Here is a 115,343-nt window from a genome sequence, read left to right on the forward strand (position 1 = left end):
TTATTTTGACTGGTTATGATAGGCTGCGCCTATGAATGCCTGTAGATGGCTAAATTTTTGGTTATAGGTGAGTCCAAGTGATCGATTTAAGACTGCTCAGATTTTTCATCGCAATTTTTGAAGAGCGTAATATCACCTCAGCAGCCCAGCGCTGCCACGTCAGTCAGCCTTCACTCTCCTCTGGTCTTAAGCAACTGGAGGAGGAACTGGGAGGCCCTCTATTTGAACGCAGCAAAAAAGGTGTAGTGGCGTTGGACAGTGCCCACTATCTCTACCCGCTGGCCGTGAAGCTGGTAAAAGAAGCCAGTGAATTACCGGGTTTGTTCAAGCAAAAGGCAGCCAGACAGAAGCTGAAAGTGGCGGTGATGCCTGATCTGAGTCAGCGCAGGCTGGCGGGTTTACTGACCCGAATTAATCAGGTGGTGGAAAGGCTGGATATTGAGCTGGTTGATTATCACAGTGCAGCCGATTGCCGTCTTACGCTGGATGCCCTCAAGCGGGAGGACGAGGTCTTTATGCCGCTGTGGAGTGAAGACTATGTGCTTTGTGTGCCAAAAGGTCATCACCTAGCGCAAAAGGAGCTCGTTGAACCTGAAGATCTCAACGGCTATGACTTTATTGAGTGTCCTCCCTGTGAGGCTCATCAGCAGACCATAGGTTTGCTGGCCTGTGCAGATATGTCGCTTAATTTGGTCGCCAAGGCAGAGCATAAGTCACAGGTGATGTCTCTGGTGCTGGCTGGCTTTGGGATTAGTTTCCTGCCCGATGGTCTGGTGGAGGATGAACCAAGATTGGAGCTGGTGCGTTTTAATGGGCCGCGAATGTATCGTCGTATCGGCTTATGTTACCCCTCTCATCAAACATTGAACCCGGTTATCAGCCAGTTGATTAGAGGGTTGTCTCAGGGGCAGGAAGTCAGCTGAAAAGAAAGGGTGATTGCCAGCAGGCCATAGGTGTGAAGTCCGCGGCAATCGATTTTCAACTCACAGTTTGAAGCAGTTTTTATCTTTCAATATTTACACCTGCTTTTGTTGATTTAGTCTCAGCTCCCACAAGGTATGCAGTATCAAGGTTATCAACACCAGGCCGCCACCAATCAAATCATTATCTGAAGGCTTGTCCCCTAATACCAGATAGACAAACAGTGGGCCGAGCAGAATCTCCAGCAGCAGTATCAAACTGGTTTGAGCAGCCGGAATATAAGCCGGTGCTTTGGATATGCATAAGTAAGCGGCTGGTACCACTACTCCGCCCAACACCAGAGCATAAACCAAGTGGTCACCGGGGACAGACAATGGTCTGGCCCCTTTATACAGAGCAAAGGCTGCGATCATAATCCCTGCGCACACCAGAAAGCTCGCGGCATTTTTACCCTGGGTTGAACGCATAATGGTGAGGTAAATGGCTGTGGATATGGCTGTGACCAATGCATACAGATCCCCCACTATCTGGCCGGGCTCAGGGGCATAAGCAAAGATAAACCAAACGCCGCCTACTGCGGCTCCTATCGCCGCCAGGGTATGCAAAGGTAATTTGTCCTTAAGCACCACAAAAGCAATGATGGCGGTGAACAGAGGCGCAGTGTTTACGATAACTAGAGTGCTGGCCACCTGAGTGTGAGCCAGCGACAGCACAAAACACACGGTAGATGCACAGAAAAGCGCGCCCACGGCGAGCGTGCCGAGTGAGGGTGGCAGCAACTTTTGTTTGAGCTCAGTGCGGTTAAAAACAATCAGGATCAGCAAAAAGCTTGTGGCCTGCATGGTGCCTCGCCAAAACAACAGATTCCAGGGAGAGGTATCTGTGAGGCGAACCAACAGACTGTCAAAGCTCAGAATAAGAATGCCGGCCAGTGCCAGCAAAATGCCACGTTTAACAGGTGTCATAGGCAATACCTGAACGTCAAAGCGAGTAATCACTTATACGGCCTGTGGCGTTTATGGACAAGGTCTGAACCGGATTAACCCTTGATGTTGAAGCTAACTATTTGAAAATCTGAGCTGGGTAATTATTTTCAACTGATTGTATGGCCTAACTGCGTCCGCTTAGGTAAGCTGTATCCATTACCATAAACTGGTGTCCAGTGCGCGAATTGGCGCAATCTCATCAAAATTATCAACTGTGCGGGCTACTGGCCTGCACGGGATGCTTTTGTTTTACAGGAGACGAAAGAGAATTATGAATAAGGTTCCTATGACGGTAGTTGGTGCCGAGCGTTTGCAGCAAGAGCTGGATATGCTGAAGTTTGAACGTCGTCCACACATCTCCGAGGCCATTGCCACTGCCCGTGAACTGGGGGATCTGAAGGAAAACGCTGAATACCACGCAGCCCGCGAAGAGCAGGGCCTGTGCGAAGCGCGTATCCGCGATATCGAAGGCAAGCTGTCCAATGCTCAGATTATCGATGTCACCAAGATGGAAAACACCGGCAAGGTGATTTTCGGCGTAACTGTGACCATCATGAATTTGGACACTGAAGATGAAGTGACTTACCGCATCGTAGGCGATGACGAAGCCAATATTAAAGAAAATCTGCTGTCAGTGAATTCTCCTATCGCTCGTGGCCTGATCGGTAAAAACGAGGGTGATGAGGTGAGTATTCAAACACCTGGTGGCATTACTGACTTTGAAATTGTCAGCGTGGAATATATTTAATTTATATTTCAGCTCAGCAAGGTACAAAAAAGCCGCTCGCTATCTAAGATAGTCGAGCGGCTTTTTCGATCCGGTGATGATTAGCGCGCTTTAGGAATGGCGATCTTCATCTCTTCGGACTGACGATACAGTACGGCATTGTGACCGATCAATTGAACGTTCACTGCGCCGGTTTCGCGGACGATGGCGTCGACGATAGCAAGTTTCACTTCGCGATCAGTAGTAGGCACTTTGACCTTGATCAGCTCGTGGTGTTGCAGTGCGTTGTCGATTTCTGCCAGCACGCCCTCAGTCAGGCCGTTGGCCCCGAGCAGTACCACTGGCTTTAAATTGTGCGCCAGTCCTTTGAGGTACTGTTTTTGTTTGGTTGTCAGGTTCATTTATACCAACTTTTGCTGAGTTACCATTGAAAAACGGGTATTCTACCCTCATATAGCTTAGGTGTAACTCTGATTTTGTTTCGGGAATTCGATGTCAGCAAAAAAACGTTCAGCCAGCTCCACCCGTTGGATGCAGGAACACTTTGATGATCACTATGTAAAACTCTCTCAAAAGCGTGGTTTGCGTTCTCGCGCCGCCTTCAAACTGGAAGAGTTGCAGCAGAAAGATCAACTGATCAAACCTGGTATGACAGTGGTGGATTTGGGTGCGGCTCCCGGTGGTTGGTCTCAAATTGCCGTGAAGCTGGTGGGTGAAAAGGGCAAAGTTATCGCCTGTGATATTTTGCCGATGGACCCAATCGTTGGTGTCGATTTCCTGCAGGGCGATTTCCGCGAAGATAAAGTGCTGGACGCTCTGTTAAATCGAGTGGGCGATGCCAAAGTTGATGTCGTATTGTCAGACATGGCGCCAAACATGAGCGGCAGTGATGGTGTTGATCAACCGCGCGCAATGTATCTTGTTGAACTAGCATTGGATATGTGTCATCAGGTACTGGCGCCAAATGGCAGCTTCGCAGTTAAGGTATTTCAGGGAGAGGGCTTTGATGAGTATATGAAGGCGGTGAGAGCGGCTTTCAAAACTGTCAAGACCCGTAAGCCGGATTCCTCGCGCCCCCGTTCAAGGGAAGTGTATCTGGTGGCGACCGGGTATAAGTTGTAGTAACCTAGCGACAATCATCGCAGGACTTTAATGAGGTCTAAGAACTTGAGTGACATGGCAAAAAACCTGATTCTCTGGGTCGTCATCGCGGTAGTGCTGATGTCGGTATTCCAGGGTATTTCCCCTACTTCGTCCTCAGCGTCGAAGATGGATTATTCAACCTTCGTTCAGGACGTGGAAAACAACCGTGTTGCCACTGCCGAATTTAAAGCTGACCAGCGCACCATAGTTGGTACTATGCGTAGTGGTGATAAGTTCACTACCATCATGCCTATTTATGACCGTGACCTGATCAACGACCTGTTGAAAAAAGGGGTGAAAGTTAAAGGCCAGGAGGCTGAAGAGTCCGGTTTCCTGACCCAGATCTTTATCTCCTGGTTCCCAATGCTGCTGTTGATTGGTGTTTGGATCTTCTTTATGCGCCAGATGCAGGGCGGCGGCGGTAAGGGCGCTATGTCCTTCGGCAAGAGCAAAGCCAAACTGATGAGCGAAGATCAGATCAAGACCACTTTCGTCGATGTGGCTGGTTGTGATGAAGCCAAAGAAGAAGTGAAAGAGCTGGTGGATTATCTGCGTGACCCAACCAAGTTCCAGCGTCTGGGCGGCCGTATTCCTACCGGCGTATTGATGGTAGGCCCTCCAGGTACAGGTAAGACACTGCTGGCCAAGGCGATTGCCGGTGAAGCCAAGGTGCCTTTCTTTACCATCTCAGGTTCTGACTTCGTTGAAATGTTTGTGGGTGTGGGTGCATCCCGTGTTCGTGACATGTTTGAACAGGCTAAAAAGTCTGCTCCTTGTATCATCTTCATCGACGAGATCGACGCGGTAGGCCGTCAGCGTGGTGCCGGCTTGGGCGGTGGTCACGATGAGCGTGAGCAGACCCTGAACCAGATGCTGGTTGAGATGGATGGCTTCGAAGGTAACGAAGGTATTATCGTTATCGCTGCGACCAACCGTCCTGATGTACTGGATGCTGCACTGTTGCGTCCAGGCCGTTTCGACCGTCAGGTTGTAGTCGGTTTGCCAGATGTTCGTGGCCGTGAGCAGATCCTGAAAGTGCATATGCGCAAAGTGCCTATCGGTGACGATGTGAAAGCCAGTGTGATTGCCCGCGGTACCCCTGGCTTCTCAGGTGCGGATCTGGCCAACCTGGTAAACGAAGCTGCGCTGTTTGCTGCCCGTGGTAACCGTAAACTGGTTGGCATGGAAGAGTTTGAACGTGCTAAAGACAAAATCATGATGGGTGCTGAGCGCCGTTCCATGGTGATGTCTGAGCAGGATAAAGAGATGACGGCGTACCATGAAGCCGGTCACGCGATTGTGGGCTATCTGATGCCTGAGCATGACCCGCTGCACAAGGTGACCATTATCCCTCGTGGTCGTGCTCTGGGTGTGACCTTCTTCCTGCCGGAAGCCGATGCTGTCAGTCAGAGCCGTCGTAAGCTGGAGTGTCAGATCTCCGTGGCATACGGTGGTCGCCTGGCTGAAGAGCTGATCTTCGGTGATGAAGCGGTTTCTACCGGTGCATCTCAGGATATTAAGTACGCGACCTCTATCGCCCGTAACATGGTGACTCAATGGGGCTTCTCCGACAAGCTGGGTCCTTTGTTGTATGCGGAAGAGGAAGGTGAAGTTTTCCTGGGTCGCTCAATGGCTAAATCCAAGCATATGTCAGATGACACAGCAGCCATTATTGATAGTGAGATCAAGGTGATCATCGACCGTAACTATCAGCGTGCCAAGCAGATCCTCGAAGAGAACATGGATATTCTGCACTCCATGAAAGACGCTCTGATGAAGTATGAAACCATCGATTCTCCTCAGATTGATGATCTGATGGCCCGTCGCGATGTACGTCCACCTGCTGATTGGCAGGATGACAATGGTAACGGTGGCAATGGTTCCACTCCTCAGGGTGGTCAGGAAGTTAAGCCTGCCGAGCCAGAGGCGAAGGAAGTCGTTGATACCGACATCCAGGAGCCGGGCGAGTCACCAGCCAAGTAATGCAGTAGATATTGTTTTTAAGAAAACCCCGTGAGGGGTTTTCTTGTTTTAAGGAGAATAGGATTGTTCAAGCTGGAAGCCCATGGCAAAACCCTGGAGTTGGATGCCCCCGTGGTAATGGGGATTTTGAATGTGACACCCGACTCATTTTCCGATGGTGGTGAATTTGCAGCCTATGAGTCTGCCTGTCGTCATGCGGATGAGATGGTGGCTCAGGGAGCTGGAATTATCGATATTGGTGGCGAGTCAACCCGTCCGGGGGCCGCAGACGTTGCGCTTGAGGAGGAGCTCAAACGTGTCATTCCTCTGGTAGAGTACGTTGCCAGGCACCATGACGTGTGGATCTCTGTTGATACCAGTAAGCCTGAAGTGATGCGTCAGGCTGTCAAGGCCGGTGCTCATATCATTAATGATGTTAGAGCTCTGCAGGAGCCGGGGGCACTTGAGGCGGCTGCAACTTCCGGCGTTCCGGTTTGTCTTATGCATATGCAGGGACAACCGAGAACTATGCAGCAAGCGCCTCAATATGAAGATGTCGTCTCGGATGTGAAAGCATTTTTCAGGGAACGAATTGAGGCCTGCGAAGCCGCCGGAATCCCGAGAGAGCGTATTATGCTGGATGTTGGCTTTGGGTTCGGAAAAACCCTCGAACATAACTATCAGCTGCTGGCAAATCTGGATGAGTTTCATGAATTTCAGCTGCCCCTGCTGATTGGTCTGTCCAGAAAGAGTATGATAGGCGGCTTATTGGGACGTGAACCCAAAGACAGATTGGCCGGAAGTTTGGCCGGTGCTCTGCAATCACTGCAGCTTGGGGCACATATTGTTCGTGTACACGATGTGGAACAGACCGTGGACACTGTTAAAATATTTAATATCTGTCGCCAACTGAGACGTTAGGCGCCAGAGTCAGACGGATTTGATATTTGAGTGTGGTAAGGAACAAGAATGAGAAAGTTTTTTGGGACTGATGGGATCCGCGGTAAAGTCGGCAGCGGCAAGATGACACCGGAACTGGCGTTAAAGCTGGGTTGGGCCGCGGGTCGAGTGTTAAGCCGCAGTGGTACCAAGAAAGTGATTATCGGTAAAGACACCCGTATTTCCGGTTACCTGTTTGAGTCTGCTTTGGAAGCCGGACTGTCTGCCGCAGGTCTGAATGTCATGCTGATGGGCCCTATGCCAACACCCGCCGTCGCCTATCTGACCCGCACCTTCCGCGCAGAAGCCGGTGTGGTGATCAGCGCTTCTCATAATCCTTACTATGATAATGGCATCAAGTTCTTCTCTACCGATGGCAGCAAGCTGGACGACGAGATTGAATTGGCTATCGAAGCTGAGCTGGAAAAACCTATGGAGTGCGTAGAGTCGCACCTGCTGGGTAAAGTATCACGCATTGATGATGCTGCCGGTCGCTATATCGAGTACTGCAAGGGTAACTTCCCGGCTGATCAGACACTTGAAGGGCTGAAGATAGTGGTGGACTGTGCCCATGGGGCGACTTACCACATAGCACCAAGCGTATTTAAAGAGCTGGGTGCGGAAGTTATCGCTATTGGTGTAAAGCCGAACGGTATCAATATTAACGACAAAGTCGGTGCCACCGCTATGGGCGCCATTTGTGAAGCCGTGTTGGAGCATCAGGCCGATTTGGGTATTGCTCTGGATGGCGATGGTGACCGTATCATGATGGTCGACCGCCACGGTAATGTGGTTGATGGTGACCAAATTCTATATATCCTGGCATGTGAAGCTCAGGCTCGAGGTGCACTGACAGGTGGTGTAGTTGGTACTCAGATGTCCAATCTGGGCCTGGAGCTGGCGCTGAAAGAGCGTAGTATTCCGTTTGCCCGCTCTAAAGTCGGTGATCGCTATGTGATGGAGTTGCTGAAAGAGAAGGGCTGGCGTATCGGCGGTGAAAACTCCGGCCATATCCTGGATCTTGACCATGGTACCACTGGTGACGGCATTGTGGCCGGTATTCTGGTGCTGGCCGCTATGCAGCGTCAGGGTAAGCCTTTTGAAGCCATGCTGGATGGCTTAACCATGTTCCCTCAGGTATTGGTCAATGTTCGCTTTGAAGGCCAGGACGATCCTCTGCTGCATGCAGAGGTGATTGCTGCCAAAGAAAAAGCGGAGGCTCAGTTGGGTGAAACCGGCCGGGTACTGCTGAGAAAATCAGGTACAGAACCTCTGTTGCGGGTGATGGTAGAAGGTGCAGATGAGGCTGAAGTGACCTCGCTGGCCAATATGATTGCCGACACAGTAAAGCGTGTATGCGCCTGATCGGATAGGCAGTCACAAGGCGATGTGGTGAAAACTGCATCGCCTTTGTTTTATCCCTGAGCAAAGAATTAGCTTTAAGAATAAAAAGTAATCATTCTCGCCTGTTATAACAAAAATAACGGCCTTGGGTATTGTAAGTTAAAGGGCGGTTCGCTATTATTCACGCCGCTTTCAGAGGAGACAGAGATGGCACTCAGACGTCCAATGGTTGCTGGCAACTGGAAAATGAACGGCGATGCGCAGTTGGCGCAGGAGCTTTTCAAGAAATTCGCGGCCAAGCTCCAAGATGATTCAGCAGAAGTGGTACTTTGTCCACCTTCAATCTACCTGGAAAGTGTCAGGCAGTTGATGGAAGCGAATAAAGAAGCCTTGAATGGTTGCCTGGTAAGAATGGGCGCGCAAAACCTGAGTCAGCACGATTTCGGTGCTTATACAGGCGAAGTGTCCGGCAAAATGTTAAAAGATGCCGGTTGCCGATATGTCATTATCGGTCATTCTGAACGCCGTCGTATGTATGGCGAAACCAGTGACATAGTTGCAGAAAAATTTGCTGCAGCACAAAAGCACGGTTTGACTCCAATCCTTTGTGTTGGTGAGTCTGGTCCGGCTCGAGAAGCAAGACGCACCTTTGAGGTGATTGCGGAAGAGTTGGATGTGGTTATCGAGAAAAACGGTACCATGGCTTTTGATAACGCAATTATCGCCTACGAACCGCTATGGGCAGTAGGGACGGGTAAGAGCGCAACCCCAGAGCAGGCACAGGAAGTACACGCGTTTATACGCAAGCGTCTCTCTGAAGTGTCTCCATTCATTGGGGAAAATATCAGAATTCTTTATGGTGGCAGTGTAACCCCGGGTAATGCTGCTGACCTGTTCGCCCAACCTGATGTTGATGGTGGACTGATTGGCGGAGCTAGCTTAAACTCGAGCGAGTTTTTAAGTTTATGTTCCATAGCAATGAGCGCGTAATATGTACAATGTACTGATTGTTGTTTACTTGTTGGTCGCAATCGCCCTGGTTGGCTTGATTCTGATCCAGCAAGGTAAGGGTGCCGATATGGGCGCATCCTTCGGTGCCGGTGCTTCCGGTACTCTGTTTGGTTCCAGTGGTTCAGGTAACTTCCTGACACGGAGCACAGCGATTCTGGCTGTGGCATTCTTTGTACTGAGTCTGGTTATCGGTAACCTGAGTGCAAACCATGCCAAAGAAGTCGATTCGTGGAATGATTTAGGCACAGCTGCAGAGCAAGTTGAACAAGCTCCTCAGCCAGCCGATCAGACTCAGGACAAGATTCCTGACTGATAACGATTTTGCCGAGGTGGTGGAATTGGTAGACGCGCAGCCTTGAGGTGGCTGTGACCTAACGGTCGTGCGGGTTCAAGTCCCGCTCTCGGCACCAAATTAACACTGTGTGATGATTCGTTTAGAAGGTCCTCAGTGATTGCAAGTTAAGGTGAAAGACCATATACTTGCACCCAGTTGACGCGGGGTGGAGCAGCTTGGTAGCTCGTCGGGCTCATAACCCGAAGGTCGTCGGTTCAAATCCGGCCCCCGCAACCAGCTCCCAGTTACTTGTCTTGATAGATTAGTTACTGAATACAGGTTCTTAAGCAATGACCTCGTGATTACGGGGTTTTTTGTTATTTGGACTTTGACATTGGCCGCAAAACGAGCGGCAAAGTACTGGGGCTATATAGCCCTTTTTTGTTTTTTTGGGGGTCTATTTTGGCAACATTGGAAAACAGACTGGCAGACATGCTTAGAGGGCCTGTGGAGTCGCTCGGCTACCAGCTGTGGGGTATCGAATACCTGCAGGCAGGTAAGCATTCGACGCTGCGAATCTATATCGACAGTGAGAATGGGATCAATATTGAGGATTGCGCCGAAGCCAGCCGTCAGGTCAGTGCTGTACTCGATGTTGAAGACCCTATCTCCCATGAATACACGCTGGAAGTTTCTTCTCCCGGTGTAGACCGTCCGCTGTTCAATTCGCAGCAGTACGCAGGCTACCTGGGTGAAGAGGCCAAAGTACAACTGACTATGCCGGTTGATGGTAGTCGCAACATGAGAGGCACCATCACCAAAGTCGAAGGACAGATGCTGACTTTGACCGTGGATGGTAAAGAGAAAGTCGTAGCCATCGATAACATTCGCAAAGCAAACGTGATTGCGAAGTTTTGATGGATAAAGGTGAACGAGGCAAGACGATGAACAAAGAGATTCTGCTGGTTGCTGAAGCGGTATCCAACGAGAAAGCCGTACCGCGCGAGAAGATTTTTGAAGCGTTGGAATATGCGCTGGCAACCGCTACCAAGAAGAAGTACGAAGGTGATATCGACGTACGTGTCGCTATCGATCGCAAGACAGGTCACTACGACACTTTCCGTCGTTGGCAGGTAGTTGAAGACACTGGTGAGCCGCTGGAAAACCCATTCCGCGAGATCACACTGGAAGCTGCTCGTTATGAAGAGCCGGAAATTCAACTGGGTGAATTCATCGAAGATGAAATCGAGTCAGTGGTTTTTGACCGTATCACTACCCAGACTGCCAAGCAGGTTATCGTACAGAAAGTACGTGAAGCCGAGCGCGCTCAGGTTGTTGAACAGTTCGAAGATAAAGAAGGCGAGCTGATCACCGGTGTGGTGAAAAAGAGCAACCGTGACAGCGTAGTGGTTGACCTGGGCAACAATGCTGACGGCGTCTTGTACAAAGAGGACCTGATCAGCCGTGAAAGCTTCCGTCCCGGTGACCGCGTTCGCGCATTGCTGTATTCAGTACGTCCTGAAGCTCGTGGTGCTCAGCTGTTCCTGACCCGTACCAAGCCAGAAATGCTGATCGAACTGTTCCGTGTAGAAGTACCGGAAATTGCTGACGAAATGATTAACGTTATGGGCGCAGCCCGTGACCCAGGCAGCCGCGCCAAGATCGCCGTCAAATCCAACGACAAGCGTATCGATCCTATCGGTGCTTGCGTCGGTATGCGTGGTGCGCGTGTTCAGGCCGTTTCCAACGAGTTGGGTGGCGAGCGTGTTGATATCGTGCTGTGGGATGATAATCCAGCACAATTCGTGATCAATGCCATGGCACCAGCTGATGTGGCCTCTATCATTGTTGACGAAGATAACCACTCCATGGATATCGCTGTTGAAGCCGACTCTCTCGCTCAGGCGATTGGCCGTAACGGTCAGAACATCCGTTTGGCGACCCAGCTGACCGGCTGGACTCTGAACGTGATGACTGTGGAAGATATGAACGCCAAACATCAGGCCGAAAGCGCCAAGATTGTTGACCTGTTCACCGGTTCTCTGGATATCGATGACGACTTTGCTCAGCTGTTGGCTGATGAAGGTTTCACTTCACTGGAAGAGATCGCTTATGTGCCGGTAGCTGAGCTGCTGGAAATTGACGGCCTGGACGAAGATATCGTCGAAGCGCTGCGTGAGCGCGCCAAGGCTGCAATCTCTACCCGTGCACTGGCACAGGAAGAGGCGCTGGATGGTGTTGAACCAAGCGCTGACCTGCTGGCTCTGGAAGGTTTGGAACGTCACCTGGCTTACATTATGGCAAGCAAAGGCGTAATCACACTGGAAGATTTGGCCGAACAAGGCATTGATGATTTGATCGAAATTGAAGAATTGACAGAAGAGAAAGCTGGTGAGCTCATCATGGCTGCCCGCAACATCTGTTGGTTTGGCGAAGAAGCATAAGTCGATCAACAGGGGGAGTTAACTGATGACAGAAAACACAGTAGAAAAACTGGCTTCGGAAGTAGGCAAAGACGTTGAGCGACTGATTGAGCAGTTTTCTCAGGCGGGTATTAGCAAGTCCCGTAACGACGTTGTCTCCGAAGCGGAAAAACAAACTCTGATTGAGTTTTTGAAAAAGCAGCACGGCGCTGACGGTCAACCAACCAAGATGACTCTGCAGCGTAAGACTGTATCTACCCTGAGCGTATCTGCCGGCGGTGGTCAGTCCAAAGACGTAAAAGTGGAAGTACGTAAGAAGCGTACTTTCGTCAAGCGTGACCCGGCAGCATTGAAGGCGGAAGCTGAAGAGCAGGCACGTGCAGAAGCAGAAGCGCAAGCAGCTGCTGAGGCCGCTGCTCAGGCAGAAGCTGAAGCCCGCGCTAAAGCAGAAGCAGAGGCTAAGGTAAAAGCTGAGGCAGACGCCAAGGCGAAAGCTGAAGCAGCTGCAGCCAAAGCGAAAGCTGACGCCGAAAAGAGTGCTGAGCCCGAAACCGAAGAGGCCCGCGAAGCGCGCCTGGAAGCTGAGCGCATCAAGAGTGCTCAGGAGGAAGCTCTGAAACGTAAGCAAGACGAAGAAGCAGCCAAGGCTGCTGAAGAAGCCCGTCGTTTGGCAGAAGAAAATGCCAAGCGCTGGGAAGAAGAAGAGAAACGTCGCCTGGAAGCCGAGCGCAGCCAGGACCATCACGTGACCACTTCTAAAGTAGCTCAGGCTGCTGAAGATCGCAGTGATATGGACGAAGAGAAGCGCGGCCGTCGCAGCCGTAACAAAACTCAGGGCAAGAAGCGTGGCGGTAAAGATGCCCGTGACGGCCGTGAGCGCCACATGAGAGGCAAAGCAGCGCCTAAGTCTATGGCTCATGGCTTTAACAAGCCAGTTGCTGCCGTTAACCGTGAAGTTCGTGTAGGCGAAACTGTCACTGTTGCTGAGCTGGCTCAGAAAATGGCAGTGAAAGCCACCGAAATCATCAAGCAGATGATGAAGATGGGCTCCATGGTAACTATTAACCAGGTACTGGATCAGGAAACTGCTCAGCTGGTTGCTGAGGAGATGGGCCACAAGGTAGTTCTGCTGCGTGAAAACGAGCTGGAGCATCAGGTACTGGCTGACCGTGACGACGATGAGCAAATGGAGCCTCGTGCACCGGTTGTGACCATCATGGGTCACGTTGACCACGGTAAGACCTCTCTGCTGGATTATATCCGTCGCGCTAAAGTTGCGGCTGGCGAAGCAGGTGGTATTACCCAGCATATCGGTGCTTACCATGTAGAAACAGACAACGGCATGGTGACCTTCCTGGATACTCCTGGTCACGCTGCGTTTACCGCAATGCGTGCCCGTGGTGCTAAAGCGACCGATATCGTAATTCTGGTTGTGGCTGCCGATGACGGTGTTATGCCTCAGACCATCGAAGCGATTCAGCACGCCAAGGCCGGTAACGTGCCTCTGATTGTTGCTGTGAACAAGATGGATAAGCCAGAAGCCGATCCGGACCGCGTTAAGACTGAGCTGGCTCAGCACAACGTGATGTCTGAAGATTGGGGTGGCGACAACATGTTCGTACACGTGTCAGCAAAAGCTGGTACCGGTGTAGACGAGCTGCTGGAAGCTATTCTGCTGCAAGCCGAAGTACTGGAACTGACTGCACGTCGTGAAGGTATGGCTGCCGGTGTTGTGATTGAATCCAAACTGGACAAGGGCCGTGGTCCTGTCGCGACTGTTTTGGTTCAGGAAGGCACTTTGCGTCAGGGTGATATCGTTCTGTGTGGTCTGGAGTACGGTAAAATCCGTGCGATGAAGGATGAGAACGGTAAGTCCATCACTGAAGCGGGTCCATCTATCCCGGTAGAGATCCTGGGTCTGTCCGGTGTACCGTCTGCCGGTGATGAAGCCACAGTTGTTCGTGATGAGCGTAAAGCTCGTGAAGTTGCTCTGTACCGTCAGGGTAAGTTCCGCGAAGTGAAACTGGCACGTCAGCAGAAGGCCAAGCTGGAGAACATGTTCGCCAACATGACCGAAGGCGAAGTTCAGGAGCTGAACATCGTACTGAAAGCTGACGTACAGGGCTCTCTGGAAGCGATTGCAGACTCTCTGGCCAAGCTGTCTACCGACGAAGTTAAAGTGAACATCATCGCCCGTGGCGTTGGTGCACTGACCGAAACCGATGCGACTCTGGCTGCAGCGTCCAACGCGATTATGGTCGGCTTTAACGTACGTGCGGATGCTCAGGCGCGTAAGACCATTGAAGCTGAAGCCGTAGATCTGCGCTACTACAGTGTAATCTATGACCTGATCGATGAAGTTCGCAGCGCAATGAGCGGTATGCTGGCTCCTGAGTTCAAGCAGCAGATTATCGGTCTGGCTGAAGTACGTGACGTGTTCAAGTCGCCTAAGCTGGGTGCTATCGCAGGTTGTATGGTGACTGAAGGTATCGTGAAGCGCAGCGCGCCAATCCGTGTACTGCGTGAAAACGTGGTTATCTATGAAGGCGAGCTGGAATCTCTGCGTCGCTTCAAGGATGACGTTAACGAAGTCCGCAACGGTATGGAATGTGGTATCGGCGTTAAGAACTACAACGACGTTCGCGTAGGCGACCAGATCGAAGTATTCGAGACCGTTGAAGTCGCACGTACCCTGTAAATAAGTAGTATTTGACAAGGGCGGCCGATATCCGCGCCGGTGACATCAGATTTGTTCTGAGGTTGCCGGTGCGAATATGGCCGCCCTTTGGTGATTAATATGGCAAAAGAATTCAGTCGTACCCGTCGTATCGGTCAGCAGCTGCAACAGGAGCTGGCCATGGTACTGATGCGGGAAATTAAAGACCCTAGGGTTGGCATGGTGACGGTAAATGATGTTGAAGTATCCCGTGACTTGAGCTTTGCCCGGGTATTTGTGACCTTCTTTGAAGACAATCCTGAGGCGGTTGAGGACAAGCTGGCAGCACTGGCTGCAGCGGCGCCTTACATCCGCACTCTGGTGGCCGGTCGCATGAAACTGCGTGTGATGCCTGAGCTGAAGTTCGTTTACGATGCTTCTCTGGTTGAAGGTATGCGCATGTCCAATCTGGTGAGTCAGGTGATTAAGTCTGATCAGGCCAAAGCTGAGAAGTTCGGCGCTGAAGATGACAAGGACAACGGAGAGGAAGCCTGATGGCCCGCCGCCCCAAAGGCCGTTTCATTGACGGCATAGTGCTGCTGGACAAGCCAACCGGTGAAAGCTCCAACCATGTGCTGCAAAGGGTAAAGCGTATCTATAACGCGGCCAAAGCCGGTCATACAGGTGCGCTGGACCCTCTGGCCACAGGTATGCTGCCTATCTGTCTGGGAGAAGCGACCAAGTTCTCTTCTCACCTGCTGGATGCGGATAAGCGTTATCTGGTGACAGCTAAGCTGGGTGAGCGGACCGATACCAGCGACAGTGATGGCGAAGTGATGCAAACCCGTGAAGTGGCTTTCAGCGAACAGCAGCTGCTGGATGCACTGGAACACTTCCGTGGCGACACCATGCAGGTGCCTTCCATGTACTCTGCGCTCAAGTATCAGGGGCAGCCTCTGTACAAGTATGCTCGCGAAGGCAAGGAAGTCCCCCGCGAAGCCCGCCCAATCACAGTATTCGAGCTGAACTTTATCAAGCTGGAAAACGATGAATTGACGCTGGATATTCACTGCTCCAAAGGCACCTATATCCGCACTATCATCGACGATTTGGGTGAAATGCTGGGCTGTGGTGCTCATGTCATTATGCTGCGCCGCACTGCTGTTGCCGGTTACCCTTATGAAAAAATGGTAACCCTGGAGCAGTTGGAAGCCTTGCTGGAGCAAGCACGTGAGCAGGAAATTGCGCCCAAAGAGCTGCTGGATCCTATTTTGCTGCCGATGGACACTGCCGTGGCTGATCTGCCTGAAGCCAATGTGCATGAGTCGGCTGCTGGTTATCTGATGAATGGTAACCCGGTTCAGGTGGCAGGTTTGCCGTCAGATACCCTGGTACGCATCACGCTGGGTGAAGCGCGCCAGTTTGTGGGTATAGGTCAGATGAACGATGATGGTCTGCTGGCGCCCAAGCGTTTGATTGTGCTTCAGCAACCAGGTCAGGATTGATCTTGGTTATTAATTGATCCTGGTTCAGCCCGGGCGCTTGCGCCTGCTGACGAATCTGGCTAAAATACCGCTCCCTTCGGCTGAGTTAGTGATCGGCTGAAGATTAACATTGATATCTTGGAGAGACACATGTCACTAAGTACTGAAGCGAAAGCACAAATCGTTGCCGAATTCGGCCGCGGTGAAAACGACACTGGTTCTACTGAAGTTCAGGTAGCTCTGCTGACTGCGCAGATCAACCACCTGCAAGGCCACTTCAAAGAGCACATCCACGATCACCACTCTCGTCGTGGTCTGCTGCGCATGGTTAGCGCTCGTCGTAAGCTGCTGGCTTACCTGAAGCGCACTGAAAACGACCGTTACGTAGCTCTGATCCAGAAGCTGGGTCTGCGTCGCTAATTTCGCGTCTCGCTCAAAGAAAGGAGGCTCCTGCCTCCTTTTTTGTTGTTTCAAAGCCACCTATAGGTGGCTTTTTTTATGACTTTTTAATGACAATCGTGGGATGGGTAACTGCAGCGTAAGCGATCAAAAGCGAGGCGGAAGGCCTGTGTAGCATGGTATCGAGGCGCAGTTGGCAGCGGGCGGGATACCGCAAAATAAGCGGCTTGCGGGTACAGGCAGCACTTTATCTGTCACAAGTACTTGCAGTATACTTACGCGCGTATTTAAGGTCATTAAATTAAGGAATGGGTCAAGTGAATCCTATCGTAAAAAGTTTTGAGTATGGTCAGCATACTGTCACCCTGGAAACAGGCGTAATTGCACGTCAAGCTGATGCAGCCGTTCTGGCCAGCATGGGCGATACCACTGTTCTGGTAACTGTTGTCGGCAAGAAGCAAGCCGATCCGGGCCGTGACTTCTTCCCTCTGACTGTAAACTATCAGGAAAAGACTTACGCAGCCGGTAAGATCCCTGGTGGTTTCTTCAAGCGTGAAGGCCGTCCATCTGAAGACGAGACTCTGATTGCACGTCTGATCGACCGTCCAATCCGCCCACTGTTCCCTGACGGTTTCACCAATGAAGTTCAGGTGATCATCACCGTTGTTTCCGTTGACCCACAGATTGAGCCGGACATTGTTTCCATGATCGGTACATCTGCTGCTCTGGCTATCTCTGGTATTCCATTTAATGGCCCACTGGGTGCAGCCCGTGTTGGTTATGTAAATGGCGAATATACTCTGAACCCAGGTGCTGAAGAGCGTCTGAACTCTGACCTGGATCTGGTTGTTGCCGGTACTCAGGGTGCTGTTCTGATGGTTGAGTCTGAAGCAAAAGCTCTGCCAGAAGAAGTAATGCTGGGTGCGGTAGTATACGGTCACGATCAGCAGCAAGCTGTTATCAACGCCATCAACGAGTTCGCCGCCGAAGCGGGTAAGCCACGTTGGGACTGGACTGCTCCGGAAAAAGACCAGACTCTGGTTGAGCAGATCAAAGAGCTGGCTGAAGAAAGCCTGACCAATGCTTACCAGATCACTGCCAAGCAAGAGCGTTACGAAGCTGTTGGCGCGATTAAGAAAGCTACCATCGAGAAGCTGCAGGAAGCCAATCCTGAGCTGGACGTACGTGAAGCCAGCGATCTGCTGGGTAGCCTGGAGAAGCAGGTAGTACGTAGCCGCATCATCGCCGGTATGCCACGTATCGATGGCCGTGAGCCAGATATGGTTCGTGCCCTGAGCGTAATGGCCGGTGTATTGCCACGTACCCACGGTAGTGCTCTGTTTACCCGTGGTGAAACTCAGGCACTGGTTACCTGTACTCTGGGTACCGAGCGTGATGCGCAGAAGATCGACTCTATCATGGGCGAGCGCACCAACCGCTTCATGCTGCACTACAACTTCCCTCCATACTCTGTAGGTGAAACCGGTATGGTTGGTTCACCTAAGCGTCGTGAAATTGGTCACGGTAAGCTGGCATGGCGTGGTATCAACGCAGTAATGCCAACTTCTGACGAATTCCCATACTCTGTACGTGTAGTATCTGAAATCACCGAATCCAATGGTTCTTCTTCCATGGCTTCTGTATGTGGTACTTCTCTGGCTCTGATGGATGCCGGTGTACCTATCAAGACCTCTGTAGCCGGTATTGCTATGGGTCTGGTGAAAGAAGGCGACAACTTCGTGGTTCTGTCTGACATCCTGGGTGACGAAGACCACCTGGGCGACATGGACTTCAAAGTAGCCGGTACTCGCGACGGTATTACTGCTCTGCAGATGGACATCAAGATCGAAGGTATCACCAAAGAGATCATGGAAATCGCTCTGCAGCAAGCATACGGTGCCCGTGTTCACATTCTGAACGTGATGGACCAGGCGATTGAAGCGCCACGTGATGATATCTCTGATCACGCTCCACGTATTACCACCATCAAGATCAACCCAGAGAAGATCCGTGATGTAATTGGTAAGGGCGGCGCAACTATCCGTGCTCTGACCGAAGAAACCGGTACTACTATCGAGCTGGAAGATGACGGTACTGTTAAGATCGCCTCTACCAATGGCGATGCTACCCGCGAAGCAATCCGTCGTATCGAAGAGATCACTTCTGAAGTAGAAGTAGGTCGTATCTACAAGGGTAAAGTTATCCGTATCGTAGACTTCGGTGCCTTCGTTAACATCCTGCCAGGCAAAGATGGTCTGGTTCACATCTCTCAGATTGCTGAAGAGCGTGTGACCAACGTATCTGACCACCTGCAGCTGAACCAGGAAGTAGACGTTAAAGTGATGGAAGTGGACCGTCAGGGCCGTGTACGTCTGTCTATCAAAGAAGCCAAGGCTAAAGAGCCAGCAGCTGAATAATTCACTTAAGTGAATGAGTTAAAAGGAGACCTTAGGGTCTCCTTTTTTGTTGTCTGTGGTTTATCCATCGTAGCTTCCTAAATGAAAACAGTGACTTTTGTCGATGGCGCCATGATGAGCGGGTTGCTATTATGGAGCTATCGAGTTTGGCTGAATGTCTGCAGTAAAGGCAAAGCCGCCGGATCAAATATTGAAGGTGATAAAGGATGAAATTGAGATTTCCCGACACGTTACTGGCTGTAACACTGGGATTAAGCCTGTTGACCACTGGCTGCAGCAGTACACCTGAGCGTACCGATCTGGAAGGCAAGATGGTGGTAGTGCCACCAATGCCTGAGTACAAGAAAGAGGTTACTCTGGCCAAGCTCAATGAGATTCTGGGTACCATGGAGTTGTCTCCTGAGCAGCGAGCCCGCTTCCTCTATGAGCGCGGTGTAGTATACGACAGCGTTGGTTTGCGACTGCTGGCCCGTATTGACTTTCATCAGGCCCTGAAAATTGAGCCTCAGTTAGCCGACGCCTACAATTTCCTAGGGATCTACTACACCCAGGAAGGGGAGTATGAGAGTGCCTATGAGGCGTTCGATGGTGTGCTTGAGCTGGCACCTGACTATGACTATGCCTTCCTGAATCGAGGTATCGCCCTTTACTATGGTGATCGTAATGAGCTGGCGGTCGGCGATCTGCAAACCTTTTATCAGCTGCAGCCCCAGGATGGTTATCGAGCGCTCTGGCTCTATATCGTAGACAGCGAGACTGACCCGGAATCAGCACTCGCCAACCTTGCTGAACACAGAGGTACTCTGCCTGACGGTGCCTGGTCCAGCGCTTTGGTTGATTTCTATCTGGGACGACTGACCAAGGAGCAACTGTTTGACCTGGCCAAGGCGGATCTGACAGACCCTACTGAGTACATTGAGCGCCTGTGCGAAGCATACTTCTACCTAGCCAAGCGTGAGATGACACTGGGGAATTATCAGGAGGCGACCAACTACCTTAAGCTGGCACTGGCCACCAATATCTATGATTTTGTTGAGCACAGATACGCCAGACAGGAGCTGCAGAAGATCCGCAGCATTCTGGATGCGCCTGCACCCACTGAAGAAAATTGAGTTGAAATGAAAAAGCCGGCAGTGATTGCCGGCTTTTTTGTATTCCTATAAAAATCAGATCGTTGGCATTGCCGTGGTGCGCTCTACAAACTGTGACTCAATCAGTTCAATGGCTTCATCCAGAATCTCCTTCGAGGCCTTGTAGGCCGCATCTGCATCTCTGGATTTAATAGTGTCCAGGATGTGCTGGTGCTTCAATACATCAGCTCCGGGAACTCCTTTGATTCTATTGGTATAGCGGATACTTACCCGCAGCGCAGTGGCGATAAAATTGGTCAGCTGGTAGAAGAAACGATTACAGCTGGCTTCCAGGATTGCCGTATGGAAAGCGATATCAGCCTCCAGCGGGTCATCCAGACCATTATCCGCATCTCGCATGCGATTCAGTGCCTGTTCTATATTTCTCAGCTGCTCAGCATTGGCCTGAAGTGCTGCCAATGCGCAGGCCTGGGGTTCGATGGCAACCCGCATCTGGGTGAATTCATGCAGCAACTGGATAGAGGGCTTGGAGCTGAGGATCCAGCTCAGTACATCTGTGTCGAACAGATTCCAGTTATGTTCCGGCATCACTCTGATGCCTTGCTTGGGTCTGGAGGTTATCAGGCCTTTGGCCGAGAGCATTTTTACTGCCTCCCGGGTCGCGCTGCGACTGACACTGTATATGGAGCAGATATCAGCTTCTGAGGGAAGACCGCTGCCCACTGCGTAGTTGCCTTTAACAATCTCCATTCCGAGATTGTGGGTCAGCTGATGGGTAAGGTTATGCTTCTCGCGTAGATCCATAATATTTCTTATTAATCACGTAAATAATAACTGGCTTCCCACTGTCAGGAGCGCACAGGTTGCTGGCGGGATAACTCATCCTACCTCAGTTTTAAGCTACTGGAAAACCAGTAAATACACTTTCCCTTCATAAACAGGCCTGGTCACCGGTATTGCCGGGCGAAATATTTTGTGTTTAACTAATGTTAATAAATATTATAAATAATACAAGGAAAGGTTCTGGGGTAGAGCTGTTATGACAAGGGGAAGTACCTGACAGTATCTCGAAAGAAAGATGCCCCAAGCCGGAAAACGGAAGGTGATGGTCTAATCAGTCAAGAATAATTGGCTGAAATAGTTGCAAAAGTCAGCATGCTGTTACAGCTTTTCTTTTGGGGCTATTAAAAAGGAGTAGATATATGACCATTTCACAGCTGAATTATCAGCTGGGCGGGCGGCATGTTTTTATCACTGGTGGAGCAACGGGAATTGGTGCTGCGCTGGTTACTGCTTTTGTGGAGCAGGGGGCTGATGTCACCTTTGTCGACATTAACAAGAATGCAGGGGAGGCGCTGATAAAGACCCTGCAGTTACCCCCCGGACAGAAGCTCGAGTTTGCTCAGTTGGATGTTACCGATACCAAAGCCTTGCAGGAGAGCATCGCCGGGCTTGGGAAACTGGATGTATTGATTAACAACGTTGGCAACGACGCCAGATATGACTCAGAGTCAATCTCTGAATCTCAGTGGCTTGAGTGCATGAGTATTAACCTGCATCCAGCGTTTTTTGCATCTCAGGCTGCCGTCCCTCTGCTTAAGGTTCAGGGGGGCGTGATCCTCAATTTTTGCTCCAACATGGCTTATCTTGGGGAGCGTAATATGGCTGCATATGTGACGGCCAAAGCCGGAATAGCTGGAATGACCAAGGCACTGGCGAGAGACTTTGGGGCTGACGACATCCGGGTAAATGCGATAGTGCCGGGTTGGGTGGCCACTGAGCGGCAATTGCAACAGTGGCTCTCGCCGCAGCATGAACAGCAACTGATGGAAATGGTGGCGATTCCAAAACGTATTACGCCAGAAGATATCTCCAGGCTCGCCCTGTTTTTGGCGTCTGATGACAGTGGGTTTATTACTGGTCAGTGCATGGTGATAGATGGAGGCAGGGTATAAGTGACAGCCCCGGATAAGGTAATAGTGGTTGATTGGGGGGCGAGTTGCCTCAGGGCATACCTGTGCCTTGCTGCCGGTCAAGAGTTGACTGTTCTGGACAGTGTCTCCGGCCCCGGGGTGACCAAAGCCGGTAATGACTTCGAGGCTGTGCTCACTTCTGTGATCTCTTCCTGGAGTGCCAGCTATGGTGGTCTCCCGGTTCTTATGTCCGGACATATTGGTTCTAACCTTGGCTGGCATGAGGCTCCCTATGTGTTTTGTCCTGTATCTCCCGTTGATGTTGCGTTGCATGCGGTGAGTTTTATGGCAGGTATCCACAAAGTCTATGTGATTCCCGGGGTCAGCTGTGCAGACAGTGACCAGCATATGGATGTTATGCGTGGTGAAGAGATACATGTGCTGGGATGGCTCAAACTGGACTCCCGCCATGAACAGGGTACACATCTTTTATGTTTACCCGGTACACACACCAAGTGGGTACTGGTGAAAGATGGTGTTATCTCTATGGTTAAAACGGCCATTACAGGAGAGCTTTACGACCTCTTGTGCCATCAGAGTGTCCTGATCCAGCAAGCTGCGGAGCAGATGGATATGTGCGCTTTTCAACGGGGTGCGAAACTGACGCTGGAGAGTGAGAATGGGCAGTTTGTCCATGGCCTGTTCAGTGTCAGAACCTTGCAGGTTCTGGGGCGCTTGAAGCCGGAAGAGGCCAGCTCCTACCTGTCGGGGTTACTGATAGGCAGTGACATCAGGGCGGCCCTGATGGCGCAAGAATGGCGTCTTGATGAACTGGCGTCTATCACCCTTATTGGCAGTCCTCCATTGTGCGGGCTGTTTGAAACAACAATGAAAATGAAGCAATTAACTCCCGGTTGTGTCGATGACAAGCAAACCTGCTTAAGCGGATTTTCCGCCATCTACCGGGCAGTTTTGAAGGAGTAGTAACTGGTGTCGGGACTCAGGTCTGCGACAAAATGACAATAACAAATATGCTCATTGGGGGAGTATATGGAACTAACCACACTCGATTTATCTGTGGTCGCCCTGTATGTGGTGGCACTGACCAGCATTGCGATCTGGGTTTCCCGAGAAAAGGCCGGACATGAAAAAAATGCCAATGATTACTTTCTGGCCGGTAACTCTCTTCCCTGGTGGGCGATTGGGGCATCGCTGATAGCCGCCAATATTTCCGCCGAGCAGATCATTGGTATGTCCGGCTCCGGCTATAAAATTGGCCTGGCCATCGCCTCCTACGAATGGATGGCAGCGATTACTCTGATCATCGTGGGTAAGTACTTTCTGCCCATCTTTCTGAAAAAGAAAATCTACACCATGCCTCAATTCCTTGAACAGAGATTTGATGGTCGTGTCAGGCTGATCATGGCTATCTTCTGGCTTGGGGTCTATATCTTCGTCAACCTCACCTCTGTGTTGTGGCTGGGTGCACTGGCGATTAATACCATCGCCGGCGTGGATATGTTCTACGGTATGCTGTTCCTGTGTTTGTTCTCTGTTGCCTATTCACTCTATGGCGGCCTTAAGGCTGTGGCCTTCACTGACATCATTCAGGTGGTACTTCTGGTATTTGGCGGCCTGTTCCTGACGGTGACGACACTGGAAATGCTGGGTCAGGGTCAGGGCCTGTTGGCAGGTCTGGATAATATTTTTGCCCAGGCGCCTGAGAAGTTTGACATGATCCTTGCCAGGGACCATCCCCACTATATAGATCTGCCCGGATTGTCTGTGTTGATTGGCGGTATGTGGGTGATGAATCTCTCTTACTGGGGATTCAATCAGTACATTATTCAGCGCACTCTGGCGGCAAAGAGCCTGCGAGAGGGGCAGAAAGGCATCGCCTTTGCCGCATTTCTGAAGTTACTTATGCCTATCATAGTGGTGCTGCCGGGAATTGCTGCTTACCTGCTGCTGCCTGAACTGGACCGTCCCGACAGAGCTTATCCTGAATTGATGTTGATGATGCCGGAAGGGTTAAGGGGGTTGATCTTTGCTGCTGTGATTGCCGCGATAGTTTCCTCCGTAGCCTCCATGACCAATAGTATTGCCACCATTTTCACCATGGATGTTTACAGTAAACTGGGCAGTAAAGAGTATCAGCCTGGCCACCTGGTCAGAGTCGGGCGAACGGTCAGCTTGCTGGCCATGATTATTGCACTCTTTACCGCCAAACCTTTACTTGGCAATTTCGATCAGGCTTTTCAGTATATTCAGGAGTTCACGGGCTTTTTCACCCCCGGCATAGTGGTGCTTTTCCTGTTTGGTATGTTCTGGAAAAAGACCACTGCCAACGCTGGGCTGGCGGCGGCGCTGGGATCTGCCGTGCTGTCATTTGCCTTCAAGTTGTTCTGGCCTGAGTTGCCCTTTATGGACAGAGTTGGATTGGTATTCCTGCTTTGCGCTGCCCTTGCGGTTATCGTTTCTCTGGCTGAGCAGAACAAGGCTCAGCCCAAAGGCATTGAACTGGCTGATGTGAATTTCTCAACATCCAGAGGCTATAACCTGGCCGGAGTCGCCGTTACCCTGATTTTGATCGCCGAGTATGCAGCCTGGTGGTGATGGCCTAATGGTTTCTGCCCGGTTTCTGTATTCAGTACCCGTCGCCAATATTTTGGGGGAGGGGGTGATATGGGACGCCGGGCAGCAACAGGTTTGGTGGACAGATATTGAAGCATGCCTCCTGTATTGCTTTGCGCCTTCATCCCGCGAGTTGACTCAGTACAAACTTCCCCGAAGGCTTTGCAGCTTTGCGCTGACAGATAATCCCGGAACCATCCTGGCAGCATTCGATACAGGTTTTGGACTCTACCAGCTTGATAGTGGGGAGCTTGAATGGCTGGCCTGCCCTGAAACTGCACAGGGACCCACAAGGCTGAATGATGGCCGGGTGGACGGCGCAGGAAGGTTTTGGTGCGGCTCCATGGTGGAAGGGAATGCTGGTGTCGGCGAACAGGGAAGCTTGTATAGCCTGGATAGGGGAGAGTGTCGGAGTCACTGCGGTGGCTTTGAGATATTCAATGGACTGGCATGGAGTCGGGATAAGGCGTGGTTATACTGCGCCGACTCAGCTAAACACCTGATATACCGTCATCCCTGGGAGCCTGAATATGGCAGCCTGGGGCCTGCAGAAATATTTGCCCGAACACCTGACACTGTATTCCCCGATGGCTCCGCGGTGGATGTCGGTGGAGGCTTGTGGAATGCACAGTGGAATGGAAGCCGGGTTGTCAGATACACCCCTGAAGGGCAGATTGACTTTGTGCTTCACCTGCCCGTAAGCCAACCAAGCTGCGTCTCATTTGGTGGCCCGGATATGAACCTCCTGTTTGTTACAACAGCCAGTACCGACCTGTCTGCTGAGCAAATCTCCCGGCAACCAGAAGCCGGAAACCTGCTGGTTTATCAAATTTCCGGTGTCACAGGGACACCGGCCAGTAAATATAATATCTAGTTGTTGTACCTGACTTTTCGCTATTAACTGGCAGCGTCCGCGCCGATTCTCATCAAAAGAAAGATTGACACTTACCCTCAGCTTGGTTATTTCATATTAATTATAATATAAATACTACAATGAGGTGCTGCATGGATGAGCTGGCGTATCTTTCCAATGATTTTCTAAGGTTGACTGTGTCTCCTGCCCTCGGGGGGAGCATTACCCGTCTGGATGCCTTTGTGGATGGCAAGTGGCAATCCTTTCTCAGACCCTGGGACAAAACCAATCATGTGTTGTCCACCGCCAGCTTTCCCATGGTGCCTTTTTGTAATCGTATTAATCAGGGAGTGTTCAATTGGCAGGGCCGGCTGATAGAGCTGGCCGCCAACCATCCTCCTGAGCCCCATGCGATTCATGGGTTTGGGTGGCAGCAGAAGTGGTTGGTTGAACATGAGTCCAGAAATCAGCTGATTATCAGCCATTATGAAGATGGTCGCCGTTGGCCATTCAACTACTTCTGTTGCCAACGTTTCTCATTAAGCCGTCGCAGTATCAGGGTCGAAATGACGATCTGCAACTATGGAAAGCAATACATGCCTGCCGGGCTGGGTTTTCATCCTTACTTTCCGCTGACGCAGGACACCAGACTAATCGCCCCGTGCAAAGGTAAATGGCTTACGGATAACGACATGATGTTATCCGTGAGGCAGCCAGCCCCCGAGGAGCTTATGTCAGCTCCAGGGCTGAAGCTGGCGGGGACAGGGCTGGATAACATGTTCACCGGCTTTGGGGGGCACTGCAGGATCATCTGGCCCGGGGCTGGATTAAGTTTAGCGATGCGTACCTCCGAAACCTGCGATTTTCTTCAGCTTTATGTTCCGGATGACCAGGACTTCTTTTGTGTTGAGCCCCAGAGTATCGCAGTGGATGGATTCAATCGTTATCAATCCGGCATGAGCGATGCTGGCGTGACAGTGCTTGCGCCCGGCAAGTCATTGTCGATTTGGATGGAGCTGTTTCCCGGCACGCTGGCGGGATAAAACCAGTTATCTGCATATACCTCTTGTCTTTAGTCGTATTTATAATATAAATTAAATGTTAAGTATTTTTTAACAGACAGGGGGAGCAGGTGAAAGTTTTAGTCACCGGTGGAATGGGGTATATCGGCAGTCATACCTGCCTGGCGTTGCTGGAGGCAGGACACGAGCCGGTTATTTTCGACAATCTGTCCAACTCCAGTGCGCTTGTATTGGAGCAAATAGCAAAAATCTGTGGTGTCAAACCGGCCTTTATTGAGGGAGATATCAGGGATACAGATAAGCTGTATCAGGTCCTGACTGGCTATCAGTGTGATGCAGTGATCCACTTTGCGGCGCTGAAAGCTGTAGGTGAGTCCACTGAGCACCCCCTGCGCTACTATGACAACAATGTCGCCGGCAGCCTGTCTTTGTTACGGGCAATGGACCGGGCCGCTGTGTGCCGGATTGTGTTCAGCTCTTCAGCGACGGTATACGGGGACCCTGACTATATTCCTATTGATGAGGCACATCCTGTGCGGGCAACCAATCCCTATGGCTGGAGTAAGGTGATGGTTGAGCAGCAACTGTCAGATCTGTGTGGGTCAGACCCACGTTGGCAGGCAACTTCTCTGCGTTATTTTAATCCCATAGGTGCCCATGAGTCTGGTGAGTTGGGGGAAAACCCACTCGGTGTACCCAATAACCTTATGCCGTATATCGCGCAGGTCGCCGTGGGAAGACGGGCAAAACTCGAGATATTCGGTGCGGATTACCCAACGGTCGATGGCACCGGAGTCAGGGATTATATCCATGTGATGGATCTGGCGGCCGGGCATGTCAAAGCTCTGGACAATGATAATCATCAGAGCGGTTTTCTCGCCTGTAATCTGGGCACAGGCACAGGATACTCAGTGCTGCAGATGGTCGCAGCATTTACAGCGGTTTCCGGCGTACAGATCCCCTGTGAAGTAAAATCCCGACGTCCCGGCGATATCTCCTGCTCTTTCGCCGATCCCGGTTTAGCCAGACGTATCCTGAATTGGCAGAGCCAACGTGATCTGACAATTATGGCAGCCGATATATGGCGCTGGCAGACAAATTATCCAGCCGGAATATAGGAGTTGTTATGAGCGTATTTGAATCACCTCATCGCCGTTATAACCCTTTGTTGGACGAATGGGTTCTGGTTTCACCACACAGAAATAATCGTCCCTGGCAAGGTGCGGTGGAAGCTGTGGCCGGGGAAGAACTTCCTGTTTATGAGTCTGACTGCCCCTTGTGTCCGGGGAATGAGCGGGCCAATGGCGAACTCAATGCTGACTATCAGCACACCTTCGTATTTACCAATGATTTCGGTGCGATTAAGCCCGGACCGGTACCGTCCACAGTTGAGTTTAGCCATCCATTAGCGCGGTTTGAGCCGGTTGACGGGGTTTGTCGGGTTGTCTGTTTCTCGCCTGATCACAGTAAGACACTGGCCGATATGGCGATTGATGATATTACCCGGGTTGTCTATACCTGGAGACAGCACTATCTGGAACTTTCCAATCATTATCCCTGTATCCATATTTTTGAGAATAAAGGGGCTGCCATGGGGTGCTCTCAGCCTCATCCTCACGGCCAAATCTGGGCTCATCAACACAGGTCTTCAGAAATTGAGAAGGAAAATGCATGTCAGGCGGCGTATTTCAGTGAGGAAGCGAGCTGTCTGCTGGATGATTATCTGCAGATGGAACTCGCAGATGGCAGCAGAACCGTGGCAGAAAATAACCACTGGATCGTCGTCGTTCCTTACTGGGCAAAATGGCCCTTTGAAACCTTGCTGCTCACCAAGTCAGGATTGACTGATATGGGTCAGCTTGATGAACAACAGGTTGAAGCACTGGCAGCTATATTGTCTGAGTTGACCATTCGTTACGACAATCTGTTTCGCTGTCGCTTTCCCTACTCCATGGGATGGCACAACGCGCCGGGTGATATGGAGGATAAGAGTCACTGGCGGCTGCATGCCCACTTTTATCCGCCATTGCTGCGTTCTGCGACGGTGAAGAAATTTATGGTGGGGTATGAGATGTTGGCAGAGAGCCAACGTGATTTGACGCCGGAAAGAGCAGCCCACCTCCTCAGAGAGGTGAGCGGAGTACATTATTCAAAGGAGGCACAGCGGTGAATGCCCAAAAATTATTACAACAATTCGAGACGTGCTTTACTGCTTCCGCCGAGGGGATAAGCAGTGCGCCGGGGCGGGTCAATCTGATTGGCGAGTTTACCGATTATAACGATGGCTTTGTTTTACCCTGTGCTTTGCAGTTTCGCACCAGTGTCGCCTATCGGCATCGAAGCGACAATTTGATAATGGTTTATTCCACCAATTATCCCGGTGAGAGTGAGGCTTTTGAATTAACCCATGAGCTTACCCAGGGGTTGAGTCATTGGGGGAATTATGTGCGGGCAGTCGCCGCTATCTATATGAAGAATGGCTATAAATTGGGTGGCCTTGATCTGCTGATCAGCTCCAATGTCCCTCAGGGGGCTGGCTTGTCCTCATCAGCCGCTCTTGAAGTGGCTCTGGGTGGCGCGCTGAACCAGGCTTTTGAGCTGGGTCTGTCTGCTGAGCAAATCGCGTTACTTGGCCAGCAGGCTGAAAATGATTTTATGGGGTGTCAGTGCGGCATTATGGATCAACTGGTGTCAGCCAAAGCCCTTAAAAACCAGGCTCTAAAGATAGACTGCCAAAATCTCGCCATTGAAAGTTATCCCATTCCTGATGAGTTGGCGCTGGTGGTAATCAACTCCAACTTCCCCCGCAAGCTGGTGGAAAGTGAATATAACCAGCGTCGTGCCGATTGCATGAATGCGGCAGCCAAGATGGGGGTGGCCAGTTTGCGTGAAGCGAATTTGTCAAAGCTGGAAGCCTGCGGTCATATGATGACCCAGAATGAGTTTAAACGTGCCCGCCATGTTATCAGTGAAAATCAAAGAGTGATTGAGGCAACTGAGGCGTTGCAAAACAATGATTTGAAAAAGCTAAGTGAGCTGATGGCAGCCTCTCACAGCTCCTTGCGGGATGACTTCGAGGTCACTGTGCCCGCGACAGATGGCCTGGTGGAGATTTGTCGCAGAACCTTGGGAGACAACTGCGCGACGCGCATGACAGGTGGAGGGTTCGGTGGGGCGGTTATCTGTATGTGTTCGCAGGAGGATGTGCCCAGATTGGTTGAGGCGATCCCAATGCTTTACCGAAAGCGTTTTGGCCTGAAGGAAACCATCTATATCGCCAGTGCAGGTGAGGGACTGCAAAGTGCCCTTTGTGCTGAAGCTGAAGTCGGCAACATATAGGGAGAGGCAAGTGCAAAGAGTGCTTTTACTGGTTGGGGCTGTCAGTTTGGGATTGGCTGGCTGCGCCCAGCCGGAAAGCCCTTCAGCCTTGGATAAGACCTCCAGGCCCAATGTCATCTACATTCTTGCAGATGATTTGGGAATTGGAGATATAGGCGCCTATGGTCAGCAAAAAATCCGAACCCCCAACATAGACAGGTTGGCTGCTGAGGGAATGCGCTTTTCCCGTCATTACTCCGGCAGTGCAGTGTGTGCGCCATCCAGAGCCAGTCTGATGACCGGCATGGATATGGGGCATGCGGCTGTCAGAGGCAACTATCAGCAAAAAAAGGTCCCGGCAACCCCGGATTTCCAGGGGCAGTACCCTTTACCTCAGGGGAGTTTCACCCTGGCTCATCTGTTTCAGGATGCCGGCTATCAAACCGGGGCATTTGGTAAATGGGGACTGGGGTCACTGCAAAGCAGCGGTAATCCTCAGGCGATGGGATTTGATGAGTTCTACGGCTACCTGGACCAGCGTAACGCCCACAACTATTTCCCTGGATTTTTGTGGCACAACCGCCGCATGGACAGTTTGCAAAATCCCCCTATCAACGTGCACCCAAGACCAGGCAGTGCTGGCGATTACCAGGAATATATGGGGCCAGACTATGCGCCATATCTTATTGTTGCCCGTGCCAAAGAGTTTATTCGCAAGCATAAAGATGAAGCCTTCTTCCTTTACCTGCCCTTTGTTGTGCCCCATGCTGCTTTGCAGATCCCTGATGCCGAGCTTGAAGGCTATGACTTTGATGAAACGCCCCACATGGTCACTGACAGAAGTGACTATACTCCCCATCCAAGACCCAGAGCTGCGCGGGCAGCCATGATTTCCCGGATGGATAGGGATGTGGGAGAGGTCATGGCACTGCTAAAAGAGCTGGAGCTGGACAGTAATACTCTGGTGCTGTTTTCCAGTGACAATGGCGCAGCAACCGCGGGCGGGTCTGATATTGAATTCTTTAACAGCACCAATGGCCTCAGGGGTGAAAAAGCGACCCTTTATGAAGGCGGAATTCGTGCGCCTTTGATAGCCCGTTGGCCCGGGCAGGTTGAGCCGGGTTCACACAGTGGGGTGATTTCCGCTTTCTGGGATATCTTGCCCACCTTTGCTGAGCTATTGGGAAAGACAGTTCCCGCTGATATTCAGGGGAAATCTGTTCTGTCTTCTATGCTGGAGCAGGATCAGAATCAGATCCACGACGCCTTATATTGGGAGTTCCACAGTAAGAATCCCTCGCAGGCTGTCATCATGGGTGACTGGAAGGCAATCCGGCACTTTCACAAAAGTGAAGGGCGAGGTCGTGCACTTTCTGCGGGACCGATTGCATTGTACAACCTGGCGAGAGATCCCTCTGAAACCAATAACCTGGCTTCCCTCCACCCTGAGCTGGTACAGCAGGCTGAGCAGTTGATGGCTCAGAGGCAGGTGTCTCCACGGGATGAGTGGAACTTTAATTAATGCGTGGGTGTTATTAAGAAATAACGTTTTCAGGCGGAGTTAGCAGGTAAGCCGTTACCCGCCCAGCCTCGGGCGGGTAAATCCGACAATCACCCGGAGGAGTGGGCCTACTCAGTAACCGCTGCTGATAATTTCTCCCAGTTTCTGCTGCATAGTCACGACTCTTTCCGGCTCTGTTGCTGCCAGATTTCGTTGCTCACTGATATCAGTCTCGAGGTTGAACACCTGTTGAGTGCCCTGTAATCCGGTTTCAATATCCTTATTGTGCAGCCAGGCGGGGAGGGACTCATTTTGCAGCGGTCTGATGTATTTCCATTTTCCGTGTCTCAGGGAGACGGTGCCCACCGACTCCAGTGCCAGCCAGTCTCTGCCCTTATCTGATTGTCCCAGCCAGGCGTGGGTTTGCACCTCACTGTCCATCGCTTCTGTGTCTGCCAGAGGTAAGCCGATGATATCTGCCATGGTGGCGTAAATATCCAACTGAGATACCAGAGCATCACTCTCTGCAGGCGCTATGGTACCCGGCCAGTAAACTATGGTTGGGACACGGGTTCCCGCTTCATAGGCGCTGTATTTGCCACCCCGTAAAGGTCCGGCGGGTTTGTGTTCGCCAAGGAGTTCCACCGCCATATCCTGATAACCATCATCCAGTACCGGGCCGTTGTCGCTGGTAAATATCAATATGGTGTTGTCAGCGATCCCCAGCTTCTCCAGCTCCTCGACTATCTGTCCCGTCATCCAGTCCAACTGCGCAATGGCATCTCCTCTGGGTCCCATGGTAGACGCATTCTTGAAGCGTGGGTTTGGCATTCTTGGTACATGAATGTCATGCATGGAGTGGAACAGGAAAAATGGCTGGTCTTTGTGTTTCCGCATAAAGTCGACGGCTTTGGCGGTAAAGATATCCGGGAACTCCTCGTCTACCCAATAGGCCGACTCTCCTCCTGTCATGCTGCCGATGCGGCTGACACCATTGACTATGGTATTGCTGTGTTGCGGATCAGCTTTGACTCTGAGTAACTCTGGGTGGGAGTGCCCTGTAGGTCGGTTGCCGATATTTTGCTGGTAGTTAACCTCCAGTGGATCATCCAGCTGCAGATTGACCACATGATGATTTTCCAGATAGACGGTGGGGACTCTGTCACCGGTCGCAGGCAACAGAAAGCTATAGTCAAAACCAATTTCCAGAGGACCGGGTTTGACCGCCTGATTCCAGTTCACCTCACCATAGCCCAGCCCCAGATGCCATTTACCTATCACTGCCGAAGTGTAACCGGCTTTTTTCAATAACTTGGGCAAAGTAGGCTGCTCCGGGCTGATCAGTAAGGGAGCATCCCCGGGAAGAATGGCGGCTTTACTGCGAAAACCGTGCTCACCGGTAAGCAATGAATAACGGGAAGGAGTACAGGTGGCGGCTGAGGCATGAGCATCTGTCAGTTTGAGGCCTTTGGCGGCAATGGCATCAATATTTGGGGTTGCCACTCCTGTGGCACCATAACTGCCAACATCGCCATACCCCAGGTCGTCAGCATAGATGATCACCAGATTGGGCTTAGGTTGTTGGGCGGCAGGCCTAATCTCCATATTCTGCTGCTTTTCGGGGGCTTCCTGACAGGCGCTGAGCGTCAGCACCAGCAGGCCCAGAAGCCAGGGTCGATAATCTTTCATTTGTTCAGTCTCTTATTTGAATTGTCATGGGTTGATAGATCTGGATTGGCGGCGCAGGCCCCGGGTTGTAGTCCGGATTTGGTTGGTCAGCCAGGGGGGCATGAGTATCGGTAAGCCATTGCGTCAGGATTTGGAAAAGCTCAGAGGTAATCACAGGTTTAAGCTGTGCAAGATCATGCTGTTCCTCCGGGTCAACACTCAGGTCAAACAGTAGGTTGGCGCCGGTTTCCTTGTTGTGGATCAGCTTGTACTTTCCTTTGCGGACAGCAGAAGCCGGGGTGTGTTTCCAGTAGCTGTAGTGGGGGAGTCCCCGAAAAGGAGCGTACTGCTGTATATACACAGGAGCATGCCAAAACAGGTTTCTGTCCGGGGCCTGCCTTTGTTGTAACGCCAGGCTCAGCAGGTTATCGGGAGCAGGAAAGCGGTGCAGTAAGCTATTAAAGGCATTGAACAGATCAGACAGTTGTACCGGTGTGGCATTGTCAGTGTCTTTGGGAATGGCGGCTGGCCAGGACAAAACCAAAGGCGTTCGAATTCCTCCTTCATACAGTGTGCTTTTGGCTCCGCGGTAGGGCAGTGATGAGGTTACAGGCTCATAGCCACCATTATCCGAGGCAAACACCACAAGGGTATTGTCCCTTTTACCTGACTGCTGCAAAGCGTTCAGTAACTTGCCTATGTTGGCGTCCAGTCTGGCTATCATGGCAGCGTAGGCGGCATTTTTAATCTCCCCCTTAACCTGTCTGTCCTTATGTTTGGCTATCTCTCCGGGGGACGCTTCTATCGGCGTGTGCACAGCATAATAGGGCAGGTACAGCAGGAAGGGATCTTGCCGGGAGTGGATATAACGGATTGCCTCTCTGGTGATGCGATCGGTCAGATGCTCTCCCTGTATGCCATCGCCTTTCAATCCTTCAAGTTGACGCTTGTTCTTACTGTAGGGATAAAAGTAGCTCGGTGGATGCCCCAGATGGGAGGCTGCGTTGAAGTATTGGAAACCATATTCAGTGGGGGCGGTTTTGCCCAGGTGCCATTTGCCTATTACTGCGGTTTGGTAACCGGCAGATTTAAAGAGATCTGCGATTGTTGTCAGCCCAGGTTCCAGTTCAGTCTTATTGACTGGTGGGATCAGCTTTCTCAGCTGGCTTTTGCCTCTGGCAGAATTGGCAACTGTGAGTATGCCGTGTTCTGCCGGCGTCAGGCCTGTCATCAAACTGGCTCTGCTGGGGGCGCAGTTAGCTGCATTGGTGTAAGCCTGGGTGAAGCTGACCCCTGAGGCTGCCAGACGGTCGATATTGGGCGTAGGGTACTGGGTTGATCCGTTTATGCCTGTGTCCATAATGCCCAGATCGTCAGCCAGGATCAGCAATACATTGGGCCTGACCTTATCCAATACCGGCTGCTTAGTGTGGTTGGATGCAGAGGTAAGACCGGGTATCAAGACCAGCATAGTGATAATCCAGACTCGATTTACTGCTGCCGTTTTATTCCGCATGGAATGCAATCCCCACCTGGGCAGTGGGAGTTCCATGTTGTTTATCAAGTGCTTTTTTATTCTGCTCATCCAGTCGCATTCACTCCATCAAGGTGTGAAACCCCACTTTTTATGTTGTTAAAGTGTAAGCCTTAGGTGCTACACCTGTTGCTTTTTTGATCGTTTTAAAATATTAATACTATAAATCATAAAAAACGAGAAGCGTTATCTGGCACGCAGTTGGTTCATAGACCCGTCAGCATAAGGTTTTACTGCTATAACAAATAAGTAACGATTGGAGGGTTTATGGCGTGGTTTCGTAAAAGCGCGATATCTCTGGCTTGTCTCAGTGCAATGTCAGTTATCTCGGGCCAGAGTGTGGCGGCTGAGGGTGACAACAAAAAGGACAAAAAGCCTGAAATGGAGATTATTGAGGTCCGTGGAATTAAATCCAGCCTCAAAAAGGCATTGAATGACAAGCGTTATTCAGATCAGGTCGCCGATATGATCTCCGCTGAGGATATAGGCAAATTGCCCGATGAGAATGTCGCGGATGCGCTGCAGCGCGTTACCGGGGTAACGATTAACCGGGATTCGGGTGAAGGTTCTACTATCAGTGTGCGCGGGGTAGCTCCCGGGCTTAGCAATGTGACGATTAACGGTCAAAGCCAGGCCAGTGCTGCGGGTGAGGGACGTGAATTCTCCTTCGACGCTATCGCATCTGAGCATGTGTCTGCGCTGCAGGTGATTAAGAGCCCCACCGCAGATATGGAGGAGGGCGGTATTGGTGCGACGGTTAACGTGGTGACCCGACGTGCGCTGGATTTCAAAGATGATAAAACCAAGGTATCTGCCTTTGCGGACTATTCAGAGCTGACAGAGAAGACAGAGCCCAGACTGTCGGCGATGATAAGCCGTCAGAACGAAGATCAGACATTTGGCTTTTTGCTGTCAGCCAACCATTCAGTTCGCACTCTGCAGGAAGATGCTTTGCGCGGCTGGGGCTGGCGTGAATACAGTGTTGAAGAGAAAGATGGTGCTGTGGAAGGTGGTGAAGTCGGTGATGAATACTCTTACCTTAATCGCCTGAGGTATCAAACCGGCACCAAGGAGCGCACCCGCACGGGTGGCACGGTTTCGTTTCAATGGTTGCCCAGTGACGAACTAGAGCTTTACTGGGATGTACTTTACAGCCAACTGAAACAGATCCGTGATGAGACCTACCTTGAGACCCGTTTTCCTGCGGGTAATAAAAAGACTGGGAAGAAAGTGATTCTGGATGGCTCAGACTCGGCAGTGATTAACGAAAACGGAACTCTTGTGGCCGCTCAGATCGATGGCGCACAGCTGTTTAACAGTGCCTGGCACAATGAGGAAACCACTAAAACTGTCACTTCAACCTTGGGTGGTGATTACCTGTTGAGCAACACCTGGGAACTCTCAGCTGAAGTGGGTTACTCCCATATTGAGCGTAACACCGATGACAATATCCGTTCCTTTGCTCAGGGTGATAAAGCCGTGGATCTGGACTATCACCTGGACGGTCGCTTCCCGGTTATCGATTACTACAAAGATGCCAAAGGGGCAATAGGTGCCGACCACGAGCTGCTGAATCCGGGCGATCCTGATTTTTATACTACCAAAGCCCCTAACCTCAGGGTGCAGCTGTTTAATATCGAAGATACCAAAGCCACTGTTAAATTCGATGTGACCGGCACTCTGGATGGCGACCTGTTCAGCGCCATTAAGTTTGGTGCCATGGCCAAACATCAAAACAAGACTCGCATCAAAAATGAGGCGTTTATCAAGAAATTTGAGGGGCATAACTTAAGTGAATTCCCCGGAGAACAAGTGACTGGCCTGTATGAGGGATCTGATGCAGCAGTGTCCAGCTTAAGCTGGCGCCGAACGGATCTGTTTAAGATGCGTGAAACCGCGCTGGCGGACGGGTTTGACCTGACTCCAGAACCTGTGCCTGAGTTTAACTATGACGTGACCGAAGATACTCAGGCGGTATACGTGCGTGCCGATTACGATACCGATGTATTCGGTAATATGCCGCTGCGGGGTAATTTGGGGGTACGTTATGTCAACACTGACGTTGAATCAAAAGGTGCCAGCGAAGAGCTGGATGGCAGCATAGTTGATCGTACGCTGGATAATGACTACTCGGACGTTTTACCGTCATTCAACCTGGCTCTTGGGCTGACGGAGGATTTGCTGTTGCGCGGTGCTGTTGCCAAAGTAATGTCCCGTCCGTCCTTGAGTGATCTGTCCGCTCACAGATCTGTGAATGACAATGGTGATGGTTTAATTGTTATCCGTCAGGGAAATGTGGATCTGGACCCTTATCGTGCCATTGCCTATGACCTGTCGCTGGAGTGGTATTTTGATGAGGCCTCTGTACTGTCTGTAGCGGGTTTCTATAAGGATGTTGATTCATTTATCTTCGATTTGCGTCATGCGACTGTCGATCTGGATGGTAATGATGTGGAGATTATTGAACCGACCAACGGTGCCGGTGCTTCTGTAAAAGGGGCCGAGGTTGCCTTTCAGCATGCATTTGATTACCTGCCGGGACTCCTTAATGGCTTTGGGGTTAACCTGAACTACACCTACCAAACCAGTGATGCCGACTTCAATCGCGAAGGCGTTGATAACAGCTTCGGTATGCCAGGATTGTCACGTGATAGCTACAATGCCGTGGTGTTTTATGAGAAAGACGCGTTCAGCTCACGTCTGGCATACAACTATCGAAGCAAGTATCTGATTGAACCTTCGGGTCGACAGGAAGATGTCGTGTTTGGGGATGACTATGGCCAGCTGGATTTCTCTGCCAGCTATGACATTACCGATCAACTGACGGTCAGCTTTAATGCCATCAATCTCACCGATGCCGAGCAGCGCCAGTATGCTGAGTTTGAAGAACGTCTGTATGAAAACTATATCTATGGCCGCCGCTACCATCTGGGGCTGAGCTATAGTTTCTAATGTCAGGTGAATTGATAAAGGCCCCAGCAGGGGCCTTTTTTATTGTTAAAGCGTCATCTTGTTGGGGAGTCAGGGGTTGTTTCAACAGTTTGCCGCCAAGGATGCAAAGTTAAGTAAATGTTGAAAAATGGGTTGTAATTAATTTGTATTATAAATAGTATCAATTGTAAGCAAACAATTGACAGAGACCAGCTGCACACAGATGTGGCCAAGGCCCGGAGAGAAGGATGCGACTGATACTTTTGATAACCGCTCTGATTATGTTGTCAGGGTGTGATAATCCACAGCAAGGTAAGCCTGCAGAGACGGAAGCAGTAAGGCCCAATATTCTGTGGATCTATGTGGAAGATATGAACGACTGGATGGGAGCCTTCGGCGACGATACCGTGCCCACCCCCAATATCGACAAACTGGCCAGCGAAGGCGTTCGCTTTGATCAGGTGATTATGCCTGCACCTGTATGCTCTGCGGTTCGCTCTGCCATTATCACAGGGGATATGCAGACCACTCTGGGACTGCATAACCACAGAAGTGCCAGGTTTGAGTTCAATCCCATCACCTTGCCTCAGGGGCACAAGACTGTGCCTGAGCTGTTTCGTGAGCAGGGGTATGAAACCTTCAATATCGGCAAAGATGACTATAACTTCCATTACGACAGAACCCGTCTTTACTCCCTTGAACCAGGCCCTGTGGTTGGACATCAGAAACAGCTTGAAGGTGCAGAGTTTGATTGGGCAGCAACATTGGCAGGATCGGGCAAGCCTTTCTTTGGACAGATACAGCTGAGGGGCGGCAAGTACAAGGGCAAGAACTCTCCAGTTGCTGTCTCCCCTGAGTCAGTAGAGCTTCCAGCTTACTATGCAGACCTGCCTTTAACCCGTGAGTATTGGGCTAAACAGTATGAGGCAGTGCATGTGACCGATCTGGATGTTGGCGCAATTCTCGCTGATCTTGCTGACAATGGCTTGCTGGAAAATACCGCTGTGTTTTTCTTTACTGACCATGGCAACGGCAGTCTGCGCCATAAGCAGTTTCTATACGATGGTGGCCTGCATGTTCCTCTGGTCGTCAGTTGGCCTGCGGGGCAGAGCACACTTAGACACAATGGAGCGGTGCGCAGCGAACCTATCCGTGGATTGGATATAGGTGGCGCAAGCCTGGGACTGGCGGGTATCCCTATCCCGGATTATATGACCACGGAAAATTTCTTTGCTGCCGGTTATCAGCCCAGGCCCTGGATCATCTCAGCCAGAGATCGACTGGACTATACCTTTGATCGTATGCGCTCAGTTCGTACGGCGGAGTTTAAATATATTCGTAATTTCAGGGCAGAGCGCCCCTATATGCAACCCCAGTATCGTGACCGCTGGCCCATGACCAGGGAGTACCGTGAGGCTTACGCGGAAGGCCGTTTTACCCCACAGCAGGCACAGTTTATGGCGGCAACCAAACCGGTTGAGGAGCTATATGATCTGAAGCGTGATCCTGATGAACTCAATAACCTGGCATTTGACCCTGAGTATCAGACGAGGATGGCAGAGCTGCGTGAAATATTGGATGGCTGGATGCGGGATACCGATGACCAGGGGCAGTATCCGGAAAGTGATGCAGGCATCCGCGAAGTACTGGAGTTCTATAACAAATGCCAGAGCCCTGAGTGCCTGGACTATCTGAAGCGTCATCAGCAAGTGCAAAACGACTGAGGAAATTACAATGAAAAGAAGAACTTTCATCAAGTCCATCTCAGGAGCGCTGGCGACCGCGTCTGTCAGCCCAGCTGCCAGCGTGCTGGCTGCGGACAAGCGGATATCCATTGCTGACTTCGGCCTGAAACCCAACTCCAGGGATGATGCCGTTCCTGCGTTGAAAAAAGCACTGGCCTATTGCAAACAGCATCCTGGTACGACTCTGGTATTTCCATATGGTCGATACGATTTCTGGAATACCCTGGCCGACAGGGATTTCTATTATATTTCCAATAATGATGACGGTATCAAGCCAGTGGCGTTTCCACTGGTTGGGTTCAGCAATACCACCATAGATGGCCAGGGCTCCCGGTTTGTGTTCCATGGCGGTATGGTGCCTGCAATTGTGCGCCAGTCGAAGGGGATCACGCTTAAGAACTTTTCCATCGACTGGGACGTGCCGTTTCATTGCGAAGGCATTATCGAGGCCGTTAACCAAGATGAAAGTTACGTCGATATTCGCATCAAGGATGGCTTCAGTTACAAGGTTGAAAACAATCGCTTTATTTTTGTTGGTGAGGGATTTGAAAACCCGGTAATCAAAAACCTGTTGGAGTTTGATACTGAGCTGGCTGAACAGGCTTATATGGCCAGAGATAATTTTCAGCGGGAAATCCAGCCAGTGACCACTGAGATCCGTCCCGGTGTGTTGCGACTGCAAACCAAATTTGCTTCCTGGCCAAAAGTCGGCAATACCCTGTTAGTGATGCAGGAGCGTCGGGACTGGCCTGCCATAGCGGTACAGGAAACCAGTAATACCTGGCTTGAGCAGATCAATATTCACCACTCAGGGGCTATGGGAGTCATAGGTCAGCTTGCCGATGGAATCCATCTGGACAGGGTGCAGGTCGTACCTGCCAGGCACAGCGGTCGTATTGTGTCTACCACGGTCGACGCGACCCACTTTGTCAATTGTCGTGGTCATATCGTACTGAAAGATTGCCTGTTTCAGGGGCAGATTGACGACGGAACCAATATTCACGGCATGTATGGCCGGGTGGCGGAGATCCATGACAAACACAGGGTCACCTTTGAGCTGGTGCATTATCAGCAATTGGGTATCGATATCTTCAATCCCGGCAGTCAGGTGAATTTCAGTGACAAGGCGCTACGAATTTTCCACCACAATCAAATAGTGGAGACCCAACGCAATGATGCCAAATACTGGACTGTTACATTCAAGGAGGCATTGCCGGCGTCCCTTGCCATTGATGATGTGATGGACAATATGAGCTGGCAGCCGGAGCAGGTGCTGATTAGCGGCACCCGTTTTGCCAAAAACCGCGCCCGGGGTGCACTGATCTCGGCTAAAGGTAACATCGTCATTGAAAACAACTATTTCCATACACCTGGAATTGCCATCAAGATAGGCTCTGGTGGTGTTAAGTGGTATGAGTCCGGTCCGGTTCAATCTGTGCAGATCAGTAATAACCTGTTTGATAACTGTAACTATGCCAAAGCCTCTTCAGCCATAGATATTGTGCCCGGGCGTAAATCAGATGTTGAGAGCGCTTTCCACCAGAATGTCCGAATTCATGACAATGAGTTCAGGGTGTTTAACGAGAGAGTGCTGACCGCCAGCCGCACCCACGGCGTGCTGTTTGTGAACAATAAGATTCAAAGAACAGAGGCCTACCCCATGGTGGCGACCAAACTGGCTCCTTTGCAGATCGACAGATCCACCCAGTTTGTCTACAGCGACAATGAGTTTGTTGGTTTTGATCGCAACAAGAAGCTGGTATCCGTCAATGAAGTCAGGATACAGCGCAAAACCGGCAAGAACGGTGTTGAGGTGGAAGCCTGATGAAAAGCCTGTTACTGACCTCAATATTTGGCCTGCTGACAATATCCCAGGCTGTTGCTGAGCCAGCCCGGAAGGACAATCTGCTGTTTGTGATGACAGACGAGATGAAGTGGGATGTGATGGGGGTGGCCGGTCATCCTGTGGTGAAAACACCCAATCTGGATCGTCTGGCAGCCGAAGGCACTTACTACCAGACAGCCTATACCGTGGCACCTATTTGCTCGCCATCACGACGCTCATTCTTTACTTCCCGCTATCCACATGTTCATGGGGTAACGGATAACAGTAAGCGGGCGCTGGCCAATGACGGTGAAGTTGATCTGCCCACTTTGCTAAAACACCAGGGCTATGAGACAGCGATTTCCGGGAAGTTACACTTTTACCCAGAGTGGCATGACTGGAGTTTTGATCACTTCTGGTCTCGCAGCAGTGAAGGGCCCAACAAGTTGCAGAATTATCGCCAGTATATGCAGGCTAAATACGGTGCCGATGCCTTCGCCCCCAAGCCGGGGAGTGTACTCTTCCCCGATGACCCTCTGGGCCATGACCTGGGCGAGTACCAGTTTGCAAAAGAGGACTTTGAGACCTTTTGGCTGACTGATAGAGCCCTTGAATTCCTTGATGGCAGAAGCGAAGAGAAGCCCTTTTTCCTGTTCCTGAGCTTTAATGAGCCCCACAGCCCTTACCGGGCCACCCAGCCCTACGCATCCATGTATGACCCGGACAAGCTGGAAGTTCCTGAGTTACCGAAGGGAGTCAGGGCCGAGCGTCAACAGGCGATTGCCAAAGGCATTAAGGGTAAGTCCCGGCACTTGATTGATGATGAGCAGATGATGCGGGAGCTTACCGCTCAGTATTTAGGTCATATCACCAATGTAGATGACAACCTGGGACGGGTTCTGAGCTATCTGGACAGCTCAGGTCTGGCAGATAACACCATAGTGGTGTTCAGTGCTGACCACGGCAATATGCTGGGCGATCATGGTAAGTGGTTCAAAGGGGTGATGTATGAGGGCTCCAGCCGGGTGCCTTTGATTATTCGGGCCGGTAAGAACACCCGCTATGCCAGGGTAGTGAACCAGGGCAAGGTGGTTGAGCAGGTGGTGGAGAGCATAGATGTCATGCCGACTCTGCTGGAGATGATGGCGATAGAACTGCCGTCCGGAATTCAGGGGCAGTCTTTGCTGCCGTTAACCTCCGGCAAGACTGACAGCTGGAAGAACCATGCTTTCTCCCAGCGTACCGATTACATGTTCCGGCAGGATAACTTCAAACTGATTGTGCCCGGCAAACCCGGACGGGGGGAGTTGGAGTTGTACGATCTGAGTGCCGATCCCGGTGAACATAATAACCTGGCCAATAAGCCTGAATACCAGCCAAAAGTGGCGCAGATGCATGCTGCTGTTGTGGCCTGGCAGGCGGATAAACCTGCGCCAATTCAAGTCGCCGGACTGACGGTACCTGACCATCTGTTTAACAGCGAAGCTCTGCGCCAGGCGCACAGTAAATCTATCAAGGCCATGATGGCCAAACACCCAAAGTGCTTCAACAACCTTTGTGAAAAGGCACCCGCGGCAGGAGAAAAACAATGATAAGACTTGCCCCTGTTTCATTCCTTAAACCTGTGGTTGCATTGCTGGCGCTGATGTTACCAGTGGCCTGTGCTCAAACCTCTGATGTACCTGAGGTCGCAGAGAAAAATCAGCCCAATATCCTGCTGCTGTTTGCCGATGATCTTGGCTGGACAGATCTTGGGTACCGCACCGGTCGCTGGGACACGCCCAATATAGATGCATTGAAACAACAGAGTCTGGAGTTCACCCGGGCCTATGTCGCCTCGCCAACCTGCAGCCCAAGCCGGGCATCTGTGATTACGGGTCAGCACCCGGCCAGACTGAAGATGCCCAGGCATATACCTGATGGTAAGCAGGAGTTGGGCTTTGATAAGTTCCACAGGGCGACCACTGAGTTTCACAGGTTGCCGACGGATCCGGCTCAGGAGCCATCACGAAATTATCTGCCACTGGAGCTGACCTCTATCGCCGAGGCGGTAAAGCCTCTGGGCTATTACACAGCTTTTTCCGGCAAATGGCATCTTGGCTCAGAAGAGTACTTTCCTGTTAAACAGGGGTTTGATGAGCAGTTTGGGGTATCCACTGCGGGCCATCCTAAAAGCTATACAGCCCCTTTCTGGGAGCCTTACCGTAATCCCTATCCGGATGCTCCAAAGGGCAAATACCTGACAGAGCGGCTCACTGATGATGTGGTGGCCTTTATCAAAGGTTATGACAAACAGCAGCCTTTTATGCTCACCAACTTTTATTACACAGTGCACACCCCCCATCGTGGGCCTGCTGCCGGGGTGAAAAAATATATGGAGCGTGGGCTGGATAAGCGTTATGCCAACTTTGGCGCCATGGTTGAAGCCCTGGACACGTCTGTCGGACGCATTCTGGCGGCACTTGAGGAGTCAGGACAGGCCGACAACACCATTGTCATCTTCTATTCAGATCAGGGTGGCTACTTTACCAATGCTCCTTTGAGGGGAGGCAAGATTGGTGGTATGGCACTTTATGAAGGCGGAGCCAGAGTCCCTATGTTGGTGCGCTGGCCTGGTGTGACCAAGGCGGGTGCTGTCTCTGAGCAACTGGTTTTGTCCACGGATATTCTGCCTACGTTTGTGGATATCGGCGGCGGCGAACCCGGTGATTTTGACAACCTTGATGGCCAGAGCATGGTTCCTCTGATTAAAGGGCAGAGCTCAGACCGGCAGGAGGTGATTCTGTACCGCAACTACGAAGATGCCTACGCTGCGGTCATAGGTGAACGCTGGAAGTTAATCGCTTTTGTATCCGGCAAGGCAGAGTTGTATGACCTGCAAAATGATCCGTCTGAGTCCACTGATGTTGCCGCAAAACACCCCGGGCGGGTAACCGCCATGAAGCAGACCTTGCTGGAGTGGCAAAAACAGGTGGGTGTCGCGCCTGAATTAAAACGACCCGATCTGCTCTGAGTTGTTTCTCCTGTCTGGCATTGGTATGGCTGCCGGACAGGGGAGTATTACTCTCTGCGCTGTTGAGAGAGTGAGCCATACCAATTGATGTTCCTTGTGTATTGTTGATCCAACCTTGTGATTCCCGAAGTTCAGTCCGGCTCCGATTGAACTTCGGTTTTTTTTGCCTGCCCATCCTACTTTCTCAGACCAGGATATTCCCCTTTAAACCTCTAAACCTCTAAACCTCTGAGTGGATTTCTGTCACAGCCTCAGATGGTCGACGGAGACTCAAGTCCAAACCTGAATTCCCATACTCAGCGGCCACCCATACTGAGCGACCATAAGGGGCACCCGGGCCTTGGCAGATTTCCCGGTCTTTAGCTATTGCCGGCAGTCACTGCTGCTCCTGTTGCCTTAGCTTTTGATAAAGCTTGATATTGCCGCTCTTACGGGCGAGTGATTGGCCCAGTTGAATAAGCGCTGCTGAAGCCGGATACCTATCCAGATACTCCTGCAGGTAGCCGACCGCGTCACCCACTTTGCCGTTATGGTCCAGCGCCATCAGATAGACATACAGGTATTGGCTGTTAACCGGGGTAAGCCGGTAAGCCTGCTGCAAATGAGTCTCGGCCTTGATGTACTCCTTTTGCCTGATCAGGTGCAGACCATAGCCATAGTGAAGATCTGCTGAGTCTGGGTTGTGTTGCAGCCCCCCGGAAAAGGTTGCTGCAGCTTTGTCGTCCTGCCGGGTTGCCCGATAAATATCAGCCAGATTGATATAAGCCGGGGGGAAGTATGGGTCTGTGCTGATGCTGCTTCGCAACTCAGGAATGGCTTGTTGCCAGCGACCATTGGCCAGCAGCTGCAGCGCCTGATTCAACCTGCCTTCACCCCGCCAACTGCTGATCTGGTTTACCCTAGAAAGCTCTGCTCCCCCGCTGGTGTTGATATCCATGCCCAGGGATCTGGCTGCAGCGATACGTACCGCTTTTACCTTGTCTGCCAGCAATGGGGTGAGCAGTTTATCCCTTTGCTGCTGGCTTAACAGATAGCCAAGGTTTGCGGCAGCGGTTCTCAGCAGGGGTTCAGGATGAGCCAGATAACCGCCCAGCCATTCCGGTGGCAGGCTTTCATGGGTTAAAGGCAGCAACTCAAGCGCGCTTGCTCTTGATAACAGGGGAAGCCTAGTGTCGTCGATAATCTCTCTGTGGGAGTTGGCAGCCAATGGCAACCCTGCCCTGAGCTGGTGCAGCCTCTCTTCACTGGCGGAGAGTGGCATCTCCCGGCCATAGAGTTTGACCACTGCCTCAGTAGCCCAATCCTCATCTTTATCTTTGTGGCATCCGCTGCAGGCGTCCGGCGCGCCGATATTGGCTGAATGGGAAGGACGGGGAACAGAGAAGCTGTGATCCCGCCTGTCATCGACTCCCATATAACGGGTTTGCGGCATGTGGCAGTCGACGCACTGGCCACCGGGTGTGTTGGGTTGGTGCTGCAGGTGAGTCTGGAGATTATAGTGCTCCGGGCTGTGGCATTGCAGACACAGGCCATTTCCTTCGGCCTTGAGCTTCATGGTGTGGCTGTCATGGCAATCCAGGCAATTGACCCCGGCCCGGGCCATTTTGCTCTGCATAAAGGAGCCGTAAACATACACCTCCTCCTTTATTTGACCATCTGCATGGTACATGGGGGCATTGATTAGTTGGGGGGAAAACTGATCGAGGAAGTGTTTGCCTGGCTGGAACCCATCGGTCAGTGGGGTTCGCAGTGAGTGGCAGGCGAAGCAGCTATCCATAAAGCTGTTATCCCTTTTCTCACCCTGCCAGGATGCAATCTTTTGTCCGGGCAGCCTTCGCCATATTCCTGAGTTTTTTAAGCTCATTGGGTTTGGAGAGATATTCTCCGCCACTATAGCGTCAGGGGAGGTTTTGCCGTGGGCGGGCATCTGACCATGACAGGAGATACACCCCACATTGATATTGTCCCACTGGGTCCTGAAGCTATCCTGATTGACGTCATATTGCCTGACGAGGCCATCAGAGTGACAGTCTGCACACATACCATTCCAGTTTTGCAGCGGCTGTCGCCAATGGAGTCTGTCGTCAGGAGAGATCTCCTCTGAATAGTTGTGGTACCAGCTCTGTCCGCCTTCCTCTGTGGGGCGACTGTCCCAGGCAAAGGGCAGTACCTGAAGCTTTCCCTTGCCGGTCTCAACCAGATATTGCTGCAGGGGATAGTAGCCAAAACTGTAGAGCACTTCCAAGGTCTCAGACTTATCTCCATAGCTGACCTCTGCCATGAGCTTATTGCCATCACTGAAGAAGCGGGCTCGTTGGCCATAGTGAGTCGCTGTGACACCTGAAAAATCACCCAACACACTGCTTTTGGTTGCGGTCGCCATGGCATTGGCATGATCCGATTTTTGCCATAGTCCGGCTTGGACCTGATGACAATTGATACAGGTTTGATTTGAGTGGGCGACAGGCTTTTCAGTGGGAGTCAGCGGCTGAGCCCGGCACAGAACCGGGATAAAGAGGATCAGAACAAGCAGCCTGAATATCGACGCCATGGCTCAACTCCGTTTGGCACCGCCCACGGGAAGCGCGATGCTGCAAATATGTTATTGTTTGGTAATTATCATATATATTTTAGCTATGCAGCACCATATGGCGAATCCGTCTTTATTGTTGACGACTGCTGGTGGAGGGATGTTGCTCAGATCGCTTTGTAGCCTTGAAATCCAGCTCAATTGTCTGGTTGTAAAGTCTTTTGACTGGTGGCTCGAATAGTAGAAGCATGGATTTAATGGCTTGTGATGATAATGTAAATGATGGTAAATTTTCTCAATTAAATAATATAAATGATATTTAATCCCTGTGTAGAGGATATTCAAGCTGAATGTCTACTGTCACCTGAACCAAGATAATGAGAGAGGAACCATGAGAATAACAGGTACTCTGCACTGGATAATGTTCGGCCTGTTGGTCAATACCGCTGCTGCAGCTCAGCCCCCCAAAACAGACGATAACAAACCCAATGTTTTGGTGGTGATGGCGGATGATATGGGGTTTGGTCATGTGGCCATGAATCTGGATCTGGCGCGTGAGGCCAGTTACAACCCACAAAACCTGAAACGTGACAGTGCCCGATATGCGCCTGAGCAGGCCAGAGCATTTGCGCAAAAAGCCACTCCCACTTTGAGTAAGTTGGCGGCCGAGGGGGTGCGTTTTACCAATGCCTATGTACCCAGCCCTCTTTGTGGTCCAAGCCGGGCAGCACTGATGACAGGACGCTATCCTGCCCGTTTTGGTATCTATAACAATGCCGATGTGAAGGCTGCTGGTTTACCTGTGTCAGAAACCGTGCTGGCAAAAGAGTTTCGCAATGCAGGGTACAGGACGGCGGCAATAGGCAAATGGCACTTGAGTAAGGGGGAGGGCAAGGCGAAAAAGCAGTTGGCTCAACATCCACTGGACCGCGGCTTTGACTACTTCTTTGGTTTTGACCGCTCTGGTACGCCCTATTATGGATCTGAGATTCTGGAGCAAAACCGGACTCCTGCCAAAGCTCAGGGTTATCTGACCGATCAACTCACAGACAAGGCTATCAGTTTCATTAACCAGAGCGATGATGACCCCTTCTTTTTGTATCTTGCCTACAATGCAGTCCATGGCCCTTTAAGAGAGCCCGCACCAGAGCCGTATCAGAAGCAGTTTCAAAGTGGTGACAAGTACCTGGATATCTTTTATGCCTATCTGTATGCACTTGATCAGGGCGTGGCCCGGGTGATGCAGACCCTTGAGGACAAGGGGCAGCTGGATAACACCATCATTATGTTCCTCAGTGACAATGGTGCCCCAGGTGGTAAGCCTTTCCCATTGCCCGCCAATGCGCCTTTTACCGGTTATAAAGGCCAGGTATGGCAGGGAGGAACACGGGTGCCGGTTGTGATTTGGGGGCCAGACTCTCTGATAAAGGGAGGTCGGGTTGAAGAGGCGGTTATCTCTTCCATGGATCTCCTGCCCACCGGACTGGCCGCAACGGGCAGCCCACTTCCTGATAATCTGGATGGACAAAATCTGCTGCCGGGGCTGCAGGCGGGTAAAGTTGAGGGGCGAAACCTTTATTGGGCCAGTCAGGTATCCCATCACTGGGGATTCATCCGGGATAAGAAGGGCAAGAAGATTGATGATAAAGCCACTGCAGAACCTGCCTGGGCTGTGCGCAGTGATAACTGGATGCTGAGGTACTGGGCTGACAGTGACAAGCTCGAGTTGTTTGATATGAGTACTGACCACGCCGAGCTCAAGGACCTGGCCGCCAAACATCCGCAAGTGGTGCAGTCACTGTCCCGGGACTATGCTGCCTGGTTCAATACCTTGGCTAAACCTGCAGGATGGGATCAGCAGTATTGGCGAAAGCTGGCGGTAGAGGAGTAGGGGGAAGGGATGAATTGTGTACGCGTATGCCTGCTAGGGTTCCTGTTACTGCTCATGCCACTGTTGATGTCCGTGTCGGCAGATGAGCAGCGCCCGCCCAATATTCTGTTTCTGCTGGTGGATGACCTGGGGTGGATGGACCTTGGCGTTTATGGCAGTCAGTATTATGAGACGCCGAATATAGATGCATTGGCACAGCAAAGTCGTTTCTATACCCAGGCATATGCGTCGTCACCTGTGTGCTCGCCAACCCGGGCAGCTTTGATGACGGGCAAGCACCCCAGCAAACTCAAAATCACTACCCACTTTCCCGGACACAAGACAGAGAGCCCCAGACTGCAGGAGCCCTGGAAAACGGATCACCTTGCGCTTGGGGAGTTTACCCTGGCTGAATCCCTGAAGGAGCAGGGGTATCACACCTTTTTTGCCGGTAAGTGGCACCTTGGGGGTGAGGGGAAACTGCCTACGGACCAGGGGTTCGATATCAATATAGGTGGCTTTAACAAGGGCTCTCCCAGAGGGGGATATTATGACCCCTATAAAAATCCCAATTTGCCCAACCGTAAACCCGGTCAGCATTTAACTGAACGTCTGACAGAGGAGACGCTAGCCTTCCTTGAAGCGCCCAGAGAAACGCCTTTCTTTGCCATGCTCTCCTACTATGCGGTGCACACGCCGTTGGAGCCCGGACCACAGCGATATCAGGACTTTCTCGATAAGTCCGGCAAAGTGGGTAATGGTAAAGCCTATTTGCTGGATGAACTTAATCAAAGCCGCACTCAGATGAATCAGGTGGATGCCAAATATGCTTCCATGATATGGGCGGTTGACCGCTCTGTGGGGCGGCTACTGAATAAGCTGAATGAGCTGGGCCTGGCCGATAACACTGTGATTGTACTGACATCAGACAATGGTGGTTTTTCCACCCGCAAGCAAGGAGACTCGAGAGTTACAGCTACCGCAAATTTGCCGTTGCGACTGGGTAAAGGCTGGGTTTATGAGGGCGGTATTCGTATCCCTTTAATGATAAGAATGCCTGCTCAAGCTAAACAGCAGGTATTTGATACTGTCACTTCATCAACGGATCTGTATCCAACCCTGGCTTCGCTTGCCGGCGCACGGATACCAGAGGGCGTAGACGGCACCAATCTGTTTACTCTGGATAAAGATGCCGGGCAGGCGCAACAAAGAACTCTGGTTTGGCATCATCCCCACTACCATGGCAGTGGCAACACTCCCAGCGCCGCGATTCGACGTGGTGACTGGAAGCTGCTGGAGTTTTATGAAGACGGTAGGTTGGAGCTGTATAACCTGGCCCGGGATATTGCTGAGCAAAATAACCAGGCATCTTCCAACCCTGAGGTGCGCGACAGCCTGCGACAAAGCTTGTGCAACTGGTACCGGAACAATGAAATTGAGCCAGTGAAACCTTTGTCTGAATAGGCTTTGTGTAACACAGCCTGCCTTTAAATCTATTGGGAGATTTTGCCTGAGGGATAAAATCTCCCCTTATGATTGTTTCTCCGCCCCGGATCGGGGAAAATACCCGCCAAATTCGATTCACCTCCCGGTTTCGCGATGCAAGCCAGCGGGAAACCGCTCCGGATGCTTTAGCAAGACGCATACTCCGGCAGATTTATAGAAGATATTCACAGATGTCTAATTCACTGCAGCAAGAAGTCGGCAAACGCCGGACTTTCGCTATTATTTCGCACCCGGACGCCGGTAAAACCACCATCACTGAAAAGGTGCTGTTGCACGGTCGTCAAATCCAGACTGCGGGTACCGTAAAGGGCCGTGGTTCCAACCAGCATGCCAAGTCTGACTGGATGGAGATGGAAAAAGAGCGTGGTATTTCGGTTACTACCTCTGTTATGCAGTTTCCTTACAATGATTGTCTGGTGAACCTGCTGGATACTCCGGGTCACGAAGACTTCTCGGAAGATACCTACCGTACTCTGACTGCTGTTGACTCCTGCCTGATGGTGATCGATGCCGCCAAGGGTGTGGAAGACCGTACCCGTAAGCTGATGGAAGTTACCCGTCTGCGCGATACGCCAATCGTGACCTTTATGAACAAGCTTGACCGTGATATCCGCGACCCTATGGAGCTTCTGGATGAGGTTGAGACTGAGCTGAACATGATGTGCGCGCCAATCAGCTGGCCTATCGGCTGTGGCAAGTCTTTCAAGGGCGTGTATCACATTCATCGTGATGAGACCATTCTGTATCAGACCGGTCATGGTCATACCATTCAGGATGTTCGCATCATTAAAGGTCTGGACAACCCAGAGCTGGACGAAGCGGTAGGCAGCGATCTGGCCGAAACCCTGCGTGAAGAGATGGAGCTGGTGGTTGGCGCTTCCAACGAGTTTGACCTGGAGCTGTTCCTGGCCGGTGAGCTGACGCCTGTATTCTTCGGTACTGCACTGGGTAACTTTGGTGTCGACCATATGTTGGATGGCCTGACTGAGTGGGCGCCTGCGCCTATGCCACGTGAAACCAGTGATCGTACCGTTGAAGCGGGCGATGAGAAGTTTTCCGGCTTCGTGTTCAAGATCCAGGCAAACATGGATCCCAAGCACCGTGACCGTATTGCCTTTATGCGTATCGTTTCCGGTAAGTACACTCAGGGCATGAAGATGAAGCATGTCCGTCTGGGTAAAATGGTCAGCATTTCCGATGCAGTGACCTTCATGGCCGGTGACCGTGAACGTGCTCAGGAAGCCTTTGCAGGTGACATTATTGGTCTGCATAACCACGGTACCATCCAGATTGGTGATACCTTTACCCAGGGTGAAGACCTCAAGTTTACCGGTATTCCCAACTTTGCCCCTGAGATGTTCCGTCGTATTCGTTTGAAGGACCCGCTGAAGCAGAAGCAGTTGCTGAAAGGCTTGGTGCAGTTGTCTGAGGAAGGTGCGGTACAGGTATTCCGTCCGCTGGATTCCAATGACCTGATTGTAGGCGCCGTTGGTGTGCTGCAGTTTGAAGTGGTTGTGGCTCGTCTGAAGTCTGAATACAACGTTGAAGCTATCTATGAAGCGATTAACGTAGCAACAGCCCGTTGGGTATACAGCAAGGATGAGCGTAAGCTGGAAGAGTTCCGTCGCAAGTGCTCTACCAACCTGGCGCTGGATGGTGGTGACAGTCTGACTTATATCGCCCCAACCATGGTTAACCTGAACCTGTCTGCCGAACGTTACCCTGACATCGAGTTCGCCAAGACCCGCGAGCATTAATCTCGCCATCTTCATGATAAAAAGGCAGCTCAGGCTGCCTTTTTGCTATTCTGTGATTCATCCGGAAATAGTAGTGCGGCTGCGGAGACGATATGAACTGGTTAAGAAAAGCCTGGGCAAGATACTGTGATTGGTGCGACAGCATGGGGTTGACGCCTGAGTCCAAAAGGTGTTGTGCGCCTGTGTTGCATGATCCTGAGCTTAAACACGCAAACGGCGAGAAACCAGATCTAAGTGGACACTTGCTTGAGGATAGAAAGCGGAATGCTGATTGATACCCATGCCCATCTGGACTTTTCTGAGTTCGACAATGACAGAGAACAACTGCTGGTACAGATGGCAGATGTCGGTATTAAGGGGGCGATATTGCCCGCAGTCTCTTTGGACAACTGGTCCAGAGTGCAGCAGCTGTCCCACCGATATGGACTCTTCTACGGCTTGGGTGTGCACCCATGGTGGATGGATGCAGAGAATCTGCCAATCCATATACAAGCACTGCAGCAGGCTTTAAATGAAGCGTCGACAGACCCACGTTTGGTGGCAATTGGCGAAACCGGTTTGGATGGTTTGAAAGGGCCGGAATTGGCTGTCCAACTAGAGTACTTAACACAACATCTGGCGCTGGCCCGGGAGTTTGACCTGCCGCTGATATTGCACTGTGTTAAAGCCACAGAGCCTTTACTGCAAACTATTAAGCAATTTCCCGGCGTTCGGGGTGTGATTCATGGCTTTGGTGGCAGTCTGGAATCGGCCAGGCAGTTTGCAGATAAGGGCTTTAAGATAGGAATTGGCGGACTGGTGTTAAATCCCAATGCCAAAAAACTGCGCCATTGTGTTACAAATCTGCCTCTGGAGTTGCTGCTTCCGGAAACCGATTCTCCTGCTATGGCTCCCAAAGGTGTGACCCGGAATACCCCACTTACCCTGTTGCAGGTTGTTGAAGAAATCGCCAGACTGAGAGAGTGTTGTGTTGTCTCGCTGAAAGAACAATTGGCTGGCAATGTCACTCAACTCTTTGAGGTTTAGCTGAATTTGCCTGAACAGTAAAATATCCTATTGTTCTATATAGGTTAATTTTTGAAATTAAACTTCAAAAATCCCGCCAAAATAGCGATTTTCCCCGCCTGTTTCGATATAATCCAGCTCGGAAATAGGTTGGTTAACAACATAAACAATAAATGTTAACAGAAGGGTGATGGTAAATGAATATTCTTATGAGCTTGGTCGGCATTGCCGTGTTGCTCGCCATTGGTTATGCACTTTCCAATAACCGTAAGGCGGTCAACGTCCGTACCGTAGGTGGTGCTCTGGCAATCCAGGCAGCTTTCGGTGGTTTCGTACTATATGTTCCTGTCGGTAAAGATATTCTGAAGTCTGTTTCTGACGCTGTGTCGTCGGTAATTGGTTACGCTCAGAATGGTATTAATTTTTTGTTCGGCGATTTGGCTCAATTTAAATTGGGCTTTATTTTTGCCGTAAACGTGCTCCCTGTTATTGTCTTTTTCTCCTCGCTGATCGCCGTACTCTACTACCTCGGCGTCATGCAGTGGATTATCCGTATTATCGGTGGTGCTCTGCAGGCAGCTCTGGGGACTTCCCGTACTGAGTCCATGTCTGCGACTGCCAACATCTTTGTTGGTCAGACTGAAGCCCCTCTGGTTGTTCGTCCATTTATTCCAACTATGACCCAGTCTGAACTGTTCGCCATCATGGTGGGTGGTCTGGCGTCTATCGCCGGTTCCGTACTGGCGGGTTATGCGCAGATGGGTGTACCTATTGAGTATCTGGTTGCGGCTTCCTTTATGGCGGCACCGGGTGGTCTGTTGATGGCCAAGCTGATGCACCCTCAGACTGAGGAAACCATCAATGAGATGAAAGATCTGCCTGAAGATACCGACAAGCCTGCCAACGTTTTGGATGCAGCAGCTGCCGGTGCATCATCCGGTATGCACCTGGCACTGAACGTAGGTGCTATGCTGCTGGCTTTCGTAGGCTTGATTGCCATGCTCAACGGTATCCTGGGTGGTATCGGCGGTCTGTTTGGCTGGGGTGACGCGGCTTTGACTCAAGCCTTTATGGCCCTGCAACAGGTAGCGGGCTCTACCCCGGCTTTTGCTGAGTTTGCCAATGGTTTGGCTGCGCAGGTTGAGTTGCCTGTAGCTGAAATCGGTAGCTGGGTTGCCAGTGTAGACCGCGACGTGCTGATCAATGCGCTGAACGGCCTGACCCTGGATAGCAATTATGGGGGCGCTGTCCAGGCGGTGCTGGCTGCTGCTCAGTCCAGCCTGACTTTGGAACTGATCCTCGGCTACATCTTTATGCCTCTGGCCTTCCTGATCGGTGTACCCTGGCATGAAGCCATGGTTGCCGGCTCCTTTATCGGTCAGAAGATTGTTGTTAACGAGTTTGTGGCTTACCTGAACTTTGCACCTTACATCAACGACGCTGCTCAGGCTTGTACCGCGGTAGCTGCAGATGTGGCTAAAGGTCTGCCTCTGTGTGTTGAAGGCACTGGTGCGGCCATGAGCGCCCGTACTCAGGCGATCATCTCCTTCGCACTGTGTGGTTTTGCTAACCTGTCATCTATTGCGATTCTGCTGGGTGGTCTGGGTGCCATGGCGCCTAACCGTCGTCATGATCTGGCCAAGCTGGGTATCCGTGCGGTAATTGCAGGCTCTCTGGCTAACCTGATGAGTGCGACTATCGCCGGTCTGTTCCTGGCACTGTAATGTAAGTACCTCTGAACCGGGCTATTCGGCCCGGTTTTTTATATATCTCCATCTTTGGAGCTTTCAGCGGCAAGTTTCAGCCAATAACAAGAACAATAAGTAGCCGGGAAGTTGCGCGCCCATGTTGGGTTTCAGCATGGTTGCAACTTTACTGATATATGGATTAACGGTTTGTTCACATCTGCGAATTTAGTGTTTGCGATTTGCGTCTAAATGGGTAAAATGCGGGCGCAAAATAACACGCTGCTAAATAAGCAGAACACCTACACCAATGGGGTTGATGATGAAAGCTGTAAAAACTCTGGCTCTGACCACTGCCTTGACTGCCGGTATGACCGGTGTGGCAAGCGCTGCTGACTACTCTGACGACATCCACAAGAATGATTTCTCCTGGATGCAGTTCAACTACATGTACGCGCTGGATGAAAAGCCACGTGCAGTTGATGCTGCAACCGGTCACGATTACCTGGAAATGGAATTTGGCGGCCGTAGCGGTATTTTCAACTTGTACGGTTATGTTGACGTATTCAACCCTTCTGAGCGCGAATCGAGCGGCAAATATCAGAAGCAGAAGATGTTCATGAAGTTCGCGCCTAAGGTCTCTCTGGACGCGTTGACCGGTAAAGACCTGTCTTTTGGCCCGGTTAAAGAAATTTACTTCTCTACTCTGTTTAACTGGGATGGTGGTGCCAACAACGACACTAGCTATGCTGTAAACAACTCTTTCTGGGGTGTGGGCGCAGATGTTGAGGTGCCTTGGCTGGGTAAAACAGCGATGAACCTGTACGGTCTGTATGACCTGAATACCAAAGACTGGAACGGTTACCAGTTCTCTGCCAACTGGTTCAAACCTGTTTACAACTTCGACAACGGTTCTTTCGTGTCTTTCCAGGGTTATGTTGATTGGCAGTTCGGTGCTGACACTGTTCGTGACGACGAAGGTGTTAAGACTAATAGCTCTAACGGCGGTGCAGCCTTCTTCGGTCTGTTCTGGCACTCCGAGCAGTTCGCTCTGGGTTATGGTCTGAAGGCATACAGCGACGTATATCTGATTGCTGATACTGCTGACTTTGAGTCAACTGGTGTTAGCCACTACTTCTCTGCTTCTTACAAGTTCTAAGTTGCAGTCTGTGAAGCCGCCATTTGGCGGCTTCTTTGCAGGCACAGTATGTGATCTGCAGGCTTAAACTTTAGTTAAGCATGGTTTATATTGATAGAGCTCGTTTAAGTAAGGTTTATGATTCCCCTCGCGCTAAAAAGGATTTTTCGCGGAATGGCTGGAACGCTCGCTTTTGCTTTCAGTTCCCCCCTTCCGGTCTTCATGGATTCAAGTCGTGATACTCGTTATCAAATTTGAATACTATTGTCAGTTGTTAAACACCTGGCATCGCTTGAAGGCTCGGCCAAAAAAATAACGCTAATTCAGCTGCTTTCAGGCGTGTGTCAGACAAAATTTTTACTCATTTGATTTATGCTTTGGAGAGCAACTATGAGCGATTTGAAAAAAGCTGCCCAACAAGCCATTGCGCTGATGGATCTGACTACCCTGAATGACGATGATACCGATCAGAAGGTCATCGAATTGTGCCATAAGGCATTGACTCCAGCAGGTCACACTGCAGCTATCTGTATTTATCCTCGTTTCATCCCTGTCGCCCGTAAGACTCTGATGGAGTTGGGTGCGGAAGATATCAAGATCGCCACTGTGACCAACTTCCCGCACGGTAACGATGATATTGCTATTGCGGTACTGGAAACCCGCGCAGCCGTTGCTTATGGTGCCGATGAGGTTGACGTAGTGTTCCCATACCGTGCGCTGATGGATGGCAACGAAACGGTAGGCTTTGAGCTGGTTAAAGCCTGTAAAGAAGAGTGTGGTGATGATGTACTGCTGAAAGTGATCATCGAATCCGGTGAGCTGAAAGACCCTGCGTTGATCCGTCGTGCATCTGAAATCTCAATCGATGCAGGTGCTGACTTCATCAAGACCTCTACCGGTAAAGTGCCTGTAAACGCCACTCTGGAAGCCGCTGAAATCATGCTGAGTGTGATCAAAGAGAAAAACATTCAGGTTGGCTTCAAACCTGCTGGTGGCGTACGCGATGCCGCTGCTGCTGCTGAGTTCCTGGGCGCTGCCGAGCGTATCCTTGGCAGCGACTGGGTAAGCCCACGTACCTATCGTTTTGGCGCATCCAGTCTGTTGGCTGCACTGCTGCACACTTTGGAGCTGAGCGACGCCCCTGCCCAGACTCAGGGCTACTAATAGCATTTGAATCCGTACATTCGGAGCCTGCTTTGCGGGCTCTGAATGACTGTGTTGGTTTGAACCATTCGGTGTACAGTTTTCCGGAGGCTATGGATGTTTTTGGCACAGGAAATTATTCGCAAGAAACGCAATGGTGAGGCGCTGAGTCGCCAGGAGATTGAGTTTTTTGTAAAAGGCATTACCGACCACAGCGTATCCGAAGGGCAAATTGCTGCTCTGGGTATGGCTGTATTTTTCAACGACATGAATATGGATGAGCGTATTGCGCTGACCACCGCCATGCGGGACTCAGGCACTGTGCTCAACTGGGACTCTCTGGGCCTTAACGGTCCGGTAGTCGATAAACACAGCACGGGCGGTGTGGGTGATGTGACCAGCCTGATGCTTGGTCCCATGATTGCTTCCTGTGGTGGCTATGTACCTATGATTTCGGGTCGTGGCCTGGGTCATACCGGGGGTACTCTGGATAAGTTTGATGCCATTCCCGGTTATCAGACTGAGCCTGACAGTGAAACCTTCCGCAAAGTAGTGAAAGAGGTTGGGGTCGCCATCATTGGGCAAACCGGCGATCTGGTCCCTGCTGACAAACGCTTCTACTCTATCCGCGACAACACGGCCACCGTTGAATCTATCTCCCTGATTACCGCATCCATCCTGTCCAAGAAACTGGCGGCGGGCCTGGATGCGCTGGCGATGGATGTCAAAGTGGGCAGTGGCGCCTTTATGCCAACTTATGAGGCATCTGAGGAACTGGCACGCAGTATTACTGCGGTTGCCAATGGCGCAGGGACCAAAACCACGGCGCTGCTGACAGATATGAATCAGGTGCTGGCATCCTGTGCCGGTAACGCTTTGGAAGTGCGCGAAGCGGTTAACTTCCTGACCGGCGCATACCGTAACCCACGACTCTATGAAGTCACGATGGCGCTTTGCAGTGAAATGCTGGTGTTGGGTGGATTGGCTGCCAATGAGGCTGATGCCACCGCCAAATTGAATGCGGTATTGGATAATGGTGCCGCAGCAGAGCGTTTTGGCCGCATGGTTTCCGGCTTGGGTGGACCAGCCGATTTTGTGGAAGCGTTTGACAAGTATCTGCCTCAGGCTAAGATTATCCGCCCTGTGTACGCCGATGCCATGGGATTTGCCCAGAGTATGGACACCCGTGGATTGGGTCTGGCGGTTGTCACCCTGGGTGGTGGCCGTCGCAAGCCCGGTGATGCACTGGATTACAGTGTTGGACTGTCTCAGGTATGTGCACTGGGAGACAGAATCGATCAAGACAAGCCTTTGGCTGTGGTACATGCCCAGTCAGAGGATGACTTTGCTGCTGCGGCCACCGCGGTTAAGCAAGCAATTACTGTGGCAGACGCTGCACCTGAGCAGTATCCACAGGTCTATCGCAAGATCCGTGCTGCGGATCTGTAAGAGGAAGTTAGATGAAACGTACCATTATTCTGATGCTGGACTCTTTCGGTATCGGTGCTTCGGCAGACGCTGCCCAATTCGGTGATGTTGGTGCTGACACCTTTGGTGCCATTGCCCGCATGTGTGCCGAAGGCAAAGCCAATGACGGTCGTGAAGGCGCGTTGAACCTGCCTAACCTGAGCAAGCTGGGCCTGGCAATGGCCGCCAAAGAGAGTACCGGTGAGTATGCTGCTGGTTTCAGCGACACTGAAGTGGTTGGTGCCTATGGTTACGCAGCTGAGCTGAGTTCAGGCAAGGATACCCCAAGTGGCCACTGGGAAATGGCTGGCGTGCCAGTGCTGTTTGATTGGGGTTACTTCTCTGACAAGCAAAACTCTTTCCCCAGGGAACTGACTGACAAGATCCTTGCCCGCGCTGGTCTGGAAGATTATCTGGGCAACTGCCACGCTTCCGGTACTGCGATTCTGGAAGAGCTGGGCGAAGAGCACATGCGCTCCGGTAAGCCAATTTTCTATACCTCCGCGGATTCAGTATTCCAGATTGCCTGCCACGAAGAGAGCTTTGGTCTGGAGAAGCTTTATCGTCTGTGTGAAATCGCCCGTGAGGAGTTGGAGCCATACAATATCGGCCGTGTTATTGCCCGTCCGTTTGTCGGTACCAAGGCTGATGATTTTGCCCGTACCGGTAACCGCCGTGATTACGCGGTAGAGCCACCATCAAAGACTGTGCTGGATAAACTGAAAGCGGCAGGCGGTGAAGTGGTTTCCGTAGGTAAGATCTCCGATATTTATGCCCACTGTGGTATCACCAAAAAGGTGAAAGCTTCAGGTCTGGATCAACTGTTCGATGCGACTCTGGAACAGATCAAGCAGGCTGGCGATAACACTATAGTGTTTACCAACTTTGTGGATTTTGACTCTCACTATGGTCACCGTCGCGATGTTGCCGGTTATGCCCGTGCACTGGAGTATTTTGACTCCCGTCTGCCTGAGCTGCTGGCGCTTTTGAGTGACGATGATCTGCTGTTGCTGACAGCTGACCATGGTTGCGACCCAACCTGGCCGGGCAGCGACCACACCCGTGAGCATGTGCCGGTACTGGCGCTCGGCGCCGGTCTGAAACCAGGCTCTCTGGGTAAGCGCAACAGTTTTGCAGATATTGGCCAGTCCATTGCCAGCTACTTCAAGCTGGAGCCAATGGAATACGGCGAATCATTTCTTTAATGAATACAAAAAGCTGGCGTTAAGGCGCCGGCCATAATGACAACCAATACAGGGGTTATTTAGATGGCTACACCACATATCAACGCCAACGATGGCGCTTTTGCTGAAACAGTACTGTTCCCTGGCGACCCACTGCGTGCCAAGTACATTGCTGAGACTTTCCTGGAAAATGTTGAGCAGGTTACCGATGTACGTAACATGCTGGGCTTTACCGGTACCTACAAAGGCAAACGCATTTCTGTAATGGGTTCTGGTATGGGTATTCCTTCATGCTCTATCTATGCGACTGAGCTGATCAAAGACTACGGCGTGAAGAACCTGATCCGTGTGGGTACCTGTGGTGCTATCAGCACTGACGTAAAAGTACGTGACGTGATCATCGGTATGGGTGCCTGTACTGATTCTCAGGTTAACCGTATCCGCTTCCAGAACCAGGACTTCGCTGCTATTGCCAGCTATGACCTGCTGTCTGCTGTAGTTGATGCTGCCAAAGCTCGTGGTACTCAGGTACGTGTAGGTAACGTATTCTCTGCTGACCTGTTCTACACGCCAAACCCAAGCATGTTCGACACCATGGAGAAGATGGGCGTTCTGGGCGTAGAAATGGAAGCTGCCGGTCTGTACGGCGTTGCTCACGAGTACGGTGCCCGTGCTTTGTGTGTGGTAACTGTTTCCGACCATATCCGCACCGGCGAAGCGACCACTTCTGATGAGCGTCAGACCACTTTCAACGAAATGATTGAAATGACTCTGGACGCTGCAATTACTCTGTAATGATGTCCCTAAGGGAAATTTAAAACTACTACTCAAAGTCCCGGATAGCCATATTCACGCTGTTCGGGGCTTTTTTGTTAACATAAAGGTGCTCTGTTACTTATTGTTATGGCAAGAAATATGTACACTCTTTAGTTAGTTTTTCAGAGCTTTTATTAACCTAATTTCGCATAATTACCTCATTTATTCTTTCCACACTAAATCCTACCGTCAGCGAAGTATATGGGCATACTCGTTTGCTCAGAGCTCCTACATGAAGGCTCCGTTTAACGTTCCAAGTTGTTTGTCGCTATTTCGTAAATAGATGATTGTCAAATGTTGCGTTGTGAGTATGTTTTGTTGCGTATGATGTTGACAATCTGGCGGTAAATGTTAAATAGTTGTCCTGCTCAAAACTATAAGAAAACAATGGTTACAGGACGTAACAGGTGAGGAATAAATGACTAATCTAACAAAATTAAACAGCGCTATAAGGTGTTCCCTTTTTGCCGCAGGGGCGAGTGTACTTGCCGCTAATCCTGTTTGGGCGGAAGAGAATGAAGATACTTCAATCGAACGTGTAGAAGTTACAGGTTCTCGTATTGCTAAAGCTGAACTCAGTGAGCCAACTCCTGTAGTTAGTTTGAGCTCTCAGGATATTGCTAAATTTGGTAACGTAGACCTTGGTAGTATTCTTGCTGAGTTGCCAGCAATCGGGGCAACTGACACAGTGATTGGTAACAATAACAGCAACGCAAATGCGGGTTTAAGTTCTGCTGATTTACGCCGTTTGGGTGCCAGTCGTACTTTGGTGTTGGTAAATGGTAAGCGCCACGTTGCAGGTTCTCCTGGTTCTGCACAGGTGGATTTGACCACAATTCCTGCTGGCTTGATTGAACGAGTAGAAATTGTAACTGGTGGTGCGTCAGCCATTTATGGTTCAGATGCTGTATCAGGTGTAATTAACGTAATTTTGAAAGACGATTTCCAAGGCTTGGAGTTTGATGCTTCTTACGGTGATTCGACAGAGGGCGTGGGAACTAAGAGCCATCAGTTCTCATTGTTAACTGGTGCCGAAATGGCCGACGGCCGCGCAAACGTAACTTTCTTTGCAGATTATAATCGCAGCGCGGAAGTTATGTCTGAGGATATCAGGCAATTTGATTCTTGGGGAACGATTGCTAACCCTGATGATACAGGTGAAGAAGATGGTATCCCAGACCGTCTGCGAGTGCCAAAAGTGTATTCAGAGATGATTCATGCCAATGGTGTTATTAATCCGTTTGGTGGTGCTGCAGGACGTTGGGTATTTGACGATGCAGGCAATCCATTGGTACAGACAGAGCGTGATGGTGATAATAGCTTTGCGTTTGGTTCTTTCCCCAATGGATGCGACTACTGCTTTAACACCGAAGATTATGAGAACTATACTCCGGGTGTAGAGCGTATTGCTGTAGGTTCAACTTTCAATTTTGATATCACTGATAACATTCAGTTATTCAGTGACTTCAAATATGTGACCGCTGATATTGAGCAGCAGTTCCAGCCATCCTTCCGCTTTGGCAACATAAGTATCAATGTAGAAGACAATCCTTATCTTGACGATACTTTGCGCCAAACACTGTTGGACGCTGGTCAAACAACAGTTAGAATGGCTAAGTTCTTTGATGAACTGGGTAACCGTTCGGCTGATAACCAGCGTGATTTGTTCCGCTTCGTAGGTGGTTTCCAGGGTAACTTTGAACTCAGTGAAACCCTTGTGGACTACGAGTTGTATTATGTATATGGCGAAACCAGCAACGAACGTAAGACGCTGAACTCGCTGATTCCTGATAATCTGGTTGCTGCGTTGGATGTGGTGATTGATCCAGATACGGGCCTACCTGCGTGTCGTAGTCAAGTTCCAAGTGCACAAGGTGATGATTACCAAGATCCAGCCTCTGTAAACGGCAGTGACTGTGTTCCTTACAACCCTTTCGGCCTTGGAATGTCTTCTGCAGAAGCCCATGAGTTTGTTTCGGCTGACGTGACCCGTAAAGATAAGATAACTCAAGAGATTATTGGTGCTAGTTTAGTGACTGACTCCAGTGAGTTCTTTGAGTTGCCAGGTGGACCAGTTGGTCTTGCAGTTGGTTACGAGTATCGTGAGGAGACTTCTGAAACTACTACTGATGAGTTCACTAAACGTGGCTTCCTGACTAATGCTGCTACTCCAGATGCGTATGGTGAGTATGACGTGTCTGAATATTATGTAGAAATTAGTTTACCTCTGTTGGCTGATCTGCCTTTCATTAAGTCGTTCAGCATTGATGGTGCATACCGAGGTGCGGATTACTCTCATGCGGGTAGTGCAGATGCTTGGAAAGTAGGTGCTATGTATGCACCTATCGATGATGTTCGTATCCGTAGTACCTACGGTCAAGCTGTAAGGGCTCCAAACATCGCTGAAGCTTTCGATCCTCTGTCGCCTGGGTTTGCAAGAGTTTCAGACCCATGTGATGCAGACAATATTAATGATGATCCAGATCGCGCTGCGAACTGTGCTGCCTTGGGAATTCCTCCCGGTTTTGAAGCCAATGACAACGTAAGTGTTGACTTGTTATCCGGCGGTAATCCGGACTTGGTGTCTGAGACTTCAACCTCTTTGACTGCGGGTATTGTTTGGACACCTAGCTTCATTGAAGACTTCTCTATCGTAGTCGATTACTATGACATCGAAATCGATGATGCAATTAGCTTCGTTGCTGCACAAGATGTTGCTGACAACTGTGTTGACGCAACTGGTGGTCCAGATGCTAACTTCTGTTCACAGGTTGATCGTGACCCAACGACAAAAGATATTACGCTTGTTCGTTCCGGTTACTTGAATGCCGCGGCATTGGATACCAGTGGTATTGAGATGCAAACTGCATATAGCATGGATCTTGGCCCCGGTACCTTACGTCTTAACTTACTGGCTAATTACCTGTTGAAACTGGAGCGTTTTGAATTCCAGGATCGTCCTGATGAAATTAACGTGGAAGAGGGTGAAGTTGGTGATCCTAAGCTTCAATTCAACTTCCGAGCTGATTATCAACTTGAAGACATGAGCTTCAGCTGGCGTAGCCGCTACATCGACGATGTAGTGACTTATGATGTATCTCCAGGTGGCGGTTCTCCTGAAGATCTGTACCCAGGGTTCATTGGTTCAGTTACCACTCACGACTTTACTGCTGATTACTATTTAACTGACAGCATTTCGTTCCGTGGTGGTATCCGTAATGTCTTCGATAAGTTGCCACCAGGCTATACTGCAAATGCGCTGTATGACCTTGTTGGCAGAAGATACTACGTTGGATTCAATGTTAAGCTTTAATTGCTGATGTTTAGAGAAAGCCCAGGTGAAACCTGGGCTTTTTTGTTTCCGCTTGTCCCGTTCTCTATAAATATAGTGTTTAGTCCAGTTGGAACTGAGTGCGAATGCTAACAACCGGGAGACTGATTAGATTTATCATCTGGCTATATCCGGCAGACTGCTGGAGCAATGAGTTTTTTACTATAGCGAATAAAATAGATGTGTTTAACCAGCGAGATATTCGTGCTCTTGAGCCTTGTTTACTACTGAAAAGTGATACAACCAATTTCTTATTTCATTTGGGAGTGTTGCACCAAAAGATTGAGCAGGAACTGAAAACGAATTTATTTTCTTATGTGCATTGCTGTTACGATTTTGCTTAAAAATCCAACGTTCTACGAATTGTGAATACTCTATTCTCGAGTCTTCCATAACGCTGAGCGAGGTAGTCACTTACTTGCATACCAAGAGTTTGAACTATTTTCATTGTTTAGGACAGCTAGTCATAGAGTGATAAATTAGTTATGCAACCTGTCCACTATTATTCTCAGAGGATGATTGTTTTTTCCTAACTTTTGATAAGTAACATTTATCCTTTAATCACTGGGACGTGGGTTAGACAATCATTGCTCGTCACTATCCTCCGCGTCATTTTCAGGGGTTCCGGCTGAGTTCTTTATCCGTTTGGCTCTGGCTTTACGTCGGTCCAGTTCTGCGCGCTTAAATGAGAAAGTGCGGGACAACAGGAAACCAATCAGGCCGGCAATCACCAGCATCACCTGCTGCTGCTCCATATTCAGCTGATGGGCAGTCTTGATTTCATTAAAGAAGAGTTTGGGGGCCAGATAAACTTCCACATAGCCCAGGTTGGTATCATCCTGATAGACGGCTTCAACATAGGGAGGGTAGGGCAACAGCAGCTGCTCCAGCTCTTCTGAACCCGGCTCCAGTTCCAGCTCAGACAGGCTTTGAGCAAAGGAGAGGCGTTGCCCCTCAGCGCTGAATATGGTTGCCGCCATCACCTTGGGGTCTTCCACCAGAGCTTCTGTCAGCCACTGCAGTTGTTCATCATTCTGCAGTTGCAACGCGGGGGCGGCACTGTAGGCCGTTTGTTGCACCATCAGACGGGCCATCTTTTCAGTTTGCGACTCCAGCAGCGCCTGTCCCTGCAGCAGTGAGGTTTGCCACAGCTGGACCAGGGCGGCTATCAGAGCCAGCGCCACTGCCAGTTGCAGAATTCGGGTGAACTTGTGACTTTTTTTAAGGCCGCTTAGAAAAAACACAGGTATTCCATGAAAAGATTTTGCTTGTATTATGCCATGATAAATGATTCTTTGGGCATCTTGTATAAATTAATAGGCTTCTCACAAGAGCCTGAGAGATAGACTTGAGTATGGACACCTCCGCTCCTCTGCCTGACTGGTTCAATCAAATCCAACACGCTTCAGCAGATCACTCTGCGCTGCACAATGAAACCTCCGCCAGCCAGTTCCCCTACAGATACAGATTGATATGGGATCCCGCTGTCGACACCCAGGCTGTTTGCCAATGGTTGTCAAAGGCAGGGCAGGAGATAAGCCTGTGTCCGCTGCTGAGGCAAAACAGCCTGGCTGGCATTGAACTGGGCTGTCAGTTGCCTGTTCCACGCCCCGGCGTCCTGAATGACAGAATTGAGTGGTTTGACGTATGCGAAACTCTCCCTTCTCTGTCTGAACGTGGATTGCTGGTGATGGATATGGACTCAACGGCGATTGAGATTGAGTGTATTGATGAGCTCGCCAAAATGGCTGGTAAGGGCGATGAAGTGGCTGAGGTTACTGAGCGTGCTATGCAGGGTGAGCTGGATTTTGAGCAAAGCCTGAGACAAAGAGTAGCGGCGCTGCAAGGCGCGGACGAGAGCATTATCAATGCTTTGTGTCAGGAGTTACCTTTGATGCCTGGTCTTGAAGTGATGGTGAAGGAACTGCAGTCCCATGGGTGGCAAATTGCTCTGGCATCCGGTGGCTTTACCCCCTTTGTGAACTACCTGAAAGAAAAGCTGTCTCTTACTGCGGCCTTCGCCAATGAGTTGGTGGTTGATGATGGCAAGCTGACCGGCGAAGTGACTGGCACTGTCGTCGATGCTCAATACAAAGCGTCTGTTCTTTCCCGGCTTGGAGATGAGTTTGCCATACCCCACCGTCAGCAGGTGGCGATTGGCGACGGTGCCAACGACATTCCCATGATTCAGGCTGCCGCTCTGGGAATTGCTTTTCACGCCAAGCCTAAGCTGAAAGCTGAAGCCTGCGCTTCCATTGATAATCTGGATCTTAGGGTGCTGCCATACCTATTAGCGTTGAAAGACTGAGTTAGAGTAAACACTCTTGAGATTGAAAGCTCGGCACTGTAGGGTGATGTTCACCTGCTTTTAACATTAATACTTGTGGCTTCCATGATTCAGCAATCACATTTTCTGCCCTACCGGGATGGTCAGTTACATCTCAGGCAGGTATCTCCTTCCGAAGCAAATAACAACCTTCCTCCTGTCCTTATGCTTCATGGCGCCATGTCCAATGGCAAGGTGTTTTACAGCAAATCGGGGAAGGGCTTGGCAGGGTTTCTGGCTAAGGCCGGATTCAACGTATATGTGCTGGATACCGCCGGGCGGGGTCTGAGTACTCCCAGATTAAGTCGCGGATTTGAACTGGGTCAGGGAGAGGTGATTCGGGAGCAGTTGCCATTGGTACAGTCGTTTATTCTGGCAAAACATCCGGGTCAACAAGTGCATTGGTGTGCCCATTCCTGGGGGGGAGTCTTGATGACCAGCTGCCTGATACGTTTTGCCGACGTAAGAGAGAGTGTTGCCTCCTTGCTGACGTTTGGCACCAAGCGAGCCATTAAATCCCGCTCTTTGAAGAAATGGTTGATGGTTGATCTGGTCTGGAATCGTGTGGCTCCTGCACTGGCCAGAAGAGAAGGTTATCTGGCAGCGGATAAATGGCGAATGGGGATGGACAATGAAAGTCGTGCCTCTTTGCAGCAGAGCATTCATTGGGTCAGCGGAGAGTGGCTGGATGCTGATGATAACTTTGACTATGGTGCCGCTGCCAAAGAGATCCATTGGCCACCGAGCTGGTTTATCGCGGGTAAGAATGACACAGTGCTGGGTAATCCTGCGGATATCCAGCGAACCATTGCTGAATGTGGTATTTCAGAGGCGAAATATACCCTGCTGAGTCGTGCAGACGGATATCGGCACGATTATGATCATGCCGGTATGCTGACCCATATGGATGCTGAGTCTGACCATTTCCCGGAGGTGTTGGACTGGTATCTGTCCCAGTCCATTGAAGCGATAAAGGGGTGAGGCTTACCCTTTATTGGCGATTTGTCCATGCAGTTCCGGGAAGCGCATTTGCACTTCCATGGTGATGTCCAGTAACTCGCCAACACCAATCAGATGCCACATCATGTTTTCCACCTTTTTGGCTTTATGTGGTGCCTGTACAGTGATGTAGTCCATCTCTTTGCGAATATAGTACATATCCGGCTTGGCAGCCGCGCCAATATAAAGTCTCAGGGCGCGGAATTGACCATTACGCTGGCACCTTTGAATCATTGCCAACTGCTCATCTCTGTCTGCAAGCTCATCCAAAGGATAGCAATAGAGCTCTACCTGACCTCTGGGTTGACGGGCTATTTCAATAAAGACTTCAAAGGTCTTCAGGCCGTCTGTGGGTCGGCTTTCCCTGATACTGCTCATCACCCACTGTTTGAATCTCTCTTCTCCAAACAAGGGCGTCAGATCGAACTCCAGGTGTTTGCCACTGCTGGCGGCAAACATATCTGTCAGCTCATTGGCGGCAGGTCCAATTCCAAGTGCACTGAGCTTGCCGGACTTAGCCGTCTTTTCGACAAACAGGGGGACGGAGGAGAGCTTACGCATCAGCAGGTTTTTCATGCCGTCAGCGAGCTCTTTTATCTCGCTGTTATTTTCCGTTAGCTGCTCCAGTTTGTCGGCATTGTGTTTGATCAGGCGTCTGATAAATTCAACGCCCACGTGAATATCATGGCCTATTTCGGCGGCGAGGTGGATAGTGACGCCATTTTTACGGGTACGAACTATCCGGTAAGGGAGATTGGACAGGTTAACTTTGCCTGCCAACGGCTGCAGTTTAGGGAAAGCCAGGATGACAGTGGATTTTTCATCAAACTCCACCGGGTGATCCATGGTCAGTTGCATCCCCTTGCCGGAAATGTTCTGTGTTACCGCGTGGCAGGTTTTATCTCCTTGAGTCAGGGTGACCAGGGTTTTAAAGGCAAATCTGGCTTCACCTCTGCGTTCATTGAATTGCAGTGACACCAACTGAGCCTGATGGCTGCGCACCTTACGCTGGGCAAATATTTTCAGCTGATTGACATCCTGATCATTAAACCAGGCCTGGTAATGGCCTGCGGCTGCGGACTGAGTGCAATCTATCAGTTCAAGTACATGAGATATCCGGGATAACTTGTGCTCAGTCATCTCTGAGTACTCTCTGTCATCCATAGGCATGGAGGCATTACGGTAAGGCTGATTGTGGTCTACTTTTTGGCAGCCTATTCTGAAAATCCGCCATCCATTCTTTTTAGCCCCAAACCCAAGAAACAAAGGCAGCAGTTTCTTGGCTTTCAGCTCAGCCAAAGTCGCAGAATAGAAGTGGATACAGCCTTTGACTGTGTGAGTGAAGCTGAAAAACAGCCTGTGCGCCGGATTCTTGGGTTCAGTGATGATTCTGCGAAGGCGGGTAGGCGTCAGCATGGAGGTCATCTGACTTTTGTCATTCTCATCAAAGAAGTAGTTCACCAGGGCATGGTTGTCCTGGCTGAGCAACATATGGCTGATAAAGGGCTCGTTGTGCTTATTTCCCACGTAGAGTGGCAGGTGGGGAAGTCTGGGCAGATACTGCCGCTCTAGCCCCATGGCAATGGCCGACTGATAAATATCATTGATATCCAGTTTGTACTTTTGCCTGTAACTTGAGATAAAACTGTCGAGCAGGTTGGTGAGGTTTACCGAAGTATCAACCCGCTTCAACCTGAGTACGGCAGTGTTATCATCCGCATCTTCAGAGCTGATAATCTCATAATCCATGCCTCTGGCCAGCTCATCAAACAGATGCTCTTCATCAATGTAATGCAGTTTGACATGGATTGGCTTACTCATGTCGATTCGGTTGGCAGGGGAGAGTTTCACTCTGGCACCATTGACTGAAAGGTCCAGAGTGTTACCTTGCAGCTCCGGTCCATTAAGTTGACTGGCGGAAATTTTAACTGCCATGGTCAGGCGAACTTCGTTGCGATTACAATAGTTGCCCATAATGATGCCGGGCACCAGTAAGGAGTTCTCCTCTTCCTGCGGGACGTCATTGTCTTTGGCTTTCTGGTCATTTTGTTTTTGGCGTCTTGCCTTGAAACTCTCTATGACCTCTTCATAGACACCTACTGTGTACTCTCCCTGATACAGGGCGATACTTGATTCAAAGACCTCTTTGGAAGGGGAGTCGAGGAAATGTGCCTGCTCACCGTGCTGAAATTCCTGGCAGGGCAGGTCACTGCGATCCCTCAGGTCAATAGTTCGGGTGCATGGCGCTGAAATGCGATTCAGCTCCATTTTGATAAGAAACCGTGTGGAAGTGGACTCGTCTGCAGTCAAATGATCGAACGCCTCCTGAAAGTGCTCCTCTTTCAGCAGGGGTTTGAGTTGCTCTATAAGTTGGGTTTGCAGCTCGATACTCATGTTCACTTCTTTTTGGTTTTAGTTTGAATGCCGGTAATCACCTGTTAATGTCGGCGGGTAACCCGGTTACTTTATTAAAGTTTATACGAAAATTTATTAAAATCATGGCGAAAAATAAAACGGCTTTTGTCTGTAACGAGTGTGGCCAGGACTTTCCCCGTTGGCAGGGACAGTGCAGTGCCTGTAAAGAGTGGAATACCATCACTGAGGTTCGGTTGGGCAGCGCCACTCCAGCCCGGGGCAATAGCTTCAGCGGCTATGCCGGTTCCAGTGGCAGCGAAGTACAGACTCTGGATCAGATTGACCTGAATGAATTACCAAGACTCAGCAGTTCGTTCAAGGAGTTTGACCGTGTGCTGGGTGGCGGGATTGTACCCGGTTCGGCCATTTTGATTGGCGGTCATCCAGGTGCAGGTAAAAGTACCCTGCTGCTGCAGACACTGTGTCAATTGGCCGAGACCCTGCCTGCCCTGTATGTCACCGGCGAAGAGTCGCTGCAGCAGGTTGCCATGCGTGCCCATCGTCTGGGCCTGCCTACGGCCAGGTTACGCATGCTGTCGGAAACCAGCGTTGAACAGCTGTGCGATGTCGCCCTGAAAGAAAAGCCCAAGGTGATGGTAATCGACTCGATTCAGGTGATGCATATGAGTGATGTGCAGTCGTCTCCGGGCAGCGTCTCTCAGGTGCGGGAATCTGCCTCCTATCTGACGCGATTCGCCAAGCAGCATGGCATTGCAGTGATTATGGTTGGCCATGTCACCAAAGATGGCAGCCTGGCGGGCCCCAAGGTATTGGAACACTGTATCGACTGCTCTGTGATGTTTGAAGGTGACAGTGACAGTCGTTACCGAACCTTGAGAGCGCACAAAAACCGCTTCGGTGCCATCAATGAATTGGGCGTGTTTGCCATGACTGAGCGTGGTTTGCGTGAGGTAGCCAATCCTTCAGCGATATTCCTGTCCCGTGGCAGCGAAGCGGCTTCAGGCTCTCTGGTGATGGTGATTTGGGAAGGTACCCGTCCCATGTTGGTAGAGTTACAGGCGCTAGTCGACAGCTCAGCCCTGGCCAACCCAAGACGAATCGCTGTGGGGATGGATGCCAACCGGCTGGCAATGTTGCTTGCGGTTATGCACAGACATGGTGGTTTGCAGATGTCTGATCAGGATGTGTTCGTTAACGTGGTGGGCGGCGTTAAGGTCACAGAAACCAGTGCTGACTTAACGCTGTTGATGGCCATGGTCTCCAGTTTTCGTAACCGGGTTCTGCCTCAGGATATGGTGGTGTTTGGTGAGGTGGGGCTGAGCGGAGAAATACGCCCAGTACCCAATGGTCAGGAGCGTTTGTTTGAGGCTGCCAAACACGGTTTTAAGCGGGCGATAGTGCCTAAGGCCAATGTCCCCAAAAAGAGCCCTGAAGGTATGCAGGTAATAGGTGTAAATAAGTTAACCGAAGCCCTGGACGCTCTTTCCAACCTGGACTGAGTGACTCAGTAGCGGGAGCCCGCACGCTCGGCCACAAAGTGGTCGAGCTCTCTGTCCAGCAGGGAGGCATCACCTTTATTCAGCGTGAGCATGCGTCTTAAGTGACTGATGCTTTCCACATCTATGTGCAGACATTTGAATCCCACAGTCTCTTCATCCATGTGCTTAAGCTGCATCTCAATATCGATTTCAATCTGCGAGTCAGGCAGGTAAAAGCTCAAAAACACGGATAAACCACAGGGAGAGTAATCCTCGGGCCGTTCAACCAGTGCACCATTTAAGCTCAGATCCAATATTCGGGTATCCCAGACACCGTTCTTCTGACGCAGTTCCGCTGGCGCCTCAAACAGTATACGTGTGTAGTGTCGCCTTTCAGTCATCCAGATTTCTCTTCTGCATCAACTTGTTTGTTAATTAAGCATATCTCATCGTTGCCAAGGTGCAAAAATATGCCTGTCTTCATCTGCGTTTGAAGTGGCATTTTGACTCAGAAGAAGGCGTTTTTCAGAGATTAAATTTCTACAGAACTTTTCATCTTTAAACTAAATTTAAACAAAAACACCGTGAAATTATGAATAATTATGAATAAAATTGCTGAAAAGCACTGATAAACAGCAGAAAACTATGTACAACATTCTTATCTTTGATACTGACTGTATGCTGCTGCCCAGGTTGGAAAAACACCTGGAGCCCAATAGATATCGTCTGATTGGCGTGACGGATTCAGAACAACTTTGGTATGAGTTCAACAGACAGCATGTGGATTTGGTATTGCTCGATGTGAACCAACCCAGTGCCGAAGGACTGCATATCACCCGGGAGCTCAGGGCGAGATCGAATGTCGGCATAGTGCTTATCAGCGACAGAGCTGAACCTATAGACAGAATCATAGGTTTGGAGATGGGAGCGGACGATTATATCGGTAAGCCCTATGAGCTGAGGGAGTTGCAGGTTCGGCTGCGTAACTTGATGTGGCGTATTGCTCTGGTGCGTAAGGCAGAGTCTGCTGCCGCTCAGCAGCATATCCGCCAGGATAACCTGATCCAGTTCGAAGATTACGAACTTGAGCTAAACAGCCGCAAGTTACGTAAGGGGACAGACCTTATCAAGCTGACCAAGGCAGAGTTTGAGCTGTTGGTGGTATTTGCGCTGCATCCTCAACAGGTGCTGACCAGAGAGCGGTTAATGCAGCAAACCAGTCATCGTAATCAGGACGTCAATGACAGAACCATAGACGTGATTATCCGCAGGCTGAGAAACAAGATGTCCACTGATCTGTTTGTTACCGTGCACGGTGAAGGGTATCTGTTTTCGGCATCGCCACAGGATTAAGTCAGGCACAGATAACTCAGGGTGGCTATTGATGTAAGCCTGATGATCCTGCGCTCATCAATACTCAGACCTGAAATGAAAAAGCGTAGCCGAGGCTACGCTTTTTTCGTTTTTCTGTCTCAGGGCTGTTTGAGCGCTGAGATATCATCTCTGACCCATTGCAGAGTCATCTTCGCCAGCGCACTGTAAAACTGCCCTGGGTCACAGGTATCGACTCTATCGACAAAGGCAGCAAGCCATGAATCGATACAGGTTTCCAGAAACGCCAATTGAGACTCATCTGAAGCAGTCACACAAAGTTGCGCCATAAACGCCAACATCACTGCCAGATGGTCTGCAGGCTCTTTAAAATCACTCTGAACCTGCAGTTGGCTTTGACGAAGAAAGTCACACATTACATGGTGTTGCTCACCAAAAATTGTGGGCCTGTCTTCATCACTGAGATACAAACTGGCGTAGGGAGAGGCTGCATTTTTGTCTCCGACCAAGAACAGGCCGCAGAAATCTGCAGCCAACTCCAGGCGCTGACGCTCTGTGGTCATCTGCGTCAGTGTCGCCAACAGGATCTGCACTGGCCTGGCCATGTTTGGATCCTGTGCAAGCATATCCCAAAACACCATGGCATCCGGGCTGGTCAATTCCTTTTGTCTTTGTTCACTAATCTCCCAGGCGAACAGGGAGGAGAACAGGTTATAAACCAGACTGCGAGCTTGGTTTACTTCCGTTTGGCTCATACAGAAACCTCAATTGGGCCACTGAAGCCACTGACTTCAGGAACCTTGCCTGTGTATTTCTCATAGTCAACCAGACAAGTGTACGCAGAGCAAGCCTGTGCCAATTTAGAGGTACCTATATCCAGCGTCAGAGTATTGGGATCACCATAGGAATCCAATGCGCCGATCTCCCAGCCTCCGGCTTTGGCGCCGTCTTTACCCACTGGAGAGTACCAGGCCCCTTCCTGAATACGAATGACACCCTCAGGGAAGTTTGACGAGATTACTGCGCCTGCCAGCAGCTGACCACGGTCGTTGAACACACGCACAATATCGCCGTTTTTAATGCCACGCTTCTTGGCATCCCTGGCGTTGATATAGCAAGGTTCACGGTCTTTCACTGTGTAGGTCGCGCGGAACTCGTCTGATTCACACATCTGAGAGTGCAGGCGCTTGTCAGGGTGGCAGGACTGCAGCCAGATAGGGTGCTTCTTGGACCCTGGACCACCATGACTACGCTCAACTTTTTCCATCCAGGTTGGGTGACCTGGACAGTCGTCGTAGTTGTACCCGGCAATCTTACGGCTGTAGATCTCAATCAAACCGGAAGGGGTACCCAGAGGATTGATTTCAGGATCTTCCCGGAATGCCTGATGACGAACCCAAGGCTTACCTGGGCCAAAATCATAGTACCCGGCTTTCCAGAAACTGGCGAAGTCAGGCATATCAAACTGACCGCTATTCGCCTGTTTACATCCGTTGTACAGGTACTCGAGCCACTGCAGCTCGTTCATGCCACGGGTGTACTCTTTCTCTTTGCCCAGCTTACGGGCGAAGCGGGTAAAGATCTCAAAGTCAGACAGACTTTCATACAGAGGCTCTACCATCTTGTGCATGGCCAGGATACCGCGGTTTGCGTATGCACCGTAGATATCCAGATCGTTTCGTTCCAGCGTGGTACAGGCTGGCAGAACGATATCTGAGAATCTTGAACCGGCGTTCCAGTTGGTATCAATGGTCACTACGCACTTGAGCTTGTGGTAAGCCTCTTTCATGCGATTACGGTTTTGGTGGTGGTTCCATGGATTACAACCGGAGAACACCATCATCTTAATATCAGGTAGCGTGACCTTATTACCGTTAGCATCAATCACTTTACCCGGCTCAAGGATAGAATCTATCCAGCGGGCGACAGGAATGACACTGCTGTATCCCTTGAAGTCATTGTTGTCAAAAATCGGTTTGACACCTTCATCCAGGTTACGTGGGAAAGCGCCTGGCATAGCGGCACCGGACGCAGGGATACCAATACCTGAATAGTGGTGACCATAGCTGATACCGCCACCGGGAAGACCGATCTGACCTATCATGGTTGCCAGTACAGCGGCCATCCAATATGGCTGTTCACCATGTTGCTGACGCTGAACACACCAGCCCATCATCATTTGCACACGGCCTGTGGTCATCACCTTGGCCAGTTCACGGATCCGCTCCGGGGTGACGCCACAGATCTTGCTGGCCCACTCAGGGGTCTTCTCTACACCATCTGATTGACCCTGAAGATATTTTAGAAACTCATCAAAGCCCAGGCTGTAACCCTGAATAAAGTCAGCATCATGCCAGCCCTGTTTGACCATCTCATGGGCAATACCCAGCATCAGGGGAACATCTGTCTGTGGATTTACATACTGATGCTCAACATTTTCCAGGTAGTTTTGGGTTTTGCTGACCACAGGGTCGATGCTGATAACCTTAATCTTGCCCTCTTTAACCTTCTTCTTCAGCTCTGCGAGATAGAAGTAGGACTCGTGGGTTTCGGTATTCCACCCCACCTGCAGGTTTTTATAAGGGTCATTTGACCAAAGCACGATAGTGTCTGTGTGCTCCAGAATCAGCGACCAGGAGGTACCTTGAGCATATACCTCAGTCGAGCCCAATACATAAGGCATGATCACCTGGCCGGCACCTGTGGAGTAGTCACCGACTTTTTTGATGAAGTTGCCGTGCATGGCTACCGCGCGTTGCATATGGCTGGTACAGGAGTGCATTTGACCTACGGCACGCCAGCCGGTTTGACCGGCATGCAGACCGGAAGGACCATACTTGGTCTGTACTGTGTTGAGGGCATCAATAAACAGCTCAAGCGCCTGATCCCAGGTTACACGGACAAAGCGAAAATCACCGCGCTTGGTGGTATCGCTTTCCCAGCCTTTCAGCAGGTAGTCCAGTCTGACCATGGGGTAGCGGGCGCGGCTGTTGTTGTATACCAGGCCACGGATGCCGTTGATCATGTCACTGGGGTACTTGTCGGTATCGAATGGCAATACCTTATCTATCACCCCGTTTTTACGATTGATTCGAAATGCGCCCCAGTGGCTGCCGGTGACCAGCCAGTCCTCTTTGGGCTCACTCAAGGTTCCTGCCATTGCCGTCAGTGGTTTCAGAACCGAAGTGCTGCCCAAGGCAACGCATGATACGGACAGCAAGCCTTTTAGAAAGTGTCTTCTATTCATTGTCATCAGAGGCATCCTATCAGTGGTGGCCAGACTTATCGAAAGTTGAGGAGTGTTCCTGCAGGTACTTCTGTACTAGCGCAGTGGTGTCCTGATCCATGTTCACAAAGGCCAACATGCCCTGGAACATGCCCGGCCAGGTATTGGCATCAAAGTGAGCCGGTGCAGGCTGAGTGTGGCAAACACTACAGGCTGTGTTGTAGGTGTCTTTCGCATAGCTCCACAACATATCCGGGTCTTGCAACAGGTAGTTCTTGTTGGTCCAGATATCCACTTCAACACGTTGCCATGTCAGGCCTGTCATAGGATCCTGCTTGTCCTCAAACACTCGGATAGTACCTTCATGTTTGGCCGCTTCTTTGGTCAGCTGGGCAGTCAAAATGTTTACGCCGAAGTCTTTGTAAATCACACGACCTGCGCCGATGCGCTTGCGCCAACCTTCGATGCTGATTTTGACTCTGTCGCCCTGGGTTTCCAGCACTTTCACTTCAGTGGCGATGTTCAACAGACCGGCATCTTTGTCGCCGGTAGGACCTTCAAACAGCTCTTTGGTCAGGGCTGAATAGTATTCCTGTCCATCAACCGGGGTAACACCATGGCCTACCTGAGCAATCAGTTCAGGAGCACGGGAAGTGCCCATATCCGGCAGGTGGTGAGCAATGCCTTTGTGACAGTCGATACAGCTTTGATCTTTCTCCGCTGCCTGCTTCATCTGCTTCACTGCCAATGGGCTCATCTTGTCCCAATTCATAGACTTATAGTCATGGCAATTCTTACAGGTCTGGGAATTGGTTTTATCAAACTGTTTCCAGACGCGGCTGGCCATTTCCAGTCGTTTCTTTTCATATTTTTCCGGCGTATCGATAACGCCAAAAATCTCACCGTAAATATCTTTGGCTGCAGCGACTTTTACGCCCATCTTCTGGGTCCAGTTGTGAGGCACGTGGCAGTCAGGGCAGGTGGCTCTTACACCACTGCGGTTTGACCAGTGCACGGTTTCCTGCAGCTCTTTATAGGGGGTGTCTTTCATCGTGTGGCAACTGATACAAAACTGCTCAGTGTTAGTGGCTTCCAGCGCGGTATTGAAGCCGCCCCAAAACACCACGCCCATAATGAATGCTGAAATACTGATTGTCCCCAGCGTCAGGTAACGCGCAGGGCGATTAAGGGTGCGCCAGAGGTTGATCAACCACTTCATAATAAAGCGTCCTCGAATTCGGATGTGGATGTGGAATTAGTTGTGTCCTGGCATGCCGCCAAAGGTGTTGTAGAGGAATACACACAGGCCATAGAAGCCGACAAAGCCGACGGCCAGCAGGGGGAACAGCACAACCACGATAAAGCCCAGTGCTTTCAGCTCGCTGGTCTTGACCTGATCTTCGGTGCCCTCGGAGGGGGTATTGGTCGCCATAACTGGTTAGTCTCCAATAGATTCACGGTTCTAATCATCGAACTATAGTTCAACGATATGAACGGATATGGCGGTCGGTATGAATGGGATTTGATTTGTTGTGAAAAAAAATGAAAAAGTATAGCGGTTCACCTGTTTACATCAGATGAACAATGACAGCATTTATGCCAAATTCTCCCTGTTTCAGCCTGCTCCCGGGAAAGCAGGGTTTACTCTGTCAGATTACCGAGAATTTATGCAAACTATTGCGTAAAGGGTGTTTTAGTCTTGTTGTATTAAGATAAATTTATTAGTCGGCCGGGCTCTGTAGCGAAATTTCACTCTATCTGCCTGCAGTTACAGCAGATGCTGCTGGGCACTATTTGTTCCCGATTGACCGTATTTCAGAAAAATAACTCCTGTTGGTTAATTTTGCGGTGAGATGTGCATCACAAATCCCCCGTTAATGTGAAATGTATAAAGTGTGATCTTTCTCTCAAATTCTAGTGTTATTTAAACCAAGCCAACAACTTAGTGGCTGAATTGCAAAATCAGCATACGCCCCTGACTTGAGTCTCACAAGAGGGTTATTGATGAGGTTGATGAATAAACGCTGCCAGCAGATCCTTCCAGGTGAGAATTCCAATCAATTGTTTATCTGCTGTCACAGGTAAGCATCCGATTGAATACTCCAGCAACAGTGCCGTTGCGGTCTTGATGTCGCTATCCGGTGTAACAGTCACTGGCTGACGGGACATCACCTGATGAACTCTGAGATTCAGCGTATTCCTGTCTTTTTGGGTTTCAGCGGCCTTCCCCAGGCTTGGGCTGATGGCCTTAAACAGGTCTCTTTCAGACAGTACACCGACCACGCGTCGTTTATCTGTGACCAGAAGGTGGTGAAACTCCACTTGATCAAGCAGGTCCCTCGCCAGCTCAAGCCTGTCATCCATATCCAGTGTCATGACTCTGGTGCTCATTATCTCTCTGACCGTCAGCATAGTTTCCTCCCTGAACAGGGTTACCCGGGTGGGATTCACGGCTTTGTCATCTGCCTGGGATTCAATAGGAGCAAAATATCAGTTCCATGAGGACGTCCCTGTGCCGCAACTCTCAACCAATTCCATTTCATACAAGGCGTTGTCAGACCATAAAGCCGTCCGATATACCCAGTCTCTTGTTGGTATTCCCTCTGTGACTCCTGAGGATGGAGGTTGTCAGGACTGGGTTAATGAAAAGCTTGCTGCGCTTGGCTTCAGTATAGACTGCTGGCGGGTAGAGGGGGTGACCAATACTCTGGCCGTATTGGGGCAGGGAGCCAAACGACTGGCGTTTGCCGGGCATACCGATGTGGTTTCACCGGGGGACATTCGACGTTGGCGTCACAACCCATTTGATGCGGTCATCAATGAAGGTCTGTTGATGGGGCGTGGCGCTGTGGATATGAAATCCGGTTTGGCCGTGATGTTGGCTGCACTGGGGAGTCATGTTGAACAATACGGCGTTCCCTCAGCGCTGCAATATCAGTTTTTAATGACCAGTGACGAGGAGGGAGAAGCTGAGTTTGGTACCCGTGAGATTGTCGAGAAGCTCAAATTACGAGATCTCGTGCCCGACTACTGTCTGATTGCCGAGCCAACTGCGGCCAGGAGCAGTGGAGACACCATACGTATTGGCCGCCGTGGTGCGATTTCATGCAGGGTGAGGTTTTCAGGAAAGCAGGGGCATGTGGCATACCCCGGTGACACCTGTAACGCTGTTGATTTGGCTGCAGAGGCGATAGCAGTATTAACCTCTTTACCCTGGGATAGTGGCTGTGACGACTTCCCCGGCACCAGTCTGCAGGTAACCTGGATTAACTCAGGTGCATTCGTTGACAACCTGGTGCCCGGGGAATGTGAGCTTTGCTTTAACGTCAGATTCAGTCACAGATACTCGGTCAATGAAATAAAACAGACTATTGAGTTGGCACTGTTTGAAAGGCTAAGAGGCAGGCAGGATACCCTTTGGCAATTGGAGTGGGACAGATATTGTGAGCCCTATTTTACCCCGGCCGGTCTGGATGACAGTTTGATAGCCAAAGTGGAAAGGGCTGTTTTGAGTGAAACCGGAAAGTACCCCTGTTTGTCATCTTCCGGTGGCACCTCCGATGGTCGCTTTCTGGCATCTGACAGAACTCAGGTAGTGGAGTTGGGGTTGCCCAATGCCACGATTCATCAGGTCAATGAACATGCGCGGCTGGAAGATATTGTCTCCCTTTATCAGATATACCGTAAGCTGTTGCTGGAGTTCTCCGGTGTCTATGAGGACTGAAAGCTAACGGGCATGTTGAGCTGGTGTTCAGGACGCCCTTGAACTTTGGTGACGCCCTGTTACTCAGACCTTGTTATGGCCTCGGGTTCAGCTGACCTCTTCTGTTTTGCCAACCCTATGACTGTCTATATATCGAGTGCGTTTTTTGGTTTTCAGCTTTTCAATATCAACCAATACCAGTCCATCGATACAGTCTCCAAAGTCAGGGTCGACACCGAAGTCGAGAAAACGGGTTCCACCGGTTTCTGTCACTTCGGCATACTGTTTATAAAGCGTCGGAATGGACTCACCCAGAGCAGCCATATTGGACTTGAGCACCCTGAATCCTTCCAGGTAGTCGCCTGAGCTGTATTGACTATCAAGACTGGACTGGACTGCCGCCGAAAGCGTCAGGCTTTGGTTGGCAGTGGCCAGGCCCTCCGCACCGAAATACTTACGGTAAAAGTGAACCATCATTTGCTGCGCCAGAGGCTGCATATCGTTGCTAATGGTGACCGGACCGAACAAATATCTGTACTGTGGGTTGCGGGCCAGGAAGGCGCCGATACCAAACCAGAGATAGTCCAGTGAGCGCTTACCCCAGTATTTGGGCTGAACAAAACTGCGTCCCAGCTCCAGCCCTTTGGCAAATATCTCGTTGAACTCATCTGAATAATGAAACAGGGTTTGGCTGTATAAACCTCTGCTATCAGTTCCGCCGGGCAGAATCTTGTCACAACAACCAAATCGATAAGCACCGACTATCTCCATGGCATCCCTGTCCCACAACACCAGGTGCAGATAATCCTTATCATAGCTGTCTATATCCCGACGCTTACCTGTACCTTCCCCTACAGCCCTGAAGGCAACTTCCCGCAGTCGGCCTATTTCACGCATGATTGGATTGGTTCCCTGATGTCGATATAGATAAATCGCCATATTATCCTGGGTATGCCCAAGCAGTTCACATTGCTTCAATGCATGCCAGAGATCGCTGCGGGACTCGGGATGGGCAATTGGAGCGAGCGTCTCAAACAATGGTGGTTTGTGTGTCCCTGTGCGGTAGAGGTGAGTTTTCAATTTACTAACCTGCTGCGGCAGACTTCCCCGCAGTGATTCAATACTCTCATAGGGAATAAGGCCGCCGACCCGCACCGGCATGCTGCGACTTTGTTGTTTAAACATCTCTTTGACCAGCAGTAAACTTCCCAACGGCTTAAACAGCATAGAGGCACCGTAAAAGGCGGCGGAATTTCGGGCATTGGCCAGAATGGGCAACATGGGGGCCCGGCAGGTTTTGGCTATCTTCAAAAAACCGGTTTGCCACCGGGTATCCCGGACACCATTGGGGCACAGTCTGGACACCTCGCCGGAGGGGAATATCAGCAGGGCACCTCCCGATTTAACATGCTGGTGGATAGCCGCCAGATGCTGTTTTGGTGTTCCTCCCTGCATGTTATTGACCGGAAGCAGAATTGAGTGCAGAGGCTCAAGCGCCATTAACAGTTGATTGGCCACCACCTTGATATCACTGCGGACTTCGCTGATAAGTTTGATCATGGCAAGGGCATCCAGCGAGCCAATGGGATGATTGGCAAATATCACCACGCCTCCGGATGTGGGTATATGTTCCAGTTCCCTGTCAACAAGAGTAAACCTGAAGTCGAAGGTTTCCAGTACCTGATCAACAAAGTCTATGCCTTGAAAATGTGCGAACTGTTCAGCGATTTCGTTGCACTGCTTCTCATGGAGCAGATACTTAAGCATGGCTTTGGTAGGGCGGGCAATCAGAGGATGTTTGTTGATATTTGGCAGATTATCTTCGAGTAACTGATCGACGGTAAAAAACATGGGGCGCTTCCTGTCTGGCAACAGGCGCCTGTATTAAGGCGCCGAAATTACCGACCAAGAATAGCGACCCGGGGTGACTGAAGCGTGACACTCAGATGACAGCCAAATGACTGTCGTGGGACGGCGTCATGCTTCTTTACGCGGTTGCTCTATCATCAGGTTGGCAGGCAGGTTTATCAGTATTTCTGTGCCATCCCCCGGGTTGGAGTAGACTTTAAGCTCACCTCCCAATACCTGAGTCACCAGGTTAAACACGATATTCATGCCCAGACCACTGCCTCCCTGTCCACGTTTTGTTGTGAAGAAAGGACAGAAGATCTGTTCCCTTACCTCTTGAGGCATGCCGCAGCCATCATCGTGGTAACGCAGCTCTATACCATCCAGTAGTTGGGTTACTGACAGGTTCATTTTGCCGGGCTGACCCTCTTCGAAGGCATGCATTATCGAGTTATTGAACAGGTTGGAGACGATTTGATAGAAGACCCCAGGATTGGTTTTAAGCCACAGGTTGTCCGGGCAGTCTATCTGGTAGTGATGATGGGTACGCTTCAGCATAGGCTCCATGGACTGGAGGATTTCCATCAGATAGTTGTGGAAATTGAACTGGCATACCTCTTCATGGGATTGATCCACTGCCACATGTTTGAAGCTGTTCATCAGTTTGGATATGCGGTTCATATTGGTGAGGAAGAGTCGGCAGGACTCTTCGACATCTTCTTGATACTGCGCAAAATCCCCTTCTGAGACCTGATTGCACTGATAGCTGTGATTAAACTCCCTGATACGCTCCAGCAAGTTGGAGGAGGCGGTCACGCACACGCCAATGGGAGTATTCATCTCATGGGTAATACTGGCGACCAGGCCACCGAGTGTGGCCATTTTCTCTTTGTCTTTCAGTTCTTCCCGTGTCAGTTGCAGCTCTTCTACCATGGCATGAAGGTTGTCCTGACTGGCACTGAGTTCCCGGGTTCTGGCGTCAACTCTGTCCTCCAGCTCCATATTCAGCAGGCGTAGCTCTCCCTCGGTATCTTTGAGGGCCTGGATATTCTTGATGGTACCTGTCATGCGCTCTGTTTTGCCGTCTAAGCCTCGTTCTGTGGCTTTTCCTCTCAGCTCAACCCATATCCACTGCTCATCATCTTTGGCCCGTCCCCGATAACACACATGTATGGTCTCTGATTTCCCCCGCAGACAGGCTTTAATGGCTTTTACCACGGCTTCCTGTTCGTCAGGGTGCACTGTGGCCATGACAGTTTCTTTTAAATTAGCCTCTTCACCCGGGTACCTGAGAAAGGTGTTGCTGCGGACAACCTTGCCGTCTTTTAACTCCCAGTCCCAGAACTCATCGCCACTGCTCCACAGGGCCAGCTGCAGCCTTTGTTCGCTGCGACCCAGCTGTAGTAAAAGTTGCTGCTGGACGGTGAACTTCTGTTGCCAGACATACAGAATAAGCCCCAATACGCTCATTATCATGAGTGCATATAGACCATAAGCCCACCAACTTTGCCAGGGGGGAGGAGCAATACGAATATGCAATTGAGTGATGTCACTGACTTCATGACTGAGGTTGGCTGCTCTCAGTTGCAAAAGGTAGGTGCCCGGCGCCAGGCCGGTAAAATTGACCTGATTGTTATGAACCTTAAACCAGTTGTCATTAAATCCCTGCAGTCTGTATTGGTAGTTGAGGTAACTGCCGTCTTTCAGGGAGGGGGAGTGGAAAAACAGAGTGAACAGATTGGTGTCGTAGTTCAGCTTGATACCTGACAGACCATCTTCGAAGGGGGTGGCCAGCTGTTCCAGCCAAAAAGTGTCGCTCATCAGTCGAACCGACTCGATGATAGGTGCTGCAGGTTTAACTGAATTAAGAGGCTGTCCGGAGAGGATTTGGTTAAACCCATGGGTGCCGCCAAAGTAGAGGGTGCCGTCACTTTCTTCAAAATTGGCGCCGAAATTAAATTCGTTCCCCTGTATGCCGTCATTAATAGAGAAATTTTTAATAACGCCTGTTTCAGGGAAAACCAGACTCAGTCCCGATGCTGTGCCTACCCAGATGCGGTCGAAGTTGTCTTTGTGCATCATATAGGCGGCGTCATTCAGCAGGCCATTGTCCATATTGAAGAGCTTGACCTCGGCCGTGTCCGGATTGAATGAAAATATGCCATCGGATGATGCTGCCCAGATAGTGTTTCCTATGGCCTCCAGAGTCATCAGATGTTTACTGGGGATGGCCGGGTCGGTGTCTTCGCTGAAACGGGTGATAGTGCCATCACTGCTGATACGGGCCAGCCCGCCGCCGTATGAGCTCACCCAGATGTTGCCCTCATCATCCTGCAATACGTCCGATGTTTCATTGCTGCCGAACCTGTCTTTGATGGTGACAAAGCCCTGTCCTTCTCCGACAAACCTTGCTACGCCGCCTCCCCGGGTGGTAAACCACAACCTCTGACTATCATCCATAAAGTACTGATAAAGTGAGTCAGCAGGCAGTGAGGTGGGGTCTTGAGGTATATTGCGATAATGTCGATGCAGCTCATATTTGTTGGTTAACACCAGCAAACCACTGCCTCGGGTACCTATCCAGAGTTTGCCTTCGGTATCTTCACCAATAAAGCTGATAAAGCTGTTACTCAGACCTTCCCAGGGGCTGTCAAAAGGCGTTAAATCGACTATGTTCTGACCTTCCTCTACAACTTGATACAGGCCCTGGCTGGTTCCAACCCAAAGCATGCCCTGGGAGTCACGGTAAATAGCTCGTGTGTTGAGGGTCGTAATATCCTGATTTCTGAGAGCGCCCGGCCGGATATGGTGCCAGGAGTCGGCAACAAGGTTCAGCCAGTTGGCTCCGCTGCCATCTGTGCCTATCCAAAGCTGAGCTTCTTTATCCAGCCACAGTGGCCCGAGCGTTGTACTGGAGAGGCTACCTGCATCCATTGCGTTGGGCCGGTGTATTTGGGTGCCTTTGTCATTGATCTGCGCCAATCCCTGATTACGGATACTCAGCCACAGGTTTCCATAAATATCAGCCTTGATATCCAACATCTCGGCACCACCATGCATATCCGGTAACCAATCGCTGCGGTCAACCAGCTGATTAACAGAAAGCTGATACTCGTAAAGCAACTGATTGCCGGCCAACCAAAGGGTATCGTAGCCCTCGTTGGTGATGCTGAGGATCTGGCCGTGAACCTGCTTGTGCTCCATCAAGCCTGTTTGTTGGTTGTAACTCATCAGCCCGCCAAGGGTGGCAATCCAGAGACGATCATTGTGCAGATGCAGTGAGGTGACATGGTCGGATGGGATTTCCGGGCTGCTGTAATGGCGTATGACAGATTCAGACTCAGGCGAAAACATAAATACGCCCTTGTCACTGGTGGCAATCCAGAGGTTACCCTCATCATCCTCGCCCAGATCTGTGATGTTCTCTTTGGGGAGCCCGGTATTCTTGGGCAGGTAGTGTGAAAATGACTGTTGCGTGCGGTTGTAACGGTTTATTCCGTCACTGGCGGTGGATAGCCAGAGTACGCCATCCCGGGACAGATGCAGATGGGCTATGTCGTCACCTGAGGTGCTTGATGGAGAGCCATCAGCCTGAAAAATAGTGATGTCTTTACCATCATATCGGTTCAGGCCAGATTGGGTCGCTATCCAGAGATAACCCTGCTCATCGGTAATAATATCGTTGACCGTGTTCATCGACAGGCCATCTTCTATGTCCAGCTGGCTGAATTTTGGGGGAAAGCTGGCCAGGGCCTGCTGAGCTAACGGCAGCAGAATAACGATGAATAAGGCAATAAACAGGTTTCCGGTTCTCACTGCATATCTCCCAGAGAATAGTCTTCTAAAGTTTAGAAGCTGGGGGGGATATTGCGAGTCGGACGAAAAAAAGGCTTCCCGGAGGAAGCCTTTCAAGGTTTAGAAGAAAATGTGTGCCATCAAAGCGATAAACGGCAAAGTGACCAGAGTTCGCAGAATAAATACCAGGAACAGCTCCCAGGCTTTAATCGGAATACGGCTGCCAAGCAGCAGTGCACCCACTTCACTCATATAAATAAGCTGAGTCACAGACAGAGTCGCAATCACAAAGCGCGTCAGTTCAGAGTCAATCTGGGCGGCCAGAATAGACGGGATGAACATATCGGCAAAGCCTACAACAATCGTCTTTGATGCCTCTTCCGCATAAGGGATTTGCAGCAGTTCAAGCAGCGGAATGAATGGCATACCCAACCAACCAAAGATTGGCGTATATTCGGCGATGATCAACGCCAGGGTGCCTATGCCCATCACTACAGGCAGTACCCCGAAGATCATGTCGATCATATTCTTGCTGCCGTCGACGAAGAAGTGCTTCACGCCGCCGGCATTTTCAGCGCGGCTAAGGGCGCGGTCCAGACCCCATGACAAAGCTGTGTATCCCTGAGGGATCACTTCATCATCTTCTTTGCGCTCGCTCTGATCGATAAACAGGTCTTTCTTACGGCTCAACGGTGGCAGGCGTGGCACCACTACTGCAGCCAGAATACCGGCCAGACACACGGTCAGGTAGAAAGGAATAAACATGTGCTCCAGCTGCACCTGAGAGATCACTACCAAAGAGAAGGTGATGGATACCGCTGAGAAAGTGGTACCAATAACCGCTGCTTCACGCTGGGTATAGAACTTCTCTTCATACTGCTTGGTCGTCAGCAGAATACCAACGCTGCCATCACCCAGCCAGGAGGTCATACAGTCAATGGCACTGCGACCTGGCAGGTTAAATACCGGACGCATAATCTTGGTCAGCAGCGCACCCAGCAGCTCAAGCAGTCCGAAGTTCAGCAGCAGGGGCAAAAGCAAACCGGCAAACAGGAATACGCAAAACAGGATTGGCAGCAGGTCATTCAGTACCAGTGCGCCGGTTCCACCTGAAGTAATCATCTCGGGTCCCATGGTGCCGTATGTCATGACGATGAACACAGCACCAAGCAGACGAACCACAAACCACACAGGGGAAACATCCAGCAGGTTCTTGAAAAAGCTGTTGTTCATTACGGCAGCAGGTTTCAATGCCTTGGTCAGCGTGGTGGCCAGCGCGGTAATAACCACGATCACAGTGACCATCAAAGGCAGATACTCAGCCAACCAGGCCTTAAGTCCCTTGGCAAGTACAGCGATAGGAATTGTCAGATCACCGTCATAACTGACAGGTGTCATAAACAGCAGCAGACCAATAAAGGAGGGGACGATAAAGGTCAGCATCGTCTTGATATTATAGTTTTGTTTAACGTTTTCCACGAGTTCTAAACCTTTGATTGCCGACAAAAAACGGGTATCCCCTTAAGCTGGGATATCAGCCACTTTGCATGGAAATGCAGTAGATTATGCAAAAGTGGTTGCAAGGTTAACCCCTTAGCGCGGCAGTGTAAAATCCATAAAATAGCAGTTGCCTGTCGCTAACAAGAATAAATATTCTCTTTAGGTGACTGGATATATGTTACCTGAAAAAATCATAAAAACATCAAAAAAATGCATATATATCATAGTGTTAACTTGTTGTTTTGGTGGTGTTAAATAATCTGGTTTGTTTTTGCCCTTGAATGATTATGCTGTCGTTGTCGGCAGGGATGCCGCATAAAAAAGACCCCGACATTGCGGGGTCTTTGTTTTGGTTACCTGCTGCCAGGTCCCTTAACCAAAGGTATGCCGCAAGTCTCTGGCTCTTTCGGCGCTTTCCTTCAGCTTATAGGCTGACTGTTCAATCATATTAACGGCCTGCAGGTTCTCCTCGCTGAGGGCAGAAATATGATGAATATTGTCAGTGAGCTCTGCCACTACCTGAGTTTGCTGGTTGGCTGCAACCGCATTCTGGTGGGCAAACCCGTGTACATCACTGATACGCTGATACACAGACTGAATATTGTCACTGGAAGCCTGAGCATCCAGCGCACATTTTTCTGCCTGGGCCCTGGAGTCATTCATCTGTTTGGCCCAGTCAGTGAGCATGGTAAACATCTTGTCGACACTTTTGGATATCAGGTTAGTGGATTGCTGAGTGCGGCTTGAAAGGGCTCTGACTTCATCAGCCACAACGGCAAACCCGCGCCCCTGTTCACCAGCCCGTGCGGCTTCAATAGCGGCATTCAGCGCCAGCAGGTTGGTTTGCTCGGCAATAGCATCTATCTCCCCCATGGCATTGGCAACCTGTTCGGCTTCTTTATTGAGGAGTTCGGCGCTGGCAGCTGCTGCGGCGACAGAGTCTGCCAACATGCCCATATTGCGATTATTGGTTTGCATATTGTCGCGGCTGGTGGCGCAATCACGATACGCTTCTTCGATATGCTCGGAAGTGGCGTTGGTATTTCCAGCGACCTCAGAAATCGTGGTTTGCAGCTCTTCCATTGACTGACTTATCTGCGCCATCTGCAGCTTTTCTTCATCCAGGCTGGCATGAGTTTGGCGTGTGGCGACCGCCAGCTCGTTGGCTATTTCGGTCAACTTTCCGGCCTGATCCTGAGTACGCCCCAATATGCCCTGCATCTTGGCCTGAGACAGCATGAGCTGGAAATCCAGCACAGAGGAGGTGTCTTTACCGCAATATATCCAGCGACTGATGGAATCATAACCCTGTTGCAGCTGGGTCAAACGTGCGGGTATGCGGAATGCTTCGTCATAAAATATGGCCAGATTCAGGCTCATTATCAGTATGCCAGCCAGCATCACGCCCCAGCTCCAGAACACACCACAGGCCAGCAAGGCTGTGGTAATCATCACGCCACTGAGCATTCGCTTTTGCATCAGGGTCAGGGGCATAGAAATACGTTTTCCCTGATTCAGTCTGGCGTATATCTTGTCAGCGCTGGAGACCCAGTTTCGCTGTGGGGCACGGCGAACCGATTGGAAACCTGTTATCTGACCATTTACAAAGATGGGAGATACAAAGGCATCAACCCAATAGAAGCTGCCATCCTTACAACGGTTTTTAACTATGCCGCGCCAGGTTTGCCCTTGTTTTAGCTTGCTCCACATCTCTTTGAATGCAGCCGCAGGCATATCCGGGTTGCGGACGATATTGTGGGGTTTTCCAATCAGCTCCTCACGGCTAAAGCCGGAGATCTCGACAAAATCATCATTAACATAGGTAATGATGCCTTTGGCGTCCGTGGTGGAGATTAACTCATCATTGTCGGTGACCGGGACTTCACCTGCGTGGTTTGCTTTCCTGAACGTCATATCTACTCCCTGATATACGACGGAATATGAACTGGAGTATAAAAATGTGACGAGTTTATCAGTTTTAATGGGAAAGGAAAGTTAGGCGAAGGTCTGAAAGCCTCTTTCTTACAATATGTTACGCCTTAATCATTGGTTAATATGGCTGCAGTAAAATGACCAGCCCTCAGGCTGGCCAAGGTGTACGCAGGAGGTGTCAGGCGCTCAGGTTATGCATGCCAGGTTGCCCCAGCCAATAGCCGTTGCAGGCCAACTCTGGCCGTGGTGCCAGCTCCCCGCGGATGAGTGCCATGACATAATCCAGCGATTCAGGACCCAGGGGCGAGATGCGATACCAATCAACGCCCATGTCGGCCATCTCTTCTCTGAAGTCCTGCAGATCTGTGCAGGCTGCCGACTGAGTCTGGATACCATTCAGTCTCAACAGTGATTGACCTTCCTGAGTCTCAAGTAGCAAACCGCTGGGGTGACGACTGCAGACCGTATCACACTGATCTTTAGCCAGACCCATATTTCTGGCGGTAAAGCAGCGTGCTGAATGAGCCAGAGGCAGATGACCATAGCCAACAACTTCCGCTTCAAACCCAAGAGTTTCTTTGTGCTGCAGTACTTGCTTCAGCCAGTTGGCTGACAGCTCCACCGGCATGACAAAACGCTGCATGCCGCAGCGATGCAGGAACTGCAGAGTTTGCAGGTTATATTGATTGATATCCGGACCAGCGACGAAGGGCAGTCCCTGTTCATGGGCCAATTGCACAGCGGCCATATCATTGGCTTCCACCATAAACTCGCCGTTGTCGACAATTTTTTTCAGCTCGGCCAGCTCAGATCTGGCTTCAACCAGTGTCAGGGTTGAAAGAACCACCTGCTTGCCAGCGTCTTTCAGTTGATGCGCTATATCCAGATAATCGTTGAACTTAAGTTGTCTGCGACGGGAGCAGACAACTTCACCCAGATAAACCAGCTCAATATCTGATGTTGCTACGGTCTGATAGAAGGATGCGACTTGCGGTTTTTCCCAGCAATATTGCACTGGCCCCAAAGAATATCTCAATGTTGAACTCATTTTATTTCCTTACTGCCAGGCCCGCTCGTAGGCACCCAGGGTAGTGATTTGCCCCTCAGATACCTTGGCCAGCGCCTGATCCCAATCTCTGCGCACATTGAACTCCTGTGGATTGTTCAACAAAGTATCAATGGCCTGGCGCCATACCCGGGTAACCTGTTCGACATAAGCCGGGCTACGCTGGCGGCCTTCGATTTTAAGCGACGTAATTCCAGCCTGGTGCAGCTCTGGCAGCAGGCTGAGCGTATTGAGACTGGTGGGGGACTCCAGTAAGAAGCTTCCCTGTTGCTCCTGCTTTGTGCAGTAACGGCCTTTACACACAACCGGGTACCCCATCTGTTCATCCAGACTGGATTTATCAATCAGGACCTCATTGAGGCGGGTGTGGCGTTCATTGCCACACTCTTGCCAACGCACATACTTAGCCGGGGAACAGGAACCACCTGTATTGGGGGACTGGCCTGTTACCCAGGAGGATAGGTGGCAACGGCCCTCGGCCATAATGCACAGGCTGCCAAAGGCAAATACCTCCAGGTCGACAACCTGCTCTTTGGCCAGATCCCTGACCTGTTTCATCGACAACACTCTGGGCAGCACTGCACGTTCAATATTGAATGCCTGTTTGTAAAACTGCAGTGCTTTGGCGCTGGTGGCGCTGGCCTGAACTGACAGGTGAAGTGGAATATGGGGGTAACGATTGCTGGCGTATTCCAGCAGTGAGATGTCAGCCACAATCAGGGCATCAACTTCGGCCTGAGCGGCTAAGTCAACCGCACGATACCAACGGTCTTCTTCACCGGGCTTGGGAAAAGTATTCAGGGTTAAAAATATCTTGCGCCCCTGAGAGTGGGTATAGCGTGCCGCTTCTGCCAGCTTGGCCGGGGTAAAATTGAGGCCGGCGAACGAGCGGGCATTGGTGTCATCTTTCAGACCCAGATAAATAGCATCTGCACCGGCATTGATAGCGGTTTTGAGAGATGCCAGATTTCCGGCTGGACACAGCAGTTCCATAAGGTGTAACTCCCTGTGGTCATAGTTTGTACCAAGACCACATCAACAATTGTGATTCTGTGATTGCTGTCCGAGTGTAGGGGGGTTTTGTGATTCAGGAATTGACGTAAAACAGGTTTCGGCTTTGAAAGCTCAGTTAGAATTCTCTGATCTGTATTTAAATCATACGATTAGAAATAAGGGATAGATATTTATGGCGACAGGGCTAAAGGCCGGAGTGGCGAAACGATTTCTTGAGTGGGCGCCGAAGCTGGCGGCCAAACCTCTGGCATTGGTACCTTTTGCAGTCAAATCACAGTTGATTAGGCAGATGCTGCAGCAGGTGCTGGCCGAACAGGAAAAGGATGGCGAACTGGAGTTTTTGGCTGGCCGACAGGTGGCGATTCAGATTTCCGATCTGCAACTGGAATTTCTGGTCAGCTATGACCATGGCTGGCATATCTCACCTTTCGAAGCTTCCGCCGCTGAAGTGTGTTTTCGGGCACCGTCTCAGGAGTTGCTGCTGGTCGTCGCCGGTAAAGAAGATCCCGATACTCTGTTTTTCCAGCGCCGCCTGAGTATTGAAGGGGACACTGAGTTGGGTCTTGAAGTGAAGAACCTGCTGTTGAGCGTTGAGTTTGATGCTCTGCCTGCGCCGGTCCGGGTGTCGGTACAGAAGTTGGCCATTACGTTGCAGCAGCTGCAGCAACTTGCTGCGAGACCGGAAGCCACGCCAGTGCATTAGGCATTAATGTATATTCAAAATTATCGACAAATTCATTTGATGAACTGCTGAAATTTTGTTATCTGCTGATATTTAAGGTTAAGTCTTTTAAATATAGTGAATTTATCGACTTAACCTTACTCTTTAAGTGGTATATTTGCCTTAAAACTGCTTGAAAAGTGATCAAATTTGAGTGAGCTTACTCCTGACACTTTGCATGTGGTTATGTGAATATTTGGCTTAAGGAGCTAAAAATGAAATATAGATATGTGCTGTCGAGTCTTGTTTTAGCCGCTGCAGTTGGCGGTTGTACTTCCACTTCTGACAATGGCAAAGATGCCCCAGTCGAAAACTTTCTCACCCGTGACGGTAATGTCTATATTGTCTGGAAGGATCCGGCAAAATACAGCGACATCGAATCTACTGTTTGGTTGCAATCCAAGTTTGAAAAGTACCTGTTCACCGAGCTGACAGATGAACTCGGTCAGGAAGCCAATGAGCATCTTGGCAAAGATATGCAGTTGGATTTGATGGTGACTAATGTGGATCTGGCGGGCGATGTTCAACCTACATTTGGTGCAGGTCCTGACGATGTGCGCGTGGTATCGGATCTCTACCCTCCACGTATCGCCTTTGATTATGTGCTCAAGCAAAATGGCAGAGTCGTGAAGCAGGGCAGTGAGAACATCAATGATATGAGCTTCCTGTTCGGCATTCAGCCTATTACCAGTGACCCTTTCCCTTACGAGCGCCGAATTCTGACCAAGTGGTTTAAAGAGACCATTGAGCCTGCGCTGGCAAAGAAGTAAGCCGTATTTCAGACAATACAAGACAAAACAGGTGGCCATGGCCACCTGTTTTTTTGTCTCTGATTATCGTCGGCATCAATGCAGTTTCATGCGAGGGCGAACCGCTTTGAGCAATCGCTCTGCAATAAACAGGGCGAAACTGCGTGCATAACCATGAATCGCCAATTGGTGCATACGATACAGGGAGATGTACATCAAGCGGGCAATTTTGCCTTCAATAAACATGCTGTTCTTGCTCAGGTTACCCATGAGGCTGCCAACTGTGCTGTAACGTGACAGGTTCACCAGAGAGCCATGGTCATGGTAGTGATAGCTCTTCAGTGGTTTGCCATTGAGCTCAGCAGGAATATTGTGCTCCAGCAGCTGCGCCATCTGATGGGCTGATTGAGCTCTTGGCGGAACCCACTGACCATTTTCCTGCATAAAGCCACAACAGTCGCCCAATACAAACACATTATCACTGCCTTTCATCTTCAGCTGAGTATCCACCAGAATCTGATTGGCACGATTCAGCTCGATACCTTCTATCTGGGTCAGGATATCCGGAGCTTTTACGCCAGCAGCCCACAACATCATGTCCGCTTTAATCAGTTGGCCTTCGCTGGTGACAAATCCCTCGGCTGTCGCCTCACTGATGCGGGTATTTTCCATCACTTCGACACCCAGCAGACTCAGCTCTTTGCGAGCTGAGGCAGAGAGGCGCTCTGGCAGTGCAGGCAAAATACGTGGACCGGCTTCAATCAGGGAGATTTTCAGCTTATCTCTGGTCATTTTGCCAAGGCCATATCCTTTCAGTAGCTCGGCAACATGGTACAGTTCTGCAGACAGCTCAACTCCGGTTGCTCCTGCACCGACAATGGCGATATTCAGCGCCTGTTGAGAGTCTGACTGGTGCATGCGGGTAAAGTTGTCCAGCAGTTCTACATGGAACTCCTGCGCTTGCTTGTGAGTATCCAGGAAATGACAATGCTGCTTAACACCCGGGGTATTAAAGTCATTGCTGACTGCACCGATAGCCAAAACCAGCTTGTCGTAATGGATCTCTCTTTGGGGCAGGAGCTGACGGCCATCGTGATCAAAGCGTTCTGACAGGGTAATAGTCTGGGCCTGAGTGTTTAAGCCGCAAAATTCACCCAGCTCAAATTGATAGCCGTGCTTCACCGCATGAACAGAGTAAACGACACCATCCAAATCTGAATCCAGCGAACCCGTTGCTACTTCGTGCAGCAAAGGCTTCCATATGTGGCTCCGGGAGCGGTCGACCAGCAAGATCTCGGCTTTGCCTTTTTTGCCCAGTTTATGTCCAAGCTGGGTTGCCAGTTCCAGGCCACCCGCGCCACCACCTACAATTACAATCCGGGGGAGTTTGGTCGTCATCTACTCAGTCTCAGTCATGCCTATTTAAGCTGGCGCAAATATTGCCCTGAATTGAGAAATTAGTCACGCCGAAAATATGGTTTTATTGATTAAAGTCATTGAAATTGAGCTGCTTGTGGTTTAACGCTTGGTTATCTGTGCTAACACCTATTTGTTGGTGTTTCCTGAGATAGTGAGGTGTTTACAGAAGTTTTGCACTCCTGCGATAGACTTGTTTTTTACAGGTAATTGGTAGGGGAAGTTGCCGACTGCGGTTGTTGGCGTAAATTTGAGCACACGTTTGCATCCAGGTATAAAAAAGGCCGCCCGCAGGCGACCTTTTTGACATGGATTTTGATTAGCCTTCCAGCTTGGCCAGTTCGGCCTTCTGCTCGTTCAACTTGTCCATATCACGGGTGAACTCAGCCAGCTTGGCGCGTTCTTTATCGATAACCGCGGCAGGTGCCTTGGCCACGAAGCCTTCGTTGGACAGCTTGCCTTCGATGCGCTTGGCATCCTGTGCCAGCTTCTCCAGCTGCTTGTCGATACGGGCCATCTCGGCGGCCACGTCAATCAGACCTGCCATAGGGATCAGCAGCTCCATCTCGCCTACCAGCTGAGTGGTGGACATAGGTGCAGTGTCACCGTCAGCCAGAATGGTCATGGACTCCAGCTTGGCCAGAGAGGTAAAGAAGGCCTGGTTGGCTTCAATACGGGCCTTGTCCTGTTCGCTGACGTTACGCAGCAGGGCAGACAATGGCTTGGATGGGGCTATGTTCAGTTCGGCGCGGATGTTACGTACCGCAACGATCACCTTCTTCACCCATTCCAGATCTTCCATTGTCTGAGCGTCAACCTTGGCAGCATCAAATTCAGGGAAGCCCATCAGCATCAGGGTTTCGCCTTCAACACCGGCCAGTGGTTTAACACGGTGCCAGATGGTCTCAGTGATGTATGGCATCAGAGGGTGCATCAGGCGCTGCAGCTGCTCCAGAATGGTGACCAGCGTATGACGTGTGCCACGCAATTGAGCTTCAGTACCATTGTTCAATACTGGCTTGGTCAGCTCCAGATACCAGTCACAGAACTGGTTCCAGGTGAACTCGTACAGAGTGTTGGCAGCCAGGTCGAAACGGTAAGCGGCGATATGGTCATCGAAGGTCTTAACGGTTTCGTTGAACAGACCGGTAATCCAGCGATCGGCCAGAGACAGCTCCATCTCGCCGCCGCTCTGTCCGCAATCCTGCTCTTCAGTGTTCATCAACACATAGCGAGAGGCGTTCCACAACTTGTTACAGAAGCTGCGGTAACCGTCCAGACGCTTCATGTCCCAGTTGATGTCACGGCCAGTCGAGGCCATGGCTGCCAGCGTAAAGCGCAGCGCATCGGTACCGTGGGCTTCGATACCCTCGGCGAACTCTTTGCGGGTGCTCTTTTCAATCTTGGCGGCCAGCTGAGGCTGCATCATGTTGCCGGTACGCTTCTGAACCAGAGATTCCAGATCGATACCGTCAATCATATCCAATGGATCCAGTACGTTACCCTTGGACTTGGACATCTTGTTGCCCTGTTCGTCACGGATAAGACCGGTCACATAAACTGTCTTGAATGGCACCTGTGGCTTGCCGTCTTCATCTTTGATGAAGTGCATGGTCATCATGATCATACGGGCAACCCAGAAGAAGATGATGTCGAAACCTGTCACCAATACGTCGGTTGGGTGGAAGGTCTTCAGATCTTCAGTGTTTTCTGGCCAGCCCAGGGTGGAGAAGGTCCACAGTGCAGAAGAGAACCAGGTATCCAGTACGTCATCGTCCTGACGCAGAGTCACATCCGCGCCCAGCTTATGCTTGGCACGTACTTCCGCTTCATCACGGCCTACATATACCTTGCCTGCTTCGTCGTACCATGCAGGGATACGGTGACCCCACCACAGCTGACGGGAGATACACCAGTCCTGAATATCACGCATCCAGGAGAAGTACATGTTTTCGTACTGCTGAGGCACAAACTTGATATCACCGTTTTCAACAGCTTCAATCGCAGTCTTGGCCATTGGCTTAACAGCCACGTACCACTGGTCAGTCAGCAGCGGCTCAATCACCACACCGGAACGGTCGCCATAAGGCACTTTCAGTCCGTGAGGATCAATTTTTTCCAGCAGACCCAGGGTCTCAAACTCAGTAACCACTGCGTCACGGGCTTTGAATCTGTCCATACCGGCATAGCGCTCAGGCAGGCTGGCATCCAGTTCGTTGTTGATGGTGCCATCTGTGTTAACCACTTCAGCTGTCGCACGGATAGCGGCGTCCAGTGTCATGATGTTGAACATTGGCAGGGCATGACGCTTACCCACTTCATAGTCATTGAAGTCGTGAGCCGGGGTGATTTTCACGCAGCCGGTACCGAATTCCATGTCTACATAATCGTCGGCTACAACCGGGATACGGCGGTTAACGATAGGCAGAATGATCTCTTTACCGATCAGTGACTGGTAACGCTCGTCATCAGGGTGTACGGCAACCGCGCTGTCACCCAGCATTGTTTCAGGACGGGTAGTCGCCACCACCAGGTAATCTTTACCATCGGCAGTCAGGGCGCCGTCAGCCAGTGGATAACGGAAGTGCCACATGTGGCCCTGCTTCTCTTTGTTTTCCACTTCCAGATCGGAAATTGCGGTGTGCAACTTAGGATCCCAGTTAACCAGGCGCTTGCCACGGTAGATCAGGTCATCTTCATACAGACGAACAAACACTTCCTGCACAGCAGCAGACAGGCCTTCATCCATGGTGAAACGCTCGCGGTCCCAGTCTACTGAGGCGCCCAGACGACGCATCTGACGGGTAATGGTGCCACCGGACTGTGCTTTCCAGTCCCATACCTTGTCCATAAAGGCGTCACGGCCCAGATCATGGCGGCTCTTGCCTTCTTCGGCTTCCAGCTTACGCTCAACCAGCATCTGGGTAGCAATACCTGCGTGGTCGGTACCAACCTGCCACAGGGTATTCTTGCCCTTCATGCGCTGATAGCGGATCAGGGTGTCCATGATGGTGTCCTGGAAGGCGTGTCCCATGTGCAGACTGCCGGTGACGTTTGGTGGCGGGATCATGATGCAATAGTTGCCATTGCTCTGGTCACCGTGGGGTTTGAAATAGCCTTTCTCTTCCCAAACCTGGTAGAGAGCCTGTTCAATAGACTGCGGGTTGTATGTTTTTTCCATGGGAGCTTACGTTTCTCAAACTAAATTAAGAGGCTCGGTTGCCAGATCCCGGGTGCTGAGGGCTATGCCCATAGTCCGGTATTGCTTGTAGCGTTCACGTGCAATCGCCTTGTGGGCGTTGTCACTGGCAACGAAATCGACAATTTGGTCAAAGTTTACCGCAAATGCGGGGCTTTGGTCTGCAAGATTAATCAGAACCGCGCGCTTTTTATTGGGGCCGATTCGGTCAAAGCCGATCTCCACCGGTGCGCCGGTCATTGGGCCTTCGCCCTTAAGGTTATGGGGTACAAAACTGTTGGCATCAAATTGCCACAGTTGTTCATCAATGGCATAAGCCTGAGTCTTATCCTGACAGTGGATATAGACCTCATTACCCTGACGGTAGTGCTGACTCGCCAATTGACAGGCGGTCAGTGTCAGTCGCTCAATAGCGGACATGGTCTGCTCAGCTGGCAGTAGATGAAAAATAGCCTGGCTCATGGCCTCAGCTGTACCCTGTAGAGATTGGACATAAGGAGGGGATATTACACTTTTTGGCGGTGTGATAACAGGCTCTGACGGCTTATCGCCTCAAGGAATCGCGATGTGGTTTATAACAGCTGTGAATGTGGCTTAACGAAGAGCGGGCACCATCTGCAGTGACTTAACGGTTCATGCTGGCAAAGTTGCGCATCAGCGCCAGCGCCTGACTGGCTGTTTCGGCTTTAAGTCGCTGATCGCCAGGGTTGTTCATCATTTTTGTATAGCCGGGAATATGCTGCTGGTCGATGCGTCGAAAGCCCATGCTCCATTCGCCAAATTCCCGCTGTTCAATAGGTTTGCTAAGCAGCTCAAATACACCTGAGTGACGGGAGTCTGACAGGATTTTTTGAAACAACCCGGTGACTGTAGTCTCGGGGCCTTCCAACACCTGAATGAAATCTCCCTGCCGATACAGGAGCATACCAGTGACTCCGAGTCGCTGGTTGTTAAACCGGACAGAGGTAAGCAGACTTTCCAGTTCGGCCTCGGTAAATGGTTTGGTGGCGCAGGACACATAGACAACCTGCATCAAAGGCTCTGACATAGCATCTGTTCCTGTCGTTAAGTTCTACTTACAGCAAGATACTCATGCCACTCCCCAAATGGCTCAGAGGATCAGTTTGCTGAACTCCTCTTCTGCCATTGGCTTATGGAAAAGATAGCCCTGGTATAAGTGACAATTCAGTTTTTTCAGAAAGTCGAGTTGAATACGATTTTCCACCCCCTCTGCCACCACGGTTAATCCAAGGTGATGGGCCATCACCATAGTGGTTTCTACAATTGCAGCATCATAGCCATCATGGGGCAGGCCCTGCACAAAAGAACGGTCGATTTTAAGCGTACTGATTGGCAGGTGCTTTAAGTATGAGAGTGATGAGTAACCTGTGCCAAAATCATCCAGAGCGATACGTATTCCCAGGCTTTTCAAGGTGTTCATTTTACTGATAGTTGCTGGTACGTCAGCTATCGCTATCCCTTCGGTGAGCTCAAATTCGAGCTGGTGTCCGTCGATATTATGGATACGCAGGCATTGTTCAACGAACGCAAGAAAATCAGGGTGGTTAAACTGGTTGGCGCTGACATTGACCGACAGGCAGAGCTTATTGTTTCCGGCTTCCTGCCACTTTTTAAGATGGCGACAGCTCTCTTCAAGGATCCAATTACCCACAGGGATAATTAAGCCATACTCTTCCAGGTGGGGAATAAACTCCCTGGGGGGGACGACCCCTTTTTGAGGATGATGCCAGCGTAACAGGGCTTCGGCCTTGGTTATCTGTTTGCCGGTTTTATCTGTCTGGGGTTGAAAGTAGAGTATAAATTCCTGTCGCCGGATGGCATCAGCCAGTTCAACTTCAAGTTGTTGGCGTAAACGTTCACTTTGCTCAAGTTCATCATCATAAAAGCGCACCTGGTTCTTGCCTGCGTGTTTGGCGCAATACAGGGCTGCATCGGCGAATTTAAATATCTCTGAGTACTGAATATTGGGCTTGTCCAACATGACTACGCCAATACTGCTGGTAATTTGAGTTGTCAGATATCCCAGAAGAACGGGTTTATTCAGCCGTTTACGAATATTCTCTGTGATCTCTATCAGTTCGTTTCGCGGATTGTCGGGATCCAGACCCGAAAGAAATATGACAAATTCATCCCCACCCATTCTGGCGACCAGATCTGAGTTATTGGGTGCATATTCTCTAAGGGCCTGACTGACTTCGTAAAGGAGTTGATCACCAACACCGTGACCATGGTGGTCATTGACCTGTTTAAAGTTGTCCAGATCGATATAGATGAGCGCTGCACATGAAGGTCTTGCGCCAGTCAGTTCCCGGCCTAAATGTTCCATCAGCAATCTGCGGTTGGCAACGCCAGTCAGTGCGTCATGGTAGGCCATAAAGGTGATCTTGTTTTCTGCCTCCACCCGGGCGGTGATATCAGACAATATGCCTGCAAAGCCGGCATATTGGCCTGTCTCATCTCTGACTGCTCTGGCTGATAACTCGAATACGCGGCAGTCGCCATCCGAGTGGTAAAAGCGGATCTCCTCGGTGATCTCTTTTTTGACTTCAGATAGCAGGTCGGAAAAGCCCATGGAACACCTGGCGGCATCGTCGGGGTCAACTCCCAGGCCAAACTCCCGACCAAGAGACTCACCCACAGTGAATCCGGTCAGAGTGAACCAGGCCTGGTTTAAAAAGGTCCACTTCAGGTTCAGATCCAGATGAAACACCACATCCCTCAGATGCCCCACCAGATCCTGATAGCGCTTTTCCGAAGCCTGCAGATTCTCGATTAACTTATTCTGAGCCTGCGACAGCAGTTCGCCGGGAGTAGGTCCCGAGAGTTTGCTTTGCATTCAGAGGCCCAGCTGGGTAGCTATCTCTCCGGAACTACCGACATTGGCATACATGGGCATAATCTCTTTCAGGTAATAATCCTGCTCAAAGTTGGTCCTGGCCACAGTGCAGTCAGAGAGTATGGTCACCCGGTAGCCCAGTTCTGCAGCTTCCCGTCCGGCGCTGTCGATGCAAAGCGAGGTTACCGCACCGGCAATAATCACATCGGTAATCTGGTTTTCCTTCAGAATTTGATGCAACTCTGTATTGGAAAAGCAACTGAGCCCGCGTTTGCCGGGCAGGGTCAGGATCTCATCGCCCAGTTCCTTTAACTCATTGATGGTTTCAGCACCTGGCTGCCCGGACTTGAATGCGCCGTTCTCTTTGATGATTTTTAAAATGCCAATGGGGTCACTGAGTTCAGAGTAGTCGGGCGTAAAGATAATGGGTGTCAATACCACCTGGGCCGGCGTCGGCAGCAGCTTTTTAATGAAGGTCATAGAGTTGTTAAGGATCAACCCGACTTGCTCTGAGTTTTCCAGTGCGCCGTGCAGTATGCCGTCGTTGGCGAAATAGTCGTTTTGATAGCCGATAAGGATCAGGGCGGTATGTTTGAGATCCATGACATTTCCCATTTGCTTGAATTCAAGTTAAGGGCGGCGGGATGCGCCCTGGCCTGGCGGGGGAGTTTCCCCTCCTCAAGTATAGACAAGATGCGGACAGTCACCCGTTCGACTGGGCAAGGGATTTACCTGGACTGATTAGACGTCAGGACAATGGGTTTTCAGCGCGTTGGGTCGATGGCAAATTTGCGTGTCACAGAGTCGCCGCTTGGCTGAAACAGTACAACTTCATCAGCATCACCATAGACACTGATATATCGGCCTTGCACCAGGAGTTCGCGGAGCGTTAATGGTCGATTGTTAACGGGTTTTACGCCTCTTAACTGCAGTGGCTCGCCAGCGGCATCAAGAAACTCCATGCGGTCGGTAAACCCATAATAGGCTTTATCCAACAGCTCAGGTTTGATCCAGGCCGAGACATCGACCAGCCAGGGGGTGTCGGTATCCGGCACTGGGTATCGCTTGCTGCTAAGCTCGCCTTCGCAGTGAACCACTATGATAAACTCTTTATCGGGCATGTCTGCGATGGGCAGTTCGTAGTAGATACTTCCCTGAGCGTAATAGTTACCGTACACCCGCTCGATAATTTGTTCCGGTTTGCCTTCAATTTGTGGTGTACAGATGCTGGTAAGCGGCGTGCTCATATCCATGGCCAGATAGTCGTAATCAATGTAGGGATGGATTTTGGCAACACTGGTGGCCTGACGTTCAGCTTGATGTGGGATCAGCCTGCCATATTGGCTGTAGAATCTGCGCTCTCTTTTTATCGGGGGCAGTTTGGGCTCATACTGATAGTCCCTGTTTAGCATAAAGGTCAGCTCCCTGGGTGAGCTGGAAGCCTGTTGCCGGTTATCAAGGGCGATATGGGCAAAGTGCAGCTGCTTGGGCAGCTCATCAAATTCAATCTGGTACCTCAGCCCGGCGAAACCCGGTGTCCTGACTCCTGCCATCAGGCCACCCTCCCAGAAAGGTAGCCAGTTTGGCATACCCTCAGGTGGAGAGGGCAAGGCAAAGTACTTTCCCTTAAGTCCGGTCTGCAGCAACTGTAACTCCTGATTTTCTGTTTGCTGAATCGTGACAATGTATTTTTCATACTCCTGATTCAGCTTGACCCGGGTGTCTTCAATCTTTTCTGTATCACCAAGCAGATCATCGAAATCTATGCTGTGGCTTGTCACTGACCCTGGGATGAAAGTCGCCTTGGCGCGGTAGCCAGCCACACTCTGTGAGGTATCTTCTGACGTCCTTGAGAGGGTAAGCAGGTCTGTATCTGAACGAATGATGCCGCCATAAAATCGGTTTGCATTCGCCGGCAGGGCGATGGTTTCCAATGGCAGTGGCTGCTGCTTTTCATCCAAAGGCGTTACATCAGTGAGAGTGAGTCTACCGACCAAAGGTCTGGAGGCGAATCCGTGTACAAACTGCAGGCTTCCTCTTTGGGAGTATGGATTAGAGCCCCATACCCCTTTGGTATGAGGCAACTGTTCAAAGCTGAGTGATGACATCCCGGTTGCGTCGTTACCGGGCACAGGCTCACTGTCGAGAAACTGGCTTTCCAACGCTTTATGGGGGAAAAAACCCGGAAATATAGATGGGCCATCGATGGGGGCGGTAATGTGAGTACTGATTTTTCGCTGGCCCATGGCCAGCTCTTCAAGGTTGATATTGGCACTTGCCTGTATCCAACCGTTAGCCCTGTTTACCCGCCATTCTCCATAGTGGTAGTGGACTCGGGAGCCCGTTGGTCTTTGTTGTGATACCACCAGATAGTCATTCGTGTAGGCAACGACCCTTGCACTACTGGGACGGTAGTGGCTTGATCTGGCCGCCTTATCTATATTTGCATCAGAGTTATTGAGAAGAGGCACGGCAGACAGGATTTTATGGCCAAAGGCGATATTGATTGCCAGCTGCTTTCGTCCACTATCGGTCAGATCCGGATGGTCCGGCATTGGTCCTCTGGCGACAAATTCCAGTACCTTGCCTGTGTGTTTATTTAAGGTCAGGGTAAAGCCTGCAAGAAAATAGTCGCCAAGATCCTTACCAAACCCTTTATTATCACGGGTATTGATTGCCAGGTAAGTGCTCTGAAGCCGGGCTTGAAGTAGCTGAGGGGATACCTCGAAAACCAGGGTGTCGGCCGTTTGCTGTGTCAAAGTGTATGTGACTACGCCATGAGCTCTGTTTTTCAGTTGCGGATCATCTGACCGCTCTCCCAGAAACTCCCGTTCAGCGTAATAAAGCTGATAGGTTTGGCTGTCGCCGGGTAGAGCGGTGAAATTGACATGTGCATCGGGTTTGGGGCTACAGCCTGCCAGCAAAGACAGGGATAATAGTAATGACAGCAAAGTAAACAGTGGCAAACGCATAACCAGAATCCCTTTTTCCCTCGTGGCTTGATGACTACAAGTGCGCATTGTGTAAGTTTTACACTTCAAATTGTATAAGCCATTTGGGTTGCAAATCTTGCAGAGTACTAGCACCCAAGTGTCTGCTTACATTTATTTAACCTTATTTGGTTCTAATCCGCTTAGCCCTGTGTCATCTTTCTGAATCAGATATTTATCAACCATGCGGGTGCGCCATGATACTAAAAACCCTTAAATGGTCACTTCTTGTTGTATTGACTGTTATCACTCTATTTGTCGTGAATCTGATTTGGTTTAAGCCGTTCAGTATTAACCATTATTTTGAGCGTGTATTTTTAGAGTTTGCTCTCGACAGCCCAGAGATGCTGAGCCAGATCCGCATGCTGGAACCTATGGGGATCAAATACCATCAGGATGATCTGGATGATGCCTCAATGGCGTCTCAGCAACAGGGATTTGAAGACCTTAAGCAGGAAATCATAACCCTTGAGTCTTACGATGATGCGGACTTAACTGAGTCGCAGCAGCTCTCCAAGGCAATTTTGCTATTTTTCCTTAACGATATGGCCGAGGGCGAGAGGTGGCAGTTTCATAATTATCCATTGAATCAATTGTTCGGTGTTCAAAGTGGGTTTCCCTCCTTTATGGAGTCGGCGCACCAGATCACTGAGCTGAGAGATGCTGAAGATTATGTTGCCCGATTGAGCAAGGTGGACGAGAAGTTTGCCCAGATCGGTGAAGGGCTTAAGCACAGAGAGTCTCTGGGAATTATTCCGCCCACCTTTGTGATAGATAAAGTGCTGGCAGAAATGCAGGGCTTTATTGATACACCGGTGGAGGAGAATATTCTCTATAGCTCGCTGCAGGAAAAAATGGCTGAGGTGGATGAGATCAGCCCTGAGCAGAGGGATGAGATACTGGCACAGGCCAAAGCTGTGTTTGAATCTGATGTCAGGCCTGCCTATCAGGGGTTTATTGATTACTACACGGCGCTGCGTCCTAAATCCACCAATGACGATGGAGTTTGGAAGTTGCCCGATGGTGATGAGTTTTACGCCTATATGCTAAGGCACCACACCACCACAGATATGGACGCTGCTACCATCCACGATATTGGTGTAGCCGAAGTTGCCCGTATTCAGGCGCAGATGCTGGGTATTCTGGAAGCTGAAGGTTATAAGGTGTCCGAAGGTTTTACTGTCGCCATGGCAGAGCTGGCGGAAGATGACAGGTTCTATTACGAAGACAGCGACGCCGGGCGTCAGCAGATCCTGGATGATTACACTACCATGATTGCTGAGATAGATACTGGATTGGGGGATTGGTTTGCGGTTAAGCCAAAAGCCCCGGTGGAAGTAAAACGTATCCCGCTGTTTAAGGAGAAGACCTCTCCGGGTGCGTACTACAATGGCCCATCTATGGATGGCTCCAAGCCTGGCATCTTCTACGCCAATCTTTATGACATAAAGGCCACACCAAAATATGGCATGCGTACTCTGGCGTATCATGAAGCTGTACCGGGTCATCACTTTCAGATAGGCATTCAGCGCGAGTTGGAAGGGCTGCCGACCTTCAGAACCATGCTGCCCTTTACTGTCTATTCTGAGGGTTGGGCGCTGTATTCAGAGCAATTAGCCTGGGAGGCTGGCTTCCAGCAAAATCCTCTGGATAACCTGGGTCGTTTGCAGGCTGAGTTGTTCCGTGCCGTGCGCCTTGTGGTGGACACAGGTTTACATTACAAGCGCTGGACCCGGGAAGAGGCCATAGACTATATGGCGGCCAATACAGGTATGGCCATGTCTGATGTGGTGGTAGAGATTGAGCGTTACATTGTGATGCCGGGGCAGGCCACAGCATATAAGACAGGCATGCTCAAACTGATAGAGCTCAGACAGAAGGCGCAGGAGCAACTGGCCGATAAGTTTGATATCAAGGCGTTCCATGATGTGGTGCTGAAGAATGGTGCCATGCCACTGGCGATACTTGAGCAGCAGGTGGATGCCTATATTGCAGGGGCTCAATAATCTGAGACTCTATAGCCAACAGGTTGATTGAAAGGGCGGCTCAGGCCGCTCTTTTTTTGTGAGCTGTGGGCTAAGTCTGGCGATATAAAGGTGAGCTGATTAACAAAAATAGTGACTTCCAGCATTGTTGGGTTATTGAGCTGATTTCTCTTCAAAAAGCTGCTGGACACAGGCTGACTTGCTCACTAGAATACGCCGAAATTCAAGCCCTGCGGAGTCACTGGCTTGATAAACAGCTGATCTCCGGTCAGTTGTTTTTTCTGTTTCTATAAGTAGAAAGAACAACTAATTGGATCCTCTGATGTCCGTATCCTCCCTGTCCAAATCTGTAAATCCTGCTTCTTCCGTGGCGGATACAGACCGCGATTTCCAACGTAAAGCGATTTTCAGCGTCGCCTTCCTGATGGCGACCACCTCTGTCGGCCCCGGGTTTCTGACGCAAACTGCCGTGTTTACCAATATCTACAAGATGGATATGGCATTTCCGGTGCTCATCTCTGCCTTTATCACCTTTGGTATTGTGATGAACCTGTGGCGTATTGTTGGCGTGTCCGGCCTGCGAATTCAGGATATTGCCAACCGTATTGCACCCGGGTTGGGCTATGTTATTGGTACTTTGCTGGCGCTGGGAGCCGTGGCCTTTAACTTCGGCAATGTCAGTGGCTCTGCGCTTGGACTCAATGTGCTGACAGGGATAGATACCACCTGGGGCGCCTTGCTTACCGGGTTGGTGGGTAGCGCCCTGTTTTTAATGCACAACGCTTCCAAACGTATGGATCAGATGGCCAGATATCTGGGGCTGCTGATGATTCTGCTGATCGCTTATGTGGCCATGACCAATCTGCCCCCTATGCAGCAAACTTTTACCGCTGCAGTATTCCCCTCAGACTATGCCAGCATGTTGCTGCCAACCCTGACCATAGTTGGCGGCGCTGTGGGCGGTTACTACACGGGTGCCCAGCGTCTGGTTGATGTGGGTCTGCAGGGGGAAGGGCAGGTAGGCGCAATTAAACAGGCTGCCTGGGCGGGTATTTCCATTGCGGTGATTATTCGGGTGTTATTGTTCTTTGCTGTGCTGGGTGTGATCGCGACCGGCGCTGTATTGGATGGTGCCAACCCGGCTGCCGATGCCTTCCGTGCCGGAGCCGGTAGTCTGGGCTACCATATCTTTGGTTTGGTGCTGTTTGTGGCTTCCATTACCTCGGTAGTGGGTAACTCCTATATGGCGGTTTCTCTGGTCAAAACCCTGTTTCCCGTGGTGGCCCGCAATGAAAAGGCCTGGTGTGTGGGCTTTATTCTGGTCACCAGTATTGGCACTGTACTGGTAAATATGCCGGTATTTCTGTTGATGCTGGCCGGTTTGGTTAACAGCATCATTCTGCCCCTGGTATTGGCAGTTATGCTGCTGGCTGCCCGACGTAAAGAGATTGTGGGTAACTACCAGCACCCTGTGTGGTTGAGCGCAATCGGCGCTGCCATTGTCATTCTGATGGCGGGTGCCAGTGTCTCCAATGTCAGCAACTTTGCAGACAGGTTTATGGGCTAAGTCTTGGGCAGGACGTAATCAGCGCCTGACTTGTAAATCTCTGCACCTCTGATAAGAATGGGCTTGAAAGCACAATAACTTATAAGGGAAGTGCGGGATGCAAGAAGAGCAGGTGATAACCCAACACAAATTAACCGGCGGTTGTTTATGTGGGGCAATTCGTTATTGCATTGACGGGGAGCCTTTCGATGCAGACTACTGTCATTGTCGCCTGTGCCAGCAACAAACGGGCGCTCCGGTATCTGCTTGGATGGATTTCAAAGTCGGGCAGGTGCAATGGCTTGAAGGGCAGGTGAAAGAGTTTGCCTCTTCTGACACGGTACGAAGAGGGTTTTGTGCTGAGTGTGGCTCGACCCTGACCTTTCGGCATACGGAGTATCCTGACTATCTGACTTTAAGTATTGCCTCGTTGGATAACCCGGAATCGGTTAGTCCCAATTATCACATTTATACCAGCAGCGCCCTTGATTGGCACAGAATAGAAGATAGCTTGCCCAGGTATGTAAAAGGGCGCAGTGACTGAACTGTTCATATCGTTCAGACAATAAAAAAGCGAAGCCTGAGCTTCGCTTTTCTGTGTACTGACAAGAGTGATTACTCGTCGTGACCTACGCCAGCGCGGTTAATCACAAACTGAGTCAGCAGAGGTACCGGACGGCCGGTTGAACCTTTGTTGGCACCACTGTTCCAGGCTGTACCTGCAACGTCGATATGCGCCCAGTGGTACTTCTTGGTGAAGCGGGACAGGAAGCAGGCTGCGGTAATGGAACCTGCAGGGCGACCACCCAGATTGGTCATATCGGCAAATGGGCTTTCCAGCATCTCCTGATACTCATCCCACAGTGGCATGCGCCATGCGCGGTCACCGGATTGCTCACCTGCGTTCAGCAGTTCATGGGCCAGCGGGTTGTGACCGGAGAACAGACCTGAGGCGTGTTTACCCAGGGCAATCACACAGGCACCGGTCAGAGTTGCAGTATCAACAACCACTTCAGGGTCGAAACGCTCAACGTAGGTCAGCACGTCACACAGCACCAAACGGCCTTCGGCGTCTGTGTTCAATACTTCCACTGTCTGACCTGACATTGTGGTCAGAATGTCACCGGGACGATAAGCGGTGCCGGATGGCATGTTTTCACAGCCAGCCAAAACGCCAATCACATTCACCGGCAGGTCCATTTCACAGATCGCCTTCATGGTACCGATAACGCCGGCTGCGCCACCCATGTCGTACTTCATCTCATCCATGGCTTCACCCGGCTTCAGGGAGATACCGCCGGAGTCGAAGGTCAGACCTTTACCAACTAGTACAATTGGCTTTTCAGTGGCATTCAGAGAGCCCTTGTAGTGCATCACTGTCATGATGGACTCATTGGCACTGCCGCGGCCTACAGCCAGATAAGAGTTCATGCCCAGTTCTGCCATCTGCTCTTCGCCGACAGTAGTCACGTCGAGCTTGTCATACTGTTCACCCATTTGGCGGGCCTGAGAGGCCAGGTAAGCCGGGTTACAGATATTCGGTGGCATGTTGGCCACGTCGCGACACAGGTGGATACCGGCAGAAACAGCTTCACCTTGCTCAATAGCGCGCTCGCCAACGGTGAGTTCACGACGGGTTGGAACGTTGAATACCAGTTTGCGCAGTGGACGACGATGCTCGCCTTTGCGGGTTTTCAGCGCATCAAAGCTGTACAGACTGGCGTTGGTGGTTTCGACGGCCTGGCGTACCTTCCAATAGGTATCGCGACCTTTGACGTGCAGTTCGGTCAGGAAGCAGACCGCTTCCATGGAGCCGGTTTCGTTCAGAGTATTGATGGTTTTGGCGATAATTTGCTTGTACTGGCGCTCGTCCAGTTCTCGCTCTTTACCACAACCAACCAGTAGTACGCGCTCACTGAGAACATTTGGTACATGATGCAAAAGCAGCATCTGGCCCGGCTTCCCTTCCAAATCGCCGCGACGCAGCAAATTGCTGATGTAACCTTCGCTGATTTTGTCCAACTGCTCGGCGATACCTGATAAGCGCCGGGGCTCATAAACTCCAACCACAATACAGGCCGAGCGTTGTTTTTCGGGGCTTCCGCTCTTTACGCTAAACTCCATGAGCACTCCTAGATTCTTAAAGACAAATTTTTATATTTATTAGATAATACCGCCTTGTACCTGCGTTCGGCACGGCGCGGTGAGTCTGCCGATTGTTAGCCAAACCATGATGTGATAAGCCAGTTCGCTGTCAGTCAGCGAGCGGAAAATCAGTCTGGCTAAGTTTCCTGACTGAGTGATGGGGCCTGCACCTGGCGGTTACCTTTTTAGGCCCGTTCCAGAAGATTTCTCCGGGAACTTCAACTCCCTGTAGAAGGCTTCATTTGACATTTAAACCCTGTCGGCTACCGTGGGAGCTGGTCAGAAAACTATCAAAAGTAAACAGTTTACATGAAAGTCCGTCTGTTACCAGTAAAATGATAAGTTTAGATACCGGATTCAGCCTGTGATTGTATTTAGATACCTGATTCGAGAAGTTTTAAAGGCGCAAATCGCGGTACTTTTGGTACTGTTAACTATTTTTATCAGTCAGCATTTCGTGAGAGTGCTGGCTGATGCCTCCGATGGAGAATTCCCCGCCTCATTAGTGATGACCCTGCTTGGGCTTAATTTGCCCAGTCTGGCCGTTTTGGTACTGCCCCTCAGTCTGTTTTTAGGAATACTGCTGGCCCATGGCCGAATGTACGCTGAAAACGAAATGGTGATATTTCACGGCGTCGGTGTCAGTGAGTGGTATGTCACCCGGGTGACCCTGTTACTGGCGGTGGCAAACATGCTGCTAACGGGCTATTTGTCTGTTTATGTGGCGCCCTGGGCAGAAGAAAAGCAGAACCAGGTGCTGGAGCAGGCTCAATCTGACGCCGGATTGGCGGCCCTGGTGCAGGGGCGATTCCAGACCAGCCCCAATGGTCGCGCCGTGCTGTTTGTCGAGAAAATTGGCAAAGACAATACCCTGAATAATGTGTTTGTGGCCCAGCTGCCGGATCCGGATGAGCAGGCGGGTATGACCAATATTGTCGTTGCCAAAGATGGCCGTGTGGTGGAAGAGAGTTCAGGCAGTCAGCATCTTGAACTTACTGATGGCAGTCGCTATCAGGGCTCCCCCATGGCGAAGAACTACCAGATAATCGATTTTGGTGGCTATGGCATGCAGATTAAAGAGCAGCCTGTGGACCAGCGTCGCCGTAAGATGTCTGCCTTGCCAATCGGCGAACTGATGAAGCTGGATACCCCGGAAGCCAATGCTGAGTTCCACTGGCGTTTGGCGATACCCATTGCAATTCCCCTGTTGACTCTGATTGCTGTGCCCCTGTCCCGGGTTAACGTGCGTCAGGGGAAATTTGCCAAGATGCTGCCGGCTATCTTGCTGTATCTGGGCTATTTCGGCCTGATGGTGGCGGGGCGTAAGGCACTTGAGGACGAGGTGATTCCCGGTTTCCTCGGCATGTGGTGGATACATATAACGGCCTTGATAATGGGCTTTATGCTACTGGGCAAGGAGCGGCCTGTTGGGATGAAGGTGTTCGGATTTTTCAAACGCAAGAAGGTGGCGTCGTGAAGATACTTGACTGGTATATCGCGCGTGTCCTGCTCAGTACCTCTGCGCTTTGCCTGCTGGTACTGACCGGCCTGTCCGGCATCATCAAATGGGTGGATCAGCTCAGACACGTTGGACGTGGTGCCTATGGTATGGGTGACGCAGCCATTTATGTGCTGTTTCTGGTGCCCCGTGATATTGAAATGTTCTTCCCTATGGCTGTGCTGCTGGGAGCTTTGATTGGCATGGGGATGCTGGCATCCAACTCAGAGTTGGTGGTGATGCAGGCATCCGGTATGTCACGGTTGCAAATCACCATGTCAGCGATGAAAACCGCAGTACCGCTGATGTTGCTGGTGATGGCGCTGGGAGAGTGGGGGGCACCGGTCGCTGAACAGAAAGCCATTGATATGAAGGCCAAGCAGGTTTCCGGTGGTAGCTTTATTCAATCCCACAGGGGAATTTGGGCCAAAGACGGCGACCTGTTTGTAAATATTGGCGAAGTGGTTGATATGAATCAGCTGGGTAATATTACTCAATATAAGTTCGACGCTGACCAAACCCTGACCGATGTTATCCATGCTGAATCTGCAGTATTTCAAAATGATGCCTGGCAGATGCGTAATGTAACTCATACCGAGATCACTCCGGATAAGGTCAGTATGGAGGAGCTGGATACTGAGCTATGGCAGTCGACACTGACACCGGACAAGTTGAATATTGTGTCCATTAAGCCTGAAGCACTGTCTATTGAGGGGCTGGTGGATTATCTGGACTACCTCAAGGTCAACAATCAGGACCCGAGCCGCTATGAGTTAGCGCTGTGGCGCAAGATAATGCAGCCAATTACTGTGGCTGTCATGATGCTGGTAGCACTGTCATTTGTGTTTGGGCCGCTGCGTACGGTGACCATGGGCGCACGTGTTTTGCTTGGTGTGGTTGCCGGTTTCAGTTTCTATATCTGTAATGAGATTTTTGGCCCCATGAGTATGGTGTATGAACTGCCTCCGGCTATTGGCGCTATTGCGCCCAGCTTGCTGTTTACCGGGGTGGCACTCTACTTTATCCGGCGGTAACCCCAGGCTGAAAACTCCAATATAAAGGCGCTCAATGAGCGCCTTTTTCATGCCTGCACTAATAACTCTGCGTTATTGGTATGTTGCCAGACCACAAGACTATTTTAGCTAAACGCTTTACATCCAGATACATATGTTGATAATGCGATCGCGAATCGTTTTTATTTGTATAAAAGGATGTGCTTATGTGGTGTTCAAAAAGATCAGCCCTGAGTCTGGGAGTGACCCTGGCTTTGTCTGGACAGGTGATGGCAGAACAGACGCCGGAAGTCATTGAGGTCATGGGAACGCCACTATCGGCGTCGGAGGTGGTGGTTAACTCAGATACCATTGAAAGGGATATCGCCAACAGCATGAGTGATATTTTCAGTTCAAATGCTGAGATCAATGTCGGCGGCGGCAGCCCGGTAAGCCAGAAGGTTTATGTGCGGGGGCTGGAAGACACCATGCTGAATGTCACCATAGATGGTGTGCCGCAACCTGCTTATCTTTACCATCATCAGGGACGTATCGCCGTGGAGGCCGACCTGCTGCAATCTGTGGTGGTAATTCCGGGAGCCGGACGGGCGACCAATGGCCCTGGTGCGCTTGGTGGCGCTATCCGTTTTACCACTAAGGAGCCAGCTGCAATGGTGTCTGATGGTGAACGTTTTGCCGGAGCACTTAAAGCCTCCTACTTCAGTAATACCGATGGCCTGGAAACCAGTATCAGTGGCGCGGCACTGCTCACGGACGACATAGGTGTGCTGGCCAGCTATCAATACAATGATCACGATGATTTTGAGGATGGCAATGGCATTCCCCAGCCTCACACCGGGTCTGAAGAGCATGTTGGCTTTGCCAAGCTGGTGGCCGATATCAGTGACTCTCAAACGATTAAAGTGGGATTTGACAGTCGAGTCGATGAGGCATTCCGTTACCACAGACCTCAATGGCAAGAGAGCTTTAAAAACCAGGCCATTAACCAGGAAGTGAAACGCAGAACCAGCCATATCGGCTACAGCCTGGATACTGAGTCACCCCTGTTGGCGTTGAGTGCTGTGCTGTACCAGAACCATGTATCGCTGGAGCATATTGAAGGTCCCTGGGGAGACTATCTGGGTGAAGTGGACAGTACCGGTTTGGATGTTCGTAACGCCAGTGAAATAGGTGATGTCATCCTGACTTATGGTGTGGATTGGCGTGAAGATGAGGGCAGTTTATCAAGCCCAATCTATGGCAGCGACACTGACGAGGGCAGAGTCATGGGGCTTTATACGCAAGCCGATTGGCAGCTGACTTCAGACTGGCAGATCAGCGCCGGTGGCCGTTATGACGACTATGAGTTGACCGAGAGTAAGGGCACACAGCTTAGCCATTCCGGCTTTAGTCCCAATATTTCGACCAGCTACCAACTGCTCACCAATCTCCAGGTTTATGCTGGCTATGCTGAGGCATTGCGAGGCGCTATGGTCAGGGAGATTTTCCGTCTGGATGGACCTTCCAGCCACCCTGACAGGGAAGCTGAAAAAGCGAAGAATCTTGAGCTTGGGGTGGATTACACTTGGCAAAACCTGAGGCTATCAGCCCAGATTTATCGCACCAAAATTGATAATGCCGTGGAAATTTCGACGGGCGCTAATGGTGACAGATACTTGATGAATGTGGGGGAGCTGGACAGTAAGGGCTATCACCTGCGTGCTGTTTACGATTGGCAACAGTTGAGCGCCAGCATAGGTTACAGCCATGTCAGGCCAGAGCTGAACGATCAACCCCTGAATGATGACAGTAAGAGCCTGGGGACGGCCACAGGTGACAATTGGGTGGCTAACTTGAGCTGGGCGTTTACCGACTACTTGCAGGCCGGTTACACCGGGCGCTTTACCGAGAGATTGACTGATGTGGCTGAGGGCTACCCGGAAAAGCCGGGCTATGCACTGCATGATATCTATCTGCAGTGGCAGCCACTGGCCAATGAGAGGCTGCAGCTCAATCTGGCAGTCAATAATCTGTTTGATAAGGTGTACCGGGATCACGCCAGTTACGGCGAAAACAATATCGTCGCTAAAGGAACTCTGGATCCTGGCCGGGATATCAGAGCCTCATTGATCTGGCGCTTTTAATTAACTCATTCTCTGAGGAAAAAGGCGCTCATTGAGCGCCTTTTGTTTACCTGTTCCCACCACTTTCAATCACTAATGCTCTGCCGCAAGTTCCAATGGTCCTTTAGCCAAATCCCGGTTAATAAACTGACTGGCCAGCAGACTCATAAAGGCCAGCAGAGCGCCCAGATAAAAGACCCAGGAGGGGTTAACGAGCCAAAGCAAGCCAAACACTGCCGGGATAACCACGGCCGCGATATGGTTGATGGTAAAACTGACACCCGAGGTGGCCGCTATGTCACCCTCATCGGCAATCTTCTGGAAGTAGGTTTTAATGGCAATCGACAGGGCGAAGAACAGATGGTCAACCACATACAGAGCGGCGGCCATTTCAGCATTGTTGACCAGGCCATAGCCAACAAACACCACTATCAGACCCAGGTACTCTATGGTCAACGCTTTTTGCTCACCCACCCGGCCAATCCAGCGGCCAATCATCGGCGCAATAAAGAAGTTCACCAGATGATTGAGCATATACAGAGCGGTGATATCCGCCACGCTGTAGCCAAACTTCTCCACCATCAGGAAACCGGCAAACACCATAAAAATCTGTCTTCTGGCACCTGACAGGAAGGTCAGCAGATAGTAGAGGCTGTAGCGTTTGCGTAATACCAGTTTGCGTCTTTGCGGAGTGCGTTCGGGGAATGCGGGCATCACCAGGGCCAGATACAGACACATCAACAGGCCGAGGCTACCGGCCAGCAGGTACATGGCCTTGTAGCTGATATCAAAGGCGGTAAATCCAAGCCACACCATGCCGAAAGCCAGCAGGGCAGAGAAGGACTTAACTGACATCAGCTTGCCCAATTTGGCCGGCGCTTCGGCCCGGGAGAACCATTGCAGCGACAGTGATTGGTTCAGAGTTTCAAAGTAGTGAAAGCCAATCGACATTAATACTGTGGTGGCAAACAGCCCATACATGCTGGGCAGGAAGCCGGTCAGTGCTACGCCAACAGAAAGCAGGCACAGACTCAGCAGGGCAAAGGTTTGCTCCTTAAGCACCAGCAGCACAAATACGGCGGTAAAGGCCAGGAAGCCCGGTACTTCCCGCAGCGACTGCAAAATGCCTATTTGGGCACCATCGAAGCTGGCCACCTCAATGGCGAAGTTGTTGAGCATGGCATTCCAGGCGGAGAAGTTCAGGGTCATGATGACAGTGGCAATTGCCAGAAAGCCGTAGGGGGTTTTCCATTTGCTCATGGTGTGATGTTGTTGGATTGTGAATAGACCCAGTTTACCCCGAACCTCCGTTGTCTTAATATCGAATTTATGACAACAAGTTTATCTATTCAGACAATATGAGTTGGCGAGACAAGCAAGCGCAATCGCCGGTACACCTGTCCAGACCTGTGCAACCCAGAGTCGTCCGTCTGCACCCGTTGCAGCGGGTTCTGCCCCACTCTCACGCTTTTGGCCAACTCATGTACAGCGACAATACGGTATTAACCATACAAACCCTGCAGGGGGAGTTTGTGGTACCCAGACATCAGGCACTGTGGGTGCCGCCCGGGATAGAGCACTGTGTCACCTGCCGGGATGGTGGTCAGCTGCAGAGTCTGTATATCGATGCCGGGTGGGGCAGTAAGCTGGGGATCAGGGTAAAAGCACTGGAGGTCGACAGTCTGTTGCAGGCCTTATTGGGTGAGGTGACCACGTGGCAGGACGATTTTGCCATGAGTGAGGAGAATCAGCGACTGCTGATGGTGCTGGTGGATAGATTGCACAGCGCCAGGGAGAACCCTCTGTTTTTGCCCAAAGCTCAGGACAAACGTTTATCCCCTATCGTGAATGCCCTGTGTCAGCAGCCGGGGTTAAGTCATTCACTGGAGGAGTGGGGAAGTCAGGTAGGGGCATCGAGCCGGACATTAAATCGATTGTTCAATCAGGCTTTTGGTATGGGGTTTTCCGCCTGGAGACAAAAAGTCAGGGTAATGATGGCGCTGAAGATGTTGGGGGCCAATCAAAGTAACAGTGAAATAGCAGAGGCGCTGGGATATGAATCCAGCAGCGCCTTTATTCAGGCATTCAAGGCTCATATGCCTTATCCGCCCGGTTATTACCGCAGTAAGTAAACCAGCAGAGGTATCAGGCGCCGTGCCAGTTACGCATCTGATTGGCTTCTTTGGACAGTACCACGACTTCTGAGCGGGTCATGCTGTCCTGCAGTGCCAGTTTTTCCCCTGACATCAGAATGGCAATGTTACCCAGCCCCAACAGAGACCAAACAACTCTGGCGTAGGCGGTAATGATACTGATGTTCTGACCATTGGGGTGTTGGACTTTAAGGCGCCAGGCACGCATCCCCAGTGTTTGACCACCCCGGCTCCAGAACAGAGCATAAAAGGTGGCGACACAAATAAGCAGGTAAACCTGATACAGGCCGGAATACAAAGGGGTGTTGTTAAGCAGATCGGAAATATGCTCCTGCCCCTGCATGCCCACCAGGCCTGTTTTCACCAGCAGGGTAAAGATGCCAAAGCCGATGGCGCCTGCAAAAATGTACACGGCCACCGCCAGCATCAGGTCATAAACCATGGCACCCATGCGGCGGAAGAAACCGGCACGGGGGAAATTGGCGTGTTCTGGATTCAGCATAAAATCATCCCTGTTGTTATTGTTTTTATTGGTTTTACTCCGAGGAGTGTACCCAATCCCTGCCTCTTACGGAATTACTCTTCTTCCTCGCGGACAAAGTGGATATCTTTGAACCCCATACGGGCAAATTCATTAAGGCGATAGTCGCGCACAGCCTTGTTGCCTTTGGAGGTCATGGCAACTTGCTGCTCCATCGCCAGGAAGCGGGTCAGGTCAATGCCTTCGGCTGCGGCGGCGGCCTCAAACATGTCGTGATACTTGTCGTAGGCAAAATTAATAACTTTGGCTTCACCTTTGAAGGTGTAAGCAACCTGACGTGCCATGATGGCTCCTTAAAACAAACTGCAAAATAGACTTAAACGGCGCCAATTATACCCAAACATGGCCCGAAAGTGAGAGTTTAGGTGTGCCTGATTTAGAACTCACTGCGAAAGATAAAGTACACCGCGCCGAGGATACATAAACCTGCCCACAGGTAGTCGAGTTTAAGCGGCTCTTTTAAATAAAAAACAGCAAAGGGGACAAACAGGCTTAGGGTGATCACTTCCTGCAGGATTTTTAACTGCCCCACATTCATCACTGTATGACCAATGCGGTTGGCTGGTACCTGCAGTAAATATTCAAACAATGCGATGCCCCAACTCACCAGCGCGGCGATAATCCATGGCTTGGCGCTCATAGTCTTTAAATGACCATACCAGGCGAA

General features: G+C 50.7%; 88 protein-coding genes and 2 tRNA genes (1 of these 90 only partly in view). 58 read left to right on the plus strand and 32 right to left on the minus strand.

Going from position 1 to position 115,343, the window contains the following annotated elements:
• Positions 1–77: 77 nt before the first annotated feature.
• On the plus strand, positions 78–923 hold the full coding sequence (locus ACFOE0_RS04060) for a LysR family transcriptional regulator (protein ID WP_248935341.1): 846 nt from the start codon (positions 78–80) through the stop codon (positions 921–923).
• A 93-nt stretch (positions 924–1,016) separates the two neighbouring features.
• Here the strand turns inward: ACFOE0_RS04060 and ACFOE0_RS04065 are convergent, their stop codons facing one another.
• Positions 1,017–1,886 carry a DMT family transporter gene (locus tag ACFOE0_RS04065; RefSeq protein ID WP_248935340.1) on the minus strand — a complete coding sequence of 290 codons (870 nt, stop codon included), beginning with the start codon at positions 1,884–1,886 and terminating at the stop codon, positions 1,017–1,019.
• 292 nt (positions 1,887–2,178) lie between these two features.
• On the opposite strand from ACFOE0_RS04065, the gene greA reads away from it, so the two are divergent.
• The gene (greA, locus tag ACFOE0_RS04070) at positions 2,179–2,655 is read left to right on the plus strand and encodes a transcription elongation factor GreA (RefSeq protein WP_248935339.1); all 477 of its coding nucleotides are present in this window, start codon (positions 2,179–2,181) and stop codon (positions 2,653–2,655) included.
• Between the two features lie 80 nt (positions 2,656–2,735).
• On the opposite strand, the gene yhbY is transcribed toward greA, so the two are convergent.
• The gene (yhbY, locus tag ACFOE0_RS04075; RefSeq protein WP_115136111.1) at positions 2,736–3,035 is read right to left on the minus strand and encodes a ribosome assembly RNA-binding protein YhbY; all 300 of its coding nucleotides are present in this window, start codon (positions 3,033–3,035) and stop codon (positions 2,736–2,738) included.
• A gap of 91 nt (positions 3,036–3,126) precedes the next feature.
• Between yhbY and rlmE the strand changes: the two genes are divergently transcribed.
• The 16 genes from rlmE (at position 3,127) to nlpI (ending at position 19,798) form a co-directional block, all read left to right on the plus strand.
• Positions 3,127–3,756, plus strand: a complete 630-nt coding sequence (gene rlmE / locus ACFOE0_RS04080; protein ID WP_248935338.1) for a 23S rRNA (uridine(2552)-2'-O)-methyltransferase RlmE — start codon at positions 3,127–3,129, stop codon at positions 3,754–3,756.
• A gap of 30 nt (positions 3,757–3,786) precedes the next feature.
• Positions 3,787–5,760 (plus strand): ATP-dependent zinc metalloprotease FtsH, encoded by a 1,974-nt coding sequence (gene ftsH, locus ACFOE0_RS04085; protein WP_248935337.1) that lies wholly within the window; start codon positions 3,787–3,789, stop codon positions 5,758–5,760.
• Between the two features lie 63 nt (positions 5,761–5,823).
• Entirely contained in the window at positions 5,824–6,660 is an 837-nt protein-coding gene (gene folP / locus ACFOE0_RS04090) for a dihydropteroate synthase (protein WP_248935336.1), read from the plus strand.
• A 48-nt stretch (positions 6,661–6,708) separates the two neighbouring features.
• Entirely contained in the window at positions 6,709–8,043 is a 1,335-nt protein-coding gene (gene glmM / locus ACFOE0_RS04095) for a phosphoglucosamine mutase (RefSeq protein WP_248935335.1), read from the plus strand.
• Between the two features lie 186 nt (positions 8,044–8,229).
• Positions 8,230–9,012 (plus strand): triose-phosphate isomerase, encoded by a 783-nt coding sequence (gene tpiA / locus ACFOE0_RS04100; protein WP_248935334.1) that lies wholly within the window; start codon positions 8,230–8,232, stop codon positions 9,010–9,012.
• Between the two features lies 1 nt (position 9,013).
• Positions 9,014–9,346 (plus strand): preprotein translocase subunit SecG, encoded by a 333-nt coding sequence (gene secG / locus ACFOE0_RS04105; protein ID WP_248935333.1) that lies wholly within the window; start codon positions 9,014–9,016, stop codon positions 9,344–9,346.
• 10 nt (positions 9,347–9,356) lie between these two features.
• Positions 9,357–9,443, plus strand: a tRNA-Leu gene (locus tag ACFOE0_RS04110).
• Between the two features lie 84 nt (positions 9,444–9,527).
• Positions 9,528–9,604 (plus strand) — tRNA-Met (locus tag ACFOE0_RS04115).
• A gap of 165 nt (positions 9,605–9,769) precedes the next feature.
• Entirely contained in the window at positions 9,770–10,225 is a 456-nt protein-coding gene (gene rimP / locus ACFOE0_RS04120; RefSeq protein WP_115136320.1) for a ribosome maturation factor RimP, read from the plus strand.
• Between the two features lie 26 nt (positions 10,226–10,251).
• Entirely contained in the window at positions 10,252–11,751 is a 1,500-nt protein-coding gene (gene nusA, locus ACFOE0_RS04125; RefSeq protein ID WP_115136319.1) for a transcription termination factor NusA, read from the plus strand.
• A 25-nt stretch (positions 11,752–11,776) separates the two neighbouring features.
• Positions 11,777–14,428 (plus strand): translation initiation factor IF-2, encoded by a 2,652-nt coding sequence (infB, locus tag ACFOE0_RS04130; RefSeq protein ID WP_248935332.1) that lies wholly within the window; start codon positions 11,777–11,779, stop codon positions 14,426–14,428.
• Between the two features lie 99 nt (positions 14,429–14,527).
• A complete protein-coding gene (gene rbfA, locus ACFOE0_RS04135) occupies positions 14,528–14,941 on the plus strand; it encodes a 30S ribosome-binding factor RbfA (protein WP_248935331.1) in 414 nt (137 codons plus the stop codon).
• Positions 14,941–15,891, plus strand: a complete 951-nt coding sequence (gene truB / locus ACFOE0_RS04140; RefSeq protein ID WP_248935330.1) for a tRNA pseudouridine(55) synthase TruB — start codon at positions 14,941–14,943, stop codon at positions 15,889–15,891. Before rbfA ends, truB begins: the two co-directional genes overlap by 1 nt.
• Before the next feature lie 129 nt (positions 15,892–16,020).
• A complete protein-coding gene (gene rpsO / locus ACFOE0_RS04145; RefSeq protein ID WP_115136102.1) occupies positions 16,021–16,290 on the plus strand; it encodes a 30S ribosomal protein S15 in 270 nt (89 codons plus the stop codon).
• A 296-nt stretch (positions 16,291–16,586) separates the two neighbouring features.
• Entirely contained in the window at positions 16,587–18,686 is a 2,100-nt protein-coding gene (pnp, locus tag ACFOE0_RS04150) for a polyribonucleotide nucleotidyltransferase (RefSeq protein ID WP_248935329.1), read from the plus strand.
• A gap of 206 nt (positions 18,687–18,892) precedes the next feature.
• Positions 18,893–19,798 carry a lipoprotein NlpI gene (gene nlpI / locus ACFOE0_RS04155; protein ID WP_248935328.1) on the plus strand — a complete coding sequence of 302 codons (906 nt, stop codon included), beginning with the start codon at positions 18,893–18,895 and terminating at the stop codon, positions 19,796–19,798.
• A gap of 54 nt (positions 19,799–19,852) precedes the next feature.
• Here the strand turns inward: nlpI and ACFOE0_RS04160 are convergent, their stop codons facing one another.
• A complete protein-coding gene (locus ACFOE0_RS04160; protein ID WP_115136099.1) occupies positions 19,853–20,581 on the minus strand; it encodes a FadR/GntR family transcriptional regulator in 729 nt (242 codons plus the stop codon).
• A 398-nt stretch (positions 20,582–20,979) separates the two neighbouring features.
• Between ACFOE0_RS04160 and ACFOE0_RS04165 the strand changes: the two genes are divergently transcribed.
• From ACFOE0_RS04165 to ACFOE0_RS04205, 9 genes are all read left to right on the plus strand, one after another.
• The gene (locus ACFOE0_RS04165; RefSeq protein WP_248935327.1) at positions 20,980–21,732 is read left to right on the plus strand and encodes an SDR family NAD(P)-dependent oxidoreductase; all 753 of its coding nucleotides are present in this window, start codon (positions 20,980–20,982) and stop codon (positions 21,730–21,732) included.
• Complete coding sequence (locus ACFOE0_RS04170) at positions 21,733–22,674, plus strand: 2-dehydro-3-deoxygalactonokinase (protein ID WP_248935326.1); 942 nt, start codon at positions 21,733–21,735, stop codon at positions 22,672–22,674. It begins immediately after the preceding gene.
• 66 nt (positions 22,675–22,740) lie between these two features.
• Positions 22,741–24,306 carry a sodium/sugar symporter gene (locus ACFOE0_RS04175; RefSeq protein ID WP_248935325.1) on the plus strand — a complete coding sequence of 522 codons (1,566 nt, stop codon included), beginning with the start codon at positions 22,741–22,743 and terminating at the stop codon, positions 24,304–24,306.
• A gap of 7 nt (positions 24,307–24,313) precedes the next feature.
• Positions 24,314–25,198 carry an SMP-30/gluconolactonase/LRE family protein gene (locus ACFOE0_RS04180; protein ID WP_248935324.1) on the plus strand — a complete coding sequence of 295 codons (885 nt, stop codon included), beginning with the start codon at positions 24,314–24,316 and terminating at the stop codon, positions 25,196–25,198.
• A gap of 131 nt (positions 25,199–25,329) precedes the next feature.
• Entirely contained in the window at positions 25,330–26,220 is an 891-nt protein-coding gene (locus tag ACFOE0_RS04185) for an aldose 1-epimerase (RefSeq protein WP_248935323.1), read from the plus strand.
• Between the two features lie 89 nt (positions 26,221–26,309).
• Positions 26,310–27,317 carry a UDP-glucose 4-epimerase GalE gene (gene galE, locus ACFOE0_RS04190; RefSeq protein WP_248935322.1) on the plus strand — a complete coding sequence of 336 codons (1,008 nt, stop codon included), beginning with the start codon at positions 26,310–26,312 and terminating at the stop codon, positions 27,315–27,317.
• 8 nt (positions 27,318–27,325) lie between these two features.
• On the plus strand, positions 27,326–28,369 hold the full coding sequence (locus ACFOE0_RS04195) for a UDP-glucose--hexose-1-phosphate uridylyltransferase (RefSeq protein WP_248935321.1): 1,044 nt from the start codon (positions 27,326–27,328) through the stop codon (positions 28,367–28,369).
• Positions 28,366–29,538 (plus strand): galactokinase, encoded by a 1,173-nt coding sequence (galK, locus tag ACFOE0_RS04200; RefSeq protein ID WP_248935320.1) that lies wholly within the window; start codon positions 28,366–28,368, stop codon positions 29,536–29,538. Before ACFOE0_RS04195 ends, galK begins: the two co-directional genes overlap by 4 nt.
• 10 nt (positions 29,539–29,548) lie before the next feature.
• Positions 29,549–31,039, plus strand: a complete 1,491-nt coding sequence (locus ACFOE0_RS04205) for an arylsulfatase (protein WP_248935319.1) — start codon at positions 29,549–29,551, stop codon at positions 31,037–31,039.
• Positions 31,040–31,150: 111 nt separating this feature from the next.
• On the opposite strand, the gene ACFOE0_RS04210 is transcribed toward ACFOE0_RS04205, so the two are convergent.
• Both ACFOE0_RS04210 and ACFOE0_RS04215 read right to left on the minus strand, forming a co-directional pair.
• Positions 31,151–32,707, minus strand: coding sequence for a sulfatase family protein (locus ACFOE0_RS04210; RefSeq protein WP_248935318.1), 1,557 nt, complete (start codon positions 32,705–32,707; stop codon positions 31,151–31,153).
• A 4-nt stretch (positions 32,708–32,711) separates the two neighbouring features.
• Positions 32,712–34,157: a sulfatase gene (locus ACFOE0_RS04215; protein ID WP_248935317.1), complete on the minus strand. Its 1,446-nt coding sequence runs from the start codon at positions 34,155–34,157 to the stop codon at positions 32,712–32,714.
• 330 nt (positions 34,158–34,487) lie between these two features.
• On the opposite strand from ACFOE0_RS04215, the gene ACFOE0_RS04220 reads away from it, so the two are divergent.
• The 5 genes from ACFOE0_RS04220 to ACFOE0_RS04240 all read left to right on the plus strand — a co-directional run bounded on the left by ACFOE0_RS04220 (position 34,488) and on the right by ACFOE0_RS04240 (position 43,734).
• On the plus strand, positions 34,488–37,172 hold the full coding sequence (locus ACFOE0_RS04220) for a TonB-dependent receptor (protein ID WP_248935316.1): 2,685 nt from the start codon (positions 34,488–34,490) through the stop codon (positions 37,170–37,172).
• Between the two features lie 227 nt (positions 37,173–37,399).
• Positions 37,400–38,875 (plus strand): sulfatase family protein, encoded by a 1,476-nt coding sequence (locus ACFOE0_RS04225; RefSeq protein ID WP_248935315.1) that lies wholly within the window; start codon positions 37,400–37,402, stop codon positions 38,873–38,875.
• A gap of 10 nt (positions 38,876–38,885) precedes the next feature.
• On the plus strand, positions 38,886–40,721 hold the full coding sequence (locus ACFOE0_RS04230; protein WP_248935314.1) for an alpha-1,3-galactosidase-related protein: 1,836 nt from the start codon (positions 38,886–38,888) through the stop codon (positions 40,719–40,721).
• Entirely contained in the window at positions 40,721–42,313 is a 1,593-nt protein-coding gene (locus tag ACFOE0_RS04235; protein WP_248935313.1) for a sulfatase family protein, read from the plus strand. Before ACFOE0_RS04230 ends, ACFOE0_RS04235 begins: the two co-directional genes overlap by 1 nt.
• Complete coding sequence (locus ACFOE0_RS04240; RefSeq protein ID WP_248935312.1) at positions 42,310–43,734, plus strand: sulfatase; 1,425 nt, start codon at positions 42,310–42,312, stop codon at positions 43,732–43,734. The genes ACFOE0_RS04235 and ACFOE0_RS04240 overlap by 4 nt, the downstream gene beginning before the upstream one ends.
• 376 nt (positions 43,735–44,110) lie before the next feature.
• On the opposite strand, the gene ACFOE0_RS04245 is transcribed toward ACFOE0_RS04240, so the two are convergent.
• Positions 44,111–46,285, minus strand: a complete 2,175-nt coding sequence (locus ACFOE0_RS04245; protein ID WP_248935311.1) for a tetratricopeptide repeat protein — start codon at positions 46,283–46,285, stop codon at positions 44,111–44,113.
• A 370-nt stretch (positions 46,286–46,655) separates the two neighbouring features.
• Between ACFOE0_RS04245 and ACFOE0_RS04250 the strand changes: the two genes are divergently transcribed.
• From ACFOE0_RS04250 to ACFOE0_RS04305, 12 genes are all read left to right on the plus strand, one after another.
• Entirely contained in the window at positions 46,656–48,155 is a 1,500-nt protein-coding gene (locus ACFOE0_RS04250; RefSeq protein WP_248935310.1) for a sulfatase family protein, read from the plus strand.
• Positions 48,156–48,164: 9 nt separating this feature from the next.
• Entirely contained in the window at positions 48,165–49,598 is a 1,434-nt protein-coding gene (locus ACFOE0_RS04255; RefSeq protein ID WP_248935309.1) for a sulfatase, read from the plus strand.
• A 212-nt stretch (positions 49,599–49,810) separates the two neighbouring features.
• Positions 49,811–51,397 carry a peptide chain release factor 3 gene (gene prfC, locus ACFOE0_RS04260; protein WP_248935308.1) on the plus strand — a complete coding sequence of 529 codons (1,587 nt, stop codon included), beginning with the start codon at positions 49,811–49,813 and terminating at the stop codon, positions 51,395–51,397.
• 92 nt (positions 51,398–51,489) lie between these two features.
• On the plus strand, positions 51,490–51,672 hold the full coding sequence (locus ACFOE0_RS04265; RefSeq protein ID WP_283106380.1) for a DUF5363 family protein: 183 nt from the start codon (positions 51,490–51,492) through the stop codon (positions 51,670–51,672).
• Positions 51,662–52,423 (plus strand): TatD family hydrolase, encoded by a 762-nt coding sequence (locus ACFOE0_RS04270; RefSeq protein ID WP_248935307.1) that lies wholly within the window; start codon positions 51,662–51,664, stop codon positions 52,421–52,423. Before ACFOE0_RS04265 ends, ACFOE0_RS04270 begins: the two co-directional genes overlap by 11 nt.
• A 176-nt stretch (positions 52,424–52,599) precedes the next feature.
• Positions 52,600–54,126 carry a NupC/NupG family nucleoside CNT transporter gene (locus tag ACFOE0_RS04275; RefSeq protein WP_248935306.1) on the plus strand — a complete coding sequence of 509 codons (1,527 nt, stop codon included), beginning with the start codon at positions 52,600–52,602 and terminating at the stop codon, positions 54,124–54,126.
• 283 nt (positions 54,127–54,409) lie between these two features.
• Positions 54,410–55,246 (plus strand): nucleoside-specific channel-forming Tsx family protein, encoded by an 837-nt coding sequence (locus tag ACFOE0_RS04280; protein WP_248935305.1) that lies wholly within the window; start codon positions 54,410–54,412, stop codon positions 55,244–55,246.
• 369 nt (positions 55,247–55,615) lie between these two features.
• The gene (deoC, locus tag ACFOE0_RS04285) at positions 55,616–56,389 is read left to right on the plus strand and encodes a deoxyribose-phosphate aldolase (RefSeq protein WP_248935304.1); all 774 of its coding nucleotides are present in this window, start codon (positions 55,616–55,618) and stop codon (positions 56,387–56,389) included.
• Positions 56,390–56,485: 96 nt separating this feature from the next.
• Positions 56,486–57,817 carry a thymidine phosphorylase gene (deoA, locus tag ACFOE0_RS04290; RefSeq protein WP_248935303.1) on the plus strand — a complete coding sequence of 444 codons (1,332 nt, stop codon included), beginning with the start codon at positions 56,486–56,488 and terminating at the stop codon, positions 57,815–57,817.
• 11 nt (positions 57,818–57,828) lie between these two features.
• The gene (locus ACFOE0_RS04295; RefSeq protein ID WP_248935302.1) at positions 57,829–59,040 is read left to right on the plus strand and encodes a phosphopentomutase; all 1,212 of its coding nucleotides are present in this window, start codon (positions 57,829–57,831) and stop codon (positions 59,038–59,040) included.
• A 63-nt stretch (positions 59,041–59,103) separates the two neighbouring features.
• Positions 59,104–59,814: a purine-nucleoside phosphorylase gene (gene deoD, locus ACFOE0_RS04300; protein WP_115136071.1), complete on the plus strand. Its 711-nt coding sequence runs from the start codon at positions 59,104–59,106 to the stop codon at positions 59,812–59,814.
• A 439-nt stretch (positions 59,815–60,253) separates the two neighbouring features.
• Positions 60,254–63,148 carry a TonB-dependent receptor domain-containing protein gene (locus tag ACFOE0_RS04305; protein ID WP_248935301.1) on the plus strand — a complete coding sequence of 965 codons (2,895 nt, stop codon included), beginning with the start codon at positions 60,254–60,256 and terminating at the stop codon, positions 63,146–63,148.
• A 602-nt stretch (positions 63,149–63,750) separates the two neighbouring features.
• On the opposite strand, the gene ACFOE0_RS04310 is transcribed toward ACFOE0_RS04305, so the two are convergent.
• A complete protein-coding gene (locus ACFOE0_RS04310; RefSeq protein ID WP_248935300.1) occupies positions 63,751–64,410 on the minus strand; it encodes an AhpA/YtjB family protein in 660 nt (219 codons plus the stop codon).
• Between the two features lie 110 nt (positions 64,411–64,520).
• On the opposite strand from ACFOE0_RS04310, the gene serB reads away from it, so the two are divergent.
• Together serB and ACFOE0_RS04320 are read left to right on the plus strand one after the other, a co-directional pair.
• Entirely contained in the window at positions 64,521–65,474 is a 954-nt protein-coding gene (gene serB, locus ACFOE0_RS04315; protein WP_248935299.1) for a phosphoserine phosphatase SerB, read from the plus strand.
• Between the two features lie 84 nt (positions 65,475–65,558).
• Complete coding sequence (locus tag ACFOE0_RS04320) at positions 65,559–66,473, plus strand: alpha/beta fold hydrolase (protein WP_248935298.1); 915 nt, start codon at positions 65,559–65,561, stop codon at positions 66,471–66,473.
• A gap of 3 nt (positions 66,474–66,476) precedes the next feature.
• On the opposite strand, the gene ACFOE0_RS04325 is transcribed toward ACFOE0_RS04320, so the two are convergent.
• Positions 66,477–68,885 (minus strand): PilZ domain-containing protein, encoded by a 2,409-nt coding sequence (locus ACFOE0_RS04325; protein WP_248935297.1) that lies wholly within the window; start codon positions 68,883–68,885, stop codon positions 66,477–66,479.
• Positions 68,886–68,989: 104 nt separating this feature from the next.
• Here ACFOE0_RS04325 and radA point away from each other — a divergent pair, with 104 nt between their 5' ends.
• Positions 68,990–70,366 (plus strand): DNA repair protein RadA, encoded by a 1,377-nt coding sequence (gene radA / locus ACFOE0_RS04330; RefSeq protein ID WP_248935296.1) that lies wholly within the window; start codon positions 68,990–68,992, stop codon positions 70,364–70,366.
• Between the two features lie 5 nt (positions 70,367–70,371).
• Here the strand turns inward: radA and ACFOE0_RS04335 are convergent, their stop codons facing one another.
• Positions 70,372–70,746 carry a PilZ domain-containing protein gene (locus ACFOE0_RS04335; protein ID WP_248935295.1) on the minus strand — a complete coding sequence of 125 codons (375 nt, stop codon included), beginning with the start codon at positions 70,744–70,746 and terminating at the stop codon, positions 70,372–70,374.
• Positions 70,747–70,990: 244 nt separating this feature from the next.
• On the opposite strand from ACFOE0_RS04335, the gene torR reads away from it, so the two are divergent.
• Positions 70,991–71,698, plus strand: coding sequence for a two-component system response regulator TorR (gene torR / locus ACFOE0_RS04340; protein ID WP_248935294.1), 708 nt, complete (start codon positions 70,991–70,993; stop codon positions 71,696–71,698).
• Positions 71,699–71,817: 119 nt separating this feature from the next.
• On the opposite strand, the gene torD is transcribed toward torR, so the two are convergent.
• From torD to ACFOE0_RS04365, 5 genes are all read right to left on the minus strand, one after another.
• The gene (torD, locus tag ACFOE0_RS04345; RefSeq protein ID WP_248935293.1) at positions 71,818–72,432 is read right to left on the minus strand and encodes a molecular chaperone TorD; all 615 of its coding nucleotides are present in this window, start codon (positions 72,430–72,432) and stop codon (positions 71,818–71,820) included.
• A complete protein-coding gene (gene torA, locus ACFOE0_RS04350; RefSeq protein ID WP_248935546.1) occupies positions 72,429–74,924 on the minus strand; it encodes a trimethylamine-N-oxide reductase TorA in 2,496 nt (831 codons plus the stop codon). The genes torD and torA overlap by 4 nt, the downstream gene beginning before the upstream one ends.
• A gap of 19 nt (positions 74,925–74,943) precedes the next feature.
• Complete coding sequence (torC, locus tag ACFOE0_RS04355) at positions 74,944–76,122, minus strand: pentaheme c-type cytochrome TorC (protein ID WP_115136063.1); 1,179 nt, start codon at positions 76,120–76,122, stop codon at positions 74,944–74,946.
• Between the two features lie 36 nt (positions 76,123–76,158).
• A complete protein-coding gene (locus tag ACFOE0_RS04360; RefSeq protein ID WP_115136062.1) occupies positions 76,159–76,335 on the minus strand; it encodes a periplasmic nitrate reductase, NapE protein in 177 nt (58 codons plus the stop codon).
• A 566-nt stretch (positions 76,336–76,901) separates the two neighbouring features.
• Positions 76,902–77,315 (minus strand): CBS domain-containing protein, encoded by a 414-nt coding sequence (locus ACFOE0_RS04365; protein ID WP_248935292.1) that lies wholly within the window; start codon positions 77,313–77,315, stop codon positions 76,902–76,904.
• A 100-nt stretch (positions 77,316–77,415) separates the two neighbouring features.
• On the opposite strand from ACFOE0_RS04365, the gene dapE reads away from it, so the two are divergent.
• Positions 77,416–78,627: a succinyl-diaminopimelate desuccinylase gene (gene dapE / locus ACFOE0_RS04370; RefSeq protein WP_248935291.1), complete on the plus strand. Its 1,212-nt coding sequence runs from the start codon at positions 77,416–77,418 to the stop codon at positions 78,625–78,627.
• 87 nt (positions 78,628–78,714) lie between these two features.
• On the opposite strand, the gene ACFOE0_RS04375 is transcribed toward dapE, so the two are convergent.
• The 6 genes from ACFOE0_RS04375 to ubiU form a co-directional block, all read right to left on the minus strand.
• Complete coding sequence (locus tag ACFOE0_RS04375; RefSeq protein WP_248935545.1) at positions 78,715–80,481, minus strand: GNAT family N-acyltransferase; 1,767 nt, start codon at positions 80,479–80,481, stop codon at positions 78,715–78,717.
• A 102-nt stretch (positions 80,482–80,583) separates the two neighbouring features.
• A complete protein-coding gene (locus ACFOE0_RS04380) occupies positions 80,584–84,270 on the minus strand; it encodes a two-component regulator propeller domain-containing protein (protein ID WP_248935290.1) in 3,687 nt (1,228 codons plus the stop codon).
• Between the two features lie 99 nt (positions 84,271–84,369).
• Positions 84,370–85,692 carry a YjiH family protein gene (locus ACFOE0_RS04385; protein ID WP_248935544.1) on the minus strand — a complete coding sequence of 441 codons (1,323 nt, stop codon included), beginning with the start codon at positions 85,690–85,692 and terminating at the stop codon, positions 84,370–84,372.
• Between the two features lie 429 nt (positions 85,693–86,121).
• Positions 86,122–87,663: a methyl-accepting chemotaxis protein gene (locus ACFOE0_RS04390; RefSeq protein ID WP_248935289.1), complete on the minus strand. Its 1,542-nt coding sequence runs from the start codon at positions 87,661–87,663 to the stop codon at positions 86,122–86,124.
• A gap of 196 nt (positions 87,664–87,859) precedes the next feature.
• Positions 87,860–88,717 (minus strand): U32 family peptidase, encoded by an 858-nt coding sequence (locus ACFOE0_RS04395; RefSeq protein WP_248935543.1) that lies wholly within the window; start codon positions 88,715–88,717, stop codon positions 87,860–87,862.
• A gap of 21 nt (positions 88,718–88,738) precedes the next feature.
• Entirely contained in the window at positions 88,739–89,740 is a 1,002-nt protein-coding gene (gene ubiU, locus ACFOE0_RS04400; RefSeq protein WP_248935288.1) for a ubiquinone anaerobic biosynthesis protein UbiU, read from the minus strand.
• A 193-nt stretch (positions 89,741–89,933) separates the two neighbouring features.
• Between ubiU and ubiT the strand changes: the two genes are divergently transcribed.
• Positions 89,934–90,464 (plus strand): ubiquinone anaerobic biosynthesis accessory factor UbiT, encoded by a 531-nt coding sequence (gene ubiT, locus ACFOE0_RS04405; RefSeq protein ID WP_248935287.1) that lies wholly within the window; start codon positions 89,934–89,936, stop codon positions 90,462–90,464.
• A 233-nt stretch (positions 90,465–90,697) separates the two neighbouring features.
• On the plus strand, positions 90,698–91,252 hold the full coding sequence (locus tag ACFOE0_RS04410; protein ID WP_115136054.1) for a DUF3016 domain-containing protein: 555 nt from the start codon (positions 90,698–90,700) through the stop codon (positions 91,250–91,252).
• 75 nt (positions 91,253–91,327) lie between these two features.
• Here ACFOE0_RS04410 and ACFOE0_RS04415 read toward each other — a convergent pair whose 3' ends face one another.
• The 7 genes from ACFOE0_RS04415 to ACFOE0_RS04445 form a co-directional block, all read right to left on the minus strand.
• Entirely contained in the window at positions 91,328–92,629 is a 1,302-nt protein-coding gene (locus tag ACFOE0_RS04415; RefSeq protein ID WP_248935286.1) for an NAD(P)/FAD-dependent oxidoreductase, read from the minus strand.
• A 337-nt stretch (positions 92,630–92,966) separates the two neighbouring features.
• Positions 92,967–95,828: a valine--tRNA ligase gene (locus tag ACFOE0_RS04420; RefSeq protein ID WP_248935285.1), complete on the minus strand. Its 2,862-nt coding sequence runs from the start codon at positions 95,826–95,828 to the stop codon at positions 92,967–92,969.
• Positions 95,829–95,843: 15 nt separating this feature from the next.
• Positions 95,844–96,308: a DNA polymerase III subunit chi gene (locus tag ACFOE0_RS04425; RefSeq protein ID WP_248935284.1), complete on the minus strand. Its 465-nt coding sequence runs from the start codon at positions 96,306–96,308 to the stop codon at positions 95,844–95,846.
• 163 nt (positions 96,309–96,471) lie between these two features.
• Positions 96,472–96,894: a BLUF domain-containing protein gene (locus ACFOE0_RS04430; protein ID WP_248935283.1), complete on the minus strand. Its 423-nt coding sequence runs from the start codon at positions 96,892–96,894 to the stop codon at positions 96,472–96,474.
• A 63-nt stretch (positions 96,895–96,957) separates the two neighbouring features.
• Complete coding sequence (locus ACFOE0_RS04435; RefSeq protein WP_248935282.1) at positions 96,958–98,703, minus strand: putative bifunctional diguanylate cyclase/phosphodiesterase; 1,746 nt, start codon at positions 98,701–98,703, stop codon at positions 96,958–96,960.
• On the minus strand, positions 98,704–99,306 hold the full coding sequence (locus ACFOE0_RS04440) for a cysteine hydrolase (protein ID WP_248935281.1): 603 nt from the start codon (positions 99,304–99,306) through the stop codon (positions 98,704–98,706).
• Between the two features lie 161 nt (positions 99,307–99,467).
• On the minus strand, positions 99,468–101,675 hold the full coding sequence (locus tag ACFOE0_RS04445; protein WP_248935280.1) for a hypothetical protein: 2,208 nt from the start codon (positions 101,673–101,675) through the stop codon (positions 99,468–99,470).
• Positions 101,676–101,890: 215 nt separating this feature from the next.
• On the opposite strand from ACFOE0_RS04445, the gene ACFOE0_RS04450 reads away from it, so the two are divergent.
• From ACFOE0_RS04450 to ACFOE0_RS04460, 3 genes are all read left to right on the plus strand, one after another.
• Positions 101,891–103,699, plus strand: coding sequence for a DUF885 domain-containing protein (locus tag ACFOE0_RS04450; protein ID WP_248935279.1), 1,809 nt, complete (start codon positions 101,891–101,893; stop codon positions 103,697–103,699).
• Positions 103,700–104,000: 301 nt separating this feature from the next.
• A complete protein-coding gene (locus tag ACFOE0_RS04455; protein WP_248935278.1) occupies positions 104,001–105,245 on the plus strand; it encodes an NRAMP family divalent metal transporter in 1,245 nt (414 codons plus the stop codon).
• 97 nt (positions 105,246–105,342) lie between these two features.
• Entirely contained in the window at positions 105,343–105,768 is a 426-nt protein-coding gene (locus ACFOE0_RS04460) for a GFA family protein (RefSeq protein ID WP_248935277.1), read from the plus strand.
• A gap of 71 nt (positions 105,769–105,839) precedes the next feature.
• Here the strand turns inward: ACFOE0_RS04460 and pepA are convergent, their stop codons facing one another.
• Entirely contained in the window at positions 105,840–107,348 is a 1,509-nt protein-coding gene (gene pepA / locus ACFOE0_RS04465) for a leucyl aminopeptidase (RefSeq protein WP_115136044.1), read from the minus strand.
• 385 nt (positions 107,349–107,733) lie between these two features.
• On the opposite strand from pepA, the gene lptF reads away from it, so the two are divergent.
• The 3 genes from lptF (at position 107,734) to ACFOE0_RS04480 (ending at position 112,003) form a co-directional block, all read left to right on the plus strand.
• Positions 107,734–108,846, plus strand: coding sequence for an LPS export ABC transporter permease LptF (gene lptF / locus ACFOE0_RS04470; RefSeq protein ID WP_248935276.1), 1,113 nt, complete (start codon positions 107,734–107,736; stop codon positions 108,844–108,846).
• Entirely contained in the window at positions 108,843–109,901 is a 1,059-nt protein-coding gene (gene lptG / locus ACFOE0_RS04475) for an LPS export ABC transporter permease LptG (protein WP_248935275.1), read from the plus strand. The genes lptF and lptG overlap by 4 nt, the downstream gene beginning before the upstream one ends.
• Positions 109,902–110,086: 185 nt before the next feature.
• Positions 110,087–112,003, plus strand: coding sequence for a TonB-dependent receptor domain-containing protein (locus ACFOE0_RS04480; RefSeq protein WP_248935274.1), 1,917 nt, complete (start codon positions 110,087–110,089; stop codon positions 112,001–112,003).
• Positions 112,004–112,075: 72 nt separating this feature from the next.
• Here ACFOE0_RS04480 and ACFOE0_RS04485 read toward each other — a convergent pair whose 3' ends face one another.
• Positions 112,076–113,242 carry an MFS transporter gene (locus ACFOE0_RS04485; RefSeq protein ID WP_248935273.1) on the minus strand — a complete coding sequence of 389 codons (1,167 nt, stop codon included), beginning with the start codon at positions 113,240–113,242 and terminating at the stop codon, positions 112,076–112,078.
• A 98-nt stretch (positions 113,243–113,340) separates the two neighbouring features.
• Between ACFOE0_RS04485 and ACFOE0_RS04490 the strand changes: the two genes are divergently transcribed.
• Entirely contained in the window at positions 113,341–114,114 is a 774-nt protein-coding gene (locus ACFOE0_RS04490) for an AraC family transcriptional regulator (RefSeq protein WP_248935272.1), read from the plus strand.
• A gap of 13 nt (positions 114,115–114,127) precedes the next feature.
• Here the strand turns inward: ACFOE0_RS04490 and ACFOE0_RS04495 are convergent, their stop codons facing one another.
• The 3 genes from ACFOE0_RS04495 to ACFOE0_RS04505 all read right to left on the minus strand — a co-directional run.
• Positions 114,128–114,637, minus strand: coding sequence for an RDD family protein (locus ACFOE0_RS04495; RefSeq protein ID WP_248935271.1), 510 nt, complete (start codon positions 114,635–114,637; stop codon positions 114,128–114,130).
• 74 nt (positions 114,638–114,711) lie between these two features.
• Positions 114,712–114,960 carry a DUF2960 domain-containing protein gene (locus tag ACFOE0_RS04500; RefSeq protein ID WP_115136037.1) on the minus strand — a complete coding sequence of 83 codons (249 nt, stop codon included), beginning with the start codon at positions 114,958–114,960 and terminating at the stop codon, positions 114,712–114,714.
• Positions 114,961–115,052: 92 nt separating this feature from the next.
• Positions 115,053–115,343 carry the 3' portion of a DMT family protein gene (locus tag ACFOE0_RS04505; protein ID WP_248935270.1) on the minus strand. It continues 57 nt past the right edge of the window, so only the last 291 of its 348 coding nucleotides appear in the window; its start codon lies beyond the right edge, outside the window — the gene reads right to left on this strand; its stop codon occupies positions 115,053–115,055.

Source organism: Shewanella submarina (assembly GCF_042646185.1).
GTDB lineage: Bacteria > Pseudomonadota > Gammaproteobacteria > Enterobacterales > Shewanellaceae > Shewanella > Shewanella corallii.

Excerpts from the sequence above, each read along its gene's own strand:
- ACFOE0_RS04065 (WP_248935340.1), bottom strand. The coding sequence starts at position 1,886 with ATGACACCTGTTAAACGTGGCATTTTGCTGGCACTGGCCGGCATTCTT.
- greA (WP_248935339.1), top strand. The coding sequence starts at position 2,179 with ATGAATAAGGTTCCTATGACGGTAGTTGGTGCCGAGCGTTTGCAGCAA.
- yhbY (WP_115136111.1), bottom strand. The coding sequence starts at position 3,035 with ATGAACCTGACAACCAAACAAAAACAGTACCTCAAAGGACTGGCGCAC.
- rlmE (WP_248935338.1), top strand. The coding sequence starts at position 3,127 with ATGTCAGCAAAAAAACGTTCAGCCAGCTCCACCCGTTGGATGCAGGAA.
- ftsH (WP_248935337.1), top strand. The coding sequence starts at position 3,787 with ATGAGGTCTAAGAACTTGAGTGACATGGCAAAAAACCTGATTCTCTGG.
- glmM (WP_248935335.1), top strand. The coding sequence starts at position 6,709 with ATGAGAAAGTTTTTTGGGACTGATGGGATCCGCGGTAAAGTCGGCAGC.
- tpiA (WP_248935334.1), top strand. The coding sequence starts at position 8,230 with ATGGCACTCAGACGTCCAATGGTTGCTGGCAACTGGAAAATGAACGGC.
- secG (WP_248935333.1), top strand. The coding sequence starts at position 9,014 with ATGTACAATGTACTGATTGTTGTTTACTTGTTGGTCGCAATCGCCCTG.
- nusA (WP_115136319.1), top strand. The coding sequence starts at position 10,252 with ATGAACAAAGAGATTCTGCTGGTTGCTGAAGCGGTATCCAACGAGAAA.
- infB (WP_248935332.1), top strand. The coding sequence starts at position 11,777 with ATGACAGAAAACACAGTAGAAAAACTGGCTTCGGAAGTAGGCAAAGAC.
- rbfA (WP_248935331.1), top strand. The coding sequence starts at position 14,528 with ATGGCAAAAGAATTCAGTCGTACCCGTCGTATCGGTCAGCAGCTGCAA.
- truB (WP_248935330.1), top strand. The coding sequence starts at position 14,941 with ATGGCCCGCCGCCCCAAAGGCCGTTTCATTGACGGCATAGTGCTGCTG.
- rpsO (WP_115136102.1), top strand. The coding sequence starts at position 16,021 with ATGTCACTAAGTACTGAAGCGAAAGCACAAATCGTTGCCGAATTCGGC.
- nlpI (WP_248935328.1), top strand. The coding sequence starts at position 18,893 with ATGAAATTGAGATTTCCCGACACGTTACTGGCTGTAACACTGGGATTA.
- ACFOE0_RS04160 (WP_115136099.1), bottom strand. The coding sequence starts at position 20,581 with ATGGATCTACGCGAGAAGCATAACCTTACCCATCAGCTGACCCACAAT.
- ACFOE0_RS04165 (WP_248935327.1), top strand. The coding sequence starts at position 20,980 with ATGACCATTTCACAGCTGAATTATCAGCTGGGCGGGCGGCATGTTTTT.
- ACFOE0_RS04175 (WP_248935325.1), top strand. The coding sequence starts at position 22,741 with ATGGAACTAACCACACTCGATTTATCTGTGGTCGCCCTGTATGTGGTG.
- ACFOE0_RS04180 (WP_248935324.1), top strand. The coding sequence starts at position 24,314 with ATGGTTTCTGCCCGGTTTCTGTATTCAGTACCCGTCGCCAATATTTTG.
- ACFOE0_RS04185 (WP_248935323.1), top strand. The coding sequence starts at position 25,330 with ATGGATGAGCTGGCGTATCTTTCCAATGATTTTCTAAGGTTGACTGTG.
- ACFOE0_RS04195 (WP_248935321.1), top strand. The coding sequence starts at position 27,326 with ATGAGCGTATTTGAATCACCTCATCGCCGTTATAACCCTTTGTTGGAC.
- ACFOE0_RS04210 (WP_248935318.1), bottom strand. The coding sequence starts at position 32,707 with ATGAAAGATTATCGACCCTGGCTTCTGGGCCTGCTGGTGCTGACGCTC.
- ACFOE0_RS04215 (WP_248935317.1), bottom strand. The coding sequence starts at position 34,157 with ATGCTGGTCTTGATACCCGGTCTTACCTCTGCATCCAACCACACTAAG.
- ACFOE0_RS04220 (WP_248935316.1), top strand. The coding sequence starts at position 34,488 with ATGGCGTGGTTTCGTAAAAGCGCGATATCTCTGGCTTGTCTCAGTGCA.
- ACFOE0_RS04225 (WP_248935315.1), top strand. The coding sequence starts at position 37,400 with ATGCGACTGATACTTTTGATAACCGCTCTGATTATGTTGTCAGGGTGT.
- ACFOE0_RS04230 (WP_248935314.1), top strand. The coding sequence starts at position 38,886 with ATGAAAAGAAGAACTTTCATCAAGTCCATCTCAGGAGCGCTGGCGACC.
- ACFOE0_RS04235 (WP_248935313.1), top strand. The coding sequence starts at position 40,721 with ATGAAAAGCCTGTTACTGACCTCAATATTTGGCCTGCTGACAATATCC.
- ACFOE0_RS04240 (WP_248935312.1), top strand. The coding sequence starts at position 42,310 with ATGATAAGACTTGCCCCTGTTTCATTCCTTAAACCTGTGGTTGCATTG.
- ACFOE0_RS04245 (WP_248935311.1), bottom strand. The coding sequence starts at position 46,285 with ATGGCGTCGATATTCAGGCTGCTTGTTCTGATCCTCTTTATCCCGGTT.
- ACFOE0_RS04250 (WP_248935310.1), top strand. The coding sequence starts at position 46,656 with ATGAGAATAACAGGTACTCTGCACTGGATAATGTTCGGCCTGTTGGTC.
- ACFOE0_RS04255 (WP_248935309.1), top strand. The coding sequence starts at position 48,165 with ATGAATTGTGTACGCGTATGCCTGCTAGGGTTCCTGTTACTGCTCATG.
- prfC (WP_248935308.1), top strand. The coding sequence starts at position 49,811 with ATGTCTAATTCACTGCAGCAAGAAGTCGGCAAACGCCGGACTTTCGCT.
- ACFOE0_RS04265 (WP_283106380.1), top strand. The coding sequence starts at position 51,490 with ATGAACTGGTTAAGAAAAGCCTGGGCAAGATACTGTGATTGGTGCGAC.
- ACFOE0_RS04270 (WP_248935307.1), top strand. The coding sequence starts at position 51,662 with ATGCTGATTGATACCCATGCCCATCTGGACTTTTCTGAGTTCGACAAT.
- ACFOE0_RS04275 (WP_248935306.1), top strand. The coding sequence starts at position 52,600 with ATGAATATTCTTATGAGCTTGGTCGGCATTGCCGTGTTGCTCGCCATT.
- ACFOE0_RS04280 (WP_248935305.1), top strand. The coding sequence starts at position 54,410 with ATGAAAGCTGTAAAAACTCTGGCTCTGACCACTGCCTTGACTGCCGGT.
- deoC (WP_248935304.1), top strand. The coding sequence starts at position 55,616 with ATGAGCGATTTGAAAAAAGCTGCCCAACAAGCCATTGCGCTGATGGAT.
- deoA (WP_248935303.1), top strand. The coding sequence starts at position 56,486 with ATGTTTTTGGCACAGGAAATTATTCGCAAGAAACGCAATGGTGAGGCG.
- ACFOE0_RS04295 (WP_248935302.1), top strand. The coding sequence starts at position 57,829 with ATGAAACGTACCATTATTCTGATGCTGGACTCTTTCGGTATCGGTGCT.
- deoD (WP_115136071.1), top strand. The coding sequence starts at position 59,104 with ATGGCTACACCACATATCAACGCCAACGATGGCGCTTTTGCTGAAACA.
- ACFOE0_RS04305 (WP_248935301.1), top strand. The coding sequence starts at position 60,254 with ATGACTAATCTAACAAAATTAAACAGCGCTATAAGGTGTTCCCTTTTT.
- serB (WP_248935299.1), top strand. The coding sequence starts at position 64,521 with ATGGACACCTCCGCTCCTCTGCCTGACTGGTTCAATCAAATCCAACAC.
- ACFOE0_RS04320 (WP_248935298.1), top strand. The coding sequence starts at position 65,559 with ATGATTCAGCAATCACATTTTCTGCCCTACCGGGATGGTCAGTTACAT.
- ACFOE0_RS04325 (WP_248935297.1), bottom strand. The coding sequence starts at position 68,885 with ATGAGTATCGAGCTGCAAACCCAACTTATAGAGCAACTCAAACCCCTG.
- radA (WP_248935296.1), top strand. The coding sequence starts at position 68,990 with ATGGCGAAAAATAAAACGGCTTTTGTCTGTAACGAGTGTGGCCAGGAC.
- ACFOE0_RS04335 (WP_248935295.1), bottom strand. The coding sequence starts at position 70,746 with ATGACTGAAAGGCGACACTACACACGTATACTGTTTGAGGCGCCAGCG.
- torR (WP_248935294.1), top strand. The coding sequence starts at position 70,991 with ATGTACAACATTCTTATCTTTGATACTGACTGTATGCTGCTGCCCAGG.
- torD (WP_248935293.1), bottom strand. The coding sequence starts at position 72,432 with ATGAGCCAAACGGAAGTAAACCAAGCTCGCAGTCTGGTTTATAACCTG.
- torA (WP_248935546.1), bottom strand. The coding sequence starts at position 74,924 with ATGAATAGAAGACACTTTCTAAAAGGCTTGCTGTCCGTATCATGCGTT.
- torC (WP_115136063.1), bottom strand. The coding sequence starts at position 76,122 with ATGAAGTGGTTGATCAACCTCTGGCGCACCCTTAATCGCCCTGCGCGT.
- ACFOE0_RS04360 (WP_115136062.1), bottom strand. The coding sequence starts at position 76,335 with ATGGCGACCAATACCCCCTCCGAGGGCACCGAAGATCAGGTCAAGACC.
- ACFOE0_RS04365 (WP_248935292.1), bottom strand. The coding sequence starts at position 77,315 with ATGCTGACGGTCAGAGAGATAATGAGCACCAGAGTCATGACACTGGAT.
- ACFOE0_RS04385 (WP_248935544.1), bottom strand. The coding sequence starts at position 85,692 with ATGCTGACCTTTATCGTCCCCTCCTTTATTGGTCTGCTGCTGTTTATG.
- ACFOE0_RS04390 (WP_248935289.1), bottom strand. The coding sequence starts at position 87,663 with ATGACGTTCAGGAAAGCAAACCACGCAGGTGAAGTCCCGGTCACCGAC.
- ubiU (WP_248935288.1), bottom strand. The coding sequence starts at position 89,740 with ATGGAACTGCTGTGTCCAGCCGGAAATCTGGCATCTCTCAAAACCGCT.
- ubiT (WP_248935287.1), top strand. The coding sequence starts at position 89,934 with ATGGCGACAGGGCTAAAGGCCGGAGTGGCGAAACGATTTCTTGAGTGG.
- ACFOE0_RS04410 (WP_115136054.1), top strand. The coding sequence starts at position 90,698 with ATGAAATATAGATATGTGCTGTCGAGTCTTGTTTTAGCCGCTGCAGTT.
- ACFOE0_RS04415 (WP_248935286.1), bottom strand. The coding sequence starts at position 92,629 with ATGACGACCAAACTCCCCCGGATTGTAATTGTAGGTGGTGGCGCGGGT.
- ACFOE0_RS04420 (WP_248935285.1), bottom strand. The coding sequence starts at position 95,828 with ATGGAAAAAACATACAACCCGCAGTCTATTGAACAGGCTCTCTACCAG.
- ACFOE0_RS04425 (WP_248935284.1), bottom strand. The coding sequence starts at position 96,308 with ATGAGCCAGGCTATTTTTCATCTACTGCCAGCTGAGCAGACCATGTCC.
- ACFOE0_RS04430 (WP_248935283.1), bottom strand. The coding sequence starts at position 96,894 with ATGTCAGAGCCTTTGATGCAGGTTGTCTATGTGTCCTGCGCCACCAAA.
- ACFOE0_RS04435 (WP_248935282.1), bottom strand. The coding sequence starts at position 98,703 with ATGCAAAGCAAACTCTCGGGACCTACTCCCGGCGAACTGCTGTCGCAG.
- ACFOE0_RS04440 (WP_248935281.1), bottom strand. The coding sequence starts at position 99,306 with ATGGATCTCAAACATACCGCCCTGATCCTTATCGGCTATCAAAACGAC.
- ACFOE0_RS04445 (WP_248935280.1), bottom strand. The coding sequence starts at position 101,675 with ATGCGTTTGCCACTGTTTACTTTGCTGTCATTACTATTATCCCTGTCT.
- ACFOE0_RS04450 (WP_248935279.1), top strand. The coding sequence starts at position 101,891 with ATGATACTAAAAACCCTTAAATGGTCACTTCTTGTTGTATTGACTGTT.
- ACFOE0_RS04455 (WP_248935278.1), top strand. The coding sequence starts at position 104,001 with ATGTCCGTATCCTCCCTGTCCAAATCTGTAAATCCTGCTTCTTCCGTG.
- ACFOE0_RS04460 (WP_248935277.1), top strand. The coding sequence starts at position 105,343 with ATGCAAGAAGAGCAGGTGATAACCCAACACAAATTAACCGGCGGTTGT.
- pepA (WP_115136044.1), bottom strand. The coding sequence starts at position 107,348 with ATGGAGTTTAGCGTAAAGAGCGGAAGCCCCGAAAAACAACGCTCGGCC.
- ACFOE0_RS04480 (WP_248935274.1), top strand. The coding sequence starts at position 110,087 with ATGTGGTGTTCAAAAAGATCAGCCCTGAGTCTGGGAGTGACCCTGGCT.
- ACFOE0_RS04485 (WP_248935273.1), bottom strand. The coding sequence starts at position 113,242 with ATGAGCAAATGGAAAACCCCCTACGGCTTTCTGGCAATTGCCACTGTC.
- ACFOE0_RS04490 (WP_248935272.1), top strand. The coding sequence starts at position 113,341 with ATGAGTTGGCGAGACAAGCAAGCGCAATCGCCGGTACACCTGTCCAGA.
- ACFOE0_RS04495 (WP_248935271.1), bottom strand. The coding sequence starts at position 114,637 with ATGCTGAATCCAGAACACGCCAATTTCCCCCGTGCCGGTTTCTTCCGC.
- ACFOE0_RS04500 (WP_115136037.1), bottom strand. The coding sequence starts at position 114,960 with ATGGCACGTCAGGTTGCTTACACCTTCAAAGGTGAAGCCAAAGTTATT.